Source organism: Hymenobacter glaciei (assembly GCF_039539585.1).
GTDB classification, from domain to species: domain Bacteria; phylum Bacteroidota; class Bacteroidia; order Cytophagales; family Hymenobacteraceae; genus Hymenobacter; species Hymenobacter glaciei.
Window position 1 is genome coordinate 226901 of the sequence record NZ_BAABDK010000035.1, and the last position, 115343, is coordinate 342243.

A 115343-nucleotide genomic window follows, 5' to 3' on the forward strand; every position below is an offset into this window, starting at 1 on the left:
CGTACTCCTTCAGCACCTGCCATTTAGCCGAAGTAGTCGTAAAAACATCATCCACAATACTAGTGGGAGTAGCTGAACCTGAATCCGTCTGGCTCCCCCTCCCCACCGGATGTTCCGCATCAAGGAAAGGTGGGGCCGGGGGGTGGGGTAAGCGCCTCTGCGCGATATGCTCCACAATGTTTCTGAAAATCCGCAGCCCCTCCCCCTCCTCCGATGCAGCAGGATTAACCCGCCGCCGCCGAGCCCAGTCCGGGTGGTTATAAGCCGCCAAAAACGCCTCGGGGTGCGGCATGAGGCCAAAAACCTGCCCAGTCGGGTCGGTGAGGCCGGCGCAGTTCAGGTCGGCACCGTTGGGGTTGAATGGGTACTCGCTGGTGCCGTCGCCGTTGGCGTCCACGTAGCTCAGGCAGTTGAGGCCGCTGGCTTCGATGGCGGCGCGGGTGGCAGCGTCGGGCACCACCAGGCGGCCCTCGCCGTGGCGCACTGGCACTTCCAGCTTGTCGATGCCTTTGAGGAAGGGGGTGCGCGACGCGGGGTTTACGCGGAGCGTTACCCACCGGTCTTCGTAGCGGCCGCTGGCGTTGTGGGTCAGGGTTACTTCGGGGGTCACGTCGCCGCCCAAGTTGGGCAGCAGGCCCAGCTTCACCAGCACCTGGAAGCCGTTGCAGATGCCCAGCACGAACTTGCCATCGGCAACGAACTGCCTGATGTCGTCAAGCAGCGTGCGGCCGTCGGCGCTGGTTTGGCGGTAGCGCAGCTTGTTGGCCAGCACCACACCCGAGCCCAAGTCATCGCCGAAGGAGAAGCCGCCGGGGAAGTTCAGGATATCGAAATCGTGGATGCTCACCTGCCCGTGCAACACTTGGTTGAGGTGCACGATGGTGGCTTGCGCGCCGGCCAAACGGTAGGCGGCGGCGAATTCTTCTTCGCAGTTAATCCCGAAGCCGGTCAGAATGAGCGCCTTTGGCATCTGGTACTTGGTGCTTGGTGGTTGATTATCAGATTCTGCCATGTCAATAGATTCGTCAGACACTTAGTTACTCTTGTGGCTTCGTGCTATTTCCTTTTCTCTGCCTTTGTTCTGAATAACGCCTAAGCTCGACTCTCCAAAGGCCAGCTTATTTTGAAACACGATGAAGTCGAATGCAACTATATAGTAGTCGTCGCCACCGCTTTTGATATTAAAAACGCTTGCAAGCTTTTTTCCCAACATCCAGTCAACCTTCTTGTAGCCAAACTTTTTTTCGCTATCCCGATAAATCGAAAGACCATTGAGCAAAGAAGGCATTTGTAGATATTCTACGCCAGAGAAGATGATATCAATGTTGAACCCGTCCTCATTCCCGATTTTATCAGACCTTAACAGTAGTTCGCTATGGCTGACAGACGCATCAACAAGGTTGAATTCCTTATCAGACTTATACAAGACATCCTTAGCTAAAAGTGATTTCATCTTGTGCTTCCGATTGAACTTTATATACTCCTTGAGCCAAGTCTTGTACCATTTCGAAAGTCTTTTGGGCCAATGGAAAAGGGTCTTGTGCTTTTAGAGCGAATTGGAATGGCTGAGGTTATCACTCGATACGATGCCAAGCAGATGATTGACAGGCCCGTTAGTCCAGGCCGCGCGCAGGGCAGTGGTATTGGCCGAAATAACCGTTTTGCCGGCGTGGCGTACGGTCAGCTCCCCATCCGCCGTCACGATGCCGAGGCGCGTGGCGCGGTCGCCGAGCAGCTGCTCGAATGCCACCACATCTTCCGGCGCTATCGTAGCCAGGAAGCGGGAGTGCGACTCCGAAAACAACTGCGTGGCCAGCGGCAGGCCCGTTGCGGGCAGCTCCACCAACGCGCCGTAGCCGTAGCCAAACGTGGTTTCGGCCAGCGCCACGGCCAGCCCACCGTCGCTCAGGTCGTGGCAGGACTGAATGAGGCGCTGGTCGTTGGCCTGGCCCACGAGGGTGTAGAGTGCCTTTGCCCGGGCGAAGTCAACTTTCGGCACATTGGCCCCCAGTTGGCCGTGCAGGGCGTAAAATTCGGAGCCGCCCAGCTCGTCGTGGGTTTCGCCGAGCAGGTACACCACGTCGTCGGCCTGCTTGAAGTCGGAGGTGATGGCGCGGCGCACGTCTTCCATTTTGGCCGTCATCGAGTAGAGCACGGTGGGGGGCACCGAAATCTTCACGCCGTCGGCCTTGAAGTCATTTTTCATCGAGTCCTTGCCGCTGGTGAGCGGGATGCAGTAGGCGGCCGTGGCGTCGCGCAGGGCTTCGCACATGCGCACCAGCTTGGCCAGCTTCTGCTTGCCGTCGGGGTTGCTGGTGGGATCGTACACCGAATCGGGCACGCAGAAATTGTCATTCACCGACCAGAAAATCCCGTCGCCGGGCGTCAGGTTCGGAAGCTTCCCGCCCACCGCGATAATCTGGCGCACGGCCTCGTCGAACGAGCCGGCCGACATATCATACGCGTCCAAATCGCCGTAGCGCGGGATGATGCCGTTGCTCACGGCCACGCCTTCCCAGCTCTCGAAATTGAAGCGCACCACGGCCGCGTCCTGCGGGGCTTGGCCGGTCGCGCCCATCAGCGGCTTCACAATCGTGCGGCCCTTCACCTCGTGGTCGTACTGCCGAATAACCGACTCGCGCGAACAAATATTGAGCGAGCCCAGCAGCTGCGTCAGCGTCTCGGTGTAGTCAACCCCACCCCCGGCCCCTCCCCGGTGGGGAGGGGTGCCAGTCGACGCGCCGGCTGAATTGCTCGGCTCTCCCTCCCAACTGGGGAGGGGGCCGGGGGGTGGGGTTGGCTCCGTTAGCGCCGGCCGCGTCCACTCCGCTTCCAGGATTTTACGCGGTACGCCCTCGTGCAGGAAGTGCATATTGAGGCGGGCCACCGGCGCGCCATCGAAGCGCACGTCCAGGAAACCATCGGCGGTGAAGAAGCCGATATCGGTCAGCTCCACTTCCATTTCCTGGCCCAGCGCCGTGATTTCGGCCATTTTGCCGGGCTCCACCACCAGCGTAAACCGCTCCTGCGACTCGCTCACAAAAATCTCCCAGGGCCGCAGGCCGGGGTATTTCAGCGGCACCTTTTCCAGCTCCACCACCGCGCCGCCCGAGATGCCGGCCAACTCGCCCACGGATGAGGAAAGGCCGCCCGCGCCGTTGTCGGTGCTGCATTTCAGCAGGCCGCGGCGGGCCGCCAGCAGCAGGAAATCCATCGCCAGCTTTTGGGTAATGGGCGAGCCGATTTGCACGGCCGTGGCGGGCGCGGTTTCATCGAGTTCAATGCTCGAAAACGTCGCCCCGTGGATGCCGTCTTTGCCTACCCGGCCACCGGCCATAATGATGCGGTCGCCGGCGTCAATCTTCTTCTCCCACGAGTCCAGCCCGGCGAATTGCATGGGCATCACCGCGCCGGTGCCGCAGTACACCAGCGGCTTGCCGGCGTACCGGTCATCGAACACAATCGCGCCGTTCACCGTGGGCACGCCCGACTTATTGCCGCCGTCCTCAATGCCCTTGCGTACGCCTTCCAGGATGCGGCGCGGGTGCAGCTGCCCAGTCAGCAATTGCCCCTCAAATTCCGGGTTGCCGAAACAAAGCACGTTGGTATTGAACAGCAGCCGCGCTCCCCCAATGCCAGTGGCCAACGGGTCGCGGTTGTTGCCCAGAATACCCGTGATGGCCCCACCATACGGGTCGATGGCACTGGGCGAGTTGTGCGTTTCCACCTTCCACACAAACAGCGAATCGGGGTTGATACGCACCGCGCCAGCATTGTCCGAAAACACTTTAATCAGCCAGTCGTTGCCATTGGCGCGCAACTGGCGGTCCACTTCCGAAGTGGCATCTTTGATGTAGGTTTTGAACAGTGAATCGACCTGCTTCTCCTCGCCCGTTGCCAGGTCTTTGTAGTTAATCAGGGCCGCAAATTCCTTGTGCTTGCAGTGCTCCGACCACGTCTGGGCGATGATTTCCAGCTCGCAATCCGTGGGGTCGGCCGGTAAGCCGGCTACCTTCCGCTCGGCCTGCGTTTCAGCGGCGGCGAAGTAGTCGCGCACGGCCCGCATTTCCTCCAGGTTCAGCGCGTAGATGTTCGCCTTGGAGAGCTGCACCAACTCCTCATCGGTGCGGCCAGTCAGCGAAATAACTTCGGTAATGGCCTCCGCGCCACCACCGGGCCGCGGCGTGTAGTCGCGGATGCCGTCGGCCACGCGGCCCACTTCCAGCCAGTTGATGAGCTTGTTGCCGAGCAGTTCCTCCGCGATGCGGCGCAGGTCGGTTTCAGGCAGGTCGTTTTCGAGCAGGTAGAGTTTCTTGCTGAAAATGTGCTGGGTATGCACGTCCAACGGCTCGTTCAGTATATCGGCGAGGGCGTTTTGGGCGGAGGTGCCTTCGTCGTCGGTTACGCCGGGGCGGCGAGCCACCAGGATATAAGTAGCGAAATCGGTCGCGCCCGCCAGCTCGTTTAGGCGCACGTCGTGCAGCACCGGGTCGGCGAGGCAGCGGGTGGCAAAGTCGCTCAACTGGGTTTCGGTGAGCGGGTAGCGCACCGTGTAGAGGGCGGCGCTGCGCACGCGGCCGGTGGTCAGGCCCAAGTGGCGGGCGGCGGCCTCGGCCACGCGCTGGCCGTCGCCGTCGTGCTGGCCGGGTTTCAGCGTGAGCTGGATGGTGTGAGTATCGGTCATTTTGGAATGTAGGAGCGGAGCTAGTCTCCGTCCGAATCGTTGCACGATTATCGCCGAACGATTCCGTTCAACGACGGGCGGGGGCAAGCCCCGCCCCTACTTATTTAAAACGCTTTCTCCGGCCGGCTACCGGGCTTCACTACCGGTACACCAGCGGCGCACAGGGGACAACTCTCGGGGGCAAAGGTCGCAGCCTGCACCTGTAAAAGCGCAAAATGTGGGAAATCCAACCCACCTTTTCCACCCGTGCGGTCAATCAGCGACGCTACGGCCAGTACTTCCGCGCCCATTTCGCGCAGCACCTTAGCTACTTCCAGCGTGCTCTTGCCAGTTGTCACCACGTCTTCGGCAATGACAACTCTTTCGCCGGGCTCAATGGTGAAACCGCGCCGCAGGGTCATCTGCCCGTCCGGGTCGCGCTCGGTGAAGATGCCGGGAACACCCAACTGCCGGGCCAGCTCGTAGCCAATCACCACGCCGCCCATAGCCGGGCCAACTACGGTATCCGGCTGCAGACCGGCGGCCTGAATCTGGCCCGCCAGCGCAGCCGCAGCCGGCGCGGCCAGGTCCGGGCAGCGCAGGAAGCGGGCGCACTGCACGTAGGTATCGGAGTGCAGGCCCGACGACAACCGGAAGTGCCCGCGCAGCAGGGCATCCTCCTGCCGCAGCTGCTGCTCCAGCAGCTCGGCATCGAGGGCAATGGGCGAATGAATTTCAGTGGTTTCAGTCATCTGATTCGAAAAGGGTAACATGCAAAAAGCCGCGGTGAAGCGGCTTTTTGGGTCAGGCATGGGTCGGGCTCGTCACGGCCCGGAATTCGTTGATTTGTTCCTGCAACTCGCGGGCGGCGGCTCCAGCATCCTGTGCCTGCCAGATTCCCCGCGAAGAGTTGATGAGCAGGCCGCTGCCGTCTTTGCGCAGGCCGGCACGCAGCGTGGCCGAGAGGTCGCCGCCTTGCACGCCGATGCCCGGCACCAGAAACCATTGCTCGGGGCAGGCGGCGCGCAGCTTTGCTACAGTGGCCGGTTCGGTCGCGCCCACCACCAGGCCCACCGTCGAGTCGGTTATTTCCTCGTCCATCAGCTTGGCCAGGCGGGCGGCCCAGTCGCTAATGGAGCCGCCGCGCGTCATGGCGGCATCCTGCAGGCCGTGAATGGGCTTGTTGGAGGTTTTGGCCAGCGAAAAAACCACTTTGCCGGGCCGGGCGAAGGGCCGAATGGTGTCGTCGCCCATGTAGGGGTTCACGGTGGCGCCATCGGCCCCCACCACGTCGTAGGTGAAGCGGGCGTACTGCTCGGCGGTGTTGGCGATGTCGCCGAACTTACCGTCCAGAATCACCGGAATGTCCTTCGGAATGTCGCGCACTGTTTGTTGGAGCAGGGCTACTCCGTTTTCACGGCTCAGAAAGAAAGCGAGGTTAGGTTTGAAAGCAGCCGCGTAGGGCGCGGCTTCGGCAATGACTTCGCGCAGGCGGCGCGCCACGGTGGCGTCGTCGCCGGTTGGGTCGAGGCCGACACACAGGAGAGAATTAGCAGACTGGACGCGGGCAATGAGCTTTTGCATGGGAGCAGGTGGGTGGGAATGTTGAAGTGAATGAAGCAAACAAGGTAGCGGCCGCCGGGCAAACCGACACCACTCCGCGCTTGCTAATTCGTAGGCAGCGCCGCGTGCGCCACCTCGGCCGCCAGCCGCGCCGTGAGGCCCGGCGACAGCCATTCGCCGCTAGCTACCTGCACCGCCTGCGCTCCCACGCGCAGGTAGTCCTGCACATCGCGCAGCGTAAAAATGCCGCCCGTACCGAAGATGGGCAGCGTCAGGTTGTCGTCGTTTGCCAACTCCCACACGCAGCGCTGGGCCAGCGGCCGCAGCGCCTCGCCCGAGAGGCCACCCACCAGCGGCGCCGCGCCGCGGTCGGCGGGCAGGTGCAGCACTTTCAGGGTGTTGGTGGCCGCCAGGGCGGTAGCCCCGCCCTCCTGCGCGCCCAGGGCCAGGCCCCGAATGTGGTCGGGCCACGGCGGCAGCTTCACAATTACAGCAGCATTGCTGTGCAGCTCGTTGCGCACGGCCTCGGTGGCTTCGCGCACGAAGCGGGCCGTTACATCGGCCCCTGCATTGCCGGCTGGCACCGTGATGTACACTTCCACGCCCGCCAGCTGCTCACCCACTTCCCGCTGCAGGTATCGCGCAACCTTGCGGAAACCCGGCACCCCCGGCGCGGTGATGCTCACGAACACCGGCACCCCGAAACGGCGCAGACGCGGCAGGTGCTCCTGCACCAACAGTTCGGCCCCCTCGGTGCGCTGGTCGGTGCGGTTGAGCAGGGTTTGGTCGGCCACTTGCAGGATGCCATCGTCGCCGGGCAGGCCGGCGCGGGGCTCCATGGTCACGGTTTTGGTGAAAATCGCGCCCAATTGCTCGTAGCCCTCGCCAATAAGGTCCCAGGGCGCAGCCGCCAGGCAAACCGGGTTTTGAAGAGTGATGCCGCCGAGTTTCATAGTCTTTAGTTGTCAGTTGGTCGTTGTTAGTTGGCAGGCCTTTAGTGGCGCGTTCAACCAGAAAATTCCGCTTCCTGAAGTTAGCACAGCGGGAAAACAATTGCTGGTTGTCAGTCGCTAGCCTCGAATCGAGCAATACTCAATTCACTCACTAACAACTGACAACCAGCAACTGACAACTACAATTAGATAACGTTGTCGCGGTTAATCAGGAAGGGGACACAGTCGCGGATGTCTTCCTGGCCGAGGATGAACTGGGCTACGCGGGCCATGCCTACACCAGCGCCGCTGTGCAGCTTCACGTCGTGCTCCTCGTGGAAGCTCAGGTACCACTCGAAGTCTTCCAGCTTCATGCCCTGGCGGATGAGGCCGGCCAGCATCGAGCTGGTTTCCAGCTTGTGGCGCAGCTTGGCACCGTCGAACTCGCGCTCGGCCGAACCAGCCGACTCGCCCGACAGCGGCAGCAGCAGGTCGGAGGAGTTCACCACGCGCGGGTCGTCGTCGTTGTTGCGCATGTTGAAGAATTTGATGTCGGCCGGGTAGTGCGTGATGAAGATGGGGCCTTCCAGCTCGGTCAGGCGGCCTTCTTCTTCGGCACCCAGGTCATCACCCCACTGCAGGTCGGGGAAACCTTCGGGCTTGAGGCGCTCGATGGCGTCGGCGTAGGTCATGCGCTTGAAGGTGAGGTTCACCAGGTCGGCAGCGTCGCGGCCGAACAGGGCCAACTCCTTGGCGCACTTGCTGGCTACTTCGTTGGCGGCGGTGCGCACAATGCCGCTCAGGTGGCCCAGCAGCTCGTCGAGGTCGCCGAGGTGCTCGATTTCGAACAGCGTGAACTGCGCCAGGCGGCGGTTGTCAGCGTTCAGCTCCTTGCGGAAGCTTTGGATTTCGCCGCACACGCGGCCGCCTTCCACGGCCTGGGTCAGCATTTCGATGTAGAGCTGGTTGCTCTGGGGCAGGAACATCTTCTTGCCGTCGTACCAGTCGAGGGTGAACAGCGTGTCGGTGTTCTCGCAGGCACCGGTCACACCCACAATGTGGGGCATGTTATGCACGGTTACGAAGCCTTCCTGCTCGCAGTATTTGCGGGCGCCGCGCATCATGGCGTCCCATACTTTGATTACCGCCATGCGCTTGGGGTCGGTGCTCAGGTTGCGGTTGCCGGCGTGGGCCGAGGCGAGGGTGGCAGCGGCCACGGTCGGGGCGAGGGTGTTGGTGTCCATCGGGGTGAATGAGTGAATGGGTGAAATGAGTGATTTAACAGCGCCGTAGCGCAGGAATGACTTATCTATCCGAACCAACCGCGCATAAAAAAACCGTTTCGAAATCCGAAACGGTGGCGGGGCAACAACCAGAAAAAATAACGGAAATGCCGGAGGCAAAATCGGAAAAACCGACGGCGGCGAAGACCTTCCGGTCCTCTCGCGGGTCGCTGCTGAGCAGGGTCCCGCGCTTCATCAACGGGTGTTTGGGTTGAAGCACGATGCAAAATTACGGAATCATTTCACCGGGCAAATAGATGGTAATGTTAAGTTTTTATTGCGTTGTTTTTTTCAACTTTTATTTTCGCCGTAACTAGCTAACCAACGCACTTTTCGCGCTGTTTGGGATTGCACAAAAAAATTCGGGCCTTCGTAACCAATTGCTTTGCAAGCAGAACCCACCGTAACTTTGACTCTTTATCCCTAATGTGTAGCCTCCCGCTACATATAGTGGGCAGCAAAAAGGCCATGAAATACAATGTATTTCATGGCCTTTTTTATTTCCGGTGGGCTTACCTATTACCAGCGTAATAAATCAGCCAAACCGTAAGCTTTAAGCGCAGTATCAGCTCGTGGGCCCGGTGTCTACCCGCGACTCAACCGTAGTCTGTACGGTGCTGCTTACGGCCGAGAGGATGTTGTAGCCCGTTGCCTGCTCAATGGCATCTACAGTGGTGCGGTAGCCACCCCACGCCGAACTAATGGCCGTGGTGTTGGGCGTGTCGATGGCGATGATGCGCGTGCCGGTGGTGACGCGGCTGGCATCGGAGCTGCCTTCGGGCAGCACTACCACTACTTTCCAGCACCGGGCGGGCACGGTAATTTTGCCGCTGGCGATGGTGGTCGCGTAGCCGTTCACGCCCGTGCCGCCGCTGCCGTAGCTGCCGCAGATGATGTACAGCTCGTTGCCTTGGTTTACAAGGGTGCGGCAATAGTTTTCGAGGCCGGCCCAGGTTTGCTGGTTGTTATTGGCGGCCTGGGGCATCATGTTGGTCATCAGGAACGTGGCCGAGTTGTCGGCCACCGAGCCGGTGCGGTCGGCGGAGGGGCAGTTGTGGCCGCGGTCGAAGCCCGAACCGGTGTAGCTGCTGCTGGTGGCATGGAACCACGTGCTGGGCAGCGTGGCATCGGACGAGAAATTGTCCTGGCGTGGAGTGCTGCCCAGCCAGGCGCTGCTCAGGTGCCAGCTCACCCAGTTGGGCTTGCCCTTGTCGCGGCTATACGACAGGGCATACTGGGTTTTGCTCATCAGGTAGTTGTTGGGGTAGTATGTGGCGTCGGTCACGGCACCGCTGGGGTTGCCCATCGTGAGGTGGCTGTCGCGGGTGGCGTCCTGGTTTACCGTGGCAGCATTGGGGTCCTGGTTGGGAGCAACCGGCTCGACGCGCGAGCAGGAAACGGCCATGGCAGCGAGCAGCGCGAGGCTGCTGATTCGGGTAAGCGTAACCTTCATAAAACTTATTTGGAAAAAGGTTAAAGTGATGACCACAAAATTCCCGCACTGGGATTACCTCACCACGACCGTAATGTTACGCCTATGTTATCATCCCACCAATTAGCTGATTTATAAAATTATGGCATATGCCCAAGCCTGCATATACATAGCGATACACCAATTCCCGAAAACGGACAAACCCGTTTACTCAACAGCCCCACTGGTTTTACCAACGGGGCTGTTCAGACAAAAAACATCCATAAAAAAGATAATTCAAGCCCCGGCTTTAAAAAGCGGACATTAGTTAGTGATTACTCACTACTAAGCGTTGGCCGGCAACTTTCTGGCCCGTGGCATCGCGCAATACCACGTAGTACAAGCCCGCCCTTAGCGCAGGCAGTGCTACCCGACCGGCCGTTTCGGCAAGCAGCACCTGGCTCACCAGCTGGCCGGTTTCGGCATAAGTCGTTAGCTGGCCGCCTGGCGCGGACAGGTTGTGAAAGTCCAGGCGCACTTCCTGAGTTGTGCCAACGGGGTTTGGGTAAACTTCGAGTTGAGCCACGCCCATTGATTTGCCCACGGTTACAACGGGCGAGAAGCTTTCCTGACCGTCTGCATCGACCTGGCGCAGGCGGTAGTAGAGCCGGGTGGCTCCCAGCGTGCCGGCCTCGGCGTCGCGCAACTGGTAGCGACGGCTGCTGGTGCTGCTGCCAGCAGCTGCCACGCGGCCCACAGCCTCGTAGCTACTCTCGCCACTGGCCGAGCGCTCCACTACGAAATAGCGGCTGTTTTTCTCTGAGGCGGTGGCCCAGCGCAGCTCGGTGGCATTGCCGGCCCACTTGGCCTCAAAATGGGTAAGCTCGACGGGCAGGGGGAATTGCAGCGAGAGCAGGGGCACATCCTCGGCAAAGGCGTAGTACACCCGGGTATTCGAGCTTACCGACGCGGCACTAGTCACGTCCAGCCGCACATAGCTGAATTTGCGCGAGGCCATAAATGACACCTTGTTGCGCTGGCTGCCATCGAGCAGTTGCACGTTTAGCAACTGCTCGCCCGATTTGCTTTCGATGATGACGTTGTTGGCATCATAAGTCGAAACCGTGAGCCGGCGCAGGGCGTCGAGGTCGAGTAGGCCTTCGCCGTTGCTTACCACCATGCCCACGCGGTTGCCAGCCTGGCCCGTACCATTGAGCTTGACTTCCAGGTAGGCCGTGGCGGTGTTGGCCAGCGTGAGCAGGTTGGTGCCCGCGGTATTCAGCACCGCGTAATCGGTGCTGCTGATGTTGGCATCGGCAGCTTTCTGCGGGTCGGTCACCGAGCTGAGCGTAGCGCTTCCTGTAGCAACGAATACATTGTTCACCATCACGCCGGTGCTAACCGTTTGCGGGCTGCTGTTAAAATAGTCGGTACCGGCCTGGGGCGAACCGAAATTCGACAGCACCGGATTGATGCCCTGAAATGCTTCCGGGGCCAGGCCAAAGCCATAGTACACCTCCAAATCGTCGAGTGCAGTGAGCAGGCCCACGCGCTGAATTTTCACTGCATCAAAGGTTTTGGTGGCGGCAAAAGCCAGTTGGGCTTTGTTGTTGGGCAGCAGCGTGAGGTCGAGAACCCCCAGGCCCGTTTTTTCTTCCTGCTGCACCCCATTCAGATAAGTAGTTAGCTGCAGACCGGAGAGCACGCTCACATCGAGCAGGCTTTGCTGGCCAATCACGAACCCAGCATAATATCCGATGGGTGCGCCCCCAATAGGTACGCTGGCCAGTTTGGTGCGCAACGACGGGTTGCAGGCCACCGAAGCAGTCGCGTACAGCAGAGCAAAATTGGCGAGGTCATTATCGGCCACGAAGGCGGGGTTTTCCACATCGGTCGCCACGCACAGCACACCCGAAGTGCTGGCGGCGGCATACTCGCTGCCCGTGGGCGCCGCAAACCGCGAAATGTAGCCGCTGGCCCGCGTCTGCACGCCGGGCCGCACCCCGTAGGCGTAATAGATATCGGTGGTGTAATCGATGCCTACTACGCCTCCAAACTCAATTTCCACTGCATCGAAGGGTTTGGTCGTGCTAAATTCCAGTTGGGTAGACCGGGTGCCAGCGCCCAGCAGCAGCGCTTGCAGCACGCTCGCCTGCACTACTTTCTGTTCCTGCTGTTGGGCTGCGGCGGTACCGTTTAGGTAGGTGCGCAGCGTTACGGTGCCCAGGGCACTTACATTGGCTAGCCCACTGGCGGTGTTGGCCAGCACCACCCCGGCACGGTAGCCTGCCGGGGCGGTGCCGGCCAGCTTCAGCAACAGGCCCACTGGTACGCCCACGCTGGCCGTGGCATCTACTTTGAGCGTAGCAAAGGTGCCGAAGTCGCCATCGGCGGCGTTGGCGCCGGCAGCAACGTTGCCACTCCCGGCTACCTGCGGCGAGGGCTGGGTAACCTGGTAGGTAGTACCCGTCGCCCCCATCGAGTAATAGGCGGGCAGCACTGCCTGCCCCCATGCTCCGGCCGCCAGCACCGTTATTAACAGGCTGACCTGAAGACTAAAAGCTGCAACGCGGGCCGCAGCAAAAACGCCCTTGTAGTTGGAGAGAGCATGCATAGCTTTTGAAATAAAGGTGAGATACTATGATGTATTTGCACCATCTCTGCAATTCAGTCGCCATTGCATTCCTCTTGCCTGGGCAGGTTGACAATCAGTTAGATACTATTTTACCTATGAATATTTTTACTCCCATCCGCGGAAAAATGTCTACTAATGGGAATTTTCTAATATTATTCAGTAAATCTACAGCTCGTTGCACTTCGTACATCTGCCGTTTATCCAAGGCATTTTGCTTGCTGCACAATTTGAAGCGTATTTTTGCAATATCATTTTTCCAATGAATTCTCTCTTCGCACTGGTTTCCATCTACCCGGTAACGGATTACTAGTGTTGCTTTAGTTTACTTGGCGATTCCTTGTCACCTTTCCTCTACTTTGTTCATGGTGTCGGTTCTACCCTTCAAAATATTTGTTGTTGAAGACAACGAGTGGTACGGCGAGTTGCTGGCGCACCGCCTGGGGCAGAACCCCAACCACAGCGTACACCGGTTCACCACGGCCAAAGCCTGCCTGGAGCATCTAGGCGAGCACCCCGATTTTATTACCCTCGACTATTCGCTGCCCGATGCCAAAGGCGAGCAGCTACTGAGCCAGATTCGGGAGCGCCTGCCCGGCACCGAAGTGCTGGTCATTTCGGGCCAGGAAGACGTGAGCACCGCCGTGAGCATGCTGCGCCAAGGAGCCTACGACTACCTGGTGAAAGACGACAACACCCTCGACCGCCTCTGGAACATTGTGGGCAAGGTGGAGCAGCAAGCCAGCCTGCGCCGCGAAAACACCCAACTGCGCCAACAGGTGAGCGCCCGCTACGGCGCGGCCCAGGCCCTGCTGGGCGAGCACGCTTCCATGCAGCAGGTGCGCACCCTCATTGCCAAAGCAGCCCGCACCACCATTACCGTGAGCGTGAGCGGCGAAACCGGCACCGGTAAGGAAGTAGTGGCTAAGGCCATCCACTTTCAGTCGGACCGGGCGGGCCGGCCTTTTGTGGCCGTCAACATGGCCGCGATTCCGCGCGAGTTGGTGGAGAGTGAGCTGTTTGGCCACGAGAAAGGTGCTTTTACGGGCGCGGTGGCCCGCCGTGTGGGCCGGCTGGAAGAAGCCAACGGCGGCACCCTGTTTCTGGACGAAATTGCGGACCTCGACCTCAGCCTGCAGGCCAAGCTGCTGCGCGTGCTGCAAGAGCGGGAAGTAACGCGCGTGGGCGGCAACCAAGCTGTAGCCTTCGACGTGCGCCTGGTGGTGGCTACGCACCGCGACCTGCTGACCGAGGTGCAGGCCGGCCGCTTCCGCGAAGACTTGTACTACCGCCTGCTGGGGCTGCCCGTTACCTTGCCCCCACTGCGCCAGCGGGGCCTGGATGCGCTGCTGCTGGCGGAGGTGTTTGTGCGCGAGTTTTGCCGGCAGAACAACCTGCCACCGTGCCATTTATCGGAAAGCGCCCGCGAACGGCTACTCGAGCATCCCTTCCCCGGCAATGTGCGCGAGCTGAAAGCGGTGGTGGAACTGGCCACCGTGCTGGCCGATGGCGAGCAGATTCTGGGCGACGACCTGCCGCTGCGGCCCGGGCGGGCCTTGGTGGGTGGCGGCAGCCTGCTGTCGTTGCGCGAGCAAACGACGGCCATTGTGCAACAGTGCCTTGATGAGATGGACGGCGACGTGCTGGCCGCCGCGGCCCGGCTGCGCATCGGCAAATCAACCATTTACCGGATGATACAGCAGCAGGAACTCCGCGTAAACTAAGCAGACGCCGCGCTTGGCGCTTACCAATTGCCAAGCAGCAGGCCAATATGAGCCCGTTGCAGTACTTTCCCCGTTATGCGCCGTTTTCGACATCCGCGTTTGGCCCGCCGGGCTGCTGTGCCGGTCGTGCGCCGGGCACCTGCCCGGCTATCCGGCGCACGACCAGTTGCCGATGCCACCGCGGAGCCAGACACATTCAGCCAGGGCCTGGCCGACCAGGTGCCTCTTCTGCTGTTCACCTACGACCTGCGGCAGCAGTGCCTCAAACACTGCAACCGCCATTGCCAGGCCGTGCTTGGCTACAGCAGCGCGGAGATGCTCGCCTTCGGCAACCGCCTGGCCAATGAACTGATGCATCCCGACTCGCGGGCCCAGCTGCACCGGCACGACGTGCTGGCCCACCTGGCCTCGCACCAGTCGCTAAGCTGGGACTGCCGCGTGCGCCACCGCGACGGCAACTGGCGCTGGCTGCGCATCCGGCTGCGGGCCAGCACGACCGACGCCACTGGCATTCCGACCGAGCTGATGGGCAGCGCCGAGGACGTAACCCGCCACCGCGCGGCCATTTCCGAGCTGCGCCACAACCGCCACCTGCTGCGCCGCATAGTGGACCTGATGCCCAACCTGCTCACCATTTACGACCTGAGCCAGCGCCGCAATACCTATGCCAACCGCCACGTCGAGCAGCTATTGGGCTATACCAGCGACGAGCTTACTTCGCTCGGGCATGGGGAGCTGCTCGTGGCCATGCTGCCGCCGCACTCCTACCAGCAAATGGCCGAGCACATGGCGGAAATGGCTAATCTGGCCGACGGCGAGGCCCGTAGTCTGGAGTACAGCCTGCACCACCGCAATGGCTCGCTTCGGTGGTTGCGCACCACGCATATTCCGTTCATGCGCGACGCACGGGGCCGGGTACTGAACCTGCTCGGCGTTTCGGAAGACATTACCGAGCGGCGGGCCGCCGACGAGCAGCACGAGCAGGCCGCCACGCACCTGGCCGAGCAGCATCGGCTGTTCCGGCAGGTTATCGATGCCCTGCCCCACCCCGTGTACCTGAAAGATGCCAACGGCCGCTACCTGCTGGCCAACGAGGCCATGGCCATGGTGTTTGGCATGACCCCCGACGAACTTGGCCGCATAACCCCGCCGCCTCAGCTCGTGGCTCCCAACGACTGGTCCCGCTACCAGCAGCAGGACGAGCAGGTGCTGCGTACCGGCCAGGACCTGACCATCGAAGAAACGGTGCTGCTGCCGGACGGCACCACCCTGTGGTTCAGCAGTGTGAAGCGCTTGTTTATGGGGGCCGACGGCCAGGGCCAGGTGCTGGGCGTGGACAGCAACATTACCGAGCTGAAACGCACGCAACAGGCCCTGGAGGCTGCCATAGCGGCGGCCCAAGTTGATGCCCAGGCCAAGGAAGATTTCCTGGCCAACATGAGCCACGAAATCCGCACGCCGCTGCACGGCATTCTGGGCCTGACGGGCGTCCTGGCCAAAACCACGCTCACTCGCAGCCAGCACGACTACCTGCGCCTGCTGGGCGAGTCGGCCGAGCACCTGCTCACGGTGCTCAACGATGTGCTGACGACGGCCCGGCTCGGAGCCGGCAAGCTGCAAGCCGAGTCTACGCCCTTTAGTCCCGCCGAACTGCTGCGCGGCTGCGCGGCCCTGTTGCGCCCCCGGGCCCGCGAAAAGAAGCTGCGCCTGCGCGTTGAGTTGCCCACGGCGCTGCCGCAGGTGCTCGGCGACCCGCACCGCCTGCGCCAAGTGTTGCTAAACCTAGTGAGCAACGCCATTAAGTTCACCGAAAGCGGGCAGGTGCAGCTTAGCTGCCGCTTGGTGGCGGGCCCCGCGGGTTCCACTTGGCCCAGCGGTACGGTCTGGCTGCGTTTCACGGTGAACGATACCGGCGTGGGCATCGCGCCGGAAGTGCTGGACAAGGTATTTGAGCCCTTCGCCCAGGCGGCCGTCAGTACCGACCGCGAGTACGGCGGCTCGGGGCTGGGCCTGAGCATTTCGGAGGGACTGGTACGGCTGATGGGCGGCACCTTGCGCGTGTGCAGCGAGCAGGGCGTTGGCAGCACGCTTTCGTTTACCCTGCCCTTGCTGCTGGGAGCGGTGGAAGCGGCCCCCGCAAGCCCCCCCACCATGTCCGATGCCGTTGCGGAGAATGCCGGCCGCCTGCTGCTGGTAGAGGATAACCTTGTGAACAGTCTGCTGGCCGAAACCGTGCTGCGCAACTGGGGCTGGCAGGTAACCACCGCCGCCAGCGGCCCGGCCGCAATCAAACTCTTTGAGCATCGGCAGTTCGACCTCGTGCTGATGGACATTCAGATGCCCGGCATGGATGGTGAAACGGCTGCCCGCGCCCTGCAGGCCCACCCCGATGCTGCGCGCGCCGCCACTCCCATCATTGCCCTCACGGCCCGCGCGCAAACGGGCGAGGCCGAGCGCCTGCAAAAAGCCGGCTTTGCCGGCTACCTGGCCAAGCCCTACCGCGAAGAACAGCTGCTCGAAACCATCCGTACGGTCATCGCAAGCGCCAATCAAGCCGCCGAGCCCGTTATTGCCTATCCTAACTCCGCCCCCATGCCTTCAGCAATACCGCTATACGACCTCAGCAACGTGCGCCAGCTGGTGCGAAACGATGAAGCCATTGTGCACCGTCTGGCCTGGGCCTTCATCGAAACTACGCCCGCCATTCTCACCGCCCTCGACGAAGCCCTCACCGCTGCCAACTGGGAGGCTGTCGGCGATGCGGCCCACCACCTCAAAAGCTCGCTCGACGGCTTGGGCGTGGAGAGCCTGCGCCACGTCATCCGCGAAATTGAGGCCTATGGGGAGACCGTGCCCGAGCCGGCCCACGCCGCCCAACAGGTAACGCTGGTGCGCACCACCACCGAGCTGGTGATGGCCGCCTTGCGCCACGAGTTTCCGGAGCAGCTCTAAGCACGCGCATGGCCTTTCCTTTGCCCACAGTATCTGTTCCGCCTCCCGTCGTGCTCGATGCGCTGGTAATTGGTGCGGGCCAGGCCGGACTGGCAGCAGCCTATTACCTGCAAAAGCGCGGGGTGACTTTCCGGGTGCTGGAGGCCGAGCCGGCCGTAGGCGCGGCCTGGGCCGCCCGCTACGACTCGCTGCGGCTGTTTTCGCCGGCCTGGGCCAGCGGGCTGCCCGGCCGGCCTTGGCTCGGAAACCCACTGCACTACCCTACCCGCGACGAAACCGTGGCTTACCTGCACGACTACGCGGCCCAGTTCAACTTGCCCATCGATACCGGCCAGTGCGTGACGCGCCTGGCGCCGGCTCCCGACCAGCCCGGCTATGTGGTGCACACTGCTGCCGGCCGCACCTACCTGGCCTGCTACGTCATTATTGCCACGGGGCCCTATATGCAGCCCCGGGTGCCCGCCTGGGCCAGCCAACTGCCGGCGGCCGTGGTGCAGTTGCACAGCCGCCACTACCAACGCCCCGGCCAGTTGCCTGGCACCGGCCCGGTAGCCGTCGTGGGCAGCGGTAACTCGGCCCTGCAAATTGCCGCCGACTTGGCTGCCACCGGCCGCCCCGTGCTGGCTGCCTTCGACGAGGGCACCAACGCCGCTCCCAACAACCAGTTGATATGGGCCGGGATGACGGCCACGGGCTTTTTGCGGGTGTCGCGCCACACGGTGCTGGGCCGCTGGCTGCACAGCAAGCCCGACGGCGTGGTGAGCGGCGACCTGCACCACCTGCGCAGCTTTGCCAATGCGATGTTTATTGGTCGGGCCACCGGTGTGCTGCCTGGCGGTGTTGTCCAGGGAAAAAGGGCGGCTACGCCGCCGCTGGAGGGCGTGGTATGGGCCACTGGCTACCGCCCTCACTACCCATGGATTGAGCTACCCATTTTAGCACCCGATGGCAGCCCGCAGCACCAGCGCGGCCTCACTGCGGCGCTTGGCGTAGCCTTTCTGGGCCTGAGCTGGCTCGATACCCGCAGTTCGGCTCTGCTGAACGGAGCCGGAGCCGATGCCCGCCGCGTGGTGGCCGCCCTGCTGGCTGGGCAATAAGCACATAACCAGTGGTCGGAAGCCCCATCGCGAATGCCCAAATCTTATTGAAACCTGCCGGCTGGTTTCGGGGTTGAAGCACTGAAGCCCACCCCGAAAGGCGCGGCCCATTATCCATCCGACATTCCTATTCGCACCATGTTTATCTTCATGCTCGGCCTGTTGCTCGCCACGGCCATCCTCGCGCTCAAAACTGCTTCCAATGTAAAAGAAATGCTGGTGCCCGTTCCCGTACGCGCCCGCTAGATTTCGCTTTATTTGGACATAAAAAAAGCAGCCCAACGGCTGCTTTTTTTATGTTGATGTTGCCGAAAGTCCGGGGTTATTTAGCGGATAACCAGCTTGCACATCTGGCTGGTGTTCTCGGCTTCGAGGCGTACGTAGTACAGGCCGTTGGCAAATTTGCTCAGGTCGAGCATTTTGGTGTAACGGTCGTTGAGTTCGGTAAGGGTTTCGCGGTACATCACCGTGCCAATGACGTTGAGCACGCTCAGTTCCACTTTTTTACCTTGGAGGTTGTTGATGGTGAGGTGCACGATGCCCGTGCTGGGGTTGGGATAGACGAGCAAGGTTTTGCCTTCATCGCCGGGCTTGCCCGGTTGGCCGGGGCGGTGCCGCACCACGGCAGCAGCAGCCGGCGCGGCCGACTGAAGCGGCGCCAGGCCCAGGCCCAGACATGCGCCGATGAGTAGAGTAAGTAAGTAGCGTTGCATCATATGTAGAATTAGGCCCCTCAAGACTAAGCGCAGTGCGCTAGAACTTAACGATAGATTTTGATTTAGGTTAGCAAAGGTACGAAATCGTTTTGGTGCTGCAGCAGAAATATATCAAAACCCCGATAAAGCAAACTAATTTCGCCATTATCACCGGCTCTTTGCCGACCAACTAAGTGGATGTACTATTAATTGGCGGCGGCCTTGCCGGTCTGGCAGCTGCTCTCGACCTCAGCGCCCGCGGCCACCGCGTGGCAGTGGTAGAGCGCAAGGAATATCCTTTTCATAAGGTGTGCGGCGAGTACGTGAGCAACGAAGTGCTGCCCTACCTGCGCCGCCTCGGGGCCGACCCGGCCGCGCTGGCCCCAGCCGCCATTGCGCAGTTTGTGCTGAGCTCGCCGGGGGGGCGCGTGCTCACCAGCCCGCTCGATTTGGGGGGCTTTGGCGTGAGCCGCTACCTGCTCGATGATTTTCTGTACCGCCTGGCTATGGCGCGGGGCGTGACGTTCTATTTGAAAAGCACCGTAACCGACGTGGCTTACGACGCGGTGGCCGACCGCCACACCGTGACGCTGGCCGACGGCCACCAGCTGATGGCCCGCGTGGTGCTGGGCACCTACGGCAAGCGCGCCGCGCTGGACCGCCAGCTGCAACGGCCGTTTTTCGCGCAACGCTCGCCTTACATCGGGGTGAAATACCACCTGCGCCTGCCTGGTTTTGCGCGCGACGTGATTGCGCTGCACAACTTCGCCGATGGCTACGCTGGCATTTCGGCTATTGAGGAAGACAAGCTGTGCTTTTGCTACCTCACCACGCGAGACAACCTGAAGCAGCACGGCACCATTCCGGCCATGGAGCAGGCGGTGCTGGCCCGCAACCCCCGCCTGCGCGAGATTCTGGATTCGGCCGAGGTGCTGTACCCGCAGCCGGAAGTTATCAACGAAATTTCCTTCGCCCCCAAGCAGCCCGTGGAGCAACATGTGCTAATGGTGGGCGACGCGGCCGGGCTGATAACCCCGCTGTGCGGCAACGGCATGGCCATGGCGCTGCACGGCGCCGCGCTGGCCGTAGCGGCAACGCACAACTTCCTGGCCGGGCACACCTCCCGGCCGCAACTGGAACATGACTACGCCCAAGCCTGGCAGGCACAGTTTGGGGCGCGGCTGCGGGTGGGCCGGGCGGTGCAGCGGCTGTTTGGCGGCCCGGTGCTGAGCGAGCTGGTAGTGGGCGGCCTGCGCCACTGGCCAGCCGCCGTGCGCGCGCTGATGCGGCGCACCCACGGGCAGCCTTTTTAACGGCGGGCAGGAAGCCGGGCTGAGCATATGGGCCAGGAGGTAGCGGCAGGCCTACGCCACAATGTTATTGGCCCGATTTTGATGCGCCAAGCGATAAACGTGCTTCTTTTACCGTAGATGTTAAAACCTGCGGTGTAAGCCGGCAGTTGCGTTCCACCAGCTTTCCACAATCCGTCTTCCTAATTTATTTCCGGCATGCCGAGTTATTTAGGTGCCATCGGCACTGCCAACCCTATCCACCGCATTGCCCAGCCGCAAATTGCCGAGTTTATGGCCCGGGCGCTGCAGTTTGGTGAGGGCGACACGCGCAAGCTGAGGGCACTATACCGCGTTTCGGGAATTGAACACCGCTACTCGGTGCTGCCCGACTACGGCCGGGCAATGGGCGAGTACACGTTTTTCCCCAACACGCCCACGCTGGAACCCTTTCCGAGCGTGGGGCAGCGCATGGCAGCCTACCGCCGCGAGGCCCTGCCGCTGGCTGTGGAAGCCGTGCGCGCCAGCCTGGGCCAGGTGCCCGATGTGGAGGCAGCCACCATCACGCACCTCGTGACGGTAAGCTGCACGGGCATGTACGCGCCGGGCCTCGATATTGAGCTGGTGCAGGCATTGGGGCTGCGGCCCGACGTGCGCCGCACCTGCGTGAATTTTATGGGCTGCTACGCGGCCGTGAACGCCATTAAGCTGGCCGATGCTTTTTGCCGGGCCGATGCCGAGGCCCGCGTACTGATTGTGAGCGTGGAGCTGTGCACCCTGCATTTCCAGAAAAGCCCGGAGGAAGACCACCTCATCAGCAACGCGCTGTTTGGCGACGGGGCGGCAGCCTGCCTGGTGCAAGCCCGCCCGCTGCCCAATGGCGTGCCGAGCCTTTCGCTCGAAGGCTTCCATTGCGGCCTGGAGCCCGATGGCCACGACGACATGGCCTGGCACATCAACGACTTTGGCTTCGAGATGACCCTGAGCAGCTACGTGCCCAAGCTCATTCAGCGCGGCATCCGGAAGCTGACCGATGGGCTGCTGGCCAGCCTGCCGGTGCAGCTGGCCGACATCCGGCACTTCGCCATTCACCCCGGCGGGCGCAAGATTCTGGAGACCATCGAAACCGAGCTGGGGCTGACGCGCGACGACAACCGCCATGCCTACCGCGTGCTGCGCGACTACGGCAATATGTCGTCGGCCACGGTGCTGTTTGTGCTGCGCGAGGTGCTGGCCACTGCTACCCCCGCCGACCACGGTGCGCCGGTGCTCAGCTTCGCTTTTGGCCCGGGCCTGACCATGGAGGCCATGCTATTGCAATTATCGGTGAGTAATGAACAAGCAGCAATGAGCCGAAAGCAGGCCACCGCGCTAACTGAAGCCATTGCGTAAGGCTCGCCCCTTGGCTCGGCGGCAAATCTCACCTACTTACCCACTGTGCATTGCTAACCAAACGAGCCCCTGGCCCCGAGCTGATGGACGACCTGACGCTGGCCAGCGATGACCTGCGCCAGAACCTCGATGAGCTCGAAACCATTAATACCTGGCTGGGCGGCTACGCGCCTGTGCTCGATGCACTGAAACGTCTCCGGCCAAGCTTTCCGGCCGGGCGCCCGTTGCGGGTGGCCGACCTGGGCAGCGGCGGTGGCGACACTCTGCGCCACATAGCCAGGTGGACGCGCAAAAACGCTGTTGAGGCGGAATTATCGGGCATTGACGCCAATGCTTTCATGCTGGAATACGCCACGGCCAAAAGCCAGGAATTTCCCGAAATCAGTTTTCAGCAGTTCGATATTTTCTCTCCCGAATTTCAGGCTGAACCGTTTGATGTGCTCACCTGCAGCCTGTTTTGCCACCATTTCAGTGATGAGGAGTTGGTGACGCTGCTGCAGCAGTGGCAGGCGCAGGCGCAGGTGGCGGTGGTCATCAACGACCTGCACCGGCACTGGCTGGCCTACCACAGCATCAAGTGGCTGACGCGGCTGCTGGGCGGCTCGTACCTGGTGCGGCACGATGCGCCGCTGTCGGTGGCCCGGGCCTTTCGGCGGCAGGACTGGGTGGCCCTGCTGGCGCGGGCCGGCATCACGCGCTACGAGCTGCGCTGGCGCTGGGCCTTCCGCTGGCAGCTGATTTTAGTGGTCAATGCTTAATGGCAAGTGGTTAACTGAAGCGAAGCACAGTCATGCACTTACCATTAAGCATTGACCACTAACCGTTAACCGTTAAAAAAGTGCGGCGGCTACTCGAAAAGTGTTGGCGTGGGCTTCTACGATGTCGATGATGCCTTCGGAATAGCCACCGCCCATGCATACCACCACCGGCAGACGGTGCTGGTGGCAGAGGCCGAGCACCAGCTCGTCGCGGCGGCGGCAGCCTTCGCGGCTCAAACCCAGGTGGCCGAGCTTGTCGGTTGCCAGCACGTCGACGCCGGCGAGGTAAAAGACGAAATCGGGTTGCACGTCGGCCAGCAAGCGCGGCAGGGTTTCGGCCAGCAGCTGGAGGTATTCGGCATCGTCGGTGCCGTCGGCCAGGGGCTGGTCGAGGTCGGACTGCTCCTTGCGGGCGGGGTAGTTGCGGCCGCCGTGCATCGAGAAGGTGAACACGCGCGACTCCTCCCGAAAAATGGCGGCCGTGCCGTTGCCCTGGTGCACGTCGAGGTCCACAATCAGCACCTTGGTAGCGTGGCCGTGGGCCAGCAGCCAAGCGGCGCCGGCGGCCTGGTCGTTCAGCAGGCAGAAGCCTTCGCCCCGGTCGCGAAACGCGTGGTGCGTGCCACCCGCAATGTTGAAGGCCACGCCGTGTACCAGGGCCCGCCGCGCGCACTCAATGGTACCGCCCAGAATGGTGATTTCGCGCTCGAACAACTCCCGCGACCACGGAAAACCGGTAGCCCGCTCCTCCTTCCGGGTAAGCTGGCCCAGGCGCAGGCGCTGGTAATAGTCGGCGTCGTGCACCCGCAAAATGTCCTCATCCGGTGGCGGCTGGGCCACGAAAAAATCGGCGGCGGTTGCGGTGCCTTCGTGCAGCAGCTGCTCGGGCAACAGCTCGTACTTCAGCATGGGGAAGCGGTGGCCAGCGGGCAATGGGTGAGCGTAGCAGGGCGCGAAGGCAATGGAAAGCATGGAGCAAAAGTTGGCAGCCCGTATGGCACTAATGGCTACACAATTTTGTAACGCTAAAAGTTAGCTGTTGCGCTTGCCTTTCTGCGCTTCGGTGTGCTTCTTGCTAACGTGAATACGGCCACCAGCTGCTGGTAAAGCTGAGGAAACCCCAGAGACATCACCAAATACCCCAGCCCTGCGGCCGGGGTATTTTGTTTTTGGGCTTAGCCGACGGCCTTGGGGCGGCTAACAGCTACTTTTTTAGGCACAGGTGTAGCCGCAGGCGCGGGCCGCAACGAAGAGGCGCGCACCAGCAGCTCGGGGCGCAGCGCAACCTGCCGGGGCGAAAAAGCAGCCCCTGCGGAGTTGATAACCTCAAGCAGAAGCCGCACGGCGGCCTGGCCCATTTCCTCGCAGCGCTGGTCGACGGTGGTGATGTTGGGTTCGGCCACGAGCGTGAACGACTCGTTGCTGAAACCGGCAATGGCCACATCGTCGGGCACGCGCAGGCCCTGGCGGCGGGCTTCCTGCATGGCCCCGAGGGCGCAGAAGTCGCCGGCGGCAAACACGGCGTCGGGCGGCGTGGGCAGGGCCAGCAGCTGGCGCAGGCCGGCCGCGCCCTGCTCCTGCAGCATGTCGGTGTAGACGACCATGCTTTCGTCTTCGGGCAAGCCGGCTTCACGCAAAGCATCGAAATAGCCCTGGCGGCGGTTTTTGTAGATGTTCAGGTGCTGCGGGCCGGCCAGGTGGGCAATGTGGCGGCAGCCTTGGGCTATAAGATGGCGCGTGGACAGGTAGCCGCCCTCGCGGTCGTCGAGCACCACGGTGTTCACGTTGTCGCCCTCCACCACGCGGTCGAAATACACCAGCGGCAGGCCGCGGCTGCGCAGCTTATCAAAGTGCTTGTGGTCGAGGGTGGTGCGCGAGAGCGACACCAGCACGCCGGCCACCTGGGCGCTCAGCAGCGAGTCGAGGTTGCGGCGCTCCTGGGCCACGTCTTCGTTCGACTGGCAGATGATGACGTTGTAGCCGGCCTTACTGGCGGCCGTTTCGATGCCGTGCACCACCGACGGGAAAAACCGCCCCTCGATGTAGGGCACCACAATGCCGAGCAGCTTGCTTTTGCCCTTGCGCAGGGCCGAGGCCATGTGATTGGGCTGGTAGTTATACTTTTTGGCCAGCTTGAGCACCTTCTGCTTCATGGCGGGCCCGATGCTGAAGTGGTCGCTGAGGGCGCGCGAAATGGTCGTCATCGACACGTTGAGCTCGCGGGCCAGGTCGGCCATCGATACCGGACTGGTGGAATTCGTGTCCGGCGCAGTTTTTTTTCGGGGAGCCATAGGAGCGTGCTGAGCACAAGGAAGGACGCGGGAAACCAGTTGTGTAAAACACCGAAGAATTCCCCACTGAAAATCCCCCAAAACTACGTTAATTCAGCTGGTTTTAGCTACCCGGCAAGAGGTAAATACTTGTGTAAGGCGGTACTTATCCAGACAGTTTTGGCGAAAGATACACCAGATGCAAACCTTTTGTCTTTACTTTACACAATCGATTGTGTCAACTATCAATTCAGAGCTCATTCAATGGGGCGGACTTGCCCGCCGGTCTAGTCGCCCCTGCTGCTTCACTGCTCTCCTACCCTTCTCATTCCATTCTCCGCTGCTATGTCCGTTTTCACTCCCACACGCTTGTTGCCGCTGGCCGCATTGGCCCTGAGCCCCCTACTCGGCCTGCTACCTGCCAGTGCCCAAACGGCGCCCACCTCCCTCATTGTGCAGGTGAACAAGCCTGGCGCGCCCGTGTCCAAAAACATGTACGGGCTGTTTTTTGAGGACATAAACTTTGCCGCTGATGGTGGCCTCTACCCCGAGCGGGTGAAAAACAAGTCGTTCGAAACCGACGACCACCTCATTGGCTGGAAGGCCCTGCGCGGCGCGGCCGGCCTGGCCGACTACCGCGTGGCGGGCGAGAACCCCATCGGCCCCACCAACAACCACTTCCTGCGCTTGAGCGTGGCCACGGCTAACCCCGACGCCGGCTTCGTGAACGAAGGCTTCCGGGGCATGGGCCTGAAGCAGGATGCGGAGTACACGTTTTCCATCTACCTGCGGCGCGGCGCGGGCAGCATCTCGGCGCTGAACGTGACGCTGGAGGAGCCCGGCCGCAGCGGCCCCGGCCCCGAAACGCCCGCCTCAGGCCGCACCCTGGCCCAGACTCAGATTACCGGCCTCACCAGTGAGTGGAAGAAGTACAGCGTGGTGCTGAAACCCAGCGCTACTGCCGCCCACGGCCGCCTAAAACTAACCGTGGCAGGCACCGGCACGCTCGATTTGGACGTGGTGTCGCTGTTCCCGAAGGACACTTGGAACCAGCGCGAAAACGGCCTGCGGCCCGACCTCGTGCAGCTGCTGAAGGACATGAAGCCCGGCTTCCTGCGCTTCCCCGGCGGCTGCATTGTGGAAGGGCGCACCCTGGCCCAGCGCTACCAGTGGAAGGAAACCATCGGCGACGTGGCGGCCCGCAAGCCGCTGATAAACCGCTGGAACACCGAGTTTATCAGCAAATTCACCCCCGACTACTACCAGTCGTTCGGCCTGGGCTTCTTCGAGTATTTCCAACTCTCGGAGGACATTGGGGCCGAGCCGCTGCCGATTCTGAACGTGGGCATGGCCTGCCAGTTCAACTCGGCCGAGCTGGCCCCCATGAGCAGCGCTGCCAAGGGGCCGAACGCGGGCACCGCTGCTGCGGTGGACGAGCCGACGCTGGAGACGTTTATTCAGGATGCGCTCGATTTGATTGAGTTTGCCAACGGCCCGGCCAGCAGCCCCTGGGGCGCTAAGCGCGTAGCCATGGGCCACGCCGCACCTTTCAACATGAAGATGATTGGCATCGGCAACGAGCAGTGGGGACCGCAGTACCTGGCTCGCTACGAGCCGTTTGCCAAGGCCGTGAAGGCGAAGTACCCGGCCATGCAGATTGTGAGCAGCGCCGGCCCCGCACCCGATGGTGCACTGTTCGACACCGCCACCAAGCAGTTGCGCGAGTGGAAAGCCGAGTACATCGACGAGCACTACTATGCCAGCCCCGAGTGGTTCCGCAAAAACGTGGCCCGTTACGACAACTACCCCACCAACGGCGCGAAAATCTTCGCCGGTGAGTACGCGGCCCAGACCGTGGGCATCGCCAGCCCCGACAACAAGAACAGCTGGGACGCCGCCATTTCGGAAGCCGCGTTTATGACCGGCCTGGAGCGCAACGCCGACAAGGTATCGATGGCGTCATACGCCCCCATGCTGGCCCACGTGGACGCCTGGCAGTGGACACCGAACATGATTTGGTTCGACAACCTGCGCACCTACGGCACGCCCAACTACTACGTGCAGAAGCTGTACGCCACCAACAAAGGCACCACCATGCTGCCCGTGCAGCGCGCCGCCAACGCTGCCAACGGCACCGATAACCTCTTCGCCAGCGCCGTAGCCGACGACGCCAGCGGCGACATCGTGGTGAAGCTGGTGAACTACTCCGCTACCGCCCGCCCGGTAGCCCTGAGCCTGCCCGGCGTGAAAAAGCTCGGCAAAACCGGCAAAGCCACTGTGCTCGCCAGCCCCGACCTGAACGCGGTAAACAGCCTCGACCAACCGCAGCACCTCGCTCCGCAGGAGTCCACGTTCAAAGTAGCTTCTTCTAACGTGAGCTACACGCTGGCCCCGTACTCGCTCACGGTGCTGCGCATCCCCGGCAAGCGCTAGGCAAGAACGATGTAGAGACGCGACCCTTCGCGTCTTGGCGTTAGTTCCGCTGAACGGACTCGTTGAACGACCCGCATGCGGCGCGGACGCCGAGACGCGAAGGGTCGCGTCTCTACATCGCTCTCAAAAGTTCAGAAACCACTTCCATGAAAACTGCTTTCCAAGCCATTATAGCCGCTGCGCTGCTGCTAGCTGCTCCCTTAGCGGCGCTGGCGCAGGCCTCGGCCATGCCCTCAGCTGGCAATCCCGTCATCAAAGACAAATACACGGCCGACCCGGCGGCGCTGGTGCACAACGGCACGGTGTACCTCTACGCCGGCCACGACGAAGCGCCTGCCCCCGAGCAGCGCTACGTGATGCACGAGTGGCTCTGCTACTCCAGCACCGACATGGTGCATTGGAAAGAGCATCCGTCGCCGCTGAACGTGAAGGCGTTTGCTTGGGCGAAGGACGATGCCTGGGCCTCGCAGGTGGTGGAGCGCGGCGGCAAGTTTTACTGGTACGCGGCGGTGGAGCACGGCAGTATGCCGGGCAAGGCCATCGGCGTGGCGGTTTCGGACAGCCCCACCGGCCCCTTCAAGGATGCCCGTGGCTCGGCGCTGGTGACGAATAACCAGACCGAAAGCAAGATTATGTGGGACGACATCGACCCGACGGTATTCATCGAAAAAAGCGGGCAGGCTTATCTATTCTGGGGAAACTCGCATTGCTATTGGGCCAAGCTAAAGGCCAACATGACGGAGATTGATGGCGAAATTCATCAGGTAACTAACCTGCCGAACTACACCGAAGCCCCTTGGGTGCACCAGCACAACGGCTGGTACTACCTGAGCTACGCCTGCCAGTTTCCGGAGAAAATCGCCTACGTCATGAGCCGCAGCATTATGGGCCCGTGGGTGTTTAAAGGCCTGCTAAACGAGGTGGCGGGCAACTCCAACACCAACCACCAAGCCATCATCGACTTCAAGGGCCAGTCGTACTTCGTGTACCACAACGGCAGCCTCCCGACCGACGGCGGCAGCTTCCGCCGCTCGGTGTGCATCGACTACCTCTACTACAACCCCAACGGTACCCTGAAGCGCGTGGTGATGACCACCGAGGGTGTGCGGGCGGCAAAATAAACGCCCCCACCACTGGGGGGGCGCGAAGCTGGCCAGCGCGGCCGACCCCGCATCCCTACCCGCCCTTCCGCCCCGAGGCTTATGTGCCCACAGGTAGCGACCACCTGATGGCCCGGCCCGCAGGCACTGCCTGCTGCCGCCTTGCAGCGCATGGCCGCGCCTGCGAGCTGGGGGCCGCCGCGCCTGCTAGTGTAAAACCAGGCTGTACCTGCGCCATCGCCCATTTGCGCCCGCCCACCGCGGGCAGCCAAACGGTAGGGGGCGGTGGCTGTGGGTGCGCGGTTGGGGCTTAGCCGGGCCAGTTATTTTGATGCAGCTTTGCGCGGCCATCATTCGCCTTGTTTTCTGACTTTATGTCCCTTCCCCTCGTAGCGCCCTTGCCTGCCGATGCCAACCCCGACGTGGCGCGGCTGGCCACTTTCTTCAACGAAACGTTGGGCTTCTGCCCCAACAGCGTGCTCACCATGCAGCACCGGCCGGCCATTGCCACGGCCTTTATCGAGTTGAACAAGGCCGTGATGGCCAACCAAGGCCGCGTGAGTAGCGCCCTGAAGCGCCTTATTGGTTACGTGAGCAGCCTGGCGGCCGGCTGCCTCTATTGCCAGGCCCACACCATGCTGGCAGCCGGCCGCTACGGCGCCGAACAGGAGCAGATGGACCACATCTGGGAATATGCCACCTACCCTGCTTTCTCGCCGGCCGAGCGGGCAGCGCTAGACTTTGCCGTGGCCGCCTCGGCCGTGCCCAACGCCGTGAACGAAACCATTGCTGCCACCCTGCGCCAGCACTGGAACGAGGGCGAAATCGTAGAGATGCTGGGCGTCGTCAGCCTGTTTGGCTACCTCAACCGCTGGAACGATTCGATGGGCACGCACCTAGAGCCCGGCGCCGTGGCCTTGGGCGAGCAGCAACTGGCCGGCCATGGCTGGACGCCCGGTAAACACGCCTGAACCGCATACCCAAACAATCGCCGCAGGGAATGCCGCACTTCCATAGGCGAGGCCAAAGGGACGCGAGCTGCCGATTGCCGGCCCCACGTGCATGGGGCCGGCAATGGGCTGCAACACCTGCTGAAGCCGTTTCCTCATCCGTACCGTGGTTTCGCCCAAGCAAAATCGAAGCCTTGCTGCTGCTTTGCTAAATGGCTCGGACTAAACCACAGCAAGGCTTCGATTTCGCTCTTCCGGGTGTTCAACAGTTTTTCGGGTCGAGCACCAGCAGGCCGCGAACAACGAGTGCACCACCCCGGTCATAAAGTTGGCCACGCTATACTCAAGCTGAACCGGTACCTCCTTTTTTCGGAGCGGGGGTGATGTTGACACCAAAAAGCGCGCATCCCTGCGGGGAAGCGCGCTTTTTTCTGCTTATGGGGCAGTTTATTGCTGCACGAAGCGTGTTTGCTGCACGAAACCGCTTTGGGTCATGCGTACAAGGTAGAGGCCGGGGGCTAACGCGGCGTTGGTCAGTTCTACGGGGTTGCCGCCAGCTACCAATGAGGCGCTCTGGCGGTACACCGGGCGGCCGAGGGCATCAATTACTTCGATGGTAGCGGCCCCGGGACGCTGGGCTTCTACCCGCAGGCGCAGGGCTTGGCCACGGGCGGCGGGGTTGGGGTAAGCCTGCAGCCAGAGTACTTCGCCGGCGGCATTTTTAGTGGCCAGCACGGTGCGGGTGAGCACCCAACGCTGCGCCTGCTCGAAGCCGTTGTCGTCGTACAGGTTGACCGGGGCACCCGGCGCGGCACTGGCGAAGCCTATTTCCAGCACCTGCAACACGCCCTGCGCGTTGGCCGAGTTTTTCAGGGTGAATTTGTAGCGCCCGTTGTTATTTGGGTCGGTGATGAGCCAGCGCTGGGCATCGTCATTACTGGTTACCAACACATTCTGCTCGATGCGGGTATTCACGGCTTTCGACAGGCCTACGGTCTGCACGTACATCACCGTGCCTTTGTGGCGCAGCTTGTAGGAGCCGTCCGACTGCAGTTCGAACACGAATTGCTGGCCATCGTTGGCGTTTTCACCCCATTGGCCCAAGGTAGCGCCAGCGGTGGTCAGGTTGCGGTCCACATCGAGGCAAAGCGGCGAGCCGGTGGGCACGCCGTACTGCACGGCCGAATTATCGGCCGGCACGCCGTAGTGCGTCATGCGATAGGTAGCACCGTTGCTAATGGCGCCCTGGGCCCGGGCCGCGGTGCTGCCGACGAGCAGGCCCAAAGCGGCCAGTGCCCCAAAGAGTACAGAATTTTTCATGGGAATTTGAAGGAAAAATGGTGATAAGGAACTACTGAAAAGAGACTTGCTGGCCCCAGGCCGCACCCATTACCAGAGGCGGCTACCTGACAAATATAACAAAGCATAGTCTGTTTTCACAAACGATTGTGTAAATAAATTCCGTAGATTTGCTTGTCACCTTTACAATGGCACCCACATGCGTTTTCACAAGAGCACCTTCAATACACAATCGTTTATGTCTGTATTCTATCGGCTACCCTGGGCATTGTGGCTGAGCCTGTTCGGAGCCAGTGTGCCAGTAGCGGCGCAGGTGTCCCCGGCTCCCATTCCGGTGCACGACCCGGTGCTGATTCGGCAAAACGGCACGTACTTCCTGTTCGGCACCGGGCCGGGCATTGCCGTGTGGTCGTCGGCCGACCGCCAGAACTGGAAACGGGAGAAGCCGGTGTTTGCCGCCGCGCCGGCCTGGGCCACGCAGGCGGTGCCGGGCTTCCGCGACAACCACATCTGGGCGCCGGATATTTCGGTGCACAACGGCGTGTACTACCTGTTCTATTCGGTGTCGGCGTTTGGGAAAAACACATCCTGCATTGGGCTAGCCACCTCCCCTACCCTCAACCCAGCGGCGCCCAATTTCAAGTGGACCGACCACGGCCGGGTTATCCAGTCGGTGCCGGGCCGCGACCTGTGGAACGCCATCGACCCCAACCTGATACGCGACGAGGCCGGGCGGCCCTGGCTGGCGTTTGGCTCGTTCTGGGCCGGCATCAAGCTTGTGCAGCTGCGGCCCGACCTCACGGGCCCGGCCCAGCCCGAGCAGTGGCGCACGCTGGCTCGCCGCCCGCGCAACCCGCAGCTCAACGACTCGCTGCCCGGTGATGGGGCCATTGAAGCGCCTTTCCTGTTTCGCAAAGGCGGCTATTATTACCTCTTCACCTCGTTCGACTACTGCTGCCGCGGGCCGCAGAGCACCTACAAAATGGTGGTGGGCCGCGCCAAAGCCCTCACTGGCCCCTACCTCGACAAGGCGGGCCTACCGCTGGAGCAAGGCGGCAGTTCGCTGGTGCTGCAGGGCGACAAAAACTGGTACGGCGTGGGCCACAATGCCGTGGCCACCTTCGACGGCACCGATTACCTCGTCTTCCACGCCTACGATGCGGCCGACAAAGGCCGCTCGAAGCTGCGCATCGAGCCGCTGCGCTGGGACGCAGCCGGCTGGCCAATGGTCGCGCCGTAGGCCGGCTTTTTCTTTGCCATTTACCCCAAACGATTGCGGCAAATATCCGTCCCGCATCAACTCAATCGACACACTTTTTTCATCCACCAAAAACCCACCACATGCAGTCTTTTTTACACTTTTCGCAGGCCCGGTTTGGGGCCGCCCGCCCTGTTCGCACCGCCCGGCAATGGGCATTCTTCCTCCTGTTGGCCCTGGGCCTGGGCACGGCCCACCCCGCAGCGGCCCTGCAAGGCTCGCCCGGCGCCCACGACCCGAGCAGCCTAGTGAAGGAGGGCAGTAAATACTGGATGTTTACGACCGGCGACGGCATTTACGCCGCCTACTCCACCGACTTGATTAAGTGGACGCCGGGGCCAAAAACCATTTTCCCGAAAGGCACCTGGCCGGCGTGGATTAACGCGGTGGTGCCGGGCTTCGCGGGCAATTTCTGGGCCCCAGAGTGCATTTACATGAATGGCAAGTATTATATGTACTACTCGTGCTCCGCGTTTGGCTCGCCCACATCGGCCATCGGCGTGGCCACCTCGCCCACACTCGACCCCACATCCACCAACTACAAGTGGACCGATTTGGGCCAGGTAGCGGCTTCCAGCAGCAGCACCAACGTCAACGCCATCGACCCGGCCATTCTGAAGAACAGCGACGGCCGGCTGTACATGTACTACGGCTCGTTCAACGGCGGCCTGGGCGTGCTGGAGCTGAACCCCACCACGGGCCTCAAAAAAGTGGGGGTTTCGACCGTGGTAATCGCCGGCAACACCACCAGCGGCACCCGCGACTGGGAGGCGGCCTACGTGGTGAAGGAGAATGGCTACTACTACTTCTACGCCAACCGGGGTGCCTGCTGCAACGGCAAAAACAGCACCTACAAAATCGTGGTGGGCCGCTCCGGCAGCCCCACCGGGCCATTTCGGGACCGCCACGGTGTAACCCTGACCGCTACCAATGCCGGGGCGGGAAGCTATGGCAGCGTGGGCACCCTGGTGCTGGGCACGTCGGGGCGCTACATCGGGCCGGGCCACTTTGGCCTGCTGCGCGACAACGGCGTCAACCTCGTGTCGATGCACTACTACGACGGCACCACGGCCAACGGCGACCCCAAGCTCGACATCGCCAACCTGAAGTACGACGCCTCCGCCTGGCCCATCGTCACGCGCAACTGGCTGGCGAACAGCCGCTACAAAATCACCAACCTGAACAGCGGCCTGTGCTGGGATTCGTGGGGCTGCACCGCCGCCCTGGGCGAGCGCATCGCGCAGGGCACCTGGGCCAGCCGCACCTGCCAGCAGTGGGATTTCGTGGCGCAGGGCGACGGCTTTTACAAAATCACGAACGCTCTGAACGCCAACCGCGTGGCCGACCTGACCGGCTGCACCAACAGCAACGGCACCACCATCGCCATCTACGACTGGCTGAACAACGACTGCCAGAAAATGAAAGTGGAGCGCGCGTCCGACGGTTCGTTCGTCTTCAGCCCGGCCGCCGCCAGCAACCGCGTAATCGAAGTACCCGGCGCTTCAACCACGGCCGGCGTGCAGCTGGCACTGTACGACTACGGCGGCTACACCTGCCAGCGCTGGACGATTGCCGCCGCAACTGCTGGCCGGACCAGTACGACCACCCTGGCCACGGCCGGTGGCTCAACTAGTACGCCTTCAGAGCAACTGCTGGCCTACCCCAACCCGGCCCACGACGCCGTGCGGGTCGCGCTGCCCGGCACCGCGCCGGCCGCGCCGCTGCACCTGTTCGACGCCCTGGGCCGCCTCGTGCGCACCCAGCCGGCCCCGGCGGCCGGCACCGAGGCCACGCTGTCCCTCACCGGCCTGCCCGCCGGCCTCTACGTGCTACGCTGCGGCACCCTGCACCAGCGCCTGACGGTGGAATAACCGCACCCAATGGCCAATAAAAAAGGGACTGACCGATTGGTCAGCCCCTTTTCTATTGGCAGCCGCGCCCGCAGCACGACTACAAGGCGGGGTCGACGCCGAGGTTGGTCATCACCACTTGTTGCATGGTGCTGTCGGCGTTGTAGCGCAGGTAATCGATGCACACCGAGCGCCGGAAGTCGCCGCCAGTCGGAATCAGGCCGTTGTGGTAGATGAAATAAGACTTGCCTTTGAAGTCGATGATGGCCTGGTGGTTGGTGTTGGAATTAGTGGCCAGCTCGTTCAGGATGCCTTTGTACGTCCACGGCCCTTCCGGGCTGCGGCTCATGGCGTAGGCAATACGTTCGGGGAAACCGCTGGCGTAGCTCAGGTAGTACCACGCGCCGCGCTGGTGCAGCCAGGGTGCCTCGGTGTAGGCGGGCAGGTTGGTTATCTGGTTGATAGGGCCGTCGAGTTCGGTCATGTTGGGCTTTAGCTTGGCCCAGTAGCAGGCCGTGTTGCCCCAATACAGGTAGGCTTGCCCATTTTTGGCGATGAACACCGTGGGGTCGATGTCGTCGAAGAAGCTGTTCACGGCCGTGGTCATGTTGTTAGTGATGAGGGCCGTGCCGCGCGCATCCACAAACGGGCCGGTGGGGCTATTGGCCACGGCCACGCCAATGGCTTTGCCGGGCAACGTGCGGTGGTCCACGGTGGCGTACCAGTAGAACTTGCCGTTGCGCTCAATCACCTGCGAGGCCCAGGCATCGGCCCGCGCCCAGGTGAAGGTGCTCACGCGCAACGGCACGGGCTGCTCGGTCCAAGTCACCATATCGGGCGAGGAGTAGCACAGCCATTCGTTCATCACGTATTGGTTCTGGCCCGCGGCGGCCTCGTCGTGCCCCGCGTAGATATACACCATGCCGTTGGACACCAGCGCCGCCGGGTCGGCCGTGAATTTCTCTTTGACAATCGGGTTGCGGAACGTGGGAACGACGCCCGGCACAAACGGTGCGGGCTTTTCTTTCTGGCAGGCCGTGGCCAGCCCCAGAATAGCCACCAGGGCCGGCAAATGCATTTTCATGGCCAATCAGGAATTGAGATGTGCGTGCTGGTCCGACCGCCCTAAGCGGTCTGACCGGTTGTTGTCAGGATGAAATCGGTGGTGCTTCAACCGGTCAGACCGCCTAGGGCGGTCGGACCGGCACGATTCCCTTGCCCTACTTTGTGGCCTTCGAAATCCGGTACAATCGCGCGCCGTGACGCCGCACGTAGGGCGCGAATTCGCCCGCCGAAACAGTCGTCACTTTGCCGGTCCACAAGTCGCGCACGGTGCACGCGCCTTGCAGGCCCAGCTGCGCCAACGCCACCGGAATCCTCACTGAGTCAGCCGGGGCTGGGCGCAGCGGGCTTTTGGTGAACACCAGGAATTGCAGCGTGCCGCCCGTGTTCTGCGCTGCGCCGGCCTGGTCGAGGCCAGCCGTGGCCCGAAAGTGGGTATAGCCGGCCGGCAGCGTGTATTCAATCAAAGAATTGGCATGGGTGCCGATGCCCTTCTCGTACGTTTTGCCGTCCACGATGAGCGGTGCGCCCGACACGCTTTTGTTTACCGTGGCCTGGCCCCAGCCGGCAGTGGCACGTTGCCACGGCAACTCGGTCAGGCTTTTCGAGGCAGTGCCGTTGCTGAGCGTGGGGTTCAGCCAGTCGGCGTGGTCCCAGGCAATGCCGTCGCCGCCATCGCGCACGTTCAGGTAGAGGTTGGTGGCGCCGGTGAGGTCCACATCCACTGTTTGGTTTTGGCCGGGGGTTTGGCGGGTGATGGGCGGGCCAGTCCAGGCGGCCTCACTGGCGGGGGCCAGCTCCTGGTCCTGGGCGTTGAAGAGAGCCAGGAATTTGTCGCCGGTGGCGGGGTCGTCGGCGGTCCAGGCCACGAGGTCGCCGCGCCGAAACAGCTGGCGGTTGTGGGTGCTGCGGCGGTGCATCGCCAGCACATGCTGGTTGGTGAGCAGGCCCAGCGTGAAGGCATCGTTGCTGGGCAGGTCGCCGCCAAACATCAGCGGCGAGCGGAAGATGCTCCAAAGCGTCATCAGCGTGTATTGCTCGTCGCGGGTGAAGCGGCTCCTGCGGTCGTCGCCCCACTCGGCCCGGATGCCCAGGCGGCCCAGCGGCAGCATGTCCGCATCCGGAAAAGCACCGGGCTGAATGTGTGGGGCCCAGCGGTTGCACACTTCAAAATGCTCCTTCAGCTGCTCCCAGCTGTCCCAGAAATCGCCCACGGTGCGCCACATATTGGCGTGCGCGGCCACGTGTTGGGCCTCGGCAATCGGCGTTTCGCCGGGCGAGGTGCTGAACACGATTTTGCGGCCCGACTTATCAATGGCCCGCCGAATCATCTCCACTTCGGGCTTGTGGTAGGGCTCCGAAAGGTCATCCACTTTCACAAAATCGAGTCCCCACGCGGCGTAGAGCTTGAACAGCGAATCGTAGTATTCCTGCGCACCCGGGCCGGCTTTTACCGTGTACATATCGTGCAACCAGCCTGCTTGTCCCTCTTTCGAATAGATGTCGGCCGCCGTGAGCTTGGTGCCGAGGATGGGCAGCTTGCGCTGCACGGCTACCACCGGCACGCCGCGCATGATGTGAACGCCGAATTTCAGCCCCTTGCCGTGCAGATAATCGGCCAGCGGCTTAAATCCTTTGCCTCCGACGGCCGACGGAAACCGGTTCACCGCCGGCACGAAGCGGCCGTAGGCGTCGAGGTTCCATTCGGGGTTTTTCTCGTTGTAGCCGTGGGCCGTGTCGTTGCCCACGTACCAGCGAATGTCCACCACCACGTACTCCCAACCGCTGCGGCGCAGGTTTTTGGCCATGTAGTCGGCGTTGGCGCGCACCTCGGCTTCGGTCACGGTGGGGCCGTAGCAGTCCCAGCTGTTCCAGCCCATCGGGGGTGTGGCCGCCCAGGCGTGGAAATCGGCTTTAGCAGCGGTCGCGGCTTTCTGGGCCGCCAGTGGTTGGGTGGCGAGGGCGGCGGCGAGGAGGGTGACAGGGAGGAGGCGGGCTCGAAGTCGATTCATAGGATGGTTGTGCTACCAAAACGGTCATGCTCATCTGGCGTCCGCACAGTCGAAGCATCGCTACCGCATCGTTGCAATCAGCATTGATTACTGGCGCGGTAGAGATGCTTCGACTACGCGGACGCCAGATGAGCATGACCGTTCTAACTAAAGGGAATGCTCCTCCCCTACCAGAACTTCACGTACAGCGCCGTGAGCAGTAGCATCGTAATCACAATCAGCGTGAGCGTTTGCTTGCCCACGCGGAACATGCTGGAATCGAGCTGGATGGCGCGGGCGTTCACGACCGGGCCGGCCAGGCTCACACTCACCATCAGCACCATCGTGATGGCAAACGACAGGCCCATGCAAATAAGGAAGGGGATTTCGTACGTGCCGGCGCCGTTGCGGAAGGCGGTGTAGAGCAGCGTTTCGGGGCCCAGCACGGCGGGCGCGTAGTTGTTGAAGAACACCGACAGCGCAAAACCCGCCAGAATGCCCACGATGCCGGCCGTGGCCGTGGTGCGCTTCCAGAACATGCCCAGCAGGAACACCGCCAGAATGCCGGGCGAGATGAAGCCCGTGTACTTCTGAATGAACTGGAAGCCGCCCTCGCCGCCGATGCCCAGCAGGTCCTTCCAGGTGAAAGCCACGCTCAGCACCACGGCCGCCAGAATGGTGAAACGGCCCACCAGCACCTGCTTCTTCTCCGAAGCATCCTTGTTGAGGTAGCGCTTGTAGATGTCGAGGGTGAAGATGGTCGAAATCGAGTTCACCTTGCCCGCCAGCGAGGCCACGATGGCGGCGGTGAGGGCAGCCATGCTCAGACCTTTCAACCCGTTGGGCAGGAAGGTGAGGATGGCCGAATAGGCGTTGTCGGAGTTGAACGCGCCGGTGCTGGCCATCTCGGCCTGCAGGCTGCCGTTGCGGTAAAGCACGTAGGCGGCAATGCCGGGCAGCATCACAATCACGGGCATCATCAGCTTGAGCATGCCGGCGAACAGGATGCCGGTGCGGGCCGTGTGCAGGTCGGCTCCCAGCGCGCGCTGGGTGATGTACTGGTTGCAGCCCCAGTAATTCAGGTTCACAATCCATTGGCCGGCGAAGTACATGGCGATGCCGGGCAGGGCCAGGTATTTGTCGACTTCCACCTGCGGCGTGGCCCCAGTGGGCTTGTCGAATATCATCCGAAAATGGTCGGGCGCTTTGTCCATCAGGGCATTGAAACCGGAGATGGCTCCGCCGCCCAGGCCGAACTTGGTGCTCACCAAACTCAGGGCGATATAGGTCGTGACGAGGCCGCCCACTACCAGCACGACCACCTGCACCACGTCGGTGTAGCCCACCACCTTCATGCCGCCAATGGAAATGAGCAGCGCAAACAGGGCCAGCAGGATGATGATGGTGTGGAAGCTGTCGCCGCCCACGAGGTTGCTGAGCGCCAGCGCGCCGAGGTAGAGAATGGACGTGAGGTTGACCAGCACGTACAGAAACAACCAGAAAATACTCATAATCAGGCTCAGCGTCGAGTTGTAGCGCTGCTCCAGAAACTGCGGCATCGTGAAGATTTTATTCTTCAGGTACACCGGCATGAAGAACACGGCCACGATGATGAGCACCACGGCCGCCACCCACTCGTAGGCCGCCACCGCCACGCCCACCTTGAAGCCCGAGCCCGACATGCCGATGAACTGCTCGGCCGAAATGTTCGAAGCAATCATGCTCGCGCCAATAGCCCACCACGTGAGCGAGCCCTCGGCCAGGAAATAGTCTTTGGTGCTCTGCTCGGCCTTTTTCTTGCTCTGGTAAATGTAGAAGCCGTAGCCCGACACCCCGATGAGGTAGACGAAAAAGACCAGCAGGTCGAGCGTGGTAAGGTTGTTCCGCATGGGAAGGGTTTGGGTGGGATTTATAAAAGAACGTGTAGGGGCGGGGCTTGCCCCCACCCGTCGTTGCACGAAATCATTGAGACCGTGCAAACATCCGGGCGGGGGCAAGCCCCGCCCCTACTTCCGCTTTAGCGACCGCTAAATGCCACTTCGTTGTAGCGCAGCTCATTTTTGAAGGTCCGCAGCTTGGTATCCGCGTCGATAATCACGAACTCGATGCCAGCCATTTCGGCGAAGTCTTCGAGGTATTCGGCGGTCAGGTTCTGGCTGTAGCCGGTGTGGTGGGCGCCGCCGGCCAGAATCCAGGCGGCCGCGCCAGTGTTCAGGTCGGGCAGCACTTTCCAGAGCACGCGGGCCACGGGCAGCTTGGGCAGGTCTTGGGCGGGCAGCACCGCTTCCACCTCGTTCACAATCATGCGGAAGCGGTGGCCCAGGTCCACGATGGTGGCGTTCAGGGCCGGGCCGGCGGGGCAGTTGAACACCAGGCGGGCCGGGTCGGCCTTGCCGCCGATGCCCAGCGGGTGCACCTGCACCTTCACCTTGCCTTCGGCGATGCTGGGGCAGATTTCGAGCATGTGCGAGCCGAGCACCTGCTCGTTGCCGGGCTCGAAATGGTAGGTGTAATCCTCCATGAAGGAGTTGCCGCCGGCCAGGCCCGCGCCCATCACCTTCATGGCCCGCACCAGCGCCGAGGTTTTCCAGTCGCCCTCGCCGCCGAAACCGTAGCCTTCCGCCATTAGGCGCTGGGTGGCAATGCCGGGCAACTGCGCCATGCCGTGCAGGTCCTCGAAGGTATCGGTGAAGCCGATGGCTTTGGTGTCCTGCAAGAACTTGCGCATGCCGACCTCGATTTTAGCGGCTTCGCGCAGGCTTTCGCGCTGGGCACCGCCAGCTTTCAGGTCGTCGGCCAGGTCGTATTCCTGCTCGTAGGTGGCCAGCAGCGCGTCTACGTCGGCATCAGCCGAGGCATTGATAACAGCCACCAAATCACCAATACCATAGGTGTTCACCGAGTAGCCAAACTTGAATTCGGCCTCCACTTTATCGCCTTCGGTCACGGCCACGTAGCGCATGTTGTCGCCGAAGCGCACGATGCGCGCGCCCTGCCAGTCGGCCCAGGCGCAGGCCGCCCGCGCCCAGATGCTGAGGCGCTCGTGCACGTCGGCGCTCTGCCAGTGGCCCACCACCACCTTGCGCTTCAGCTTCAGCCGCGCCCCGATGAAGCCAAACTCGCGGTCGCCGTGCGCCGACTGGTTGGTATTCATGAAGTCCATGTCGATGTCGGCCCACGGAATGTCGCGGTTGAACTGCGTGTGCAGGTGCGCCAGCGGCTTTTGCAGGATTTTCAGGCCGTTAATCCACATTTTGGCCGGCGAGAAGGTGTGCATCCAGGCAATCAGGCCCACGCAGTTCTCGGTAGTATTTGCCTCGCGCACCAGTTGGGTGATGCCATCCGGGCCCGTCAGCACGGGCTTGTACACGATTTTGATGGGCAGCGCCGAGCCCAGGGCTTCGGCAATCTGCTGCGAGTGCTGGGCCACCTGCTCCAGCGTTTCGGGGCCGTAGAGGTGCTGGCTGCCGGTGATGAACCAGGCTTCGTAGTGGGTGAGGTCAATCATAATGTAGCGCGGACTTTTAGTCCGCGTTTGGGGAGGTGAGGGGGGGGGGGTTCAGACGCAAACGCGGACTAAAAGTCCGCGCTACTGTTGCCCATAGTAGGATTTCGCGCCGTGTTTGCGCTCGTAATGCTTGGTAATCAGGGCATCCTTTAACCGCTCCACGCCGGGGCGCAGCGTGCAGCTGAGGTAAGCCAGGCAGGCCAGTTCTTCGAGCACGGCGCTGTGGTACACGGCCTTTTCCACGGTTTTGCCCCAGGTAAAGGGCGCGTGGTTGCCCACGAGAATCATTTCGACTTCGCTGGGCGAGAGGCCGCGCTTCTCGAACTCGTTGATGATTTGCCAGCCGGTCTGGTGCTCGTAGTCGCCGGCGATGAGCTCGTCGCTCATGGGCGGGGCGCAGGGCACGTCCACCGTCAGGTGGTCGGCGTGGGTGGTGCCCAGAATCGGAATATCGAACTGCGCCTGGGCCCAGGCTGTGGCGTAAGTACTGTGCGTGTGCACGATGCCGCCAATCCCGGGCCACTGCTTGAAGAGCAGCGCGTGCGTTTTAGTATCCGACGACGGCCGTTTGCTGCCCTCCACCGCGTTGCCCTCAAAATCGACAATCACAATGTCTTCGGGCGTAAGCGTGGCATAAGGCACGCCGCTGGGCTTGATGGCGAACACGCTCCGCTCGCGGTCGACCACGCTGGCGTTACCGAAGGTGAACAGCACCAGCCCGAGCTTGGGCAGCTGCATGTTGGCCTCGTAGCAGGCTTGTTTCAGGGCTTGGTATTGACTCATGGGTTAGTTGTCAGTTGCTCGTTGGGGCAGAACTGCCGGTCCGACCGCCTTAGGCGGTCCGACCGGTTATCGTTGGTGCGTCGGCGTTCTCACGGCAACCGGTCGGACCGCCTAGGGCGGTCGGACCGGGGCAGCCGGTTAGTGTTGCGGTAGCGATGCTTCGACAAGCTCAGCATGATGCTCTTCCTTGCCGGAGGTGCCAAGCTCATGCCCTACCGTGGCCTTTTCCACGAACTGGCCGAAGGCCTGGTACTGGGCGTAGCGGGCGGCGTAGTCGGCTACGCGGGCGGGGTTGGGCGTGTAGGTTTCGGCGAAGCCCGAGCCCATGGCCTTCTGCGCGGTCGTCACGTCGGGTTGAATGCCGGCGGCCACGGCGGCGTAGATGGCCGAGCCCAGCGCAGGCGCCTGCTCCGACACGGCGATTTTGATGGGCCGGTCGAGCACGTCGGCCAGCGTCTGCATCACAAAGCGCGACTTTTTGGCCACACCGCCGATGCCGATGACCTGCTTAATCGGAATGCCTTCACTTTCAAACCGCTCCACAATCTGCTTCGAGCCGTAGCAAATGGCCTCCACCAGCGCGCGAAAAATCTGGGGCGCGTTGGTGCCCATCGTGAGGTTCATTAGGGCACCTTTCAGGGCCTGGTTGGCATCGGGGGTACGGCGGCCGTTCACCCAATCGAGGGCCAGCACGGCCGATTCTTCGGGGTCGATGGCAACGGCCGCGTCGCTGAGCTGCACCAATAGCGCGTCGCTCATTTCCTCGCGCAGAGCGGCCTGCAATTCCGGTGTCAGCACTTTGGAATGCGACAGCACGTGGTGCAGGGGCCACTCCACGATGTTGCGGAACCACGCCAGCAAATCGCCGAAAGCTGACTGCCCGGCCTCCAAACCCAACATGCCGGGAATCACCGAGCCATCGACCTGCCCGCAGATGCCGGCTACGAGGTGGTCGCCCACTTCAGCGGTCGGAGCCACCACGATGTCGCAGGTGCTCGTGCCCATCACCTTCACCATCGAGTAAGCCTCGATTTCGCCCGCCACCGCGCCGGCGTGGGCATCGAACGAGCCCACAGCTACCACTGTGTCGGTAGTCAGGCCCAGGCGCTGCGCCCACTCTTCGGAGAGGTGGCCGGCGACCTGGTCGGCAGTGTAGGTTTCGGTGAATAATCGATTGTGTAAACCAGCCAGCTGAGGTTCGAGGTGGGTGAGAAACTGCTCGGGGGGCAGGCCGCCCCAGCTCTCGTGCCACATGGCCTTGTGGCCGGCGGCGCAACGGCTGCGCCGGAAGCTGGCGAGGTCGCCGCCAGTCAGCAGCAAGGTCAGCCAGTCGCAGTGCTCCATCCAGGAATACGCGGCGGCAGCCACGGCCTCATCCTCGCGCAGGATGTGCATGATTTTCGCCCAGAACCACTCCGACGAGTAGATGCCACCCGCAAAGCGGGTGTAATCCTCGCCGCCCCAAGTGCGGGCTTTGTGGTTAATTTCGGCGGCTTCGGCCAGGGCCGTGTGGTCTTTCCAGAGCACGAACAGCGCGTTGGGGTTCTCGGCAAACTCGGGCAGCAGGCCCAGGGCCACGCCTTCGGCGTTTACCGGGCCGGGCGTGCTGCCGGTGGTGTCCACGGCCAAACCCACAATCTGGGCGGCGGGCACCTGCTGCGCCACCTGGCGCACGGTGGCTTCGAGGCCTTCGATGTGGTCGAGCGGGTGCTGGCGGAACTGGTTTTTGGCGGCGTGGCAGTAGCGGCCGGCCTTCCAGCGCGGGTAGTAGTGCACGGCCTGAGCGATTTCGGCTCCGGTACGGGCATTCACGAGCAGCGCCCGCACGGAGTCGGTGCCGTAGTCGATGCCGATGACGTAAGCGGTGGTTTGTTCTTGCACGTTAGTTATCAGATAATTAAGTATAAAGAGAACCGTCATGCCGAGCGCAGCCGAAGCATCTCGCGTGCAGCAGTAATCGATGCCATTGCAACGATTCGAGCGAGATGCCTCGGTCTCTGCTTGATGCGCAGAATTCTCGGCATGACGTTCTGGAGTCGTTCTACTTCCGCACGCCGAACTTGTAGGAGCTCACCGAATGGAAGGTCTCGCCCGGCTTCAGCACAGTGCTGGGGAACTTGGGCTGGTTGGGCGAGTCGGGGAAGTGCTGGGTTTCGAGGCAGAAGCCGGCGTGCTTGCCGTACACAGTGCTGTTTTTGCCGGTGAGGGTGCCGTCGAGGAAGTTGCCGGTGTAGAACTGGATGCCGGGCTGGTCGGTGGTGACTTCCATGGTACGGCCCGAGGCAGGGTCGTACACGCTGGCCGCGGCGTGCTGACCGGTGGCGGTGTTCAGAATCCAGTTGTGGTCGTAGCCGCCGGACACCTGCGCAATGCGCTCGCCAATGGCGTGCGGCGTGGTGAAATCGAAGGGCGTGCCCTTAACGGCCTTCAGCTCGCCGGTCGGAATCAGGCCGGCATCGACCACATTGTAGCGGCCGGCGGGCAGAGTCACTTCGTGGGCCAGAATGTCCTTGCTCACGCCGTGGCTCAGGTTGAAATAGGCGTGGTTGGTAAGGTTGACGACGGTGGCCTTGTCGGTGGTGGCGGTGTAGTCGATTTGCAGGGCGTCGTCGTTGGTGAGAGTGTACACCACGGTCACGGTCAGGTTGCCGGGGTAGCCTTCTTCGCCGTCCTTGCTTAGGTATTTCAGCGTGAGCGTGGGACCGGCGGGCGAGGTACCGGGCGTGGCTTCCCACACGCGCTGGTCGAAGCCCGTTTTGCCACCGTGCAGGCTATTCACGCCGTTGTTGGTGGGCAGCTGGTAGGCTTTGCCATCGAGGGTGAATTTGCCCCTGGCGATGCGGTTGCCGTAGCGGCCGATGAGCGCGCCAAAGTAGGGGTTCGACTTGCGGAACGCCGCACTCTGGTATCCGCTCACGTTGTCGAAGCCGAGGATTACGTCGCCCAGCTTGCCCTCCTTATCCGGCACCAACAGGCTGGTGAGGGTGCCCGCGTAGTTGCTGATGGTGGCCTTGAGGCCGTGGGCGTTGGTGAGCGTAAAAAGCTGCACCTCGGTGCCATCGGTGGTTTTGCCAAAGGAAGCGGCTGTGGGCATGGCAGCGGATTTCGTTTGAGTGGAATTGGCGGCTGCCGAAGCCGCCGCGCCAGTTGCGGCTTGGTCGGCAGCAGTGTTGTTGGCCCCGCAGGCGGCCAGCGCGAGTAGGCCGGAGCAGGACAAAGCCAAACGCCCCAGACGGAAAGAGGTAGTCATCGAAAATGAAAAAGATTACGTGGACATTGGAAGTAAAACCGGCTGCGCTGCCCTTACAGCACCGTTAGCTTCTGGGTGAGTTGGCCCGTTCCGATGCGCACACGCACCAAAAACAGACCTGTGGGCAAGCCCGCATCCACCGCCAGCTGCGCCGAGGGGCGCGCCACCGTTTGGCGATACACCACGCGCCCCCGCACGTCCAATACCTCGACCGTCACGGCTTCAGATGCTTTCCGGGCGCTGAGGTCCACCGTGAAGTTGCCCGCCGGCGCGGGGATGGGGAAAATGCTCACGCCCGGCAGGCCCTGGCCCGCAGCCGTGGCCGTGGCGCCGGCCGTGGGCGTCAGAAACCAGCGCTGGCAGGCGCAGCCGTTGTAGTCGAACAGCGCCAGCTGCGTGCCGGGGTTGGCCGAGGCAGCGGGCACCTCCACCACGCGGTTGCCGTTCAGCGAGGCAAACACCAGGCTGCCGTCGTTGGCCCGGTCCAGGTGGTACTGCTGGCAGTCCTGGTTGGTGTAGGGCTCCAGATCAAGCAAGGCCCCGTTGGCATCGGAACAATAAAGCACGCTGGCCGCCAGGCCGCCGAGCGCGCTCGTGACTTTGTAGTCGCCGTTGCCAAGAGCCGTGAAATCCCACTGCTGGCAGGTGCCGCCCGTGCGGGTGGCCTGCGTAATGGCCTGCCCATTGGCGCCGGTGCAGCCCTGCGACTGCCACACCAGGCTGGTAGCGGCCGGGCCCGTGGCCACGGTGTAGCGCACAGCGGCGCCGGCCACGGCGGGGGCATTCAGCCAGTCGCGGCTCACCACGGGCCAGTCGGTGGCGTCCCAGGTCAGCTTGGCCAAGCCAAGCTTGGGGGCTCCGCCGTCGTACGAGTCGTAGTAATGGTGCGAGAAGTAGGCCACGCCATTTTCCTCAAAAATGCCGGTGTGGCCCGGCCCGCGGTAACGGCCCAGGGCGCTGAACAGCAGGGTGCCGCCCCCGTTGTTCAGGTCTGCGCCGCTTTTGTCGAGGAAAGGCCCGGTGGGTGAAGCCGAGCGGCCCACCAGAATGCGGTAGGTGCTGCTCGAGCCCTGGCAACACGTGCCCCGATTAATGAACAGGTAGTAGAAAGCACCGCGCTGCTTCACATAGGCCGCTTCCACGTCGCCGTTGGCCACGGCCGTTTGGGGTGCGCCCGCCACGGGCTTGCCCGTGGCCGCATCGAGCTGAATGATGCGGATGCCGCCAAAGAACGAGCCGTACGCCATCCAGAGGTTGTTGCTGGCGTCGCGGTAAATGGCCGGGTCGATGGCGTTGACGGCGCTGCCGTTGTTGGTCGAAATCACCTCCCCTTCGTCCACCCAATTGTAAGCCGGGTTGTTGGGGTCCAGGGTTACGTTGGTGGCCAGCCCGATGGCCGACACCTTGGAGCCGAACGTGGAGCAGGAGTAGTAGAGGTAGTATTTGCCGTTTTGAAACACGCACTCCGGGGCCCAGAAAACGCCGCCAAAACCGGGCACCTTGGTGTTTATCCAGCCCGGGTATGCGTTGTTCGGAAACACCTCCCGGGGGCCCGGCGTCCACTTCACCAAATCAGTAGAGTAAAGGCTGTAGATGCCCTGGCCAGTAGCAAACGTCCAGTACGTGTTGCCGCTTTTGATGATGGTGGACGGGTCGTGAATGCCTGGGAAACCTTGCAGGGCCTGCGCGGGACCAGCCCAGGCCATGGCCACCAGCAGGAACAGGCCCAGCAGGCAGCGGCGCAGCAGCGGCCAACGGCACGGGCCGGGCGCAAAAAGAGAGGCAGTTAACATGGCGGGAAGCGGAAGAGGACGGCGTTGAAAAACAGGTAACTATTCGCCCGAAGGCTTGAGAATGTCGGTGTTGATGGGAACCGGCACGCCAAAGTTGGGCGAGCCGTCGGCGTTCCAGGCAAACTTTTGCATGCGCGGGTTGCGCTTCTCCACGCAGCCTTCGCCGGGGTTGGAGTTGGCGTGGTAAATAATCCAGTCTTCAGTCCCGTCTTTCGACTTGAAGAACCCGTTGTGGCCCGTGGCGTAGGCGCGGCTGGCCGGGCGCTGCGAAAACACGGGCGTGGTCGATTTTGTCCAGGAGCTCAGCAGCATGGGGTCGGCGGTGCTGCTGGCCGTGAGCAGGCCCAGGGCGTAGTCGTCGGTGCCGCAAAAGCTGGCCGAGTACACCAGGAAGGTCTTGTTGTCGTGCTTGATAATTTCGGGCCCCTCGTTCACAAAGGGCGGGCCCACGTTTTCCCAGGCGTACTGCGGGCGCGACAGCTCCACGCGCGGCCCGGTCAGCGTCCAGGGGTTGGCCATGCGCGAGATGTAGATGCGCTGCACGCCGTCGATGCCGTTGTGGCCCGACCAGAGCAGGTAGCGGTTGCCGTTTTGCTCCAGTACCGTGGCGTCGATGGCCCAAAAGTCTTCGATGGGGTTAAAAATGCGGCCTTTGTCGGTCCAGGTCCCCACGGTGGGGTTGGCGTTGGCGTTTTCAAGCACCCAGGTGCGCTGCAGGCCCAGGTTGGTGCCGGTGGGGCCAGCCGTGTAGTAGAGGTACCACTTGCCGTCGAGAAAATACAGCTCCGGAGCCCAGAGATTGCCCGATGCCGCGCCGTTGGCGGGCGGCGTCCAGACCACGGTGCTGGGCGCACTGCCCAGGCCCGACATGGTGGCGGTTCGCCAGATGGCCAGCCGGTCGTTCAAGGTGTGCAGATAGTAGTAGTACCCATCTTTTTGGGCCACAAACGGGTCGGGGCCGCTGGGCAGCAGCGGATTTTGAAAGGTGGTGCTGCTAACCTTGGGCGGCGGCGAGGCCACCGGCGGCACCGCCGTTTTGGTTCTACCGCAGGCAAGGTTGCCCAATAGCACCACGGCCAGCAGCGTACGGCGGGTAAACTTGCAGAGGTTGCGCATGCGTACGTTCCTGTTTTTTGATATTGTGTCGAGGGCGTTTGAGGCAGAAGAACCGCCCCGGGTTGCAGTCCGGAACGGCTTTCGGCTCACCACTCATTTTCAAATTAGTAGCCCGGGTTCTGCTTCAGGGCCGGGTCGATGTCCAGGTCGCGCTGCGGAATGGGCAGCAGCTTCGATATGCCCAACCGGAAGTTGGTGAAGTCGGAGTCGCGGGTTTTCAACTCGTCGATGCCGGCCTGGGTATCCATCAGGCCGTAGCGCAGAATGTCGAACCAGCGCGTGCCTTCGCCGGCCAGCTCCCGGGCGCGCTCGGTGCGGATGAGCTGGCGCAACGCCTCCTGGGTGAAGGTGCCGGCCAAGGGGGCGAGGCCCACCGAGGGGCGCTGGCGCACCCGGTTGATGAGCGGCAAGGCGGCGCTCAGCTGGTTCAGCTCCGTGAGGGCTTCGGCGTGCATCAGCAACACGTCGGCGTAGCGAATCACCCGGTGGTTGATGCCCGAGGTGAAGTTTTCGTCGGCACGGGTCCGGTCGTTGAGGTACTTGCGCCAGTACTGCTGGTTGGGGTTCCAGCCCCATTGGGCAAAGGTTTTGCCGTAGAACCGGTCGGGGTTGCCGGCGTGGATGATGCAGATGTCGCGGCGCGGGTCGATGAGGTGCTTGGTGCTGCTGCCGGGCGCAAACGCCACCGTCGAGTCGGTGTAGGCGTTGAGCAACCAGCGGCGCGGCTGCACGTCGGCGAACGTGGGGCCGGGAGGGCCAAAGAAGTTGGGGCGGTCGTGGCTTTCCGACGCCGACGCATTGTCCTGCCCCTGCCCTACTTCCAGCACCGCGCCCGTGAACTGCACTTCAAACACCGACTCCGCGTTGTTCTCGTTGGTGTCGGTGAAGTTGTCGAGGTAGTTCGGTACGAGGCTGTACTGGTTGTCGGCGGCAATTTGGGCAAACAGCGCCGCGGCTTCGCTGTACTTTTTCTGCTGCATGTACACCTTAGCCAGCAGGGCCTGCGCCGAGCCTTTGGTGGCGCGGCCCTTGTCGGCGGCGCCGTACGACAGCGGCAAATCCGGAATGGCGGCCAGCAAGTCGGCAATTACCTGGGCTTCGCCCTGCGCAATGGTGCCCTGGGGGGCGCGGGTGGCCACCGTGGGCTCCACCGTTAGCAGGGGTACATTGCCAAAGAAATACACCAAATCGAAGTACGACAATGCCCGCACGAACCGGGCCTCGGCCACCAGCCGACTCCGCAGCGTAGCGTCCATCTGAATGCCGGGCACGTGCGCCAGCACCTGGTTGGTGCGGTAAATGGTGCGGTAGTAGTCATTCCACGCGAATGAGGAAATGAAGAAGTTGTTGTCCGGCGTGATGAAGCGCGTGAAGTTGGCCAGTTCCACAAAGGGGCTTTGGCTGTACGACTCGTCGGAGCGGTGGGCCATGAAGTGCCAACTGCGGTAGTAGCAAGCAAACTGCTGCAGGCCCGAGTAGCAGGCGAATACCCCTTTCACGGCATCGTCCTGCGTTTTCCAGAACTGGTCGGTGGTTGGGGCGTTGGGGTTGGGTTGGTCCAGCAGGTCCTTCTGGCAGCCCACCGCCGTGAAAAGGCTTCCCGCCAGCAGGAGGGCAGCTATTTTATTAATTTTCATGTCAGGGAGAAAATACGGTTGGAGGAGCGGGGCCGGCGCGGGCCGTCCCCGGTTCTGATTTAGAAGTTTACCTGCAGGCCGCCGGTGAAGCTGCGCACGTTGGGGTAAGAGCTAACATCGACGCCGCGGCTGAAGAAGCCCGTGCCGGTAATCTCCGGGTCGAAGCCCGTGTATTTCGTCCGGGTGAATACGTTGCGGCCGGTTACGTACACCCGAACACTACCCAGGGCGGACATTCTGCTGGTCAGCGTTTTGGGCAAGGTGTAGCCCAGCTGCACGTTGCGCAGCCGGAGGTAGGAGCCGTCTTCCAGCCAGCGCGTGGTGTTGAACAAAGCGTTGGAAGCAGCGGCCAAGCCCAGGTTGCCAACTCCCCCGCCCTGCAGCAGGCGCGGCGTGGTGGTCGAAGGGTTGTTGGGGCTCCAGGGCGTTACGTCGGCGTTGTAGTTGTTGGGGCCGTTGTAGCTCTCCAGGTCGCGGCGTGCTTGGTTGTAAATTTTGTTGCCGCTCACCGCGTTGAAGAACACCGACAAGTCAAAGCCTTTGAAGGCGGCGTTCAGGTTCAGGCCCAGCAGCAGGCTGGGGATGGACTTGCCCGCAAATACGCGGTCGGCGTTGTCAATCTTGCCGTCGTCGTTCACGTCGGTGTAGCGCACATCGCCGGCCGAAGCGTAAGGCTGGATGACGATGCCCTTCGAGTTTCTGTAGCTCGCCACCTCGTCGCTCGATTGGAAGATGCCCGCGAACGGAATCAAGTAGAACTCGCCCAGCGACGTGTCCAGCTGCGAGCGGGTCACTCCTTCGCCGCCGCCAAACGTTTGGTTCTCCACCGGCACGGCCGTGATTTTGTTCTTCACGGTGGTCAGCGTGAAATCGGCCCCGTAGGTGAACGCGCGCTTGGTGTCGTGGTAGCCCAGCGCCAATTCAAACCCGCGGTTCTCGATGTTGCCCGCGTTTTGGAACAAGGCCTGGCCGAAGTGGCCCAGGTACGTGAGCACCTGCACCGGCGCCAGGGCATTGCGGGTTTCGGACACGTAGTAGTCGGTCGACAGCGTGAGCCGGTTGTTCAGCACGCTCAGGTCCACGCCAAAGTTTCGGGTGTACCGGTCTTCCCACTTGATATCGGGGCTTGGCAGGGCCAGCTGCGAAGCGCCGTTCACGATGGTTTGGCCGGTGCCAATCACGTAGTTCACGTTTTGGCCCACAATGGGATAAGGCAGGTAGCTACCGCCGTAGATGCCGCCCAGCGCATCGTTGCCGTTGGAGCCGTAGCTGGCCCGCAACTTCAGGTTGTTCACCGCCGGCAACGCGTTTTTGAAGAAGTCTTCCTCGCTGATGCGCCAGCCGATGGATGCCGCACCGAAATTGCCCCAGCGGTTTGCCGGAATGAAGCGCGACGACCCGTCGCGCCGGCCGCTCACCGACAGCAGGTAGCGGTTTTTGTAGTCGTACGTGGCTTGGGCGAAGTACGAGCGTTTGGTGTACTTAAACGACGAGCCTTGGATAACCCCCTTGTCGGGGCCGGCGCTCAGCTCAAAGTAATACTGCGGCGACGAAGTAAAGCCCTGGGTACCGGCCTGCACATTGTGCTGCTGGTAAGACTGCTCCGAATAGCCCGCCAGTGCATTCACGCGGTGGTCGCCCAGCTGCTTGTTGAAATTCAACGTGTTTTCGCCCATCAAAAAGACGTCGTTCCCCAAAAACTCATTCAAGCCCGAGGTATTGATGCGGGTATTCTGGCGCAAAATGCCGGCCTGCTGAGCATCGGCGTTGCCGTAGACGTGCCCGTCCATGGCCACGTTTAGCCGGTAGGTGAGAAAGTCGAAGATGGAGAAATCACCGCTGATGTTGCCTGCCAGGCGGTTGTCGGACTGCGTCCGGCGCAGCAGCTGCTGCGCCCCAATCGGGTTGGTGGCAAAGGTGTTCAGGGCCGTCGAACCCGTGCCGAACCCGCCCTGGTTGGCTGCGTCGTACACCGGAATGCTCGGCAGCATAATCAGCACGTCGATAAACGGCGCGCCGTTGAGCAGGGTCGCATTGAGGTGGGTGAACTGCACATTTTCCTGAAACTTAAACCGGCCCCGGGTCAGCCCCGAGTTCAGGCGCAGGCTGTAGCGCTGGAAGTCGGGTCCTTTCACGATGCCTTCTTGGTGAAAGTATTCGCCGGAAATCAGGAAGTTGGAAGCCGACTTCTCGCCGGTATTGCCGCCCGAGAACGACAGGTTGTAGTCCTCGACTTTGCCGGTCTGGAAAAATTCTTTCTGCCAATCGGTGTCGATGTTGGGGTTAAACGCGCCACCTGGCCCTTTCACGGCCCCCGCCAAGCTGTTCTGCCCGTTGTTCAAGGGGTTCAGGCCGGCGTTGGCGTAGGCCACCACGGCGCGGTCGGCCCACTCGCTGGCATTGGTCAGGTTATAGCGCTTGTACACCTGCTCCACGCCCCGGTAGGCATTGAAGCCGATGGAAGGCGTGCCGGCCCGGCCCTTTTTCGTGGTAATCTGCACCACCCCATTGGCTCCCCGCGACCCGTACACGGCCGTGGATGAAGCATCTTTCAGCACCGTCAGGCTCTCGATGTCGCTGGGGTTCAGGTCGCGGATGTTGTCCGTCCACAAGCCGTCAATCACGTACAGCGGCGCGCTGCTGGAGTTTCCGAGCGTGCCGATGCCGCGCACGTTCACGATGGGCGCATCGCCCGGGGCTCCGCCGCCCGTCACCTGCACGCCCGGCAGGCGGCCTTGCAAGGCCTGGGTAGCGGTAGCAACCGGCGCTTTGGTGGCCTCGCTCACATTGAGGCTGCTCACGGCGCTGCTCACGTTCTGGCGGTCCTGGGTCAGGTAGCCTACCACCACCACGTCGCTCAGTGCCTGGCTATCCACGGCCAGCGTCACATCCACGCTGGAGCGGCCACTCACCGGTACTTCCTGGCTGGCGTAGCCCACGAAGGAAAACACCAGCGTGGCGCCCTCGGGCGCGTCGATGGTGTAGCGGCCGTCGGCATCGGTCTGGGTGCCTACGCTGGTGCCTTTCACAATCACGTTCACGCCGGGAATGCCCGCGCCGCTGGCATCCACTACGCGGCCGGCCACGCCGGCCGCCGCAAGCGCCACCTCACGGGTGGCCGATGGCGCCGCCGCTGCGGCCAGAAGCGGCTGCAACGGCAGGCAGCAGATAAGGGCCGGTAGCGTTATTCGGCGCAGGTTGGGTACGGGCTTTTTCATAGACGAAAAAAAGTGGGAATTCTCGGGCAACGGCAATACACAATCGTTTGTGCGATGCAAGCTACACAATCGTTTGTGTATTGCAATAAAAAAAGTGTGATAAATGGCCTGATTCTCCGAAAACATTGATTTGAGGCCAAGGGCCACGGTGCTTGCCCGAGCAATCGCATGGTTAAAAAAGGCCTCGAACAGCCCCAATGCAGGTTCGTTGCAGTGGGCAAAAAAACCCTCATTGCCAAAGGCAATGAGGGTTTTTGTGAGGCGTATTGGGCTCAGGTATTTGCTTGTATCCGTCGAACGGCTCTGGTGAGGCAAAGCTTTCTAAAGAATGAAGCTGTTTAGAAATTCAAGATGAGGCATGACGTTCTGATTGATTTTGGCGACTTTATGAACAGCTTCAATAGCAGCATCTCACCATTTGGCACAGCAACACTAGCTACGAAAGTCATGGATAAGTTAGCGCTCACCCGATGCTATTCTAATAAGTTGCACTGAGCTACCTCAATGAAGTTTCCTCCAACTCCTCAGCGATGCTGGCAAACTGCGCCAACGCGGCCTGCAGGTTCTCCGTGATTTCGAGGGCCAGCACATCGGGCGCGGGCAGGGTGGCGCTGTCCTCCAGGGCATCGTCCTTGAGCCAGAAAATGTCGAGGTTTACCTTGTCGCGGGCCAGGAGCTGGGCCAGGTCGTAGCGGTGGAACTGCTCGGTTTCCTGGCGCTGGGCGCGTTGGCCGGGCTGGCCGTAGCTCTGGATGAAGTCCTGCAGGTGGGCCAGCGTGAGCGGGTTGCCCTTGGGGGTGAAGTGCTGGTTGGTGCGCAGGTCGTACACCCACATTTCCTTGGTCTGAGCCTGCTCGGCGGCCGCACGCTTCTCAAAGAAGATAACGTTGGCCTTCACGCCCTGGGCGTAGAAGATGCCCGTGGGCAGACGCAACAGGGTGTGCACATTGCAATCCTGCAGCAGCTTGCGGCGGATGGTTTCGCCGGCTCCGCCTTCAAACAGGACGTTGTCGGGGAGCACCACGGCGGCCGTGCCGCCCACCTTGAGGATGGTGTAGATGTGCTGAACGAAGTTGAGCTGCTTGTTGCTGGTGGTGGCCACGAAGTCGGTGCGCTCGTAGCTGAGCGTATCCTTGCTGGTCTGGCCTTCCTCACTCATCACCGTGATGCTGCTCTTCTTGCCGAAGGGCGGGTTGGCCAGGATGAAGTCGTACCGGTCGCCGGGGTCGGCGAGCAACGAGTCCTGGTTTTTCACCGGGCTTTCCGTCGAGCCCACGCCGTGCAGGTAGAGGTTCATGGCGGCCAGGCGCACCACCGAGTCCACGATGTCGGTGCCGTGGAAGGTGTGGTCGCGCAAAAACTTGAGCTGCTCGCGGTCCAGGTCCTTGCCGTAGGTGTCCACGAGGTAGTCGCGGGCCACCAGCAGGAAGCCGGCGGTGCCGCAGGCCGGGTCGCAGATGGTCTGGCCCGGCGTGGGGGCCACGGCCTCTACGATGGCCTGGATGAGCGGGCGCGGCGTGAAGTACTGGCCCGCGCCGCCTTTCACGTCCTCGGCGTTCTTTTGCAGCAGGCCTTCGTAAATCTCGCCCTTCACGTCGAAGCCCAGGCCCGACCAGTTTTCGCGGTCTATCAGGGCCAGCAGGTGCTTGAGGCGGGCGGGGTTCTGAATCTTGTTCTGGGCCTTTTTGAAGATGACGCCCAGCATGCCGGGCTCCTTGCCCAGGTCGGTGAGCAGGTGGCGGTACTGCACTTCCAGCGCGTCGCCTTCGAGGGCACGCAGGCTGGCCCAGTCTTTTCCCTCGGGCACAGCGGGGGCGTTGGGCGCGCCGGCCTGCTCGTCGGCCATCTTCAGGAACAGCAGGTAGGTGATTTGCTCGACGTAGTCGCCGTAGCCCACGCCGTCGTCGCGGAGCACGGTGGCGTAGCCCCACACGCGTTGAACAAGGGACTGGGCAGTGGCATTAAGGGTGGGTTGGCGCATGAGTAGGAGAATTACCGAAAGGAGTTACCGCGTAGTTCGGGGTGACGCCGAGGATTTATTGGACGTTTATTCAACACTTGTTGAACATGCAAGAAGACAAGAAAGCCTTTCTGGTTATCTGTAGGCTGTTTCGCTACCGAGTTTATTCAACAGTTATTATTTTTTAGCCACCAGCGAATACCGGCGGTTGCGGTTGGCCCCGCTGGTTTCGACTAAGCCGCTCTGCGTCATTTGCAGCAGCTGCCGCCGCAGAAGGTGCGCCCCAAGCTCTTCGCCCAGCCGCTTGTGCATTTCGGCCAGCGAGCTGTCCGGATAGGCGCGAAGGTCTTCCGTCAGTAAGGCGCGCAACAGATGCGGCTCGATTGTTTTGAGCGTAGGCTTTACCTGCAGGTCGGCCGCTGCGAACACCTCGGGGTTGATGACGTACTCGGTGCCTTTGCGGGTGCCTTGGGTTTGCACGATGTTCCAGTCAACCAGGCGGCCCACCCAGGAGCGGGTGCGCTCCTCTTGCCGCAATTGCAGCGCCTGGCTGAGCGCCGTGGCACTCAGGCGACGGTGCTGCGCTAACAGGCCCAGCACAATGGTTTCCTTCTGGCTGAAGATGTAATGCGCGCTCAGGTAGTCGAGCAGGCGCAGTGTATCGGGGTCGGGGCGCTGGGCGCGCAGGGTCACGCGCAGGCTGGTGCCCGTGTCGTCCACGTCGGGCAGGGGCTTGGCCTCGCGGCTGAGCTGCTGGTAAATCAGGTCGTAGCCCGAGCCTTCGCCCTCCATCAGGCCGGTGGCCTCGAAGGTGAGGGCCAGGTGGGGGTTGCGCCGCAGGCGCTCGTGCAGGATGGTGGTGGGCGTAACGCCCAGCGGCAGCCCGCCGGGACTGGTTATTTCGACCCGGTCGGGGTAGGCCTGAATGAATACGTCGGTGGCCGTGGTGTACAGGCGGTGCGCAAAGGCATTCACCAGCAGCTCGCGCAGCACGGCGGGCGGGTAGTGCGGCACCAGGCGGCGCGTGAGGCCCCAGGGGATTTCGTGCGAGTAGTGCAGCTCCACGGCCTGCGCCAGCACGTCTTCCAGCAGCTGGGCGGGGTTGAGGTGGTGGTCGAACCAGGTTGCCTTGCGCACCTTCTGCTCCAGCTGGTCATACACGACATACTGCGCCATGAGGCCATAGCTGAGGCGCGCGCGTTGGGCGGAAGTGCCCAGCCACAATACGCCCAGGTGGGTGGCCACGCCGTGGTCGTCTACCAGTCGGTAGTAGTCCAGCAGCTCGGTGTCGGATTTGGCCAGCACGAAGGCGCTGGCTTTGCCGACCGTGCGCACCCGGTCCACAAAAAAGCGGATTTCGGCCGGCGACAAATCTTCCCGGCGCACGTTGGGCACGGGCCGGATTTCCCACTGCAGGCCCGATTTCTCAAACACGAGCCGGCGCAGGTCTTCGCCCGACACGGGCTGGCACTGGTCGCTGAAGCGGGCATACGTGCGGCCATCGGCCGTGGTAGCCACTACGTGCAGCGACGGGCTCACCGTCACCTCCAGATACTGCCCGCCGTTAGGCGCGGTCAGCAGCACGGCGGCGCCAAAGCTGACGTTGCGGGACTTGGTGCTAAGCTTCTGAACGAGCTTGTGCACCTCGGCCGCGTCAAGCTGCTGCCCAGCCGGGGGAAGGTCGTCGCCGTCTTCGAGGCCGATGAGCAGCGTGCCGCCCTGGGCGTTGGCCAGGCACACGCAGGTCTTGGCCAGGTCGCTCAGGTCGGCCGTGGGGCCGAACGCCTTGCGGTAACTCTTCTTCTCAAACACTTGCCCTTCGCGCATACAGCAGCTTTAAAACCCTAAAGTAGCTTGTTGGGCAATGGCCTTGGGCTGGCGCCCGCGCCCGGCCTTGCCCTTGGCCGGGGCCGCCCCTGCCGCGCCTTCCCGCAGCCGGGCCAGTAGGGCGGCGGCCGGCTCGTCGGTGGCATCCTGGGGCACGAGGCGGCCGGTGAAGGCCCGGTGCAGCAGGCTCTGACGTAGGCGCTCGGCGCGTTTCAGCTCGGCGGTAAGGGTCTGACTCAGGACATCGAGCACGGTGAGGCGGCGCTCTACTTCGGCTACGATTTCGGCTTGCTCGGCTAGGGGCGGAAGGGGAACGGCTGTTGCTTTTATCAAACTCAGGTTCAGATTTGGCTGAACTCCACCTGATGACAAACGCCGCAAATCATCGTAATTCTTCTCAAAAAACAGCTTAACCATTTCCTTCGCATCCATCGCGGCATCATCGAAAATCAAGGCTGCACAAGCCTGATTAGTAGCAGCTGGGAATGTCAGTTCAGAAACTTTGCCTCGCGTTTTGCCTTCGCCATACATGGCCACCAAAAGGGTGCCGGCGGGAAAGACCTTAGCATTGGTTTCTTCGACTGCCAATTCTGTAATGAATTGTTGCGTTTCGCGGATGAATAGGTTGTTCAATGCTCCGCTAGTTACCCAAGGAACGGTGCCTTCTGAGTGATAAAGCGGGTTGCTTTTTAAGGGTGTTGCACCTGTTCCAACGGAAACCAGTTGCCCCACACTCGCCCACGCCCACCCCGCCGGCAGCTCCGGCAGCTCGCTCGTGTCGGGGGCTGCGGGCTCCTCGTATTTCTTCTTCCAGGCATCGTTGAGCGGGAGTTGCCCGCCGCGCTTGGCAGATTGGGCGGCTTCCCACTGCGCCCGGCGCTCGGCGCGGAGGCGGGTGAGCAGGGCGGCCCCGGTCTCGGTGGGGGCGGGATGGGCCTCGCGCCAGGCGCGGGTGAGCTCGCCAGTCACGGCCGCGTGCAGCACCGATTGGCGGTAGCGCTTGAGCAGGGCCTGAGTGCGGCGCACGGCCGCCACGCCCGCATCGAGCCGGCTGAACAGCTCCTCCAACTTCGCCACGATGCGGCGCTGCTCGGGCAGGGGCGGGACAACGACATCCAGCGTGGCGAGCTTTCCAGTCGAAACGTTAGAAATATTAGTCGTAGTCGATGCAAAGCCTCGAATAGCTTCTTGCGTTGAGGAAGCCGATAGGTAATGGTAAAAGAACTTGGCGTCAAAAGGGGCTTTCACCCGAAGTAAGGATATGAAAGCACCTAAGGTCGATTCGTAAGGAATGGCATGAACTTGCGCAACCTTACCCACAAGCTCGTAGCTATTTGCAGTCGAAATAAGAATGTCTAACGGTTGGACAATCTGGTCTTCTCTTTTCGCATACTGACGTGGGATAAACCACAAGTCTCCCCATTCAACCTCTTTCTGGACGTTTGTAGTGCGTAGACAAGCCAAATAACCTTCTGCCGGGGCGTGGGCTTTAACTTCTTTAGGAAAAGCAATGCCCCGAACAGGTAGCATGACTTCATCAAGCTTGGCAGTTTTCCAGCCCTGCGGCAATTCCTGTTCTTCGTTCATTCGATAGTATTAGCCGGCGTGAGGACCGACAGGTTGTAGGCTATTTTTTAAAAAGGCAGAAATACCCTACAAGTTTGTAGGGTATTTTTTGTGATTGGGAAAATACCCTACACCGCATGAGCTATGCTTATGCGGCCAGGGCCTCGTTCAGCTCATCCACAATGGCCTGCAAATCGGCCCCGAACACCTGGCGGGCGCGGCCGTAGCCGCCCAGGTCGATGAAGGGCGGCAGGGTAAAGTCTTCGGCCTCCACGCTCAGGGAGGTGGCCACCTTGTCGCGCATCAGGCCCAGCCAGTGCTGCTGCTCGGGGCTGAAGGCGCGGCCGGCCTGCTGCTGCCGGGCGAGCCAAGCCCCAAACCGCTCCTCCACCGTGAGGGGGTAGGCGGTGAGCGTCTCGGTCTGGTGCAGGGCGAAGCGCACCAAGCTGATGAGGTTGGTGAGCAGGGTGCGGGGGCCGGCCCCGCGCACCCGGGCCTTTTCGAGCTGCTCGTAGGCGTCCCAGAGGTGCTCGGGCGTCAGCTGGGGGTTGTCGAGGCGCAGGGCCAGGGCCAGCTCCCGAATCTGGGCAAACGTGACGGCCCGGCGGGCGTAGGGCTGGTTGTGCAGCAGCTGCAGGGCCGTAATCTCGTCCTTGTGCGCCGCGATGAAGGCCTGGAACTTGTCGATGCGCGCCTGGGCCAGGGCCGCCTGCGCGGCCTCGGGCGAGGTCTGGCTTTCGAAGCCGGCGCGCAGCACCTGGTCTTTGCTCACGAGGTCAATCACGAGGTCGTGCTGGGCGTGCACCTTGGTGAGCAGCGTGCGCAGGGCCGGGTCGTCAAAAAGGTGTACGGCCCGCTCGGTGAGGGCCTGCGTGGCCTCCTGCCAGTGGGCATCGGTGGGCTCATCGAGGGCGCTGCCCGGCTCGCCGGGGGCGGGCAGGCCGGCGGCGTGGGCTTCGGCGGTAGCCACGCGCTGGGCCTCGGCCTCCTGGCGCACGGGGTCCACGGCGTCGTAGAGGCGGGCGGCGAGCTGCTGCACGGTGGCCGCCCCTTGGGTGTGGGCGAGCACAGCCGCCCGGTCGTCGGGCGTGAGCTGGCGGTCGAGCCGGGCCAGGCGGGTGGCCAGGCTGCGCAGCTGGGCGGGCTCGTGGTTGCCGAGGGCCACGGCGTGCAGCAGCTTCTCGAAGCCCAGGCCGCCGGGCTGGCGCTCCACGCTTTCGGTGTCCTTCTTCGCCGAGTCGGTCACGCCCACGGCGTCCACGATAACGAAGCGGGTTTTGGCGCCGGCGTCGCTGGTCACCGCCTCCAGGTCGGAGGGGGCGATGACGCGGGTGCCGCGTCCCTTCATCTGGTCGAAATACACCCGGCTGCGCACGTCGCGCAGAAACACAAGGCACTCCAGGGGCTTGATGTCGGTGCCAGTCGAAATCATGTCCACCGTCACGGCCACGCGGGGGTTGAAGTCGTTGCGGAAGCGCTTTATCAGCTCGTCGGACTTCTCCTCGGCCGCGTAGGTTATCTTCTTGCAGAACTCGTTGCTCTTGCCGAACACCTCGCGCACCAGGTCCACGATTTCGTCGGCGTGGTGGTCGCTCTTGGCGAATATCAGCGTCTTGGGCACGATTTCGCGGCCCGGAAACAGCTCCGTAAACAGGCGGGCCTTCCAGGTCTCCAGCACCGTCCGAATCTGGTCGGGGGCCGTCACCGAGCGGTCGAGCTGAGTGCCGGCGTACACGAGGTCGTCGTCCAGGGTTTCCCAGCGGCGCTTGCGGGTCTGGCGCTCCATGCGCTTGATGGTGCTGCCCTTCTCCACGCGGCTGCCCCGCGCCGTGATTTCGGTTTCGATGCGGAACACGTCGGAGCCCACGTTCACGCCGTCCACCACGGCGCGCTCGTGGCTGTACTCCATCACCAGGTTCTGGTTGAAGAAGCCGAAGGTTTGCTTGGCCGGCGTGGCCGTGAGGCCGATGAGGTGGGCGTCGAAGTACTCGAGCACCTGCTGCCACACGTTGTAGATGGAGCGGTGGCACTCGTCAATCACCACGAAGTCGTAGCCCTCGGGCGGCACGGCCGGGTTGTAGGCCACCTCGCGGGGCCGCTGCGGCGCGTCGCCGTTCAGCTCAAAGCCCGACCGCTCCTCGTTGCCCGCGTCGAACTCGGCCTCGCCCCGCAGCATGGAGTACAGCCGCTGGATGGTGGTGATGGTGACCTTGCTCACCGTGTCGAGCTGGTTCGAGGTCAGGTGCTGCACGTTGTAGAGTTCCGTGAACTTGCGCCCGTCGTCCGGCGCCGTGTACTGCTGAAACTCCTGCAAGGTCTGCCGCCCCAGGTTGCCCCGGTCCACCAGAAACAAGATGCGCTTAGCCCCCGCAAACTTAATGAGCCGATAAATGAACGACACCGCCGTAAACGTCTTGCCCGAGCCCGTCGCCATCTGAATCAGTGCCCGCGGCCGGTCGTCCTTCAGGCTCACGTCCAGGTTGCGCAGGGCTTCAATCTGACAGTCGCGCAGCCCCGCCGTGGTCACGGCCGGCAAGGTGCGCAGCCGCGCCCGCAGCGTGTGCAGTTGCCGGGTCCAGTCGCGCAAAGTCTCGGGCCGGTGGAAGCCGAACACCGGCCGCGAGCGCGGCTCCGGGTCGCGGGCGTCGGCAAAGCGGATTTCCTGCCCGTTGGCCTCGTAGCCGAAGGGCAACTGGTCGGCCACGCGCTGGGCGTGTTTGGTGGCGCTGGCCTGGTAGCGGGCGGTCTGCTCGGCCACGGCCGTGAGCGAAGTGCCTTCCTTCTTCGCCTCCACGATGCCCACCAGCTTGCGGTCCACAAACAGGGCATAGTCGGCCGGGCCGGAAGCGGTGGGGTATTCCCGCACCGCCACGCCGGGGCTGGCGCCCAGGTTCAGCAGCTTATTGTCTTGCACCGCCCAGCCGGCGGCGGTTAGTTGGGCATCAATGAGTTGACGGGCGTGCTGTTCGGGGGTAAGCATGAAGCGGTAGAAGAGGCGGCACTAATGTACGCTGCCGACAGAGTCAGGCAGAATATTTAAAGGCCTTAGGCATGCCTAAATTTTTACGCTTGGAGACGCTTAAAAATACCAATAGGGTGGGGCAAAACGGGGGGCCATAAAAAACAAAACCCTCATTGCACCATGCAATGAGGGTTTTTGTGAGGCGTATTGGGCTCGAACCAACGACCTCCACCGTGTCAGGGTGGCGCTCTGAACCAACTGAGCTAACACCCCAGGTCGGGCAGCCGGCCGAAGCCGCTGCCGCTTCAAAGGTAGTGCACCAATCCGATGGGTGCGTAATCATCCGCATTTTTTCGTGTGGCGGGGCAGCCGTGGGCAACCTTCTGGCCCCGGCAAAGTATAGGGCAAAACAGAAATAATTATCGTTCCCTGCTCAGGCGGCTTCCGCCATCGCCCCTTTTCCTCTTTCACCCATGAAAAAGACTCTTCTATTTTTGTTACTGGGCCTTGCTTCCAGCACGGCTGCCTTCGCCCAAGCCCGTCCGGGCGGCTCGATGAGCTCGAAGGACTACACTGGCGGCAAGACCACCGAATCGGGCAACACCGGCTTTGGGGTAAAGGGCGGCTACAACTTCTCGCGGCCCTACGGCGAAGGCCTCACCAACGTCTCGGCCTACCATAACTTCCACGCCGGTGTGTACGGCCAGTTTGGCTTCAACAACTTCTCGTCGGTACAGGTCGAGCTGCTGTATAACCGCAAGGGCTACAACTCCGACATCAACGGCCTCACCAGCCCGCCCACCGTCACCAACAAAACCACGCGCCTCGACTATGTTGAGCTGCCCGTTTTGTACGTGGCCAACATCACCGACAACTTCAGCGTGCACGTAGGGCCGCAGGTGTCGTTGTTGATATTGGCCAAGCAGGGCGACTCGAACCTTGGCCTCTCCGAGAAGGGCTTTAATACGGTTGATTACGGTGGCATTGTGGGTGCTTCCTTCCGCGTGGGCCCGGCCCAGCTGGGAGCGCGCTACGATTTGTCGTTCGGCAAAATCTTCGACACCAGCAAGTCGTATCCCAACGTGAACGGCGGCAATACCTCGGGCACGCCACCTTCGGTGCACAACCAGGTGGTGCAGTTGTATGTAGCCCTGGGCTTGCGTCAATAACCAAGTACCGCTCCCGATAGTATATGCAGGAGGCTCCCCGGGGCCTCCTGTTTTTTTTGGCCCAAGTGGTGGGCGGCATCCTCTTACTCCTATGAAAAAACCAGTTCTATTTCTTGCCCTGGCGCTGGCCACCGCGACGCAAGCCCTGGCGCAGAGCGGCATGAGCTCGAAAGACTACGACAACGGCTCTACCGGCACCGAGTCGCGCAACACCGGCTTCGGCATTAAAGGCGGCTACAACACGTCGAACATCAATGGCAGCGGCGCCGACCTGTTTCCCAACAAAAATTCATTCGCCGCCTTCAATGCCGGGGTCTACGGGCAGTTTGGGTTCAGCAATTTCGCCTCGCTGCAAGTCGAGGCGCTCTACATCCGCAAGGGCTACCACACCGATGCCGGCACCACCAGCACGGGCACGTCCTACAGCGCGCACGACACCCGCCTCGACTATTTCGAGCTGCCGGTATTGTTCGTGGGCAACATCACCGAAACCCTGAGTGTGCACGTGGGCCCGCAGATTTCGGTGCTCACCAAGGTGCTGAACGATGGCAAAAACCTCGACCTGAATGCCAACGGTTACAACACGCTCGACTACGGCGTAATTGGCGGGGCCGAAGCCCGGCTGGGCCCGGCCCGCCTGGGCGTGCGCTACGACCTGAGCCTGGCCGACATCTACAAGACCGGCGCGGCCGTGCAGTACGGCAACACCGCCCTCACGGTAACCGACGGCAAGGTGCGCAACCAGTCCATCCAGGTGTACCTGGGCATTGGCTTCCGCAGGTAGCGCATGCTGCTGGCCCTGCCCGCTGCCGACGTTGCGGTCCTGTTTATGCGCCGCGAAGTGCTGCTGGGTCGGGGCCTGGCCCTGCTCGCCGCCTGGGTGCTGCTGAACCTGATTGGCAGTGGCTACTACCTCGCCCACGCCGACCGCCGCCAGGAAGCATTCCACTTCCACGGCATGAACGTGCTGTGGAACCTGGTGAACGCCGGATTGGCGGCCTGGGGCATTCTGCGCCTGCATTTCAGCCCGCCGGCGGGCCTGGATGCGGCCGAACTGCTGAACAGCCAGCACTTCTACGAAACGCTGTTTGCTGTGAATGCAGGGCTGGATGTGCTGTACGTACTGGCCGGCAGCTACCTGCGCCGCCGGGCCACGCGGCCTAACCAAACCCGGCCGGAGCGCCTGCTGGGCTATGGCCGCTCGTTGTGGGTACAGGGCGGGTTTTTGCTGCTGTTTGATGGCGTAATGTGGGCCTTGCTGCACTGGCTGGCGCGTGGCTGGCCGCCGTTCGTGGCGTAAGTAATTGGACAGTGCTTTTTTCGGACAAACAACCAATCACAGCAATTAGCTTTATTTTTAAAAGGCATCATCCGTGGTAGGGCGACGAAAAGTCCCGGTTCAACGAAAATAACGGTGCGCCCGTGCCTAGTTGTAAGAGCTTTGTGTAGCAATCCAGCGCAACACCGCTTCAAACTCCTGACGCGCACTGCCCCGGCTACCGCTCTCGTTTATGCGCCTGCTCTGCCTCCTCCTGATTGCCTGCTGCACCCTGCTGGGCTCCGCCGCCCACGCCGCCCGCCCCCTCAACCGGGTCGAGCAGGTGCAGCTAACCTCACCGGTTAGCGGCGCGCACCTGAGTGCCCTGATGCAGCTGCCCACCGGCACCGGGCCCTTCGCGGCGGCCGTGCTGCTGCCCGAGCGGGGCTCCGACGCGCACGCCCTCTCGGCCGACAACCTGCTGCTGACTAACATTGCCGACCAACTGGTAAGCCAGGGCGTGATTGTGCTGCGCCTGCACGAACGTGGCAACAACGGCTCCGAGGGCACCACTCCAGCCACCACGCTGGCCGAGCGTGCCGACGATGCCATTGCGGCGCTCAACTTTTTGCGCACCCAGCCCCAGGTTGATGTGACGCGGCTGGGCCTGATTGGGCACGGCGAAGGCGCCAACGTGGCGCTGCTGGCCGCCTCGCTCCCACTCGCTCCTACCTATGTGGTGGCCGTGGCCGCCGCCGGACTCACGGGCAGCGAGCTGCTGGCCAACCAGCCCGTGATGTACGGCAAAGTGCTGGGCCGCGACACCCTGGAAGCGCATCAGCAGCACACCTACCGGCTGGCCGAAACCACGGCCCAAACCGAAGCCGCCAAGCTGCGGGCCGCCGGCTCGAACTCCGCCCAGGTGCAAACTTACCTCGACCAGCAGCGCCTGCGCCTGAAAGCAACCCAGCGCCGCGACCAGGAAGCCCGCGTGAAGCACCAGCGCGCCATGCTCGAAATTGTGCGCCAGACGCCCGACAACGCCCAAGCCCACGCCATCCTCAGCAACATGCTGCGCCAGCGCTACCCCGCCATGGCACCGGCCGACGTGCAGGCCAGCGTGCAGGCCTTTACCACCCCCGCTTACCGCAGCTACCTGTCGTTCGACCCGCTGCCAACCCTGGCGCAGGTACATTGCCCCGTGCTGCTGCTGCAGGGCGACGACGACACCGAAGTGAACCCCGCCGCCAACCTGAGCCTGCTCAAAAAAGGCCTGAAAGCCAATACGCGAGTAACTGAATTGCGCCTGCCGGGCCTCAATCACGCGCTGCAAATCACGAAGGAAACCGCTGGTTTCGAAACGCCCCTCTCGCCCAGCGCGCTGGTCGATATCCAGCGCTGGCTGAGCGCGCAGCGGTAGCCGCCGCGTCGGGCTGGGTTTGGTCAGCCAAGCTGGCACTGTTACAACGCGCTTGGTAATTTGTGAGTAAGTACTCAAGCAAAAGTAACCGTCATGCAGAGCGCAGCGAAGCATCTCGCTAGCATTGTCAAACGATTGATTTACTGCTGCACGCGAGATGCTTCGCTGCGCTCTGCATGACGTGCTTTTACTCGTTTACTTTTGAACGAGCACTTACCATGCAGGACGTGTAGAAACAAAAAGAACGTCATGCTCAGCATGACGTTCACTTATTTTGCCGTTCAACTATTCAGCTGAAGTCGGAAAGGCCGCCTAGTTGTGGCCGCCGTGTTGAGGCTCCAGCATCTCTTCCACAATCTTTTTGTTGAAGGCGGGAATGTCCTCCGGCTTGCGGCTGGTGATGAGGCCGTGGTCGCACACCACTTCCGAATCTTCCCAGTGGGCACCGGCATTCTTGAGGTCGGTATGCAGGCTGGGCCAGCTGGTTACGCGCTTGCCGCGCACCACATCGGCTTCCACCAGCAGCCAGGGGCCGTGGCAGATGGCGGCCACCACCTTGCCCGAACCGGCAAACTGCTTCACGAAGCTCACCACGTCTTTGTCCATGCGCAGGATGTCGGGGTTCATCTGGCCACCGGGCAGCACCAGGGCGTCGTAGTCGGCCGGCTGCACGTCGGTAATAACCTTGTCAACGTCAACTTTATCGCCCCAGTCCTTGCTGGGGCCATCCCAGCCCTTGATGGAGCCGCTTTTGAGGGAGATGACGTGGGTTTCGGCCCCCTCGCCTTCGAGGTATTTCTTGGGTTCGTCGAGTTCGGACTGCTCGAAGCCGTCGGTGGCAATAATGGCAATTTTCTTGCCCTTGAGTTTGTCGCTGCTGAAGATGCTCATGGCGTTTTGGAAAGATGGAAGTGTGACGCCGGAAGGATGCCCGGCTGCTAGGGTTTACGCCCGGGAAGGCCGCAGGTTTGATAAGATTAGGGCTCACAAGCTGCCAGCCTGATAAGCAGAGCCCTGACGGTCTATTGCACGCAGCAAATTCTGGCAGTCGGCCCCGGGCCGGAATTTGGCCATTATAGTGCGCGAGTAGCCGAGTTGGCCTGGGCTGCTTGGCCTGGCAAAGCACCTTTGGATATTCGCCGACTTTGAATCGGCTTCCCCCTGCTGCTGGCTGTCCACCTTCCCACCATCCGTTCTCTGGGTTGCCCCGCTTGCCGGGGCTAATGCTGCCTACACTTCTGGGGCTGTTGACTTTTAGGGTCCAGGCTCATCTCGTTTCCAACTCGATGGTATTACGAAAGGTGCACCCGGCCGGCATAGTCGCCGAGCTGCGCGCTTACCTCACCAGCCTATCCGGCCCCCGAGCCACTGCGGCTACCCAAGGCGTGACGGTGCGATAAGGACTGACAAGCAGCGTTTTTCGCAGACAAGCGGGCCGCCTTCGCTTGGGACCAGCGTTGTCGCTCCGCTACCCGTGGTCGGCCGGCAGGCGACTTTGGCCGACTTCTTACCGCCAGTGGCCGAGTTGGCCCGCATCGGAATAAGCCAGCACGCACATTTGACTACTTCCACCTTATTTATTCTATACCCGCCATGCTCAATACTGCTCCCGCCCGCCGTTCCTCATTGCTACTTCCGCGCCTGCTGGGGCTCACGCTGCTCGGCCTGCTTGGCCTGCTGGTGGCCCACGCCGGATAATACCTGAGACAAATCACCCGGCTAATGAAGGCCGGGGCAGCAAGCCAAAAATCAACTAGGATTCCGAAAAGCAAGCCTCACCTACTAATTTGGGTGGGGCTTGCTTTTTGTTTTGCATCCTACAGTACCGGCACCGATTTCGTTTTCACGGCAAATGTGGTATCGTCCATGTCGGTGTACCGAACCAGGACGAAGCCTTTTTTGCTGGGGTCTATTTCAATGGGCTTTGCTTCGGCCTCCCACTGGTTGCAGTGGGTGGCAAAGGGTTCCACCAGGGGTTGCCACTGACCGGCGCGGTAGGTGTACACGAAGTAATTCATCCAGCAGCTGGTGAACCAATCCGGCAGCAGGCCGATTTCGTCGCTGCCGTCGCCGTTCAAATCGCCCAGATTGGTGGGCACGCCGCCGATGCAATTCTCTCTGGTAATGGCCGGGAAAAGTGCCTTCGAGAACCGCAGGTAGCTGGTGCATTCGCCCTTGCATTCCATTTCATCCACTACTTCGGGCGCCACCAGCCACACGTATTCGGTGGTGCCGTCGCCGTCGAAGTCGCCCTTCACTGCGCCTTTGGGCAGCTTGGACGCCGGCACTTGCGGGCGGGGCTGGCTGGGAACGGCAGCTCTCTCATTCGGGCCCGAGCCCGGCTTACCAGGGGTGGCAGTAGGCTTATCAGCAGTAGTTTGCGGCTGGCAGCCCGTCCACAAGCTAAGGCTGAGGCTTGAAGCCAGAAGGAGCAATACGGTTTGTTTCATAGCAGAAAAAGAAGGTATCCGGCAAAATTGCTACCCAGCGGCCAATACAGCCATAACCTGTAGCCCCCCACCAAGAGGCGCTACTGCTCCATCGCCTGCACTTCCTAAACGCCCATCACTGGTTTTCGGGAACCACACGGGTCCGGCCGGGCGCTCACTTCTGCGCATTCAGCCCCGCCACTAGCCGCTGCATCTGGTGCTGCAGAAATGGCGAAGGCGCATCGAGCCCGGTGGCGAAGTTGTAGCGCACCACCACGAGGTCGGCATCCTTGGCGAAGCGGTTGAGGTAGACGGGCACGAAGCGAAACAGCGTCAGCACCTCGTAGCTCTCGTACACGAGGTAGGTGCGCAGCCGACGATTATGATGCAGTCGTTCACTTTTGGGCAAGTCGAAGTAGCCGGTCAGTGGCGAGGAGTTAAAGGCGAACACCTTCTCGATACGCGGGCTCACCAGCGCCGCGTGCTGGGCCAGCCCGCCACCCAACGAATGGCCGGCGGCGAAAATCCGTACCTGCCCGCCATAAGCCGAGTCGATTTTGGCCACCACGGCCGGCGTGAGCGCGCGGGTCTGCTCGTACTGGTCCCAGAGCCAGGGGTTGTTGGTCAGCGGGCGCGTGTTGGCCACCCAGTCGGCGAATTCCAGGTAGTTGGTACCCCGAAACACCAGCACCGCCAACGGTGGCGCCCCAGCTGGGGTCTGTACCCAAACATCGTACACCAGGCCGCCAGCAGTCAATTTTCCTTCCACCGGGGCCGATGAGTAGCCCACGGACAAGGGCCGCCAGCCGCGCCGGGCCAGCTCGCGCCGCTCCACGGCATACTTAACGGTGTCCTGGCGGTAATCAGGGCGGTGACCAGTGACTTTTGCGCCCGAATACACAATAGCGCTCAACATGGCCATGTCGCTTACCAGCTGATAGTCGATATCGTCCAAGTCGGCCGTTAGCTGGCCCTGCGCCATTTGGGCGGGCGTGCGGTGGTATTGCGTGCCTTTGATGCCGACCACCACGTCTTCGGGACGCTGGCAGCCGGCAAGCAGTAGCATTCCCAACCACACAATAGCACACGTTTCCCTAATCAGCAATCGACTTGGCAGGTAAGCAAAAGGTATAAGCCGGGCTCGCATTGTTGATTATCAGTATCCCTAACTCAGCAGCAGGCCCTGCGCCGTGAAGCGCCGGTAAATGCCGGCCAGAATCTCGCTTTTCGTGAGCTGCTCCTGCCGGATGTTGGTAATCCAGAACAGCACTTTCAGCTCGTAAAGCTGAGCATTGATGCTGCTGAGCAGGATTTCGGGGGGCAGGCTGTGCAGGGTGTAGGGGCTGGCCTTCACTTCCTCCTCAATCAGCTGGCGGGCGGTTTGCAGGTCGGTTTGCAAGTCGGTGCCAGGGGCGAGCTTAAGAACGAGGTCGACGCGGATGTGGTCGTTGGTGCGCGTCCAGTTAATGACGTGTTGCGAGAGCAAGTCGCCGTTGGGCAGGATAATTTCGGAGCCTGTGAGCGAGGTGAGCTTGCTGGAACGGATGCCAATGTCGAGCACCCGGCCCGACTTGCCGGCCACTTCGATGAAGTCGCCGACGTGGAAAGGCCGCTCGAAAATCAGGATAATGCCGGAAACCAGGTTGTTGACAATGCTTTGCAGGCCCAGGCCAATGCCCACGCTGAGCGCCCCGAATACGATAGCAATTTTACTGAGCGGCAAGCCGGTAGCCGCCGTGGCCAGCGCGAAACCCACTACCACCAGCAGCAGCCGCAGCGCCACCAGCCACGAGCCCCGGTGCCGCGCTTCGGCGCTGGCATCTTCGCCCACATCGCCAAAAAAGTAGCCGATGTACTGCTGCAGTTGCGCCGACACGAACAGGATAAAGAAGAACAGCAGGATGTTGCCGAGCGTGAACTCGGTGCTGCCCAGCGTGTGCGGCGCCGTGAGCACCTGCCCTATGCCAGCGTAGAGCGTGGAATACAGGTTGAGGTTGGAGGTGAATACCAGTAGCCACAGGGCCGCCGACACGCCCGTAAGCAGGCGCAGTAGGTGTTTCTCAATCTTGTCGAAATCGAAAGAAGCCTGGCCCCCATTGCCCGAGCGGGTACCGAGAATCTGCAGGTGAAACGCTTCGGTAAATAGCTCGACAAACACCGCCAGCCCAATGCCCTGCGTGAGCCCGAAAATGGCCGCCGTGCCGAACATCTTGGCCAAGCTCAGCCGCCCAAACACGTTGCAGACCACCGCCAGCACGTTCAGCCCAATAAATAACCACATGACGGGGATGAGGAAGCGCAGCAGCTTCATGGTCTCGCGCAGGCGCAGGAGCAGCAGCGCGCCCAGGCCGGCGGCCAGCACGTTCAGCACCAACAGGCCCCAGCGGGCACCCAGGCCGGTGGCGGCGTTGGCATTGGTGATGGACAGAACCACCACAAACACCACCAGCCCCAACCAATACCGAAACAACGGCCGCGCCCAGCTACGCGCAAACACGGCCGTAAGGGCCACCAGCAACAGCACCTGCAGCAGGGCCAGGTACACGGGCGGCGGGTGCAGCTCCAGGGCCGGCGCCAGGCTAAACACCACCACGCTGGTAGCTGCCAGGGGCCCCGGCCGCAGGTAGCGGAAGTCCTCTTCCAGCGCCAGCGTGCGCTTTTGCACCCGGCGGTAGTTGAAGCTGACCCAGCCGTAGAACACCAGCCCAATCAGGCCCATAAAGGCCCAGTTGTCCCAATTGTTGGCGAAGTAGAAGTTGATGATTTCGCGCCGGTCGGCTGCGGCGTGGTCGGCATCGACGAGGGAAGACTGCGCAGTGTGCGCGGCCCATAGCGGCGGGAAGGCCGCTTTGATGGTGGTGCGGCCGAAGCGGCGCATCTGGTCGCCCACCTCGTCCTGCAATTCCAGCGTCTGAATATAGCTGGCCGCCACCTGCGTTTGCAGCTGCCGGGTGCTTTCAAACCGCTTGGCCAACAGCCCACCAATGAGTTGCTGCCGCAGCTGCAGGGCCGAGTCGGCGTGCGCCAGGGCCCGGGCCGCGACATCGGTCGCTGCGGGCCGAATGGGTGGGTGCGCCAGGCCAGTGAGCCGGGCCTGCATGCCTTCGAGTTCCTCGTGGGCCCCGCCCAGGGCCGTGCGCCATTCCGCCAGCTGCTCCTGAATGTTCACGAGCATGAGCTGGCACATCTGCAGCTGCTTGATGTCGACCACCTGGCCGGTTTCCGCCACGCTGTGCCGAATGGCGTGCAGGTTTTCCTCGATGGCAGGCAACTCCTCGGCTACTTCGCGCGAGTCGAATACGTTGCGCACCTGCCCCGAAATGCCGCTCAGCGTGGTGTAGGCCACTTCGAGGCGGTGGGCGTCGTCGTGGGTCACGGTATCGGGGGCGGCGGGCCGGGCGCGGGATGGCTGAGCTGTGGCACTGGCGGCTATCAGCCCGGCCAGCAACAGCAGAACCAGCCGGCGCAGCCAGGCCGGGTTGGTAAAACAGGCAACCGGACTGGCAAGGTCCGGCGAGGTATTCGGAGCGGGCATGAAAAGGTTTTAGGCCGGAAAAGTACGCGCAAACCCAACAGGCCCGAACGCCTCCTCGCTGAACGGGAGCATTGCATCGACCGGGGCTACCGCAACCGATGGCGCGGGGAGCGCCCCACGCAACCAAACTCCTACTTTTGCCCCGGCACTTTTGCAACGCCATCATTCCTCCCGCGTCTGTCTCCGCAATGAAAATAAAACGACTATTGCCCCTGCTGCTGCTCGGTGCCCTGGCCGAGCCGACCCTGGCCCAAACCACTTCCCTGTACCAGCCGCGCGACATAAAGGCCGCCTTCGCCAAAGGCACCCGCAGCCCCGACGGCCGCCCCGGCCCCAAGTACTGGCAGAACCGCGCCCGCTACGACATCACGGTGCAGGCTGCGCCGCCGGCCCGTGACATTCGCGGCCGCGAAACCATCACCTATTTCAACAACAGCCCCGACACGTTGCGGCAGGTGGTGATGCGCCTCATCATGAACATTCACCGGCCCGGCGTGTCGCGCGACGGGGATGCTTCGCCCGACTACCTCACCACCGGGCTGGTGGTCGATACGCTGCAGGTAGCCGGCCAAACCCGTCCCATGCCGGCCGGCCAGGGCCTCGGCACCGTGCAGAACGTGCGCCTGGCCCGCCCGCTCGCCCCGCACGATTCGGTAAAATTTGCCGTGTCCTGGCACTTTCCCATCTCCAAGGAAAGCGGCCGCGAGGGCATGATTGACCCCACCACCTACTTCCTGGCCTACTTCTACCCCCGCATTGCGGTGTACGATGACTACGCCGGCTGGGACCGGGTGCCCTTCGTGGACAGCAAGGAGTTCTACAACGACTTCAACGACTACACCCTGCGCGTGCAGGCGCCGGCCAACTACGTTGTGTGGGCCACCGGCACCCTGCAAAACCCCAAGCAGGTGCTGCAGCCAGCCGCGGCCAAGCGCCTTGACAAATCCATGACCAGTGATGCCGTAATTCACGTCGCTACCGCCGCCGATTTGGCTAAGAAGAACATCACCGCGCAGCAGCCCCTGAACACCTGGGTCTGGACCGCGAAAGACATCTCCGACGTCACCTTCGGCGTGAGCGACCATTACGTGTGGGACGCCGCCAGCGTGGTTGTGGATGCCAAAGCCAAGCGTCGCGCCAGCGTGCAGGCCGCCTATGCCGACTCCACGGTCGATTTCCGGCAGTCGGTGAAGAACGCGCAGTATGCGCTGGGCTGGTTTTCGAACCCCAATAACTGGCCCGGTGTGGCTTACCCTTTCCCCAAGATGACGGCTTTCCAGGGCTTTGCCGACATGGAATACCCGATGATGGTGAACGACAGCCCGCAGAAGGACCCCAAGTTTGCGCAGTTTGTGCAGGACCACGAAATCGCGCACACCTACTTCCCCTTCTACATGGGCATCAACGAAAGCCGCTACGCCTACATGGACGAGGGCTGGGCCACCACGTTCGAGCTGCTCATCGGGCGCACCGAAAATGGTAAGGAAGCCGCCGACAACCTCTACAAGATGTTTCGGGTGAACCGCTGGATTCACGACGCCGCCACGGCGCAGGACCTGCCCATCATCACGCCGAGCAGCGAGCTGAAGGCCGGCTACGGCAACAACGCCTACGGCAAGCCCTCCCTCAGCTACCTGGCCCTGAAAGACATGCTCGGCGATGCGCTGTTTAAGAAGGCCCTGCACGAGTACATGGACCGTTGGCACGGCAAACACCCCATTCCGTGGGACTACTTCAACTCGATGAGCAGCGCCAGCGGCCAGGACCTGACCTGGTTCTTCAACAACTGGTTTTTCACCAACGGCTACATTGATTTGGCGGTGTTCGGTTTTGCCGGCAATGGCGTCACCGTCCAAAACTTCGGCGGTTTCGCCGTGCCGTTCGATGTGATGGTGGAGTATACAGACGGCAGCAAAGCTACTCTGCACCAAACGCCTGCCGTATGGAAAACCGACCCGCGGCAAGCCTACATTTCACTACCCAAAACTCCAAAAGCTGTGACAATACAAGGCGGCATCTTCATGGACGCCAACGAGGAGAATAACACCTGGACGCAGCGGTAGCTGCGGCAGGCGCTCTGTGCGCCGGAGCAGGTCGTGTGTAACAACTCAACGACAATTTCCTGATAAAACCAAACCAATAGCGGAATCCTGGTCGTAAGTTGTGCCGCAAAGCCCCTCGTTTATAATAAGGCGAGGGGCTTTTGCTTACCTCGTTAATGGCCCGCGTATGCTCTTAATTCTCCTCTTTTTAGCCGTCGTGCTGCTCACGTATTCAAACGGCGCCAACGACAACTTTAAGGGGGTGGCCACGCTGTGGGGCAGCGGCACCCTGGCCTACAACCCGGCGCTGCTGCTGGCCACTGTTTCTACGTTTGCCGGCTCGGTGTGCTCGTACTTCTTTGCCGAGCAGCTGATTAAGAATTTTTCGGGCAAGGGGCTGGTGCCCGATGAGATTATTGGGTCGGCGGCGTTTGTGCTGGCAGTGGCGTTGGCGGCGGGCATCACGGTGCTGCTGGCCACGCGCTACGGCTTTCCCATTTCAACTACGCACGGCCTGGTGGGCGCCCTGGTGGGAGCCGGCTTAGTGGCCATGGGCACGGCGGTAAACTTCTCGAAGCTGGGCAGCACCTTCTTCCTGCCCCTGATTCTGGGACCGGTGCTGGCCGTGGGGCTGGGCAGCCTGGTGTACGTGTTGTTCCGGCAAGGGCGCAAGGCCGCCGGCATCAGCGAAGAATCGTGCGTGTGCGTGGGCAACACCTGGGTACCGGTGGCCTCGGCGCCCACCGCCGCCTTCACGGCGCTGCCCACGCTGCAGGCCGGCGTGGCCACCCAGGCCGAGTGCCAGAGCCTCTACCAGGGCACCTTTTTGGGCATAAATTTCCAGCCCCTCATCAACAACCTGCACTACGCCAGTGCCGCTGCCATGAGCTTCGCCCGGGGCCTGAACGATACGCCGAAACTGCTGGGCCTGCTGCTGGTGTGCAAGTTCTTCGCCATGCCCGTCAACGTCCTGATTCTGGCCGTGGCCATGGCCATTGGCGGCTTGCTCAACGCCCGCAAAGTAGCCGACACCATGAGCAAGAAGATTTCCAAGCTCAACCACGGCCAGGGCTTCACGGCCAACCTCATCACCAGCCTGCTGGTGATTGTGGCCAGCAAGTTTGGCCTGCCGGTGTCCACCACGCACGTTTCGGTGGGCAGCATCTACGGCATCGGCTTGGTCAATGGCACGGCCAACTCCCGGGAAATCGCCAAGATTGGCTTGTCGTGGTTGTTAACTTTGCCGGTGGCGGCCCTGCTGAGCGCGGGTTTCTATTTTGCTTTTCGCACCCTGGGCCGGTGATGAGGTAGAGACGCAACATGTTGCGTCTCGTCGTTGAACGACCAGCACCGCACCGAACTGCTCCGAACCACACAACACCGCGCAAAACCGCGCAAAACCGCGCAGATTAATCACCATCAGCGGCGACGAGACGCAAAATATTGCGTCTCGTCGCCGTTATCACAAATACCCACTAGTGAAAAAGGTCCTGTTCCTCCTACTCGCCACTTTTCTACCGCTGCTCACCTTTGCCCAGCTCACAACCAGCGCATTTGAAGGCACGGTTGTGAGCAAAACCGGCGAAGGCATACCGGGCGCCACGGTGGTGCTGACGCATGTGCCAACGGGCACCCGCAGCGGCACGCAGTCGGACCCCAGCGGCAAGTTCTTCCTGAACAATCTCAAGCCCGGCGGCCCCTACCAGGTGCAGGTGAGTTTTGTGGGCTACGCGCCGCAGGTGCAGGAAAACCTGTATTTGAGCCTGGGCAAGGTGGCCCGGCAAACCTTTTCGCTGGTGGAAACGGCCACCGAGCTGGCCGGCGTGCAGGTCACGGCCAACAAAAGCGACCCCTTCACGACCGACAAAAACGGCCAGGCTTACCACCTGGGCCAGACGGCCATCCAGAACACGCCCACGGTGAACCGCAGCCTCGGCGACCTCACCAAGCTGATGCCGCAAGGCAACAAGAACTCCTTTGGCGGCTCCAACTACCGCTTCAACAACCTGAGCATCGACGGCATGGCCACCAACGACGTGCTGGGGTTTCAGGAGCCGGCCAGCGGGGCGGCGGGCACGGTAGCGGCAGGTACGCCCGGCGCGCTGGCCGGCACCCAGCCCATTTCTATTGATGCCATTGACGAGATTTCGGTGGTGCTGTCGCCCTTCAACGTCACGCTGGGCAACTTCACGGGCGCCAACATCAACGCCGTAACCAAGGGCGGCACCAACCGGGTGGCCGGCAGCGTGTACAGCTACGCCCGCAACCAGGCCATCACGGGCAAGAGCGTGGACGGCCTGCGCACACCCATCGAGAACTACTACGACATCCAGTCGGGCGCCAGCCTGGGCGGGCCTATTATTAAAAACAAGCTGTTTTTCTTCGGCAACTACGAGCTGCAGCGCCGCGAGGAGCCGGTGTCGTTCGCGCCCGGCACGCCCGGCGCCAACGTGCCGGCAGCCGTGGCCCAGCAAGTGAGCGACTTTCTGAAGGCGCAGTACGGCTACGACCCCGGCACGTTTGGCGAAGCTGCCCTGAAGCGCAACAGCGACAAATTTCTGCTGCGCCTCGACTACAACCTCTCCGAAAAGCACCGCCTCACGCTGCGCGACAACTACGTGACCGGCTTTGCCGACAACCTCGAACGCTCGCCTACGGTGCTCAACTACGGCAACCAGGGCTTTCGCCACAACAGCCGCACCAACAGCCTGGTGGCCGAGTTGAAAAGCACGCTCAGCAACCAGGTTTCCAACCAGCTGATTGTCGGCTTCAACACCGTGAACGAAAACCGGAGCTACGACAACCGCCTGTTCCCGCACCTCGAAATCAACTACAACGCTTCCACCATCATCTATGCGGGCACCTACCGTGAGGCCGCCATTTTCGGCTCCAGCCTGAACACCACGCAGATTACCGACAACCTCACGATTTTCAAGGACAAGCACACGCTCACCTTCGGCACCTCCAACGAGCTGAACAACATCGAATACCGCTTCCTCACGGCCTTCAACGGCCGCTGGCAGTATTCCTCGGTGGATGCGTTTCTGGCCAACCGCCCCAACCGCGTGCGCGGCGTGTACAACACCGAAAACAACGACGCGGCCTTCAACAAAAATGAGCCGTCGGCTGATTATCGGGTGCTGCTGCTGAGCGCCTACGCCCAGGACGACTATCGCGTGACCAACCGCCTGAACGTGCAATTGGGCCTGCGCCTCGACATGCAGCTGCACCCCGACAAGGTGCCCGTGAACCCCGCCGTGTTCAAGAACCCGCAGTTTGCGCAGTACCAGAACAAGTTTGGCGGCGTGCCGCAGTTCAACCCGCGCCTGAGCTTCAACTACCAGCTGAACGAGGCCAACACCATGCAGGTGCGCGGCGGCTCGGGGCTGTTCACGGGCCGAATTCCCTTTGTGTGGTACGCCTACGCGCACTACATCTCGGGCAACCGCTACAACAACATCGACTACAAGCCCACTGGCGTGCTGCGCATTGCCGAAGATTTGTCGACCCTGCAGTCGGTGCAGCCCGGCATTGCCGAAATCAACCTGATTGACAACGACTTCAAGCTGCCCCGCGACTGGAAGTCTACACTGGCGTTCGACGTGAAGCTGCCCCGCGATTTCACCTTCACGGCCGAGGGCCTGTTCTCGAAAGTGGTGAGCGGCATGCTGTTTCAGAGCATCAATTTCAAGGATGCCAAGTCCACGTTTGCCGGCGCCGACCAGCGGCCCTACTTCACCAACACCGGCAACGCGGCCAAAATCGACCCGGCCTTCACCAACGTGTTTGTGATGAGCAACACCAACCAAGGCTACAACTACAACGCCACCTTCACGCTCAATAAGCGCATCCAGGACCACTTGGAGGCCTCGGCCGGCTACAGCTACGGCCAGAGCAAGGACATCGTGAACGGCGTGCGCGTGTCGCCGGCCGCCAACTACGAGTGGAACCAGTCGCTGGTGGCCAACAGCCCCGCCCTGGCCTACTCCAACTTCGACCTGCGCCACAAGTTCATCGGCAACGTGTACTACAACCTGAACCTGAAGAAGGTGAACCTCGGCGCCAGCCTTGTGTACATCGCGCGTTCGGGCAGTCCGTTCTCGTTTGTGTACGAAGGCGACGTGAATCGCGACGGCTCGGCCAAAAACGACCTGCTTTTCATCCCGGCCAAGCGCGAAGACATCGTGCTGGCTGATATTACGGGCAGCGCGCCCGTTTCGGCTCAGCAGCAGTACGAGCAGCTCGACGCCTACATCAATAACAACGAATACCTCGCCGGGCGCCGCGGCAGCTACGCCGAGCGCAACGCCGCCCGCACGCCCTGGACCCAGCAGCTCGACCTGCGCCTGACGGCCAAGCTGCCCCTCACGCAGGCCGGTACCCAGCGCCTGGAAATCACGCTCGACGTGCTCAACCTCGGCAACCTCCTGAACAATGAATGGGGTCGTCAATACTTCGTGCCCAACATCAATAACTCGGGCTACGCCCTGCTCGATTTCCTGCGCATCGAGAACAACAAGCCGGTTTACCAGTTCAAAAACCCCACCGGCACGCCCTGGCAAACCGACCCCATCAGCTCGCGCTGGCAGGGGCAGCTGGGCCTGCGCTACTCGTTTAATTAGGAGCTGTGGCGGGCCGCCAATATTGCAAAGTTCTTAGAACGTCATGCTGCGCTCAGCATGACGTTCTTTCTTACGAACCAACTTATTCTTCCCCTCCGGCCCCTCGCCGCTGTTTCTTCAGTTGCTGGCGCACTTCCTTTACGCGGTCGTCGAATCCGTCGGGGTCGTAGCTCACGTCTTCCACGTCGAGGTCGTCGAGCAGGTCCATCATGGCGTTGCCGTGGTCGGTGCGGGTGCCGGCGGGCATGGTCACGTAGGCCATTTCCGACCACAGCAGGGCCAGCAGGCGCAGTCCGTCTTCGCTGCGCATCTGCAGCTCCAGCACCAGGCTGGAGTTGTCGAAGTGAATGAGCTGGCTCAGGATGCGCACCATGACGCCCTGCTTGGCCGGCTTGAGGTAGCTGATGTGGTGCTTGGTGATAACCCAGGCCGCGTTTTGTTCGCGGGCCAGCTGGCCCATGTTCAGGTCGTAGTGCTCGGTGGTGTGGTCTTCGCGGGCGTTAAGAAAGTAGTCGAAGTAGCGGACGTTGTTGAGGTGGCCCAGCATGTCGCAGTCCTGGAAGTGGACGCGGTAGGTGGTTTCGGGCGTTTGGGTGAGCTTGGGCATAGGTAGCACACAGCTTTTGCTGCGAATTGTAGGGCGCAGCCTTTGCTGCGCCGGCGTTGAAACGAAAAAGTCGAGCAAAGAAACAGCCCACCCGCGTGCTACGCCCGGCGCAGCAAAGGCTGCGCCCCACTAACTACTCGGCACGCCTAACACTTTGCGGAAAAATTCTTACCTTTTACCGCCCGATGCCGCATAGGCTGCGTGCTCCTTTTTCCGCACCGCATGTTCTCGCTTAATCCCACCCGCTCCGCTGTTCTCCAGGCCTTGGCCGACACCTTTGTTCCCGCCCTGTCAGAGGGCATCCCAGCCGGTTCGGCTGGCCTTAACTTGGAGAAGCTCGAAGAAGCCATTCGGGAGCAGCCGGCCGGCGCGCAGGCCGAGTTCAGCCAGCTGCTCGACTTAATGGAGAAGCCACTGCTGGGCCTGACGTGGTTTGGGCCGCTGAAGCCTTTCCGCAAGCTCGATGCCGCGCAGCGCGAGCAGCTGCTGCAAAGCTGGGCCGCCAGCAACGTGCCGCAGCTGCGCAAGGGCTTTCAGGCGCTGCGCAAGCTGTGCACGCTGCTTTACTACGGCGGCAGCATGAGCGAAGTGCCGGCTGCCTGGGGCCACCTCGGCTACCCTGGCCCCGACGAGCGGCCCGTGGATACCCCCAGGCCCATTCAAACCCTGAAACCTGATGCCGACACCACCTACGACTGCGACGTGCTGGTGATTGGCTCGGGCGCGGGCGGTGGCGTGGTAGCTGGCGAGCTGGCTGCGGCGGGCCACAACGTACTGGTCATCGAAAAAGGCCCTTACTGCCACGGCTGCGACTTTACCCAGCGCGAAGTCGACATGCTGGGCACGCTTTACGACGCCAAGGGCACGCTCTCGACGCAGGACGGCGGCATCGGCATTCTGGCTGGCTCCTGCCTGGGCGGCGGCACCACCGTGAACTGGGCCGGCGCCTTCCGCACCCCCGATTACGTGCTGCAGGAATGGGCCCGCGAGCACAACGCGCCCCATTTCACCACCCTGGAGTTCAAGGAAAGCATCAACGCCGTGGCCCGCACCATCGGAGTGAACACCAACTACACCCGCCACAACGGCCAGAACCAAGCCCTGTGGGACGGCTCGACCAAGCTGGGCCAGGAAGTGAAGCTGATTCCGCGCAACGAAAAGGGCCTGACCGATTCGGACAGCCATTTTCGCAGCCTGGGCTACTCCACGCTGGGCGACGCCCACGGCATCAAACAGGGCACGCTCAACACCTACCTGCTCACGGCCTTTGAGCACGGCGCGCGTATTCTGGCCGATGCCAAGGTGGAGCGCGTGACCATTGCCGAAGGCCGCGCTACCGGCGCCGAGGCCGTGCACCGCACCCACGATGGCCGCGAGGTGCGCATTACGGTGCGGGCCCGGCGGGTGGTGGTGGCCGGCGGGGCCATTCAGACGCCGGCGCTGCTGCTGCGCTCGGGCCTGAAGCACCCGCACCTGGGCCAGCACCTGCACCTGCACCCCACCGTGATTGTGGCCGGCCGCTACCCGCAGGCCATGGACTCGTGGCACGGCCCGAGCATGAGCGTGGTAAACGACACCTACACCATGCTGCACGGCACCAACTTCGGCGCTAAGCTCGAAACGCCGCCCACCCACCCCGGCCTGCTGAGCATGGTGCTGCCGTGGCGCTCGGGCAAGCAGCACCACGAAATGATGCGCGACGCCAGCCACCTGGGCTCGTTCATCGTGCTCACCCGCGACCGCGAAGGCGGCCGCGTGAGCATCGACAAAAACGGCGCGCCGCTGATTGACTACGTGCTGTCGGAGTTCGACCGCGCCAACATGCTCGAGGGCGTGCGCGCCGCGGCTCACATCCACGCGGCAGCAGGGGCCCATACCATTTACCTGCCCCACGGCACGCTGCCTACGCTCAAAGTTGAAGATGGCCGGATTATTAACTCTGCCCTGCTCGACCAACTGCCCCACCTGGGCTGGAAACCCAACCAGTTCGGCCTCTACAGCGCCCACCAGATGAGCACCTGCCGCATGGGCGGCGATGCGGCCACGCACCCGCTCAAGCTCAACGGCGAAACCGTGGAGGTACAGAACCTCTTCGTAGCCGACGGCTCGGCTTTTCCGGCGTGCAGCGGCGTCAACCCCATGCTCACCATTATGGCCCTGGCCCACTTTATGGCACAGGGAATGAAAGCGGCTTTCCCGGTGAAAGCCCACGCCGTGGCGGTGTAGCGTGGCCGTACCCGGAGGGACTCCGCGAGTCCGCGCATGCCCAGAACTATTTAGCCCCTTTGCCCCGGCGCGGACTCACAGACTCCACGCTACATTCGCCGCTATGCAACGCCCGCCACTGCCCTGTCTGCTATTGCTGCCGCTGCTAGCGGTGCTGCTGTTTGGCAACTGCGGCGTGCTGCAGAAGGCCCTCACGCAACGCACGGCCTACCAATTGCTCGGCGACGACTTCGAGCCGACCCAGCTCACGCAGCTACGGGCGGCGCTACAATTTGCCCAGCAGCAGCGGCAGGCGTACCAGCCAGGCACTTCCCAACCCGCCGCCGCCCGCCGGGCCGAACTGAGGCGTATTGAGGCAGGAGTTCAGGCCCAGCTGGCCCTTTTTATGACGGCGAAGCAGCGCCGGTTGTTCCGGCGGCACCGGGCAAAGATTGAGCGGCGTCTCGGGTTTACACCTGCTCGTTCTGTGCTTCAGATAATCCCGGACAATTAAAAACAGCCATTTGGTAGCTTTGTGGGCACTTTCTACGTACTGAGGGGCCGCACCTGCATCCAACCAATGAAAACGCGCTTCCTTCCAGCTCTTCTGCTCCTAACCGCCAGCTGCTCTATTTTCCACCGCAACAAGCCGACCCCAGTGGTCGAAACCGTGCGCACCGAAAGCTCGCCGGCGCCGCCCACCGCCGCCCGCGACCTCGCCGATGTGATGAGCACTGAACTCCGGCTCACTCCCGACCAGACCGCCCGCGTACGTAGCGTCCTCAACGGTACCCTAAAGGAATCGAACACGGCCAAGGAAAAGCTGCCCGCTCAGTCGCCCCAACTCATGGCCGAGCTCAAGCGCATCAATATCAGCTCGCAAAAAGAGTTGCGCACCGTAATTGGCCCCGAGAAATTCAAGCTATTGCAAACCAGAGGCGTGCAACAGAAGATTGCCGCCAACATGCAGCAGAAGCAGTAGCGGCAATAGGGGCCGGAACCAGTGGGGCTGGCACAACCGCCTCTCAGTGCCGCCGGTCGTATTCGCGGACGGGCTCCCACAATCCCTCGTAGCGGCCAATGCGGCGGACTTCGGCCGCCGAGCCAGGGGCCAGCCGGAAGAAAGCGGGATGCCCGGCACGCCGGTCGAGGCGCACGGTGCCGGGGGCCAGCACACCCAGGCGCAGGGTATCGTTGCCCAGGCGCTGCCAGACCAGATGGCGGCCCGAAATTTCCAGCCGTTGCACCAACCAGTTGTTGGTGCTGTCGAAAGAAGTATTCAAATAATAATGGCCTTGAAAACGCCGCAGCCGGCCGGTCTCTGGTTTTGCACAGTTGAAAATGGTATCACACTCCAACCAGCTGTCGCGCACCGAGTCGCGCCCAACCCGGTGCAGGTAATGCAGCACACCTTCCTGCTGATACGTGCTATCGGCGCGCAGGCCCTTTCCCTTCCCGGCCAGTTCCCGCCGGCTACGCAACAGGCTGTGCAGGTCCTGCTGCCACACGGTCGTAGGGCCAATACACAGCGACTCAGTGGAGTCGGCGGCCGTGTACACGCCCTGGTGCCGAGGCGGGAAAGCAGTCAAATCCGAACGGGTGGCCGGAAAGGGCTGAGCAAAATCCACCAACCATATCCGTTCGATTTGGATATCGTCGCAACCGCCCAGCAGCAGGGCACCCATACTCACTCCCAGCGCGCGTAACCAGCTCAGTGTTCCCATGCCATTGTATGCCGGCAGGGCACAAAAGGTAACCTCCAGGGGCCGCCACCAACGCTGGCTATCGCACCCTGGCCCGCCGCAACACCCGCGCAAACAGGCCCGGAGCCAGCCGCTTGAGCAGGACGGCCCAGGTTTCGCGGCCCCCAATGGCTACCTCGTCGCGCTCCTGGATTAGGGCACGCACGGCCCGGCGGGCAAACTCGGCTGGGGCCAGGCCGTTGGCGGTGGCTTCGTCCATCTGGCCCAGGGCACGGCCGTCGCCGGTCAGCGCATTCACCGACACGCCGGTATGAATAAAGCCGGGGCAGATGATGCTCACGCCCACGCCGCTGCCGTGCAGTTCGGCGCGCAGCGAATCGAAAAACCCGTGCAGCGCATGCTTGGCCGCCGAGTACGCGCTGCGGTACGGCGTACCAAACTTGCCCACCAGGCTACTGATGACCACCAGCCGGCCGCCGCCCTGCGCCAGCATGCCCGGCAACGCGGCTTTGCTCAGGGCCACCGGGCCGAAGTAGTCTACTTCCATCAGGCGGCGGTCGACAGCCAGCGAGGTTTCCAGGGCTAGGCTGCGCTGGCTAATGCCGCCGTTGTTGATGAGCACATCAAGCCGGCCAAAATGCGCCTGCACGGCCGCCACAGCTGCGTCGAAGGTGTCGGGCGCCGCCAAATCCAGCGGCAGCACCAGCGTTTCGGCCGGCGCGCAGGCGGTGGCTACTTGGTGCAGCGCCACCTCGTTTCGGGCCGACAGCACCAGCCGGGCGCCCTGCCCGGCCAGCTCCCGCGCCAGCGCCTCGCCAATGCCGGCCGAAGCCCCGGTAATCCAGACAACTTTTCCGCGAAACTCCATGCTACAGGTACTTCACCAGCAGCTCGACCAGCTTTTTCACCTTGGGGGTGTAGGGCGGGTACATGGCCTTGATGCCGGTGAAGCCCACGCGCTGCCGCATCACGCCTTTCTCGTTGCTGAATGCCAGGAAACCCGAATGCCCGTGGGCTTTGCCCAGGCCCGAGTTGCCCACGCCGCCCGTGGGCAGCTCGGGGTGTGCAAAATGCAGCACGGTCTCGTTTACGCCTGCGCCGCCCGCCGACATGTTCTCAAGCAAATAGCGGCGGTTTTCGGCGTTGGTGCTGAACACGTACTGCGCCAGCGGCTTGAGCCGGGCGTTAACGTAAGCCGCCGTTTCGCTCAGTTTTTTGAAGGTGAGCACGGGCAGCAACGGCCCAAAAATCTCTTCTTCCAGCACGCGGGCCGAAGCCGGCACGTTGGTCAGAATAGTGGGTTCGATGTAGTTCTGGCTGGCATCGACGGTACCGCCCACGGCCACCGTGGCGCCCTTGGTTTGCGCATCTTCGAGCAGGCCGGCCAGGCGAGCAAAGTGGTGCTCGTTCACGATGCGAGCCAGGGAATCCGACGCTTCAATACCTGCGCCGCTGGGGTTGTAGGCGCGCTCGATGGCGGCTTTTAGCTCCTGCACCAGCGCCGGCTGCACGCTTTCGTGCACCAGCAGGTAGTCGGGCGCCACGCAGGTCTGGCCGTTGTTGAGAAACTTGCCCCACACAATTTTCTCGGCTGCGTCGCGCAGGTTGGCAGTTTCATCTACCACGGTGGGGTTTTTGCCACCCAGCTCCAGCGTGAGGCCGCAGAGGTGCTCGGCGGCGGCGCGCATCACAATCTTGCCCACTTCGGGGCTGCCGGTGAAGAAAATATGGTCCCAGGGCAGCCTGAGCAGGTCGGTGGCCACTTCCTTGCCGCCTTGCAGCAGCAGCACCTCGTCGGGCCGGAACAGGTCTTCGCAGAGCTTTTGCAGCAGGGCCGATGTGGCCGGTGTTTGTTCGGCCGGCTTAATAACCACGGCGTTGCCAGCCGCAATGGCCGAAATCAATGGTCCTACCGCCAGGTAAAACGGGTAGTTCCAGGGCGAGATAATCAGCACCACGCCCTTGGGCTCGACCTGCACCCACGAGCGGGTGCCCAGCAGGGCCATACTTACGCCCACCGACCGCGGAGCCATCCACTTTTTCAGGTGCTTGCTGGTGTGCTTGAGCTCGACCAGCGAGGTCCAGATTTCGGTAAGGTCCGTTTCGGCGGTGGGCTTGCGGAAGTCAGCCAGCAAGGCCTGCTGAATATCCGTCCGGTGCGCATGCAGCCAGTTGCTGAGTTTAGCCAGCCGGGCCCGGCGCTCACTCACGCCCTCGCTGCGCAGCAGAGGTGCGCGTTGCCGCAAGGCATCAAACTGGCCCTGAAAAGGATTGAGCGTGGGGACTGCAAGGGCCTGGGCGGGCGCGGCAACAAGTGGCGAAGCGGGTGGTTGCATGGGTGGCAAGGCTAGGAAGGCGGGCACCGAAGCCGGCCTGCCAGAAAGATACGCGGCTTGCACAGCATTTTGTCGGCTCAGTCGTCAACCTCAGGGCACTTGGCTTGTTACCCAGTGCATCCACTTCGCGCGGTTGGTGTTACCTTTGCGGCCTTGTTCGCAGATTCCGCCCCCGCTAGCTGATTCCGTTGCTATCCCGGCCCACCGCATTTTCGCCCGCGGCGGGCTCATTATTAATTAGTTGTACGTTACGTGTCGTTCTTTACTTTTGGCCGGTCTCAGTGGCTGCTTGCGCCGCTCTTTCTTGGCCTAACTATTAGTAGCAGCCAGCCGGCCCTCGCCGCGCCCGTTTCTATTGATACTATTTTTGCCGCTTCTCCTGCCGATACCACCCGCGCTGCCGCGCTGCCGGTAGCCGCCGTGGCCGCTCCCAAGCCGGCCCCGTTCAATAATCCGCCGCACATCCATCCGCGCGACGCCAACGGCCGCGTTACCGACTACACCGTGGCGCCCGGGGTAACTTGGCACTACGAGAACACCAAGGCTTTCAGCTGGGCCTACCACATTCCGCGCGATTTGGGGCAGTTTCCCAAGTTCGCTTTCCAGTCCAAAAATAAGGGGACGCTGCTGGGCATCGCCGCCGGTTCGGTGGCGTTGTGGGCTCTAGACCAGGTAATTGTGGACGGCTCGCAGCGGTTTGGCCAGTTTGTCGGACTGAAGGCGGCCAGCACCCAGAAAACGCTGGTGTACATTCCCTTCCGGGTGGGCTCGGCGAATCTGCCGTTCGAATTCAACGCACCCGACAACCTCAACAGCACGTTCTATTTTCTGGGCGATGGCTGGACGCACCTGGCCGTGGCCAGCAGCTTCTGGATTTATGGCGGCATCAAGAAGGACAACCGCGCCCTGCGCACCTCCAGCCAACTCGGCGAAGCTATTTTCAGCACCGGCCTGGTGGTGCAGGTTACCAAGCGCCTCACCGGCCGCCAGAGCCCCTACGTGGCCACCCAGGACCGCGGCGAGTGGAACCTGTTTCCTTCCTACAGCACCTACCAGCACTTCGTACCCAACTACGACGCCTTCCCCACCGGCCACCTGGCCACGGCCATGGCCACAGTTACGGTCATCGCCGAGAACTACCCCGAATACCGCTTTGTGCGCCCCGTGGGCTACTCGCTGATGGGCCTGCTTGGCTACTCCATGCTCAACAACGGCGTGCACTGGGCCAGCGACTACCCGGTAGGCATTGCGCTGGGCTATGCCTTTGCCAAAATTGCCGTGCGCAACGGCCGCACCCGGGTAGAGGCCCCGGTTGATAGCACCATGGGCGCCGGCACGGGCTTTCGGGTATTGCCCCGGCCCAAGCGCTGGTACCGGCACGGGCAGTTTGCGCCCTACACCTACGGCCCGTTTACGGGAGCCAGCTGGTCGATTCGCCTGTAAATAAACGAAAACCGGCAGGCGGCCAATTTCGTTGATGGGTTACCAGTTTCCGAGCATACTTTTAGTGTACCGGACCACACGGCTCGCGCCGCCTTATCGTTACTGCTATGGCCGTCTACTTCCCGACTGTTGCCACCCCGCCCCTGGCCGAGAGCCGGGCCCAGTTGCGCCACCAGTTGGACCTGCTGGCCGATTTTTGGAACGCTTGCTCAGAGCAGGAGCTGAGCACCCGGCCCGGCCCCGGCCGCTGGAGCCGCAGAGAAATCCTGGGACATCTCATCGATTCGGCCCTGAACAACCACCGCCGCATTGTGGTGGCTTCTCTGGCCCCGCCGCCCCACCGGCTGCGCCCCTACGACCAGGAAGCCTGGGTGCGGGTGGCCGACTACCAGCACTACCCCTGCGCCGACCTGCTCACGCTCTGGACCAGCCTGAACACCCTCATGCTGCACCTGCTCGACCGCCTGCCCCCGCACCTGCTCGAAGCCCAGTACCTTACCCTGAACGGGAACCCCACTACACTGCACTGGCTCATCAGCGATTACGCCCTGCACCTGGAGCACCACGTGAGGCAGATTATCCACGGCGAGACCATTTAGCAGAGTATCCAACATCTGGCGGGGCCGGCCGAAGGTTGGATTAAGAATAGCTGCACGACGAAGGGTTGCATAAAAAAAGCCCGCTCCTACAGCAGGAACGGGCTTTTGCGTGCTTGCAAAGAGGCTTACTTGAACAGGCTCTTTTTTACGGTGCGGTTACCGTTTTCGTCGATTTTCACTTTCGTGCCGTTGGCCATCTTGATTTTCACCGACCCGTCGTCGTCGCGTTTCACTTTTGCACCGTTCATGTACTTGGTTTTGCGGTCGCCGTCCTCTTCGTTATCCACTTTCTTCACGCCCGAACCCTGACCTACGGTGCCGCGGCGCGTGGTGTTTGCAGAGGTGGTTGCAGAGGTAGTGGTAACCGTGCCGGGCGCCAGCGAGTAAGGGCCGTCGCCGTAGTTGGCGCGGTTAGTCGAGTAGGTGTTGTAGTAACCAGGGTTGTTAAGGTCGGTACGGATTTCGGTATCGGCCTCGTCGTTAATCTGGCGCAGGGCGGCGTAGCGGCCTACGGTGTCGCTTACGTAGCGGTTGTTGGCTTCGCCCAGGCGCTGGCCGCGGGTGTAGTAGGTGCGTTCGATGCGGGTAACCACGGCTGGGTCGCTCAACTTGAGGTCTTCGGCCATGCGGGCGGCAAGGCGGCGGGCTTCATCGTGCACGGCTACCGTGTCTACCGTGGTTGTGGTGGTAGTCGTGGTCGTGACGGTTTCGGGCGTGGTGGCGGTAGTGGTTTCAACTTTTTTATCCTGGGTGCAGGAAGCAGTGGCCAGTGCAGTGGCGGCCATCAGGCCAAGGATTTTGATGTTCATGTGCGGGGTACTTAAGAAGTGTAAAATGACGATGAAGCCACTTTTAGGGCCTGATACGGCGGGGCTTGCTGCGGGGTTATTGCCACTCCATTCGCGCCCGTGCCTTAAGCATTCACCACCGAGCCACCGTTGGGATGCAGGGTTTGGCCCGAGAAGTACGAAGCATCTTCCGAAGCCAGGAACACATAGGCGGGCGCTACTTCCGACGGCTGGCCGGCGCGGCCCATGGGTACGTCGTGGCCGAACAGCGGCAGCTTCAGCAGACCGATGCCGGTGATAAAGGGCGTCCAGATGGGGCCGGGCGCGACCGAGTTCACCCGAATACCTTTCTTAATGAGCTGCAACGACAGCGCCCGCGTGAATGCCGTAATAGCGCCTTTGGTCGCAGTGTAGTCAAGTAGCAGTTCGTTGCCCTTAAAGCCATTTACCGAAGCCGTGTTGATGATGGAGTCGCCTTCCTTCAGGTGCTTCACGGCGGCCCGCGAAATGCGGAACATGGCAATGATGTTTAGATTGAAGATGCTGTCGAGCTCTTCGTCCTTGATTTCCTCGAGCGAGTCGTGCCAGTTCTGCTCGGCAGCGTTATTCACGAGGATGTTCAGGCCGCCCAGCTCGGCCACGGTGCGGTCCACGATTTCCTGGCAAAAGGCGGGCTGCTTGAGGTCGCCGGGCAGCAGCAGGCAGCGGCGGCCGTGGGCCTGCACCAATTCCTGCACCATTTCGGCATCCTGCTGCTCGGTGGGGAAGTAGCAGATGGCCACGTCGGCCCCTTCCACGGCGAAGTGCACCGCCACGGCCCGGCCGATGCCGGAGTCGCCGCCCGTAATGAGGGCCACTTTGCCCTTGAGCTTATCGGCCCCTTTGTAGTCGGGCCGGATGAATTCAGGCTCGGGCGTCATCTTAAATTCGAGGCCGGGCTTACCAGCGCCCGCGTCCTGGCTCTGGGGAGGGAAAATGGTGGGTTTATCAGACATCAGCGAAAGAATAAATGGTTGAAAGAACTGTTGGGCTAACGGGCGGCTCTGGTGTGGGTTGCCGGAATGTAGCGTGGACTCTGCGAGTCCGCGCCTGGTCGGGACGGCCAGACCTTTTGCTCGTGCCAATAAGCCTGCCCAGTTGCGAACTCGCGGATTGCACGCTACAGCACCCTATGCCCGCACCACCCCTGGCGTACCTTTGCGGCGTTCGCTTCCCGCGTTGCTTGGGTTTCAGCGTTTCTTTTTTCTCTATTCGCCGCGCCTTATGCCGTCCAGCTCCTCCATTCGCCTCAATAAATTCATCAGCGAAAGCGGAATGTGTTCGCGCCGCGAGGCTGACCGCTACATTGCCGAAGGCGCCGTGCTGCTGAACGGCAAGCCCGCCCAAATTGGCGACCAGGTGGGCCCGCGCGACCGCGTGAGTGTGAACGGCCACAAGCTGGAGCCCCGCCAGGCCGAAGATGCTGTATACCTGGCCTTTAACAAGCCGGTGGGCGTCACGAGCACGAGCGAGCCGGGCGTGCGCGGCAATATCGTCGACTACGTGAACCACGCCGCCCGCGTGTTTCCCATCGGCCGACTGGACAAAGACTCGTCGGGCCTAATTTTCCTGACCAGCGACGGCGACATTGTGAACAAGATTCTGCGGGCCGGTAATCAGCACGAAAAAGAATACGTGGTGACGGTGGACCGCATCCTCAGCGACCGCATGCTGGAGGAAATGGCCGCCGGCATTCCCATGCTGGGCACGGTCACGAAAAAGTGTGTTATCCAGAAGGAAACGCCCTACATCTTCCGCATCACGCTGGTGCAGGGCCTGAACCGCCAGATTCGGCGCATGGTGGAGCATTTCGGCTACGAAGTGATGAAGCTGGAGCGCGTGCGCATCATGAATGTGAGTTTGAAAGGCCTGCCCGTAGGCGACTGGCGCGAGCTGACGCCCGAGGAATTGGCCGGCATCATGAAAATGGTAGCCAAATCGAGCGGCACCGAAGAAGCTTCGGGCGGCCGCCGCGGCAAGGCACCGGCCAGCAAAGCTGCCGCCAATGCCGCCGGCCCCGACGGCCAGCCCGGTAAGCCCAAGCCACGCAAGCCGGGCCCACCCACCATGTACAACCCCTCGGGCACCGGCTGGTGGGGCCCGCGCCCCGAGAAAGAAGCCCCCGGCAGCAAACCCATGCCCGGCAGCAAGCGCCCGGCCAAAGCTGGCCCAGGCGGCCCGAGCCGGTCGGGAGGGCTGGGTACGCGGCCTAAAGGCCCCGGAGCGGCAGGCGCCGCGCGCCCCAAAAGCGCGGGTGCGGGTGGTTCGGCGCGGCCCAAAAGCAGCGGTTCGGGCGCTGGCAGCCGCCCGGCTGGCCGTAGCGGTGCAGGCGGGCGCGGCAAAGGTCCGGCACGGCCCCGCTAAGCTTCTGCTGGAATTATCGTTGCCCTCTCCCCGTTAGCTTTCGGATGAAGCACCTTTTACTGTTGCTGTGCCTGTGCTTGCCCATGCTGGCAGCCGTGGCCCCGTCTGCGCTGCCACCCCTGCAAATTGCCGAACGGTTTGTAGCCTCAGCGGGCTGGGCCGAAATGAAGGACTACCTCTGCTGTGAAGTAGCCAGCCAAGCCAAAAAGCAGACCCTGGGCCAGCAGATTCCGGTGCGCCAGCGCCGCCGCTGCGAGCTCATACAACAGGACTCGGCCACGGCGGTAGTGGCGGTGGAGCTGCGTGACTCGGCCAGCCGGCGCGATTTTTACCTGCACTTCCGGCACGACAGCACCGGCTGGAAGCTGGGTGCCATACGGTCGCTGGCCATGACGCACCTGGGCCCGCCCATGGTGGCGCTGCTTACGGGCCTGCCCCGGGCCGAAGTGGCCGACTACGACCGCAAGCACCCCGATGCTAGCCACGCCTTCACGGTGGGCAACCTGCGCCTGTGGACCAGCGCCGACGCCGACATTGCCGCCCACTTCCACCGTCACCAAGCCGATTTTCAGAAGCTGCTGCGGCGCTTGCAGGTGGGCAAGTTCTTCGCCACTCCCCTGCCTAGCCCTAATGAGCCGGCCGCCGAGCAAGCCGCCAACGCCGACCCAGCGGTGCACACGCTGCTGCGACGTCTGTTTCTGGGCCGCGTCACGCGCCGGGGCACCGAGTGCGGCAGCTGTCTGACCTTCGTGATTGGCGGCAAAACCAATAGCTCGGTGGGTCTGCTCTACCAGCCCGAAGCCAGCAGCCTGCCAGCCATGTCGCCCAACGGCATCATCGTGCTGCGGCCGCTGGGCGAGGGTTGGTACTTATATAAAACTTCGTAGGGTAACCCGTCCTGCAGAGCGGCAGCGAAGCATCTCGCCTGCTGCAGTGACTGGTTTTTGACAAAGGATTACCAAACCAAGCGAGATGCTTCGCTGCCACTCTGCAGGACGTTCTGTTTGTGCACCAGATTTATGAAAAAAACCTCCCCTCCCGCTGTGCCAGTTGCGCCAGCCGAGAAAGACCAATTGCACCCGCGCAACCCGCACCGCGCGCCCTACGACTTCCCCCTGCTCAGCAAGGAAAGCCCGGCGCTGGCGGCGTATGTGCGGCCCAACCAATACGGCAACCTGTCGATTGATTTCGCCGACCCTACCGCGGTTAAAGCGCTGAACCGAGCTCTGTTGAAGCACTTTTATGAAGTAGAGCACTGGGACATTCCGAAAGGTTATTTGTGTCCGCCGATTCCCGGCCGGGCCGACTACGTGCATTACCTGGCCGACTTGCTGGCCGAAAGCAACGGCGGCGTGCTGCCGCCCGGAGAAGAAATCACGGTGTTGGATGTGGGCGTGGGCGCCAACTGCATCTACCCCATCATTGGCCGCCGGGCGTACGGCTGGCACTTTGTGGGCTCCGACATCGACGGCATTGCCGTGCGCGCCGCCCAGCAGATTGAGGCCGCCAACCCAGGCCTGGCCGGGGCCATCGAGGCCCGCCTGCAGCCGGCCCGCACCCGCATTTTCGACGGTCTCATACAATCGGGCGAGTTGTTCGACCTGACCATGTGCAACCCGCCATTCCACACTTCGGCCGCGGCGGCGGCAGCCGGCTCACAGCGCAAAACCAGCAGCTTGGGCACCGGGCGCGGCGCGCGGCCGGTGCTGAATTTTGGCGGCCAGAACAACGAGCTATGGTGCGAAGGCGGCGAGGCCAGCTTCATTCGGCGCATGGTGCAGGAAAGTGGCCGGCGGCCCCGCACCGCCTACTGGTTTACTTCGCTCGTATCGAAAAAAGAAACGCTGCCCGGCGTGTACCGCGCCCTGCAAACGGCCGGCGCTACCGAAGTGCGCACCATCGAAATGGCTCAGGGCCAGAAGAAAAGCCGGTTGGTGGCCTGGACTTTCCTTACGCCGGCGCAACAAGAAACCTGGCGAAAAACGCGTTGGGCCGCCGCGCAATAACCCAACCTAACGAACGACCTGATATATTGCGTATCTTCGTAGCAATCCACACCGCTTTTGGTGCTGCGTTTGCCACCAGTACCGAAAGCAACAACGAATTAGCAGCACAACACTATGGGTAGGTCTCAAGAGACATTTGGTAAAAAAGACAACGAGAAAAAGCGCGCGAAGAAGAAAACCGAGAAGGAAGAGCGCAAAGTTGAGCGCCAGGCCAACGCCAAATCCGGCGCGGCCTTAGAGGAAATGTTTGCCTACGTCGACGAAAACGGCAACATTACCTCCACCCCGCCCGACCCCACCAAGAAGCGTATCATCAAAGACGAGGACATCCGCATCAGCGTGGCTAAGCAGGAAGACCGCGAGCCCGAAGACACGCAGCGCACTGGCAGCGTTACGTTCTTCAACTCGTCGAAAGGCTACGGCTTCATCCGCGACTCGCAGACGCAGGAGAGCATTTTTGTGCACGCCAACGCCTTGGGCGGCCTCACCATCAACGAGAACGACAAGGTAACTTTTGAAGTCGAGATGGGCCCAAAAGGCCCCAACGCCGTGCGCGTGCGCATGGGTGGCGCGACGCCTCCCCCGGCAGCCGCACCAGCAGCTCCAGCTGCCGAGTAGGTTTCGCTCCAGCAGTTCGATAGCAAAAAGCCCCGCCCCCAGCTTCAACAGCTGTGGGGCGGGGCTTTTCGTTTGTCATTCCATCTAGGCGTCGGCGTCCATGGCAGCTAGGTTGCTTTCGGCCGCGTCGGCATCGGCGGTGGTAGTCGCATCGGGGCGGGCAGGCAAGTCGCTGCCGCTTAAGCACTTGGCCAGGTAGCCCACACCCAGGGCCACAAGGGCAGCCCCGCCCAGCATCTTTTGGGCAGTACTAAGTTTGGTTTTGCGCAGGCCTTTTATGGATTTAGCGGCGCCGCTCAATAGGGTAGTGCTCTTACCGGGTTTGCTCTTCTTGGCTTTGTTCTTGGTCTTTTTCATAACGGGGTGATGGGTTGGTTGGGGAAAGGAGGTGATAGCCGTTTACTCTTCGGCCGACGCTTGGGGGCGCTTATGGGGCTTGCGCGGCTTGGCTGGCCTGGCCTCATCGGCCGGAACCAGGTTGGCAGCAGGCTTTTCCGGTGTTTCCCCGGCGTCGTGTAGGGCGAGGTAAGCCAGGCCCGCCGCGGTCAGTGCCAGGCCGCCCACCAGCTTTTGGCCGGTGCTCAGCTTGCCAATTTCGCGGCTCACCTTCCGGAACTTCTTTAGCGAAGCGTACGCCAAGTCCAGAACATCTGCTGAGACCCTGTCTTTTTTCGAGTGCTTCTTTTTTCCTTTGGGCATGAGGGTGGATTGGACAATGGTTTCGAGCAGGAACTGAAGTGGAAAGGCCATACCAGATTACAGGAAGTGCCCACGGCCGGGGCTAGGACGGATGTAGACACGGGTATTCGCAAGGCGCGCCCGGAAGGTTGTGGCAAATAGCTGGAAGCGCGACTGTACCACCTACAGGAGCGGGTGAACTCCCGGTATCAACCAGCGCTACACCATCGCAAACCTTTGCGGATAAATACGGCACAATTTCAAGGCTGATTTTAACCCAGCAAATACGAGTTGGGAAGGCCAAAAAAATTTACCCGAAATCGGATTGTTTTTTATCCGATGCCTGCTTGTTTTTCAAGCAGCCGAAAGGGCCGGTTATTACCGCCACCGAAGCTAAAGCACCGAAAAAGTGGCTTCTAAAGCTTCACAAGTAGCTATTGAATATCGTGTGCCGTAAGCGTGCAGTTTGCTGACTGCCTACTGTAGCAGCTACTGAAACGGGCTTTACTTCTGGTGAAAATGCCTCTAGCTTGCGGCAGAAACCAACTCAAAAAAACGGGGATTTCGGCAGCATTCGAGCGGCCCTGCTCTGGTGCCGGACACCACTGCAAGGTGGCTGGTACAGTCCCTGGTTCGTGTGTACTTCTGGTTTTTGCCGCCGCTCTGCGCGGCCCTTTGACTTCCGGCTTTCTCTTCACTTTCCAAATTCCCACACCTATGAAAAAACGTACGCTGCTTACCCTCCTGGCCCTGATGACGGGCGTGCTGCTGCCACGGCACAGCCAGGCCCAGGGGTCTATTCCGTTCACCATCAACAACACGTCGCCGTTTGCCGACACCGATTTGTACGTGGCCATTGTGGGCATCGACCCCAGCAACAACCACGTTTGGATAAACGCGGCCAACAGCCAAGTGCTGCCCATGAGCACCGGCTACAACGCCGTCACCGGGCCCACCATCAACGGCAACACGGGCCCCGGTCAGAACTCGAAGTACGCGGCTTGCTTCACTAAGCTCAGCAACATTCCGAACCATACGTTTACGCTGCCCTACATCGCCGGCTGCCGGGTGTACATCTCGCGCGGGCAGCAGCTGTACTTCTACTTTTTTGGGGCCAACGGGTCGCCGTCGGGCTACACCGCTCCCAACCCGCAAAGTCCCACCGACCCCAACACGGGCATTCTCTATGAAACCATTGAGCTGACCAACAACGGCGGCGGCTTCTTCGGCAACACCACGCGTGTCGACGCCTTTGCCTATCCCATGGGCCTGGAGCTGTACGGCAACGGCTATTACAAGAAAACCGGCGAGCTGAAATCGGCCGCCGACATCGTGGCGGCCTACAAGGCCAACGTACCCGCCGAATTCCAGGGCACGGTGAACAACACAACGGGCGTTATCAGCTTCCCGAGCAAGACGGCCGCGTTCTATGACGGCACCAACGGCACCACGGCCGGGCCTTACGGCAACTACTTCAAGCCCTACCTCGACGCCATTTGGGCCAAGTACAAGAACGAGGACTTGATTTTCAACGCGGGCAACGCCGGGGTGTTCAAGGGCCGCGTGGGGGCCGATAACCGCCTCGTGGTGGTGGGCCAGTCGGGCGCCTACCTCAACCGCACGGGCATCATCACCCGCGAGCCCACCACGCAGGAGGCTTTCGAGGGCAAGGGCGTGCTGGCTACCCGCAACGTCGACGGCGACTGCGACCTCGTGGTGCAGGCCCAGATTACGGCCGCCGTCAACCGTCACGCCATCAGTACGGCGGCCGGGGCAGCGGGCCAGCAGAACTTCTACAACGTGGCGGGCTTTTACCAGGCGGCACCCATGAACTACTACGCTCGATTCTGGCACCTACCGGGCGTCAGCGTGGATAATCTGTCGTACGGCTTTGCTTATGATGACGTGGCCGACCAGTCGGCAACTCTGCAAACGCCGCAGCCCACCAAGGTAGTGGCTACGTTTGGCGGCTTCGCCGGGCAGGCCCCGACGGCGCAGGCAATACCGGGCAAGCTGGAGGCGGAGAGCTTCTCGGCCCAGTCGGGCACGCAGACCGAGGTCACCACCGACACCGGCGGCGGGCGCAACGTGGACTACTTCGAAACCAACGACTGGCTCGACTACGCCGTGAACGTGGCCACGGCCGACACCTACACCGTGGGCTTCCGGGTGGCCAGCGCCACCGGCGGGGCTACGCTGCAGCTGCGCAACAGCGCGGGCGGCGTGCTTAGCAGTGTGGCCGTGGGCAACACCGGCGGCTGGCAAAGCTGGCAAAGCTGGCAAACGATTAACGCCACTGTAACCCTGCCCGCCGGCAAGCAAACCCTGCGCGTGTTCGCCGCCGCCTCGACGGGCTGCAACCTGAACTGGCTCAACTTCGCCACGACCACGGCCAGCTTCAGCCGACAGCTGGAGGCCGAGGCGGCCAACGTGAACAACGGCATGACCGTTGAAGCTTGCACAGACGCGGGCGGCGGGCAGAACATGGGCTACATCGACGCCGGCGACTACCTGGTGTGGAACGCCGTCAACTTTCCCACCACCGGCACCTACCTCATCGAGTACCGCGTGGCCAGCGGGGCCAGCGGCGGCACTATTTCCTCGGACTTGAACGCGGGCAGCATCCAGTTTGGCAACACGGCCATTGCCGGCACCGGCGGCTGGCAGAACTGGACCACCGTGTCGAAAACCGTTACTATTAACGCCGGCACTTACAACTTCGGCATCTACGCCCAGACTGGCGGCTACAACCTCAACTGGGTCCGCATCTCCAAGCAGGGCGCGGCCCGCACGTCACTGACCACCACCCGCGCTACGGAAGCTACGCTAGCCATTTACCCCAACCCGGCAACCGACCACCTGACCCTGGCCGCCGGGCCCGAATTTGCCGGCAGCCAGCTCAGCATTATGAGCGTGGAAGGCCGGCTTGTGTGGCGCGGCACCTACCGCGGCGAAACGGTGGACGTGTCGGCCCTGCGCCCCGGCCTCTACACGCTGCTGGCCCAAACGGCTGATGGCCGCAAAGTCGTGAGCCGCTTCAGCAAGGAGTAGCCTTTCGGTGAATTCCGAAACGTCATGCTTCGCTGCACTCTGCATGACGTTCGGATTTGCCTTCTCCCTTTCACCGTACCCATTTCACTTCATCCATTTCCAAACCCACCCTGCTCTCATGAAACAAACTTTTACCCGGCTATTTCAAGCCGCCGCAGTGGCCCTGACCTGCGCCACCGCCCACGCCCAAACCTACCAGCAGGTGTGGGCCGACGAATTCAATGGCACGGCCGTGAACACCTCTAACTGGGTTTTTGAAACCGGTGGTGGCGGCTGGGGCAACAACGAAAAGCAGTATTACCAGGCCTCCAACGCCACGGTGGTGAACGGCGAGCTGCAAATCACGGCCCGCAAGCAGAGCGTGGGTGGCATGCCCTATACCTCGGCCCGCCTGAAAACCCAGGGCCTGAAGCAGTTTGCTTTCGGGCGGATGGAGGCGCGCATCAAGACGCCGCTGGGGCAGGGGTTGTGGCCCGCCTTCTGGATGCTGGGCAGCAACATCAACACCGTGAGCTGGCCCCGTTGTGGCGAAATCGACATCATGGAACAGGTGAACGCCGACAGCCGCAACTACGGCACCGTGCACTGGGACAACAATGGCCACGCCCAGTACGGCGGCAATGTTGCTACCGCGCCCAACGTGTACCACGTCTACAGCATCGAGTGGACGCCGAGTTACATCCGCTGGTTTGTGGACGGCGCCAAGTACCACGAAATTAACATTACCAACGGCACGGGCGGCACCGAGGAGTTCCAGAAGCCCTTTTTCCTGCTGCTGAACCTGGCCGTGGCCGGCGACTGGCCCGGCCAGACCGTGGACGAAAGCAAGCTGCCCGCTACCATGAACGTGGACTACGTGCGGGTGTACCAGCTCACAAGCTCGCCCCCGCCAGCTACGTCGGTCACGCTGCAGGCCGAAAGCGCCAACGTGAACAACGGCATGGTGGTGGAAGCCTGCTCCGATGCGGGTGGCGGGCAGGACATGGGCTACATTGATGCCGGCGACTACCTAGTCTGGAACAACATCAACTTCCCCACCAGCGGCACCTACAACATCGAATACCGCGTGGCCAGCGGGGCCAATGGCGGCACCATTTCCTCGGATTTGAACGCCGGCAGCATCCAGCTGGGCAGCACGGCCATTCCCGCTACCGGCGGCTGGCAGAACTGGACCACCGTGTCGAAAACCGTGAACGTGAACGCGGGCACCTACAACTTCGGCGTGTATGCCCAAACCGGCGGCTACAACCTCAACTGGGTCCGTATTACCAAAGTAGCAGCCCGCACGGCACTGGCTACCACGGCCGAAGCTAACGTTGTGGCCAGCGTGTACCCCAACCCGGTGCGCGACCACCTGAGGCTGGAGGCCGCCCCGGAATTCCTGGGTGGCGAGGTCAGCATTCTGAGCCTGGATGGGCGCACGGTGTGGCGCGGCATTTACCGCGGCGAAACCGTGGACGTGTCGGCCCTGCGGCCCGGCCTCTACACCCTGGTGGTAGCGGCCAAAGGCCAGCCCCGGCTGGTGAGCCGCTTCAGCAAAGAGTAACCCTTGACGAGGAGCCGGCACCGCTGGCTCCTCTTTTTTGGCTTCGGCCGTTTTTCCTTCCTCACTTCTTTCCGAACTATGAACAAACTGTATGCAACCGGGCTGACTGCGGCCCTGATACTCGCGGGGCTGAGCCCTGCGCTGGCCCAGGGCCAACGCCCGGCCGAAGGCTCCGGCTACGACCTCGGCACCCGCCAGGAGCTGGTGCGCCAGCTCGAAACCCAGGTGGCGGCGGGCCTAGCCCAGCGCACCACTCCTGCCGTGACGCTCCGGGTGGCCGCCGGCAAAGCCTTCAGCGGGCAAGTGAACTACCGCGAGGACCTGGACAAATCCGGCGAGTACGTGGTGGGCAACCTGGCGGGCGTGCCGGGCTCGTCGTTCCAGCTGCGCATTGAGGGCACGACGGTGGAAGGCAATATTATTCTGCGGGCCAGCCACCAGGCTTACCGTTACTCGGCCGATGCGCGGGGCCACGTTTTCGTGCAGGCCGTGGACATTAACAAGGTGGTGTGCATCGACTACAACAAGCCGCTGGGCTACCGCGACCCGGCCCCGGCAGGTGGCGCGGCCAACCGCGCCGCCGTGGTGTCGCTGCAGAGCTACCCGGGCGCGCGGGGCTGCATTCTGCTCGACACGGACGGCTATGCCCTACCCGCCGGCACCGGCTGGAACAACGGCAACGCCTACAACGCCCCCTCGGCCAACATGACCGATGCCAACGTGCAGGCCATGTGGGAACTGGTGAGCGAGGATTTTCGCCCCTTCAGCCTGAACGTGACCACCGACGAGAACGTGTTCAACGCCTACCCCAAGTACATGCGCATGCGCTGCGTGATTTCGCCGGGCAGCGGCCCCACCATTGCCAACGGCGCGGGCGGTGTGGCCTACCTCACGTCCTTCCGAAACAACGACGACACGCCCTGCTGGGTGTTTATGAGCGACCCCAAATCGGGGGGTGAAGCGGCATCGCACGAGGTGGGCCACACCCTGGGCCTGAGCCACGACGGCCGCATCAGCCCCAGCGAGGGGTACTACACCGGCCAGGACAATGCCGGGGCCTGGGCCCCTATTATGGGCGCGGGCTACTACAAGCCCGTCACGCACTGGAGCCGCGGCGAATACAACTCGGCCAACAACCAGGAAGACGACCTCGCCATCATGGCGGGCGCGACCTACAACGTGGGCTACCGGCCCGACGACCACAGCAACGGCATTGCCGGCGCCACCAACCTCGCCCGCAACGGCGCCGGCCTGTCAGGCAACGGCGTCATCGAGCGCACGGCCGACCAAGACTACTTCGCCTTCGCCACCGGCGGCGGCACCGTTAGCTTCAACGTGAACACCGTGGGCCGCTACGGCGACCTCGACATCGTGGCGCGCCTCTTCAACAGCGGCGGCGGGCTGATTGGCACCTACGACACCCAGGGCGGCGGCAACCTGAACGTGTCGTTCAGCGCAAGCCTGGGCGCGGGCACCTACTACCTCCAGATTGACGGCACCAGCTCGGGCAACCCCGCCACCGACGGCTACTCCGACTACAGCTCGCTGGGCACGTTCAGCATCTCGGGCTCGGCCCCGGCGCCGAGTGGCGGCGTGGCCACCATGTACCGCGACTGCAGCTACGACGGCACTGCCGTGGCCCTGCCGGTGGGCGACTACAACTTGGCCGCCCTGCAAGCCCGCGGCATCCTCAACGACGACGTTTCTTCACTGACCGTGAACGGCGGCTACCAAGTGGTGCTCTACGAAAACGACAACTTCACCGGCGGTGCGCTCACCGTGGGCGCCAGCAACTCCTGCCTGGTGAACAACCCGCTCGGCACCACCAACTGGAACGACAAAACCACTTCCCTGCGGGTGCAAACCGCCACGGCCAGCTTCAGCCGGCAGTTAGAAGCTGAAGTGGCCAACGTGAACAACGGCATGATGGTGGAAGGCTGCACCGATGCCGGCGGGGGCCAGGACATGGGCTACATTGATGCCGGCGACTACCTGGTGTGGAACAGCATCAGCTTCCCCACCACCGGCACTTACCTGATTGAGTACCGCGTGGCCAGCGGGGCCAATGGCGGCACCATTTCTTCGGATTTGAACGCGGGCAGCATCCAGCTGGGCAGCACAGCCATTCCGGCCACCGGCGGCTGGCAGAACTGGACCACCGTCTCGAGAACCGTCACCATCAACGCCGGCACTTACAACTTCGGCATCTACGCCCAGACCGCCGGCTACAATGTCAATTGGGTCCGCATTTCCAAGCAGGGCGCGGCCCGCACGGCGGCCCCGGATAAAGCAGAAGCAGCGCAGGCTGCGGCCATACTGGAAATCTACCCCAACCCGGTGGCCGACAAGCTTTACCTCCGTACCGAAGCGGTGCAGGTCGGTACGCAATACCGCATTCTGAACGCCTATGGCAAAACGGTGGGCAGCGGCACCCTCACCAACGACTCAGTTGATGTTGCGGAACTACCTACCGGCATGTACACGGTGGTGGTAACCAGCCCGGGCCAGCCCACCGCTACCCGCCGATTTGTGAAATAGCTGAACCTGCTTTGGTGGTTAATAAGAAAGGGCTGCCCGCGCGGGTGGCCCTTTTTTGGTGGCATATTTGCCCAACATCCGGACGTATGGCTAGTTTCCTTGATTCGCTGAATGCCTTACAGCCGCTGAGCCCGGCCCTGACAGCGGCCATTGAAGCCGCCATTGTAGCCGAGGAGCTGCCGGCCCACCACGTGCTGTTGCGACCCGGGCAGGTAGCGCGGCGGGTGTATTTTCTGGAAACCGGGCTGGTGCGGGGCTACACCCTGCTGCACGGCCGCGAAATATCCTCGTGGTTTATGCAGGCGGGCGACTTCGTGATTTCGATTCTGAGCTTCTTCACCCAGCAGCCGTCCGAAGAAACCCTGGCGCTGCTGGAACCGGCCCGCGTGCATTCCATCACCTACGACCAGCTCCAGCGCCTGTACCACGACTTCCCCGAGTTCAACTACTTCGGCCGCCGGATTCTGGAGAAGTACTACGTGCTCAGCGAGCAGCGCGCCCAGCACCTGCGGGCCCGCACCGCCGCCGAGCGCTACCACCTGCTGCTGCGCGAGTTCCCGACAGTTTTTCAGCGCGTGGCCCTGCACCAGATAGCCTCGCACCTGGGCATGGCTCCCGAAACCCTGAGCCGCCTGCGCAACAAGGCCGGCTGAGGCGTGACGAAAATGACATTCGTCATGAAATAGCTTCGGGCTGCCGGGCACCTTTGGGGCATTATTCCACGCTAACCCCCTCGTGCCGTGCGCCTACCCTATTTCGCTCCGCTGCGTTTTCTGACCCTGCTGGCCCGCCGACTGGCTCCTGGCCGGTGGTGCCCTGGCACACTGCTGCTAATGCTTTGCTTAGCTGGCTTCGGCGCCTCGGCCCAGGTCACCAGCGCCGAGGCCAATGGTAAGCAGCTGCAGCAACAGCATCCGGAGGACTCGGCCAGCGCCGACACCCACTTCCAGCAGCTGCTGGGACATTACCACCAGCAGCCCGACAAGCGGATTGTACCCCTGACCATCAATTACCTGAACCGGCATACTGTCGACTCGGCCCAGATTATTGCCCTCCAACGACAGTGCAACATCCTGGCTGGGTTTCTGACGGCGCTGCTGGCGCAGGACACCACCCTGCGCCAGCAACTGCGCGAGCTACACCCCCGGATTACCGACCCGGGTTGCCGCGGGTTTGTGGCGGAAATATTGACCCTGACGCCCGACCAGCTATTTGCCAAAATGCCGCTGATGCCCGCTTACAACGACGTGGCCTGGGCAGCATACGGGGCCACCGGCGACACGCGCTATCTGCAGCTGGTGCTGGGCAACTGCCGCTACGCAGCCGAGCGCAAAAGCCTCAACCTATACCTTACCGGGGCCAGTGCGCGCTGGTCGTTGTGCAGCATGGCGCAGCAGGATGCGCAGGTCAAAAGCTATTTACTGGCCCAACGAAATTCGCCGGAAGCTAGGCTGGTTTTACGGTCGACGCCGGCAGCCCTGCGCCAGCAGATAACCGAGGGAATAGCCCGAACCCAGCAGCACGGCGGCTGGCAGCCTTAGGCTGCCCGCGCGCCAAAGAAGGGTGGACCGCCCAGGCCCTGGCCGCAACCGGCAATAGCCGTCAATGAGCACTTGCTACCTTGCGCCGATGAATAAACTGTTTCTATTACTTTTTGGGCTGGCCACGGCCGGCGATTTGCTGGCCGTAAGCTTACCGGCCTATGCCTCGTTGGCGTACCTCTGCAAACCGCTGCTGCTACTCAGCCTCGGGCTGTATTACTACCGGGCTGCGCCACACCCGGCCCGGCTGGTGCTGGCGGCTCTGGCGCTGTCGTGGCTCGGCGATGTACTCTTATTGTTTCAGGCGCGGCAGGAGCTGTTTTTTATGGGCGGGCTGGTTTCGTTTCTGGCCGCCCACGCCTGCTACATCGGGGCCTACCGGCAGCACCAGTGGCCGGGGCCGGGGCGGGCTCTGGGCTGGCGCATGGGCGTGGGCCTGCCCGTGGTAGTGGCCGGCCTGGCGCTGCTATCGGCGCTATCGCCGGGCCTGGGGCCGCTGCGGCTGCCCGTGCTGGGGTACGCCGTGGTGCTGGTGCTCATGGTGCTGGTGGCCACCTACCGCGCCGGCCGTACCACCGCGGGCAGCTTTGCCCTGGTAAGTGCCGGGGCGGCGCTGTTCATGGGGTCCGACTCGCTGCTGGCGCTCGACAAGTTTCTGGAGCCGCTGCCCGGTGCGGGCTTCTGGGTGATGCTCACCTACTGCGCGGCGCAGCTCAGCATTGTGGCCGGGCTGCTGGCTCACGAGCGGGCAGTGGGCCCAGCCCGGCGGGTGGCGTAGCCAGCCGCAAGCAACCGCCGGGCCCGCTGCCCGGCATACCACGCCAAAAGGCCGCAGCCACTGGTGGGCTGCGGCCCTGGTGGCCGGCGGCACCCGCAAAGGGGTAGTAGAGCTGCCCGGCCACCACCAGCGGAGGCGCGGCCCGGGCTAGTTTTCCATGCGCGACCGTTCGCCCTCGATGCCGGTGCTGCGGCGCTGGCTAGCTTTCACGCGCTGGTTGCCAAACTTGTAGCTGAAGTTGAGTTTCACGAAGCGGCTTTCCACCTTGTCGAGGTTGGTGGAGTTTATGCCACCGGCCAGCACGTCGTAGCTGTTCTGCTGGGTGTTGAGCACGTCGCTAACGTTGAGCGTGAGCGTAGCGGCCTCCTTGAACAAGGACTTCGAAACGCCGAAGCTGCTGCTGAAACGGGCGTGAAAGGCCACGCCGCCAAACGTCATCGGCGACATGTAGTTGGCCGAGGCTTCGGCTTTCAGGCCGTAGGGCAGCTTGACGGTGTGGTTGGTGGCCAGGTAATACGAGGGCCGGGCGGTGTTCAAACCCACTCCCGCGCTGCTGATGCGGGCATACTCCAGGCCCAGCGTGGTAGAGGTGAACCACTTGCCGCCCAGGAATGGCTTGCTGAGCGTGGCGCTGGCCGAGAGCGACTCGGCCCGGCCCAGGTTTTGGAAGGAATGTACCACCACTTGCGTAGCAGCGTTGCGCCGGTAGCTTTCCGTCAGCACATCGGTGTGCAGGCCGTAGCTGATGGACGTGGTGAGCAGGTTGTTGTAGGAGTGCGTGAACTCGAAGTTGTGCGAGAATGAGGGGCGGACGCCGGGGTTACCCTGGGCATAGCTGTAGGGGCTGATGTAGGTGAGAAAGGGGTTAACCACGCCAAAGGCAAACCGGTCAATCTTGCGGCTATACGACAGGCCCACCTGCGTTTTCTCCGACACGTTGTACTGGCCCGACACGCTCGGGAACAGGTTCAGGTAGTGGCGCTCGGTGGCTTGGCCGGTGGTAAGCGACGTGCCAAGCGTGTTGGTTTGCTCGGCACGCAGGCCCAGCTGCACGTTCACCTTGCGCACCGTGCGGCTGAAAGTGCCGTAGGCGGCGTTGATGTTTTCGCGGTACACGAAGTGGTTGGTTTTGCCCAGGTCGGCGGTCCAGGGTTGGCCAGCGGTGGCCTGTTCCCACCGAATGTCGTTGTCGGTGCTGGTGAAGGTGGTTTTCAGGCCGGCCTCCAGGGTGCCTTTGTAAAGCGGCTGGGCATAGTCGGCCTTGGCCGAGTACACGGCGTTGCGCACCGGCGTGTTGTCGCGCAGCAGGCCAGCGGGGCTTGTTTGCTGAAAGTCAGCATCGAAAAAGCGCGTGTTGTAGTCAGTGCGGGCGTTTTTGGCATAGCCAAAGTAGTCGGCGTTCAAACTCAGGGTGCGGCCGGTGGTGTCGAGCTTGGTTTTGTAGTACACGTTCACCGAGGGGCTCAGCACCTGCGTTGTGCCCAGCGTGCGCACCCGCGACACTGCCAGCGGCGCACTGGCGGCAGTGCCGCTGAGCACGGCCAGCGTCTGGCCGTCGCGGTCGCGGGTGTTCAGCAGGCCCTTCACCAGGATGCCAGCCGAGGTGGTTTTGCTTAGCTGGTAGTCGAGGCCCAGCTTGGCCGAGTTGTTCTGCTGCTGGCGCACCTCCCGGCCATTTTCACGAATGTCGAACTCGCCGCTGTTGCTGCGCACGGCGCTGGTGCTGGCGTAGGTTTGGTTTTGCAGGCGGTCGAGGCTACCGTACACGTTCAGCTTCTCGGTGCGGTGGTTGAGGCTGAAGCCGGCGTTGTAGCGGCCGTACTGGCCGGCGCCGAGGCCCCCGGTGGCCACGCCGTTGGTGCCCAGCTTGCGGCTTTTGGTGGTGATGATATTGATAATGGCGCTGCCATTGGCGTCGTAGCGGGCCGACGGGTTGGCGATGATTTCGACCTGGTCGAGGGTGCTGCCGGGCATGGCGCTGAGCAGGTTTTTCAGGTCCTCGCCGCTCAGGTTGGTGGTTTTGCCGTCGAGCAGCACCGCCACGGTTTTGCCGCGAAGCTGGAAGCCGGCCCCGCTTTCGAGCACGCCGGGAGCGCGGCCCAGCACGTCGTAGGCCGTGCCGCCGGCGGCAATGGGGCTGGCGGCCACGTTAAGTACCAGCTTGTCGGCCCGCTGCTCGATGAAGGGTCGCGTAGCGGTCACGGTCACGCCTTTCAGCAGCTGGCGGTCGGCGGCTACGCGCAGCAGGGGCAGCGTGGCGGCGTGGTCAGCAGCGATGGTCACGGCTACCGGCGCGCCGGTTTTGTAGCCCAGGTAGCGCACCCGCAGCTCGTAGGCCCCGGCCGGCACCGCTTCGAAGCGGTACGCGCCTTGCTCGTTGGTGACGGTGCTGAGCACGTTTTTGGCGTCGCCGGCCGTTTGCAGCAACACCGTGGCGAAGGGCAGCGCCTGCTGGCTCAGGCTGTCGGCCACCGTGCCCGAGAGCGGCTGGGTTGTAGCGGGGCGTAGCGCCTTGGTAGCAGCGGCAACGGGCGTTTGGGCAAGGGTGGCAGCAGGCACAGCGGCTAGGGCCGAGAAAAGCAGAAAAGAGGCGGTGGCAGTTTTCATGACGAAGAAAAAGGAGGTTGCTGGATGAGTAACCCTAGCCGCTAACCGGCTGGGAATGGGACAAAGCAACGACGCCCCCAAAGCCTTTTTTCTGCTTTTTCGACTACACCCGGCCACTTTCCGACGAAAGCAAGCCGGCCCATTTTTAGTCGAAAAAATCCCCGCATTGGTCGAAAAATCACCTACCCAACACTGCCCCGCCGTCCAAAACCTACCACCTTCGCCCCATGCAACCCACCGTGCCATCCAACCGGCCCAGCCGCTTCCCGCTCATCTTCGAAATCCTGGTGTGGAGCCTCTACGTGGGCCTCTACAAGTACGGCGTCTACCTGGAGGAGGCCGCGCATCTGCACCGGCCCGCCCGGACCAGTTTCCCCTACCCGCAGCTGATACTCTTTGCCCTGCTGGCCACGGCTTACGTGCTGCCCTGGTACCGCTGGCTGGTGCCGCGCCTGCTGCGCCAGCAGCGCTACGGGTTGCTGGCCGTGGGCTCGCTGCTGTATTTGTGGTGGGGCATCAAGCTGAATATTTGTCTCGCATCCTTGCTATTCCTCCCCGTGGCGGCACCGCCGGCGCTGGTCGATTTCTACCACTTCTACGCCTCGCTCAAACCGGCGCAGCTGCTGGGCGTGCAAAACCCGGTGCTGCCGCTGTTGCTGACCGACATGCTGGCGTTCGGCTGCGTGGCCTTTGTGCGCGTCGCGTTTGAGCAGGAAATGCGCCGCCGGCTGCTCGAGCGCGACCACCTGGCCCTGCAGCTGGCGCAGCTCAAGAGCCAGCTGCAGCCCCACTTCCTCTTCAACACCCTCAACAGCATCTACGGCCTGAGTTTGGCCGGCTCGCCCGAAACGCCGCGCTTCATCCTGCTGCTCTCGGAGCTGATGCGCTACGTACTGTACGACAGCGGCCGCGAGTACATTGCGCTGCCCGAGGAAATCACCTTTCTCGAAAACTACTTCGAGATGGAGCAGCGCAAGTACGCCGGGGCCAGCATCACTTTCGCTACCGTTGGCGCGGCCGATGCCGCCACGTTGCAGGTGCCGCCGCTGCTGCTGCTGCCGCTGGTCGAGAACAGCTTCAAGCACGGCCGCCACCACTTTTCCGACAAAGCCAGCGTCACGGCCGTGCTCACTGCCAAGCCCGGCCAGCTGCACTTCTTGGTCGAAAACGACCTGCTGCCAGCCATGTCCGCGGCCACGCCGGGCGCACGCCGCAGCGGCGGCATCGGGCTGGTGAATATCCGCCAGCGGCTGCAGCTGTATTACCCCAACGCCCACGAGCTGGTGCTGACAGAGCAGGACGGGAAATATCGAGCCGAGTTGACACTGCACGTGTCGTAGCGTGGACTTTTAGTCCGCGCGTGGTAGGTTCGTGGCCGTTTTTATTCGCGGACTAAAAGTCCGCGCTACGCCCCATGCCTAGTCCCACCCGCTGCCTTGTTGTTGATGATGAGCCGCTGGCCCACCAGGTTCTCACGCAGTTCATTGCCCAAACGCCCGGCTTGGTGCTAGCCGGCACCTGCCGCAACGCCATGGAGGCCCACGAGCACCTTACCAGCCAGCCCGTCGACCTGCTGTTTCTCGACATCGAAATGCCGCTCATGAATGGCCTGGCCTTCATGCGCACGCTCAAAAACCCACCTAAAACCATCATCACCACCGCCTACCGCGAATACGCCTACGAAGGCTACGAGCTCGACGTGCTCGACTACCTGCTCAAGCCCTTCAGCTACGAGCGGTTCGTGAAAGCTGCAGGCCGCCTGCAGCCGGCTGCTGTTGCGCCGGAGGAGGAGAAAGCGCTGCTGCTGAAAGACCAGGGCAGTTTGTTCAAAGTCTCCTACCGCGATATTCTGTTTGTGGAAGGCTGCAAGGACTACGTGAAAGTGGTGACGGCCGCCAAAACCCACCTGCACCACGCCACCATGCAGGCCATGGCCGACCAGCTCGGCGAGACCTTCGTGCGGGTGCACCGCTCGTTTATCGTAGGGGCCGCCCACATCCGCCTCCTCCAGCCCGAGCAGGTAGTGCTCACCGATGGCAGCCTGATTCCCATCGGTAATTCCTACAAGCCCGAGCTGCTGGCCTGGTTTAAGAAGTAGCCGGGGCTGCTAGTAGTAATCGGCCAGCTTGCACGGCTGCGCCGGCTCGTACACCTAGCCGTTTTTCATCACCAGCTGCACCCTGTGCACCCCGCCGGCACAGCCCGCCCGGCGCCTACCCGAACCCAAGCAGCGCCGCTTTGGCCGGGCCATGCGGCAGCGGGCCCGCTTCGTGCCTAGCTTTGTCGATTCTACTCCCATCAAATTGGTTAAATGAAGCTTTTTACTACCCTTAGCGCCGCTTGGGCGCTTTTCCTGCTGCTGCCAGCCTGCGCTTTGGGCCAGCAAAACTTCCAGCCTGCCAAAGTCACTACCCTTGCCGGCGACACGCTGCGGGGCTTCATCAACTACCGGGGCTGGGACCGGAACCCGCGCACGGTCTCGTTCAAACCCGACCTACAGGCCCCCGAGCAGCAGTTCCGACCGCTCGACATCAAAGGCTTCAGCGTGAGCAGCGAGCAGTATGCCGGGGCCAGGGTAAGCGTTGAAAACTCGCCGCAGGAGTTGAATGACCTCTCGAGCACGGCCACGCCCAGCTACCGGGCCGATACCGTTTTCCTGCGGGCGCTGGTGGCCGGCCCCAAAAGCCTGTATGAGTACAAGGATGCCAACGGCTACAACTTTTTCTACACCAAGCAAGGTGGCAGCTACGACCTGCTGGTGTTCAAGCGTTACAAAGCGCCGGGCTACCGGTCGGAGGTGGTGCAACTCAACACCACCTTCCGCGACCAGCTGGCAGGCTACCTGGCCGACTGCCCGGGCATCGAGCCCAAGCTGAAGGCCATCGGCTACACGGCCAACGCTTTGCAACGCACGTTTGCCGGCTACTACGCCTGCACCCGCCAGCCCCTGGCTTTCCAGCGGCGCAGCACAATCAAGCAGCAGTTTGGCGTGCTGGGCGGCGTTTGCCTAACCAACGTAGTGTTCAGCGATGTCAAGAACCCCGAGTATCCAACCTTCGATAGCTATACCCAGATTCGGCCGACCGGGGGCATATACTACAACGTTTCGCTACCTGGTAGCTTGGGCCGATTTTCGGTGAGCAATGCGCTGGTGTTTAATTCTTTCTCAGCCTCCGGCTACCACGAAGAGATTAGCCCATATGGCAATACCCATCGCAAAACCAGCTCATCGCTGGCATTGAGTTACCTGAAGCTCCATTCGCTGCTACGCATTAGCCAGCCCCTAGGTGTCGGAGCTATTTTTATCAACGCCGGCGTATCCAATGGCTACGCCATTCAGATTAAGTCGGAAAAAACCGTTCGTGAAAAATTCTACTCTACGGAGACCACAACTACCAGTGAACTTTTCTCCAGCTTCCGGCGCTACGAGCAATGCCTGGTGGCCGGCATCGGGGCCAGTTACAAGAGACTATCCGCCGAAGGCCGCTTCGAGTACAGCAACGGCTTCCTCCCGTATAAGGGCTTCAGCGCCGGGTTCGACCGCTACGAGTTGCTGCTGGGTTACCGGCTGCACTAGCCCGGGGGGCAGCCCGGTGCTCCGTTGATGCGGCACTTGTAGCCAGTGCGTCTCACTCAGAGCAACAGCACGTCGATGCGGTGCGCGTGCACTTGCTGCAAGGTATCCGACCAGGCAAACACCGTGAAAAAACCATCTACCGAAGCCACTAGGGCAATGGTGTCGCGCTGGTCGTGCACGAACTGAGCGGCAGCCAGGTGGCGGGTGCCGCCGTTCTGGGCCGGGTGCAGGTGCCGGGGCTCGCTGCCCACCACCGGCTCGGTGAGCACCAGCTGCTCGACGGGCGTACCGGTTTTCGCCCGCGCCACTTTCGCCCCAAAGGCCAGCAGCGAGTATTCGCGGGTGATGACCGTGGCCCCATCCACAGCCGTGAAGCCGCCCACGATGCCAATGTTGCGCCGCAGGCTGGCCTGCCACTTGCGCTTCGACTGCCCCAGCCGCTGCACCGCCCGGATGCCGGTGTAAACCGGATTCACAGCGTAGTTCAGCGGCTGCACAATTGAATTGTGCCACTGCACCGAGCCGGGCGGCACCACCAGTACCAGCCCGCCGCGGCCGTGGGCACGCATGGCCGCGGCCAGCTCGAGCAGCACGTTATCGGTTTCGCCGGTATCGGGAGCGGGCAGGCTGCGGCCGGGCAGAAAGGCCCGCAGGGCCGCGCAGTCGCTGAGGCCGCCGTGTTCCTCGTCGATAAGCTGGAGGTCGTCGCCGCGCAGCACGGCCACGTTCACAAACTTACCGAAGCCCCCGGCGCGGCGGTGCTTCACCACCAGCAGGCCGGGCTCCACCACTTCGAGCACGAAGCACAGCGGCGGCACCCGGGTGGCCGTGCCCCACACGTAGAGGCCGTCGGCGTCGTGCCACACGCCCAGGTGCAGGCCGGGCTGCTCCACGGCGGGGGCCAGCTTCAGCAGGTTGGCGGGCGTGAGGCGGCGGCGCTGGCCAAACACCAGCGGCTGCCGGGCCTGCTCCTGCGGCAGCAGCGCCAGCGAAATGCGCGGCGAGTAGCCCTCCTCCCGGCCCAGGCTGGCCCAGAAGGCCACATCAATCACCACCTCCACCCACTGCGCTTCGGGCGGCGCGGCCAGCCGGGCCTCGTCTTCGGCGCTGGCGGCCCGGTGCCGCGCAAAGAGGGCTTCGACCATGGGGGCCGCCATGCGGGCCGTGAGATAGGTAGGTTCTGAGAGCATGCGGCAAAGATGGGGACGGGCGACGGCAGCGCCACGACACCAAAAAGGCTGACGCTATAGCAGCACCAGCCCCTTGCGAGTCGTAAACGCATTTTTCGAAGCTGTTTGGGCAGCCGACTAAAACCACAGGCGCACAAGGGCTCTCCAATAGCCTGGCGGGATATTTCCGACCGGCTTACTCTGCCACTGGCTTCTTAAATTGATAACTCAACGACAATTGCGCGACTTGATTCCGCAGGCTGCCGCCATAATTATAAGGGGCCGCGTATTCGCTGGTAAGTGAGAGCAGCCCGGCACTAATGCGTAGGCTGAGGTCTACAGTGTTCGTCAGCTGCACGCCACCGCCGATGCCCAGGGCTACGTCGGCCCGGGCGTACCGGTCGCCGGCCGGGCGGTCTACTGCCGAGGTTGTGCTTCCGAAAAAGCTCCCCATTGTCTCCGTGCCCGTTTCGTGCGCGTTCACCAGCATGCTCAGCTGAGGGCCCACCTCCAGGTAGCCCTTGCGGAACGCGGCCCGGACCCACATTGGCACATGCAAATACCCGAGACTGAGGGCATAATGGCCGGCATAGCTTCCGTCGTTTACGGAGTTATCCTCGACCTGCAAATCCAGGCGCTGGTAGCTGTACTGCAGCTCCGGCACCAACGACCACCGCCCAGCCAACGGCTGCTGATAGAAAACGCCCAGCTGCCACCCGGCTTTCCCAGCAACCTGCGCGTCGCGCGATGCGCCATCCCAATTCAACGTCGACAGGGTAGCGAAGTTCATCCCTCCCCGGATGCCGGGCTGCGCCTGTGCCACGCCTACGCATAGCACCAGTAAAAGCAAGAATACGAGACGTTGATTCATAGTAGGCACTAAGCAGGAATGATACTTCCTCCTGACCTTCGACTACCCCCGCCGGTTGCATCACCCGACAATTTAGCGCTGCGCCCACGCAGCCCGCTGCTTCTGCTGCCCGAATAATTACTCCTTATCGAAATTGGCCCGCTTGCCTAAAGCGGTCAGCCGTACGGTTTCGACCGCGCGGCGGGCGCGGGCCTCGGGCTGGGCCTGGGCGTAAGAATCGGTACGGGCCGTAGCTAAATAGCGTGCAACGCCCCAAGTTATCACTCGCTGCGGAAACGTACGCCGCGCTATTGCTTCATACTTCTATATCTTTACCGCCACAGCGGTGGTCCGGTTTTACCCAACCCATGGCCCGCCGTCCGCCACCTTTCCCCTCCCTGCTGATGGCTTCTTTCCACGCCGAGCTGCACCTGGCCGGCACATCCTACCGGGTCGTGCGCTGCCACTACGCCTGCCACCAACCCACCGACGCCCAAGGCCGGGTGAACGCCAAAGTGCGCCACGACCTGCTGCACCTGGCCCTGGACGTGCCCGACGGCGACGCCCTGTTGGCCTGGGCCGCCGACCCGTTCAAGGCCCAGGCCGGCGAGGTCGTCTTTTACAACGCCACGCAGCTGGTGGCCCTGGAAACCATCGCCTTTGCCGCCGGCCAGTGCGTGGGCTACCACGAAAGCTTCGAGAGCGGGGCCGGCCGCGACGGGGCCTACGTGTGCCAGCTCACCCTCACGGCCCCGGCCTTTGAGCTGCGCAGCGGCGGAGCTCCGGCCGCCGCCGCGGCCGTAACGGCCTCGCTGCAAACTGCGGCCGACGTGGCCGCCAAAGCCAAAGCCGCCGCCGCCAAAGTCGCCCGGGCCGCCGCCACGGCCGAGGCCCTCGCCACGGCCGCCGCCACCCTGGCTGGCAAATCCGTCGCCGACATCGCCGGGGCCGGGGCGGCGGCCGCTGCTGCCGTCATCCTGCCCGCCGGCCTGCCCACGGGGTTCGTGGCCGAGCATAGCCTGCAGGAGTTTGCCCGCACCATCGGCGGGGCCCAGCACATGCTGCCGCCCGAAGTCATCGACCAGCTCTACCAACTCTTCAACGCCGCCTCGGCCGCCTCCGTACCGGGCCAGCCTTCGCTCGCCCACTGGAAAGCGGTGGAGAACCTGATGCGCAGCTCCTACTACGTGGACCCCAAGGATGGCGATATGAAGCCCCTCAACGGCCACTGGCCCCCCGGCAACGGCGGATACCAGCGCCAGACCGTGCAACTCAAAAAGGGCGATACCTACGACCGCTACCAAGGAACCGTGTTCAACAAAACTTCAAATCCCGTCCCTGGCGAACCGGACCTTGACCACGTAACCGGGGACGTATTCGATGTTAAATTTGGTGGCAATTTTGTCTCGCCTTTGGGCAAGGCTGGTATGCCGAATAGTCCTCAGTCCTTCGAGTCTAGGGCACTCAACATGGCAGAGGACCAATATCCTTTCAAATACACCATTGAAATCCTCCAGGATGTGCCCACGGGTGCCGTGTATGGCGAGCTGGCCAACGTTATTCCCTGGTATGGCCAACCTGGCGGGGGCACCCAGTTAGACATTCGCTTTCCCAAGGAATATCCGAAAGGGGAGAAATGGAAATACGAAGAGTGGAAGCAAATGCAGAGACAGGGTTTCGCCAAAATAGAGTTACAATCCTCTCCTAATGACCAGTTTGAGGTCCTGCCTAAAAACAAGGTTCGGCAGCTCAAGGACCAGCCTAAAAAATTAGTCTGATGCCTGCTTCCCCCCCTCTTCTAACCGAAGGCCTACTCATCCGCCGCCTCGGCTTCGTCACGCAGGCCACCGCCTCCATCCGGCGTGATAATACCGACCCCTATGCGGTGGATAAGTCCAAAAGACTCCTAATACCGCTTACGTTTCCTGCTGAAATTCCGCTCGAAGGCGGCTGGCTCCTGCAACACGCTTCTCCTACCACCGGTGAAATGGTCACTCAAAACTGGCTGGTCGACCTATTCCACAGTTCGCAAGCCCAAAATCTTTGTTTAAACACCTTTGACCTATACAATATCGGCCTGCTGGAAAGCATCGCCGCCGTCTTTACCGACAGACCTTCTGCCGGCGTGGTGAGCGGGTCGTTAGGGGCCGCAGATGGCACACGTCTCCTGCCGGGCGGCTCGCCTTACCTGACCTATTACCGCCCGCTGGAAGCGCCTAAGGAGCAATATCTGTTACTGTATACCAATCGCTTCGCCCCTCGTGAGCGGCCCAACGAGGAGCCCAGCTACACCGACCTCTATGCCTTGGCGCAGGTTGAACTCGACGAGGAGCGACTCGTTTTCCTACTGCGCCAAGCCCTTGATGCTGCCTATGAGGCCCGATGACAGCGTTAACGAGGAGGCCATGCCACTTGCACCACCGGCTTGCCTCTACCCTGCTACAATGCCTGCCCCTCCTCCCATCCTGACCGAAGACCTACCTATCCGCCGCCTCGGCACTGTCACCCAGGCCACGGCCACCATTTGGCGCGATGACACCGACCCCGATGCAGCGGGCAAGCCCGAAGGCCGCCAGGTCCCCGTCACTTTCCCCGCCCGGATTCCGCTCGAAGGGGGGTGGCGGCTGCAACACGCCTCCCCTACCTCCGGTAAGCTGGTCACTGAAAATGCATTCGTGGACTTGTTTCACAGCCCGAAAGCAAGTAACCTTCGGCTGAATACCTTCAGCCTCTACAACATTGGCCTACTCAAAAGCATTGCCACCGCCTTCACCAGCCAGCCTTACGTTAGCCTGATGTATGGGGCACTAGAGACAGTAGGAGGAGCGTCGCTCCTACCGGGTGACTCGCCCTACTTGACCTACTATCGCCCCCTGGAAGCGCCGGAGGAGCAGTACCTGCTTTTGTATCAGGACAACTTCGCCCCCAGGGAGCGGCCCAACGAAGTACCCAGCTACACCAACCTCTACGCCCTAGAGCAAGTCGAGCTCGACGAGGAACGCCTAATCTTCCTATTGCTCCAAGCCCTTGATGCCGCCGATGTGGCCGGCCGTTATCGCTGACGTTCACCGGGTAAGCTTTCTTACCTTGGCGAGAGCGAGGCTACCCGATTGTTCCCGCCCAGTTGGTACCCTTGGAAACCATTGCCTTTGCCGCCGGCCAGTGCGTGGGCTACCACGAAAGCTTCGAGAGCGGGGCCGGCCGCGACGGGGCCTACGTGTGCCAGCTCACCCTCACGGCCCCGGCCTTTGAGCTGCGCAGCGGCGGAGCCCCGGCCGCCGCCGCGGCCGTAACGGCCTCGCTGCAAACCGCGGCCGACGTGGCCGCCAAAGCCAAAGCCGCCGCCGCCAAAGTCGCCCGGGCCGCCGCCACGGCCGAGGCCCTCGCCACGGCCGCCGCCACCCTGGCTGGCAAATCCGTCGCCGACATCGCCAAGGCCGGCGCCATGGCCGCCGCCGCGCACATTCTGCCCGCTGGCTTGCCCACGGGGTTCGTGGCCGAGCACAGCCTGCAGGAGTTTGCCCGCACCATCGGTGGGGCCCAGCACATGCTCCCGCCCGAAGTCATCGACCAGCTCTACCAACTCTTCAATGCCGCTTCCGCTGCCTCCATCCCCGGCCAGCCTTCGCTCGCGCACTGGAAAGCCGTGGAGAACCTGATGCGCAGCTCTTACTATGTGGACCCCAAGGATGGCGATATGAAGCCCCTCAACGGCCACTGGCCCCCCGGCAACGGCGGATACCAGCGCCAGACCGTGCAACTCAAGGAAGGCGACCGCTACGACCGCTACCAGGGAACCGTGTTCAATAAAGCACCGAACCCGGTAAGCGGAAAACCCGGTCTCGACCACGTGACCGGGGATGAGTTCAAAGTCACGTTCGGCGGCAACTTCGTGTCCCCACTAGGCAAGGCCGGCACGCCGGATAATCCGCAGTCATTCGAATCGAGGGCGCTGAATATGGCCGAGGACCAGTATCCGTTCAAGTACACCATCGAAATCCTCCAGGACGTTCCTTCCGATGCCGTGTACGGCGAACTAGCCAACGTCATCCCTTGGTACGGCCAGCCCGGCGGGGGCACCAAACTCGACATTCGCTTTCCCAAAGAATACCCCAAAGGAACGCCGTGGAAGTACCAAGAGTGGCAGCAAATGCAGAAACAGGGGTTTGCCAAAATTGACTTGCAGTCCTCGCCCAATGGGCAGTTTGAAGTGCTGCCGGGTAACAAAGTTCGGCAGCTCAAGGACCATCCTAAAAAAGTAGTCTGATGCCTACCGCCCCTCTTATTCTGACCGAAGGACTACCCATTCGCCGTCTCGGTATCGTCACTCAGGCCACGGCCACCATTTGGCGCGATGACACCGACCCGTATGCGGCTGGTAAACCGGAATTTCACTTAGTGCCAGTCACTTTTCCGGCTGAGGTTCCAATGGAAGGCGGCTGGCGCCTACAACACACCTCCCCTACCACCGGCAAACTCGTCACCCAGAACTGGCTGGTGGACCTGTTCCACAGCCCGAAAGCAACGAACCTCCAGCTGGATACTTTTAGTTTGAACAACATTGGCCTGCTAAAGAGCATCGCCGCCGCTTTTACCAATCAACCATTTACTGGATTAGTACACGGGGATTTAATGACAGTGGACGGGAAACCCCTGCTGCCAGGCAGCTCGCCTACACTGACCTATTACCGCCCCCTGGAAGCGCCCGAGGAGCAATACCTGCTGCTCTATACCAACCGCTTCGCCCCCGGTGAGCGCGCAACCGAAATACCCAGCTACGTCAGCCTCTATGCCTTAGCACAGGTCGAACTTGACGAGGAGCGCTTGGTCTTCCTGCTGCGTCAAGCCCTCGACGCAGCCTACGAAGCCCGGTAGGCGAAACGCCGCTTCCGCTGCCTCCATCCCCGGCCAGCCTTCGCTCGCGCACTGGAAAGCGGTGGAGAACCTGATGCGCAGCTCCTACTACATCGACCCCAAGGATGGCGATATGAAGCCCCTCAACGGCCACTGGCCTCCCAGCAACGGCGGCTACCAGCGCCAGACTGTACAGCTCACAGAGGGTGACCGCTACGACCGCTACCAGGGAACCGTGTTCAATAAAGCCCTGAACCCCGCGACCAAAAAAGCTGACCTCGACCATGTAACCGGGGATGAGTTCGACGTTAAGTTTGGCGGCAACTTTGTGTCCCCACCGGACGCGTCGGGCGTGCCCCAGTCTTTTCCTTCGCGGGCGCTGAATATGGCGGAGGACAAATACCCCTTCAAATACACCATCGACATCCTCCAGGACGTACCCACGGATGCGGTAACGGCTGAGTTAGCCAATGTGATTCCTTGGTATGGCCAACCCGGCGGGGGTACTCAGGTCAATATTATTTTTCCTGAAGAATACAAAGGAGAGACTTGGAAGTATAGAGAGTGGCAAAGGATGGAGGACAAGAAATTTGCAAAAATCGAATTACAATCTTCTCCCAACGGGCAGTTTGAAGTGTTGCCTGATAACAAAGTTCGGCAGCTCCGGGACCATCCCAAGAAAATAGTCTGATGCCTACCGCCCCTCTTATTCTGACCGAAGGACTACCCATTCGCCGTCTCGGTATC

Annotated in this window: 87 protein-coding genes and 1 tRNA gene (2 of these 88 running past the window's edge); 43 read left to right on the top strand and 45 right to left on the bottom strand. The window is 62.2% G+C overall.

The window, feature by feature from the left end:
• The 10 genes from ABD837_RS24360 to ABD837_RS24405 form a co-directional block, all read right to left on the bottom strand.
• Positions 1–1012, bottom strand: partial view of a phosphoribosylformylglycinamidine synthase subunit PurQ gene (locus ABD837_RS24360; protein WP_345059801.1) — the 5' portion only. The gene continues 362 nt to the left of window position 1, outside the view; 1012 of the gene's 1374 nt are visible here — the first part of the coding sequence; its start codon is at positions 1010–1012; its stop codon lies off the left edge, out of view.
• 21 nt (positions 1013–1033) lie between these two features.
• Positions 1034–1453, bottom strand: a complete 420-nt coding sequence (locus ABD837_RS24365) for a hypothetical protein (RefSeq protein ID WP_345059803.1) — start codon at positions 1451–1453, stop codon at positions 1034–1036.
• Between the two features lie 93 nt (positions 1454–1546).
• Positions 1547–4684: a phosphoribosylformylglycinamidine synthase subunit PurL gene (locus tag ABD837_RS24370; protein ID WP_345059804.1), complete on the bottom strand. Its 3138-nt coding sequence runs from the start codon at positions 4682–4684 to the stop codon at positions 1547–1549.
• Positions 4685–4788: 104 nt separating this feature from the next.
• Complete coding sequence (gene pyrE, locus ABD837_RS24375) at positions 4789–5415, bottom strand: orotate phosphoribosyltransferase (protein ID WP_345059805.1); 627 nt, start codon at positions 5413–5415, stop codon at positions 4789–4791.
• Positions 5416–5467: 52 nt separating this feature from the next.
• Positions 5468–6247, bottom strand: coding sequence for an orotidine-5'-phosphate decarboxylase (gene pyrF / locus ABD837_RS24380; protein ID WP_345059806.1), 780 nt, complete (start codon positions 6245–6247; stop codon positions 5468–5470).
• Positions 6248–6330: 83 nt separating this feature from the next.
• Positions 6331–7179 (bottom strand): dihydroorotate dehydrogenase, encoded by an 849-nt coding sequence (locus tag ABD837_RS24385; protein WP_345059808.1) that lies wholly within the window; start codon positions 7177–7179, stop codon positions 6331–6333.
• A gap of 185 nt (positions 7180–7364) precedes the next feature.
• A complete protein-coding gene (locus ABD837_RS24390) occupies positions 7365–8402 on the bottom strand; it encodes an amino acid--tRNA ligase-related protein (RefSeq protein WP_345059810.1) in 1038 nt (345 codons plus the stop codon).
• 61 nt (positions 8403–8463) lie between these two features.
• The gene (locus ABD837_RS24395; protein WP_345059812.1) at positions 8464–8661 is read right to left on the bottom strand and encodes a hypothetical protein; all 198 of its coding nucleotides are present in this window, start codon (positions 8659–8661) and stop codon (positions 8464–8466) included.
• 345 nt (positions 8662–9006) lie between these two features.
• Positions 9007–9894 carry a DNA/RNA non-specific endonuclease gene (locus ABD837_RS24400; RefSeq protein WP_345059814.1) on the bottom strand — a complete coding sequence of 296 codons (888 nt, stop codon included), beginning with the start codon at positions 9892–9894 and terminating at the stop codon, positions 9007–9009.
• A 286-nt stretch (positions 9895–10180) separates the two neighbouring features.
• Positions 10181–12466 (bottom strand): T9SS type A sorting domain-containing protein, encoded by a 2286-nt coding sequence (locus ABD837_RS24405; RefSeq protein WP_345059816.1) that lies wholly within the window; start codon positions 12464–12466, stop codon positions 10181–10183.
• A 383-nt stretch (positions 12467–12849) separates the two neighbouring features.
• On the opposite strand from ABD837_RS24405, the gene ABD837_RS24410 reads away from it, so the two are divergent.
• The 3 genes from ABD837_RS24410 (at position 12850) to ABD837_RS24420 (ending at position 18257) form a co-directional block, all read left to right on the top strand.
• Positions 12850–14208, top strand: coding sequence for a sigma-54-dependent transcriptional regulator (locus ABD837_RS24410; protein WP_345059818.1), 1359 nt, complete (start codon positions 12850–12852; stop codon positions 14206–14208).
• A gap of 75 nt (positions 14209–14283) precedes the next feature.
• Complete coding sequence (locus ABD837_RS24415) at positions 14284–17160, top strand: PAS domain S-box protein (RefSeq protein WP_345059820.1); 2877 nt, start codon at positions 14284–14286, stop codon at positions 17158–17160.
• 8 nt (positions 17161–17168) lie between these two features.
• Positions 17169–18257, top strand: coding sequence for a flavin-containing monooxygenase (locus ABD837_RS24420; protein ID WP_345059822.1), 1089 nt, complete (start codon positions 17169–17171; stop codon positions 18255–18257).
• A 326-nt stretch (positions 18258–18583) separates the two neighbouring features.
• Here the strand turns inward: ABD837_RS24420 and ABD837_RS24425 are convergent, their stop codons facing one another.
• Positions 18584–18973, bottom strand: coding sequence for a T9SS type A sorting domain-containing protein (locus ABD837_RS24425; RefSeq protein ID WP_345059824.1), 390 nt, complete (start codon positions 18971–18973; stop codon positions 18584–18586).
• 173 nt (positions 18974–19146) lie between these two features.
• On the opposite strand from ABD837_RS24425, the gene ABD837_RS24430 reads away from it, so the two are divergent.
• The 3 genes from ABD837_RS24430 (at position 19147) to ABD837_RS24440 (ending at position 22391) form a co-directional block, all read left to right on the top strand.
• On the top strand, positions 19147–20265 hold the full coding sequence (locus ABD837_RS24430; RefSeq protein WP_345059826.1) for an NAD(P)/FAD-dependent oxidoreductase: 1119 nt from the start codon (positions 19147–19149) through the stop codon (positions 20263–20265).
• A 195-nt stretch (positions 20266–20460) separates the two neighbouring features.
• Positions 20461–21633: a type III polyketide synthase gene (locus ABD837_RS24435; RefSeq protein ID WP_345059828.1), complete on the top strand. Its 1173-nt coding sequence runs from the start codon at positions 20461–20463 to the stop codon at positions 21631–21633.
• Between the two features lie 50 nt (positions 21634–21683).
• Entirely contained in the window at positions 21684–22391 is a 708-nt protein-coding gene (locus ABD837_RS24440; protein ID WP_345059830.1) for a methyltransferase domain-containing protein, read from the top strand.
• A gap of 72 nt (positions 22392–22463) precedes the next feature.
• On the opposite strand, the gene ABD837_RS24445 is transcribed toward ABD837_RS24440, so the two are convergent.
• Complete coding sequence (locus ABD837_RS24445; protein ID WP_345059832.1) at positions 22464–23363, bottom strand: histone deacetylase family protein; 900 nt, start codon at positions 23361–23363, stop codon at positions 22464–22466.
• A 203-nt stretch (positions 23364–23566) separates the two neighbouring features.
• The gene (locus ABD837_RS24450) at positions 23567–24682 is read right to left on the bottom strand and encodes a LacI family DNA-binding transcriptional regulator (RefSeq protein WP_345059834.1); all 1116 of its coding nucleotides are present in this window, start codon (positions 24680–24682) and stop codon (positions 23567–23569) included.
• Between the two features lie 324 nt (positions 24683–25006).
• Between ABD837_RS24450 and ABD837_RS24455 the strand changes: the two genes are divergently transcribed.
• The 3 genes from ABD837_RS24455 to ABD837_RS24465 all read left to right on the top strand — a co-directional run bounded on the left by ABD837_RS24455 (position 25007) and on the right by ABD837_RS24465 (position 29165).
• Positions 25007–27094 (top strand): alpha-L-arabinofuranosidase C-terminal domain-containing protein, encoded by a 2088-nt coding sequence (locus tag ABD837_RS24455; protein WP_345059836.1) that lies wholly within the window; start codon positions 25007–25009, stop codon positions 27092–27094.
• Between the two features lie 146 nt (positions 27095–27240).
• On the top strand, positions 27241–28215 hold the full coding sequence (locus tag ABD837_RS24460; RefSeq protein ID WP_345059838.1) for a glycoside hydrolase family 43 protein: 975 nt from the start codon (positions 27241–27243) through the stop codon (positions 28213–28215).
• Positions 28216–28568: 353 nt separating this feature from the next.
• Positions 28569–29165: a carboxymuconolactone decarboxylase family protein gene (locus tag ABD837_RS24465; RefSeq protein WP_345059840.1), complete on the top strand. Its 597-nt coding sequence runs from the start codon at positions 28569–28571 to the stop codon at positions 29163–29165.
• Between the two features lie 426 nt (positions 29166–29591).
• Here the strand turns inward: ABD837_RS24465 and ABD837_RS24470 are convergent, their stop codons facing one another.
• Positions 29592–30464: an RICIN domain-containing protein gene (locus ABD837_RS24470; RefSeq protein WP_345059842.1), complete on the bottom strand. Its 873-nt coding sequence runs from the start codon at positions 30462–30464 to the stop codon at positions 29592–29594.
• 217 nt (positions 30465–30681) lie between these two features.
• Between ABD837_RS24470 and ABD837_RS24475 the strand changes: the two genes are divergently transcribed.
• Together ABD837_RS24475 and ABD837_RS24480 are read left to right on the top strand one after the other, a co-directional pair.
• A complete protein-coding gene (locus tag ABD837_RS24475) occupies positions 30682–31683 on the top strand; it encodes an arabinan endo-1,5-alpha-L-arabinosidase (protein ID WP_345059844.1) in 1002 nt (333 codons plus the stop codon).
• Between the two features lie 101 nt (positions 31684–31784).
• Entirely contained in the window at positions 31785–33572 is a 1788-nt protein-coding gene (locus tag ABD837_RS24480) for a family 43 glycosylhydrolase (RefSeq protein WP_345059845.1), read from the top strand.
• A 79-nt stretch (positions 33573–33651) separates the two neighbouring features.
• Here ABD837_RS24480 and ABD837_RS24485 read toward each other — a convergent pair whose 3' ends face one another.
• From ABD837_RS24485 to ABD837_RS24560, 16 genes are all read right to left on the bottom strand, one after another.
• Positions 33652–34635 (bottom strand): glycoside hydrolase family 43 protein, encoded by a 984-nt coding sequence (locus ABD837_RS24485; protein ID WP_345059847.1) that lies wholly within the window; start codon positions 34633–34635, stop codon positions 33652–33654.
• A 136-nt stretch (positions 34636–34771) separates the two neighbouring features.
• Positions 34772–36625 (bottom strand): NPCBM/NEW2 domain-containing protein, encoded by a 1854-nt coding sequence (locus tag ABD837_RS24490; RefSeq protein ID WP_345059849.1) that lies wholly within the window; start codon positions 36623–36625, stop codon positions 34772–34774.
• Positions 36626–36792: 167 nt separating this feature from the next.
• A complete protein-coding gene (locus ABD837_RS24495; protein WP_345059851.1) occupies positions 36793–38493 on the bottom strand; it encodes a sodium:solute symporter family transporter in 1701 nt (566 codons plus the stop codon).
• Between the two features lie 128 nt (positions 38494–38621).
• On the bottom strand, positions 38622–40112 hold the full coding sequence (araA, locus tag ABD837_RS24500) for an L-arabinose isomerase (RefSeq protein ID WP_345059853.1): 1491 nt from the start codon (positions 40110–40112) through the stop codon (positions 38622–38624).
• A gap of 81 nt (positions 40113–40193) precedes the next feature.
• Complete coding sequence (locus ABD837_RS24505; protein WP_345059855.1) at positions 40194–40895, bottom strand: L-ribulose-5-phosphate 4-epimerase; 702 nt, start codon at positions 40893–40895, stop codon at positions 40194–40196.
• Positions 40896–41033: 138 nt separating this feature from the next.
• Positions 41034–42776 (bottom strand): ribulokinase, encoded by a 1743-nt coding sequence (locus ABD837_RS24510; protein WP_345059857.1) that lies wholly within the window; start codon positions 42774–42776, stop codon positions 41034–41036.
• A gap of 160 nt (positions 42777–42936) precedes the next feature.
• A complete protein-coding gene (locus tag ABD837_RS24515; RefSeq protein WP_345059859.1) occupies positions 42937–44145 on the bottom strand; it encodes an aldose epimerase family protein in 1209 nt (402 codons plus the stop codon).
• A 53-nt stretch (positions 44146–44198) separates the two neighbouring features.
• Entirely contained in the window at positions 44199–45938 is a 1740-nt protein-coding gene (locus ABD837_RS24520) for a family 43 glycosylhydrolase (protein ID WP_345059861.1), read from the bottom strand.
• 39 nt (positions 45939–45977) lie between these two features.
• The gene (locus ABD837_RS24525; protein ID WP_345059863.1) at positions 45978–47054 is read right to left on the bottom strand and encodes a glycoside hydrolase family 43 protein; all 1077 of its coding nucleotides are present in this window, start codon (positions 47052–47054) and stop codon (positions 45978–45980) included.
• Between the two features lie 104 nt (positions 47055–47158).
• Positions 47159–48691 (bottom strand): RagB/SusD family nutrient uptake outer membrane protein, encoded by a 1533-nt coding sequence (locus ABD837_RS24530; protein WP_345059865.1) that lies wholly within the window; start codon positions 48689–48691, stop codon positions 47159–47161.
• A gap of 59 nt (positions 48692–48750) precedes the next feature.
• Positions 48751–51909 carry a SusC/RagA family TonB-linked outer membrane protein gene (locus tag ABD837_RS24535; protein WP_345059868.1) on the bottom strand — a complete coding sequence of 1053 codons (3159 nt, stop codon included), beginning with the start codon at positions 51907–51909 and terminating at the stop codon, positions 48751–48753.
• A 496-nt stretch (positions 51910–52405) separates the two neighbouring features.
• On the bottom strand, positions 52406–53890 hold the full coding sequence (locus ABD837_RS24540; protein ID WP_345059871.1) for a class I SAM-dependent DNA methyltransferase: 1485 nt from the start codon (positions 53888–53890) through the stop codon (positions 52406–52408).
• Positions 53891–54046: 156 nt separating this feature from the next.
• Positions 54047–55696 (bottom strand): ATP-binding protein, encoded by a 1650-nt coding sequence (locus ABD837_RS24545; protein WP_345059874.1) that lies wholly within the window; start codon positions 55694–55696, stop codon positions 54047–54049.
• A 9-nt stretch (positions 55697–55705) separates the two neighbouring features.
• Positions 55706–57283, bottom strand: coding sequence for a restriction endonuclease subunit S (locus ABD837_RS24550; RefSeq protein WP_345059877.1), 1578 nt, complete (start codon positions 57281–57283; stop codon positions 55706–55708).
• 127 nt (positions 57284–57410) lie between these two features.
• Complete coding sequence (locus ABD837_RS24555; RefSeq protein WP_345059880.1) at positions 57411–60242, bottom strand: type I restriction endonuclease subunit R; 2832 nt, start codon at positions 60240–60242, stop codon at positions 57411–57413.
• Positions 60243–60422: 180 nt separating this feature from the next.
• Positions 60423–60497 (bottom strand) — tRNA-Val (locus ABD837_RS24560).
• A 200-nt stretch (positions 60498–60697) separates the two neighbouring features.
• On the opposite strand from ABD837_RS24560, the gene ABD837_RS24565 reads away from it, so the two are divergent.
• From ABD837_RS24565 to ABD837_RS24580, 4 genes are all read left to right on the top strand, one after another.
• A complete protein-coding gene (locus ABD837_RS24565; protein WP_345059883.1) occupies positions 60698–61393 on the top strand; it encodes a porin family protein in 696 nt (231 codons plus the stop codon).
• A gap of 91 nt (positions 61394–61484) precedes the next feature.
• On the top strand, positions 61485–62177 hold the full coding sequence (locus tag ABD837_RS24570) for a porin family protein (RefSeq protein WP_345059886.1): 693 nt from the start codon (positions 61485–61487) through the stop codon (positions 62175–62177).
• A 3-nt stretch (positions 62178–62180) separates the two neighbouring features.
• Entirely contained in the window at positions 62181–62693 is a 513-nt protein-coding gene (locus ABD837_RS24575) for a DUF6992 family protein (RefSeq protein ID WP_345059889.1), read from the top strand.
• Positions 62694–62904: 211 nt separating this feature from the next.
• Positions 62905–64071, top strand: coding sequence for an alpha/beta hydrolase family protein (locus ABD837_RS24580; RefSeq protein WP_345059892.1), 1167 nt, complete (start codon positions 62905–62907; stop codon positions 64069–64071).
• A 312-nt stretch (positions 64072–64383) separates the two neighbouring features.
• Here the strand turns inward: ABD837_RS24580 and ABD837_RS24585 are convergent, their stop codons facing one another.
• The 4 genes from ABD837_RS24585 to ABD837_RS24600 form a co-directional block, all read right to left on the bottom strand.
• Entirely contained in the window at positions 64384–64962 is a 579-nt protein-coding gene (locus tag ABD837_RS24585) for a type 1 glutamine amidotransferase domain-containing protein (RefSeq protein WP_345059895.1), read from the bottom strand.
• Between the two features lie 926 nt (positions 64963–65888).
• The gene (locus ABD837_RS24590) at positions 65889–66521 is read right to left on the bottom strand and encodes a hypothetical protein (protein ID WP_345059897.1); all 633 of its coding nucleotides are present in this window, start codon (positions 66519–66521) and stop codon (positions 65889–65891) included.
• A gap of 154 nt (positions 66522–66675) precedes the next feature.
• Entirely contained in the window at positions 66676–67566 is an 891-nt protein-coding gene (locus tag ABD837_RS24595; RefSeq protein ID WP_345059900.1) for a Tle-like phospholipase domain-containing protein, read from the bottom strand.
• 99 nt (positions 67567–67665) lie between these two features.
• Positions 67666–70035: a mechanosensitive ion channel family protein gene (locus tag ABD837_RS24600; protein WP_345059903.1), complete on the bottom strand. Its 2370-nt coding sequence runs from the start codon at positions 70033–70035 to the stop codon at positions 67666–67668.
• 188 nt (positions 70036–70223) lie between these two features.
• Between ABD837_RS24600 and ABD837_RS24605 the strand changes: the two genes are divergently transcribed.
• The 3 genes from ABD837_RS24605 to ABD837_RS24615 all read left to right on the top strand — a co-directional run bounded on the left by ABD837_RS24605 (position 70224) and on the right by ABD837_RS24615 (position 76699).
• Positions 70224–72098, top strand: coding sequence for a M1 family metallopeptidase (locus ABD837_RS24605; RefSeq protein ID WP_345059906.1), 1875 nt, complete (start codon positions 70224–70226; stop codon positions 72096–72098).
• A 166-nt stretch (positions 72099–72264) separates the two neighbouring features.
• A complete protein-coding gene (locus tag ABD837_RS24610; RefSeq protein WP_345059909.1) occupies positions 72265–73380 on the top strand; it encodes an inorganic phosphate transporter in 1116 nt (371 codons plus the stop codon).
• A gap of 175 nt (positions 73381–73555) precedes the next feature.
• Entirely contained in the window at positions 73556–76699 is a 3144-nt protein-coding gene (locus ABD837_RS24615) for a TonB-dependent receptor (protein WP_345059912.1), read from the top strand.
• 82 nt (positions 76700–76781) lie between these two features.
• Here ABD837_RS24615 and ABD837_RS24620 read toward each other — a convergent pair whose 3' ends face one another.
• Positions 76782–77306, bottom strand: a complete 525-nt coding sequence (locus tag ABD837_RS24620) for an acyl-CoA thioesterase (RefSeq protein WP_345059915.1) — start codon at positions 77304–77306, stop codon at positions 76782–76784.
• A gap of 222 nt (positions 77307–77528) precedes the next feature.
• Here ABD837_RS24620 and ABD837_RS24625 point away from each other — a divergent pair, with 222 nt between their 5' ends.
• The 3 genes from ABD837_RS24625 to ABD837_RS24635 all read left to right on the top strand — a co-directional run bounded on the left by ABD837_RS24625 (position 77529) and on the right by ABD837_RS24635 (position 80493).
• Positions 77529–79532 (top strand): FAD-dependent oxidoreductase, encoded by a 2004-nt coding sequence (locus tag ABD837_RS24625; RefSeq protein WP_345059918.1) that lies wholly within the window; start codon positions 77529–77531, stop codon positions 79530–79532.
• 103 nt (positions 79533–79635) lie between these two features.
• Positions 79636–80025 (top strand): hypothetical protein, encoded by a 390-nt coding sequence (locus ABD837_RS24630; protein ID WP_345059921.1) that lies wholly within the window; start codon positions 79636–79638, stop codon positions 80023–80025.
• Between the two features lie 66 nt (positions 80026–80091).
• On the top strand, positions 80092–80493 hold the full coding sequence (locus tag ABD837_RS24635) for a hypothetical protein (protein ID WP_345059924.1): 402 nt from the start codon (positions 80092–80094) through the stop codon (positions 80491–80493).
• A 43-nt stretch (positions 80494–80536) separates the two neighbouring features.
• On the opposite strand, the gene ABD837_RS24640 is transcribed toward ABD837_RS24635, so the two are convergent.
• Genes ABD837_RS24640 through ABD837_RS24650 form a run of 3 tightly spaced genes read right to left on the bottom strand, consistent with a single transcriptional unit; the run spans position 80537 to position 83550 of the window.
• Entirely contained in the window at positions 80537–81235 is a 699-nt protein-coding gene (locus ABD837_RS24640) for a hypothetical protein (protein ID WP_345059927.1), read from the bottom strand.
• 58 nt (positions 81236–81293) lie between these two features.
• Positions 81294–82082, bottom strand: a complete 789-nt coding sequence (locus tag ABD837_RS24645) for an SDR family oxidoreductase (protein ID WP_345059929.1) — start codon at positions 82080–82082, stop codon at positions 81294–81296.
• 1 nt (position 82083) lies between these two features.
• Positions 82084–83550, bottom strand: coding sequence for an aldehyde dehydrogenase family protein (locus ABD837_RS24650; RefSeq protein ID WP_345059931.1), 1467 nt, complete (start codon positions 83548–83550; stop codon positions 82084–82086).
• A gap of 252 nt (positions 83551–83802) precedes the next feature.
• On the opposite strand from ABD837_RS24650, the gene ABD837_RS24655 reads away from it, so the two are divergent.
• Complete coding sequence (locus ABD837_RS24655) at positions 83803–84993, top strand: phosphatase PAP2 family protein (protein ID WP_345059933.1); 1191 nt, start codon at positions 83803–83805, stop codon at positions 84991–84993.
• Positions 84994–85100: 107 nt separating this feature from the next.
• The gene (locus tag ABD837_RS24660) at positions 85101–85592 is read left to right on the top strand and encodes a DinB family protein (protein WP_345059936.1); all 492 of its coding nucleotides are present in this window, start codon (positions 85101–85103) and stop codon (positions 85590–85592) included.
• Positions 85593–85717: 125 nt separating this feature from the next.
• Here the strand turns inward: ABD837_RS24660 and ABD837_RS24665 are convergent, their stop codons facing one another.
• Both ABD837_RS24665 and ABD837_RS24670 read right to left on the bottom strand, forming a co-directional pair.
• Positions 85718–86401 (bottom strand): hypothetical protein, encoded by a 684-nt coding sequence (locus ABD837_RS24665; protein WP_345059939.1) that lies wholly within the window; start codon positions 86399–86401, stop codon positions 85718–85720.
• Between the two features lie 104 nt (positions 86402–86505).
• Positions 86506–87375: an SDR family oxidoreductase gene (locus tag ABD837_RS24670; protein WP_345059942.1), complete on the bottom strand. Its 870-nt coding sequence runs from the start codon at positions 87373–87375 to the stop codon at positions 86506–86508.
• 268 nt (positions 87376–87643) lie between these two features.
• Between ABD837_RS24670 and rluF the strand changes: the two genes are divergently transcribed.
• From rluF to ABD837_RS24690, 4 genes are all read left to right on the top strand, one after another.
• Entirely contained in the window at positions 87644–88783 is a 1140-nt protein-coding gene (gene rluF / locus ABD837_RS24675) for a 23S rRNA pseudouridine(2604) synthase RluF (protein ID WP_345059945.1), read from the top strand.
• Between the two features lie 44 nt (positions 88784–88827).
• Entirely contained in the window at positions 88828–89670 is an 843-nt protein-coding gene (locus tag ABD837_RS24680; protein WP_345059948.1) for a hypothetical protein, read from the top strand.
• Between the two features lie 132 nt (positions 89671–89802).
• Positions 89803–90789, top strand: a complete 987-nt coding sequence (rlmF, locus tag ABD837_RS24685; protein ID WP_345059950.1) for a 23S rRNA (adenine(1618)-N(6))-methyltransferase RlmF — start codon at positions 89803–89805, stop codon at positions 90787–90789.
• A gap of 114 nt (positions 90790–90903) precedes the next feature.
• A complete protein-coding gene (locus tag ABD837_RS24690) occupies positions 90904–91407 on the top strand; it encodes a cold-shock protein (protein WP_345059953.1) in 504 nt (167 codons plus the stop codon).
• Between the two features lie 84 nt (positions 91408–91491).
• Here ABD837_RS24690 and ABD837_RS24695 read toward each other — a convergent pair whose 3' ends face one another.
• Together ABD837_RS24695 and ABD837_RS24700 are read right to left on the bottom strand one after the other, a co-directional pair.
• Positions 91492–91764, bottom strand: coding sequence for a hypothetical protein (locus ABD837_RS24695; protein WP_345059956.1), 273 nt, complete (start codon positions 91762–91764; stop codon positions 91492–91494).
• A 42-nt stretch (positions 91765–91806) separates the two neighbouring features.
• Positions 91807–92157, bottom strand: a complete 351-nt coding sequence (locus ABD837_RS24700) for a hypothetical protein (protein ID WP_345059959.1) — start codon at positions 92155–92157, stop codon at positions 91807–91809.
• 645 nt (positions 92158–92802) lie between these two features.
• Between ABD837_RS24700 and ABD837_RS24705 the strand changes: the two genes are divergently transcribed.
• The 6 genes from ABD837_RS24705 (at position 92803) to ABD837_RS24730 (ending at position 101539) form a co-directional block, all read left to right on the top strand.
• Entirely contained in the window at positions 92803–95136 is a 2334-nt protein-coding gene (locus ABD837_RS24705) for a beta-1,3-glucanase family protein (RefSeq protein ID WP_345059961.1), read from the top strand.
• Between the two features lie 118 nt (positions 95137–95254).
• Positions 95255–96682 (top strand): carbohydrate-binding protein, encoded by a 1428-nt coding sequence (locus ABD837_RS24710; RefSeq protein WP_345059963.1) that lies wholly within the window; start codon positions 95255–95257, stop codon positions 96680–96682.
• Positions 96683–96760: 78 nt separating this feature from the next.
• Positions 96761–99220, top strand: a complete 2460-nt coding sequence (locus ABD837_RS24715) for a carbohydrate-binding protein (RefSeq protein WP_345059964.1) — start codon at positions 96761–96763, stop codon at positions 99218–99220.
• Between the two features lie 86 nt (positions 99221–99306).
• Positions 99307–99873 carry a Crp/Fnr family transcriptional regulator gene (locus ABD837_RS24720; RefSeq protein WP_345059966.1) on the top strand — a complete coding sequence of 189 codons (567 nt, stop codon included), beginning with the start codon at positions 99307–99309 and terminating at the stop codon, positions 99871–99873.
• An 87-nt stretch (positions 99874–99960) separates the two neighbouring features.
• Positions 99961–100761, top strand: a complete 801-nt coding sequence (locus tag ABD837_RS24725) for a hypothetical protein (RefSeq protein WP_345059968.1) — start codon at positions 99961–99963, stop codon at positions 100759–100761.
• Positions 100762–100849: 88 nt separating this feature from the next.
• Entirely contained in the window at positions 100850–101539 is a 690-nt protein-coding gene (locus tag ABD837_RS24730; protein ID WP_345059970.1) for a lysoplasmalogenase, read from the top strand.
• A gap of 147 nt (positions 101540–101686) precedes the next feature.
• Here ABD837_RS24730 and ABD837_RS24735 read toward each other — a convergent pair whose 3' ends face one another.
• Positions 101687–104146, bottom strand: a complete 2460-nt coding sequence (locus ABD837_RS24735; RefSeq protein ID WP_345059972.1) for a TonB-dependent receptor — start codon at positions 104144–104146, stop codon at positions 101687–101689.
• A 227-nt stretch (positions 104147–104373) separates the two neighbouring features.
• On the opposite strand from ABD837_RS24735, the gene ABD837_RS24740 reads away from it, so the two are divergent.
• The 3 genes from ABD837_RS24740 (at position 104374) to ABD837_RS24750 (ending at position 107723) form a co-directional block, all read left to right on the top strand.
• Positions 104374–105486, top strand: a complete 1113-nt coding sequence (locus tag ABD837_RS24740) for a sensor histidine kinase (RefSeq protein ID WP_345059973.1) — start codon at positions 104374–104376, stop codon at positions 105484–105486.
• Positions 105487–105560: 74 nt separating this feature from the next.
• Positions 105561–106244: a LytR/AlgR family response regulator transcription factor gene (locus tag ABD837_RS24745; RefSeq protein WP_345059975.1), complete on the top strand. Its 684-nt coding sequence runs from the start codon at positions 105561–105563 to the stop codon at positions 106242–106244.
• Between the two features lie 213 nt (positions 106245–106457).
• Entirely contained in the window at positions 106458–107723 is a 1266-nt protein-coding gene (locus ABD837_RS24750; protein ID WP_345059977.1) for a hypothetical protein, read from the top strand.
• A gap of 56 nt (positions 107724–107779) precedes the next feature.
• Here the strand turns inward: ABD837_RS24750 and ABD837_RS24755 are convergent, their stop codons facing one another.
• Both ABD837_RS24755 and ABD837_RS24760 read right to left on the bottom strand, forming a co-directional pair.
• On the bottom strand, positions 107780–108913 hold the full coding sequence (locus ABD837_RS24755; RefSeq protein ID WP_345059979.1) for a putative sensor domain DACNV-containing protein: 1134 nt from the start codon (positions 108911–108913) through the stop codon (positions 107780–107782).
• A gap of 175 nt (positions 108914–109088) precedes the next feature.
• Positions 109089–109763 (bottom strand): porin family protein, encoded by a 675-nt coding sequence (locus ABD837_RS24760; RefSeq protein WP_345059981.1) that lies wholly within the window; start codon positions 109761–109763, stop codon positions 109089–109091.
• Positions 109764–110146: 383 nt separating this feature from the next.
• On the opposite strand from ABD837_RS24760, the gene tssD reads away from it, so the two are divergent.
• From tssD to ABD837_RS24795, 7 genes are all read left to right on the top strand, one after another.
• Positions 110147–111520 carry a type VI secretion system tube protein TssD gene (tssD, locus tag ABD837_RS24765; RefSeq protein ID WP_345059983.1) on the top strand — a complete coding sequence of 458 codons (1374 nt, stop codon included), beginning with the start codon at positions 110147–110149 and terminating at the stop codon, positions 111518–111520.
• The gene (locus tag ABD837_RS24770; RefSeq protein WP_345059985.1) at positions 111520–112128 is read left to right on the top strand and encodes a hypothetical protein; all 609 of its coding nucleotides are present in this window, start codon (positions 111520–111522) and stop codon (positions 112126–112128) included. Before tssD ends, ABD837_RS24770 begins: the two co-directional genes overlap by 1 nt.
• A gap of 58 nt (positions 112129–112186) precedes the next feature.
• The gene (locus ABD837_RS24775; protein ID WP_345059987.1) at positions 112187–112804 is read left to right on the top strand and encodes a hypothetical protein; all 618 of its coding nucleotides are present in this window, start codon (positions 112187–112189) and stop codon (positions 112802–112804) included.
• Positions 112805–112875: 71 nt separating this feature from the next.
• Complete coding sequence (locus ABD837_RS24780; protein WP_345059989.1) at positions 112876–114009, top strand: hypothetical protein; 1134 nt, start codon at positions 112876–112878, stop codon at positions 114007–114009.
• Complete coding sequence (locus ABD837_RS24785; RefSeq protein WP_345059991.1) at positions 114009–114617, top strand: hypothetical protein; 609 nt, start codon at positions 114009–114011, stop codon at positions 114615–114617. Before ABD837_RS24780 ends, ABD837_RS24785 begins: the two co-directional genes overlap by 1 nt.
• Positions 114618–114690: 73 nt before the next feature.
• Positions 114691–115287 (top strand): hypothetical protein, encoded by a 597-nt coding sequence (locus tag ABD837_RS24790; RefSeq protein ID WP_345059993.1) that lies wholly within the window; start codon positions 114691–114693, stop codon positions 115285–115287.
• A protein-coding gene (locus tag ABD837_RS24795; protein WP_345059996.1) for a hypothetical protein crosses the window boundary here: on the top strand, positions 115287–115343 show its 5' end (the start). 561 nt of this gene lie beyond the right edge of the window; 57 of the gene's 618 nt are visible here — the first part of the coding sequence; its start codon is at positions 115287–115289; its stop codon lies beyond the right edge, outside the window. Before ABD837_RS24790 ends, ABD837_RS24795 begins: the two co-directional genes overlap by 1 nt.

Coding starts and splice junctions, on each gene's coding strand:
- ABD837_RS24365 (WP_345059803.1), bottom strand. CDS start 1,453: ATGAAATCACTTTTAGCTAAGGATGTCTTGTATAAGTCTGATAAGGAA.
- ABD837_RS24370 (WP_345059804.1), bottom strand. CDS start 4,684: ATGACCGATACTCACACCATCCAGCTCACGCTGAAACCCGGCCAGCAC.
- pyrE (WP_345059805.1), bottom strand. CDS start 5,415: ATGACTGAAACCACTGAAATTCATTCGCCCATTGCCCTCGATGCCGAG.
- pyrF (WP_345059806.1), bottom strand. CDS start 6,247: ATGCAAAAGCTCATTGCCCGCGTCCAGTCTGCTAATTCTCTCCTGTGT.
- ABD837_RS24385 (WP_345059808.1), bottom strand. CDS start 7,179: ATGAAACTCGGCGGCATCACTCTTCAAAACCCGGTTTGCCTGGCGGCT.
- ABD837_RS24390 (WP_345059810.1), bottom strand. CDS start 8,402: ATGGACACCAACACCCTCGCCCCGACCGTGGCCGCTGCCACCCTCGCC.
- ABD837_RS24400 (WP_345059814.1), bottom strand. CDS start 9,894: ATGAAGGTTACGCTTACCCGAATCAGCAGCCTCGCGCTGCTCGCTGCC.
- ABD837_RS24405 (WP_345059816.1), bottom strand. CDS start 12,466: ATGCATGCTCTCTCCAACTACAAGGGCGTTTTTGCTGCGGCCCGCGTT.
- ABD837_RS24410 (WP_345059818.1), top strand. CDS start 12,850: ATGGTGTCGGTTCTACCCTTCAAAATATTTGTTGTTGAAGACAACGAG.
- ABD837_RS24415 (WP_345059820.1), top strand. CDS start 14,284: ATGCGCCGTTTTCGACATCCGCGTTTGGCCCGCCGGGCTGCTGTGCCG.
- ABD837_RS24420 (WP_345059822.1), top strand. CDS start 17,169: ATGGCCTTTCCTTTGCCCACAGTATCTGTTCCGCCTCCCGTCGTGCTC.
- ABD837_RS24425 (WP_345059824.1), bottom strand. CDS start 18,973: ATGATGCAACGCTACTTACTTACTCTACTCATCGGCGCATGTCTGGGC.
- ABD837_RS24435 (WP_345059828.1), top strand. CDS start 20,461: ATGCCGAGTTATTTAGGTGCCATCGGCACTGCCAACCCTATCCACCGC.
- ABD837_RS24445 (WP_345059832.1), bottom strand. CDS start 23,363: ATGCTTTCCATTGCCTTCGCGCCCTGCTACGCTCACCCATTGCCCGCT.
- ABD837_RS24450 (WP_345059834.1), bottom strand. CDS start 24,682: ATGGCTCCCCGAAAAAAAACTGCGCCGGACACGAATTCCACCAGTCCG.
- ABD837_RS24455 (WP_345059836.1), top strand. CDS start 25,007: ATGTCCGTTTTCACTCCCACACGCTTGTTGCCGCTGGCCGCATTGGCC.
- ABD837_RS24460 (WP_345059838.1), top strand. CDS start 27,241: ATGAAAACTGCTTTCCAAGCCATTATAGCCGCTGCGCTGCTGCTAGCT.
- ABD837_RS24465 (WP_345059840.1), top strand. CDS start 28,569: ATGTCCCTTCCCCTCGTAGCGCCCTTGCCTGCCGATGCCAACCCCGAC.
- ABD837_RS24470 (WP_345059842.1), bottom strand. CDS start 30,464: ATGAAAAATTCTGTACTCTTTGGGGCACTGGCCGCTTTGGGCCTGCTC.
- ABD837_RS24475 (WP_345059844.1), top strand. CDS start 30,682: ATGTCTGTATTCTATCGGCTACCCTGGGCATTGTGGCTGAGCCTGTTC.
- ABD837_RS24480 (WP_345059845.1), top strand. CDS start 31,785: ATGCAGTCTTTTTTACACTTTTCGCAGGCCCGGTTTGGGGCCGCCCGC.
- ABD837_RS24485 (WP_345059847.1), bottom strand. CDS start 34,635: ATGAAAATGCATTTGCCGGCCCTGGTGGCTATTCTGGGGCTGGCCACG.
- ABD837_RS24490 (WP_345059849.1), bottom strand. CDS start 36,625: ATGAATCGACTTCGAGCCCGCCTCCTCCCTGTCACCCTCCTCGCCGCC.
- ABD837_RS24495 (WP_345059851.1), bottom strand. CDS start 38,493: ATGCGGAACAACCTTACCACGCTCGACCTGCTGGTCTTTTTCGTCTAC.
- araA (WP_345059853.1), bottom strand. CDS start 40,112: ATGATTGACCTCACCCACTACGAAGCCTGGTTCATCACCGGCAGCCAG.
- ABD837_RS24505 (WP_345059855.1), bottom strand. CDS start 40,895: ATGAGTCAATACCAAGCCCTGAAACAAGCCTGCTACGAGGCCAACATG.
- ABD837_RS24515 (WP_345059859.1), bottom strand. CDS start 44,145: ATGACTACCTCTTTCCGTCTGGGGCGTTTGGCTTTGTCCTGCTCCGGC.
- ABD837_RS24520 (WP_345059861.1), bottom strand. CDS start 45,938: ATGTTAACTGCCTCTCTTTTTGCGCCCGGCCCGTGCCGTTGGCCGCTG.
- ABD837_RS24525 (WP_345059863.1), bottom strand. CDS start 47,054: ATGCGCAACCTCTGCAAGTTTACCCGCCGTACGCTGCTGGCCGTGGTG.
- ABD837_RS24530 (WP_345059865.1), bottom strand. CDS start 48,691: ATGAAAATTAATAAAATAGCTGCCCTCCTGCTGGCGGGAAGCCTTTTC.
- ABD837_RS24535 (WP_345059868.1), bottom strand. CDS start 51,909: ATGAAAAAGCCCGTACCCAACCTGCGCCGAATAACGCTACCGGCCCTT.
- ABD837_RS24540 (WP_345059871.1), bottom strand. CDS start 53,890: ATGCGCCAACCCACCCTTAATGCCACTGCCCAGTCCCTTGTTCAACGC.
- ABD837_RS24545 (WP_345059874.1), bottom strand. CDS start 55,696: ATGCGCGAAGGGCAAGTGTTTGAGAAGAAGAGTTACCGCAAGGCGTTC.
- ABD837_RS24550 (WP_345059877.1), bottom strand. CDS start 57,283: ATGAACGAAGAACAGGAATTGCCGCAGGGCTGGAAAACTGCCAAGCTT.
- ABD837_RS24555 (WP_345059880.1), bottom strand. CDS start 60,242: ATGCTTACCCCCGAACAGCACGCCCGTCAACTCATTGATGCCCAACTA.
- ABD837_RS24565 (WP_345059883.1), top strand. CDS start 60,698: ATGAAAAAGACTCTTCTATTTTTGTTACTGGGCCTTGCTTCCAGCACG.
- ABD837_RS24570 (WP_345059886.1), top strand. CDS start 61,485: ATGAAAAAACCAGTTCTATTTCTTGCCCTGGCGCTGGCCACCGCGACG.
- ABD837_RS24575 (WP_345059889.1), top strand. CDS start 62,181: ATGCTGCTGGCCCTGCCCGCTGCCGACGTTGCGGTCCTGTTTATGCGC.
- ABD837_RS24580 (WP_345059892.1), top strand. CDS start 62,905: ATGCGCCTGCTCTGCCTCCTCCTGATTGCCTGCTGCACCCTGCTGGGC.
- ABD837_RS24585 (WP_345059895.1), bottom strand. CDS start 64,962: ATGAGCATCTTCAGCAGCGACAAACTCAAGGGCAAGAAAATTGCCATT.
- ABD837_RS24590 (WP_345059897.1), bottom strand. CDS start 66,521: ATGAAACAAACCGTATTGCTCCTTCTGGCTTCAAGCCTCAGCCTTAGC.
- ABD837_RS24595 (WP_345059900.1), bottom strand. CDS start 67,566: ATGCTACTGCTTGCCGGCTGCCAGCGTCCCGAAGACGTGGTGGTCGGC.
- ABD837_RS24600 (WP_345059903.1), bottom strand. CDS start 70,035: ATGCCCGCTCCGAATACCTCGCCGGACCTTGCCAGTCCGGTTGCCTGT.
- ABD837_RS24605 (WP_345059906.1), top strand. CDS start 70,224: ATGAAAATAAAACGACTATTGCCCCTGCTGCTGCTCGGTGCCCTGGCC.
- ABD837_RS24610 (WP_345059909.1), top strand. CDS start 72,265: ATGCTCTTAATTCTCCTCTTTTTAGCCGTCGTGCTGCTCACGTATTCA.
- ABD837_RS24620 (WP_345059915.1), bottom strand. CDS start 77,306: ATGCCCAAGCTCACCCAAACGCCCGAAACCACCTACCGCGTCCACTTC.
- ABD837_RS24625 (WP_345059918.1), top strand. CDS start 77,529: ATGTTCTCGCTTAATCCCACCCGCTCCGCTGTTCTCCAGGCCTTGGCC.
- ABD837_RS24630 (WP_345059921.1), top strand. CDS start 79,636: ATGCAACGCCCGCCACTGCCCTGTCTGCTATTGCTGCCGCTGCTAGCG.
- ABD837_RS24635 (WP_345059924.1), top strand. CDS start 80,092: ATGAAAACGCGCTTCCTTCCAGCTCTTCTGCTCCTAACCGCCAGCTGC.
- ABD837_RS24640 (WP_345059927.1), bottom strand. CDS start 81,235: ATGGGAACACTGAGCTGGTTACGCGCGCTGGGAGTGAGTATGGGTGCC.
- ABD837_RS24645 (WP_345059929.1), bottom strand. CDS start 82,082: ATGGAGTTTCGCGGAAAAGTTGTCTGGATTACCGGGGCTTCGGCCGGC.
- ABD837_RS24650 (WP_345059931.1), bottom strand. CDS start 83,550: ATGCAACCACCCGCTTCGCCACTTGTTGCCGCGCCCGCCCAGGCCCTT.
- ABD837_RS24660 (WP_345059936.1), top strand. CDS start 85,101: ATGGCCGTCTACTTCCCGACTGTTGCCACCCCGCCCCTGGCCGAGAGC.
- ABD837_RS24665 (WP_345059939.1), bottom strand. CDS start 86,401: ATGAACATCAAAATCCTTGGCCTGATGGCCGCCACTGCACTGGCCACT.
- ABD837_RS24670 (WP_345059942.1), bottom strand. CDS start 87,375: ATGTCTGATAAACCCACCATTTTCCCTCCCCAGAGCCAGGACGCGGGC.
- rluF (WP_345059945.1), top strand. CDS start 87,644: ATGCCGTCCAGCTCCTCCATTCGCCTCAATAAATTCATCAGCGAAAGC.
- ABD837_RS24680 (WP_345059948.1), top strand. CDS start 88,828: ATGAAGCACCTTTTACTGTTGCTGTGCCTGTGCTTGCCCATGCTGGCA.
- rlmF (WP_345059950.1), top strand. CDS start 89,803: ATGAAAAAAACCTCCCCTCCCGCTGTGCCAGTTGCGCCAGCCGAGAAA.
- ABD837_RS24690 (WP_345059953.1), top strand. CDS start 90,904: ATGGGTAGGTCTCAAGAGACATTTGGTAAAAAAGACAACGAGAAAAAG.
- ABD837_RS24695 (WP_345059956.1), bottom strand. CDS start 91,764: ATGAAAAAGACCAAGAACAAAGCCAAGAAGAGCAAACCCGGTAAGAGC.
- ABD837_RS24700 (WP_345059959.1), bottom strand. CDS start 92,157: ATGGCCTTTCCACTTCAGTTCCTGCTCGAAACCATTGTCCAATCCACC.
- ABD837_RS24705 (WP_345059961.1), top strand. CDS start 92,803: ATGAAAAAACGTACGCTGCTTACCCTCCTGGCCCTGATGACGGGCGTG.
- ABD837_RS24710 (WP_345059963.1), top strand. CDS start 95,255: ATGAAACAAACTTTTACCCGGCTATTTCAAGCCGCCGCAGTGGCCCTG.
- ABD837_RS24715 (WP_345059964.1), top strand. CDS start 96,761: ATGAACAAACTGTATGCAACCGGGCTGACTGCGGCCCTGATACTCGCG.
- ABD837_RS24720 (WP_345059966.1), top strand. CDS start 99,307: ATGGCTAGTTTCCTTGATTCGCTGAATGCCTTACAGCCGCTGAGCCCG.
- ABD837_RS24730 (WP_345059970.1), top strand. CDS start 100,850: ATGAATAAACTGTTTCTATTACTTTTTGGGCTGGCCACGGCCGGCGAT.
- ABD837_RS24735 (WP_345059972.1), bottom strand. CDS start 104,146: ATGAAAACTGCCACCGCCTCTTTTCTGCTTTTCTCGGCCCTAGCCGCT.
- ABD837_RS24740 (WP_345059973.1), top strand. CDS start 104,374: ATGCAACCCACCGTGCCATCCAACCGGCCCAGCCGCTTCCCGCTCATC.
- ABD837_RS24745 (WP_345059975.1), top strand. CDS start 105,561: ATGCCTAGTCCCACCCGCTGCCTTGTTGTTGATGATGAGCCGCTGGCC.
- ABD837_RS24750 (WP_345059977.1), top strand. CDS start 106,458: ATGAAGCTTTTTACTACCCTTAGCGCCGCTTGGGCGCTTTTCCTGCTG.
- ABD837_RS24755 (WP_345059979.1), bottom strand. CDS start 108,913: ATGCTCTCAGAACCTACCTATCTCACGGCCCGCATGGCGGCCCCCATG.
- ABD837_RS24760 (WP_345059981.1), bottom strand. CDS start 109,763: ATGAATCAACGTCTCGTATTCTTGCTTTTACTGGTGCTATGCGTAGGC.
- tssD (WP_345059983.1), top strand. CDS start 110,147: ATGGCTTCTTTCCACGCCGAGCTGCACCTGGCCGGCACATCCTACCGG.
- ABD837_RS24770 (WP_345059985.1), top strand. CDS start 111,520: ATGCCTGCTTCCCCCCCTCTTCTAACCGAAGGCCTACTCATCCGCCGC.
- ABD837_RS24775 (WP_345059987.1), top strand. CDS start 112,187: ATGCCTGCCCCTCCTCCCATCCTGACCGAAGACCTACCTATCCGCCGC.
- ABD837_RS24785 (WP_345059991.1), top strand. CDS start 114,009: ATGCCTACCGCCCCTCTTATTCTGACCGAAGGACTACCCATTCGCCGT.
- ABD837_RS24790 (WP_345059993.1), top strand. CDS start 114,691: ATGCGCAGCTCCTACTACATCGACCCCAAGGATGGCGATATGAAGCCC.